The sequence below is a fragment of the Actinomadura opuntiae genome (assembly GCF_030283205.1).
Classification (GTDB): Bacteria; Actinomycetota; Actinomycetes; order Streptosporangiales; family Streptosporangiaceae; genus Spirillospora.
This window is the reverse complement of sequence record NZ_JASNWF010000022.1, coordinates 57,672-171,525: the sequence shown is the minus strand read 5'-3', so window position 1 is coordinate 171,525 and position 113,854 is coordinate 57,672. Positions and strand designations below refer to the sequence as shown.

At 70.7% G+C, this 113,854-nt stretch carries 105 protein-coding genes and 2 pseudogenes (2 of these 107 only partly in view); 44 read left to right on the top strand and 63 right to left on the bottom strand.

Going from position 1 to position 113,854, the window contains the following annotated elements:
• A protein-coding gene (locus QP089_RS38430; protein ID WP_285918779.1) for a 3-hydroxyacyl-CoA dehydrogenase NAD-binding domain-containing protein crosses the window boundary here: on the bottom strand, positions 1-323 show its 5' end (the start). Its footprint begins 1,765 nt before the window's first position; 323 of the gene's 2,088 nt are visible here — the first part of the coding sequence; the start codon lies at positions 321-323; the stop codon falls past the left edge of the window.
• A 50-nt stretch (positions 324-373) separates the two neighbouring features.
• Positions 374-1,576, bottom strand: coding sequence for a thiolase family protein (locus QP089_RS38425; RefSeq protein WP_285918777.1), 1,203 nt, complete (start codon positions 1,574-1,576; stop codon positions 374-376).
• Positions 1,577-1,737: 161 nt separating this feature from the next.
• Between QP089_RS38425 and QP089_RS38420 the strand changes: the two genes are divergently transcribed.
• Entirely contained in the window at positions 1,738-3,561 is a 1,824-nt protein-coding gene (locus tag QP089_RS38420; RefSeq protein WP_285918775.1) for an AMP-binding protein, read from the top strand.
• A gap of 35 nt (positions 3,562-3,596) precedes the next feature.
• On the opposite strand, the gene QP089_RS38415 is transcribed toward QP089_RS38420, so the two are convergent.
• From QP089_RS38415 to QP089_RS38405, 3 genes are all read right to left on the bottom strand, one after another.
• On the bottom strand, positions 3,597-4,796 hold the full coding sequence (locus QP089_RS38415) for a sensor histidine kinase (RefSeq protein WP_285918825.1): 1,200 nt from the start codon (positions 4,794-4,796) through the stop codon (positions 3,597-3,599).
• 2 nt (positions 4,797-4,798) lie between these two features.
• Positions 4,799-5,461 carry a response regulator transcription factor gene (locus tag QP089_RS38410; protein WP_285918773.1) on the bottom strand — a complete coding sequence of 221 codons (663 nt, stop codon included), beginning with the start codon at positions 5,459-5,461 and terminating at the stop codon, positions 4,799-4,801.
• A gap of 114 nt (positions 5,462-5,575) precedes the next feature.
• The gene (locus QP089_RS38405) at positions 5,576-6,250 is read right to left on the bottom strand and encodes a hypothetical protein (protein WP_285918771.1); all 675 of its coding nucleotides are present in this window, start codon (positions 6,248-6,250) and stop codon (positions 5,576-5,578) included.
• A gap of 260 nt (positions 6,251-6,510) precedes the next feature.
• Between QP089_RS38405 and QP089_RS38400 the strand changes: the two genes are divergently transcribed.
• Entirely contained in the window at positions 6,511-8,229 is a 1,719-nt protein-coding gene (locus QP089_RS38400) for an N-acyl-D-amino-acid deacylase family protein (protein ID WP_285918769.1), read from the top strand.
• Complete coding sequence (locus tag QP089_RS38395; RefSeq protein ID WP_285918767.1) at positions 8,226-9,800, top strand: AMP-binding protein; 1,575 nt, start codon at positions 8,226-8,228, stop codon at positions 9,798-9,800. The genes QP089_RS38400 and QP089_RS38395 overlap by 4 nt, the downstream gene beginning before the upstream one ends.
• Here the strand turns inward: QP089_RS38395 and QP089_RS38390 are convergent.
• Both QP089_RS38390 and QP089_RS38385 read right to left on the bottom strand, forming a co-directional pair.
• Positions 9,787-10,401, bottom strand: a complete 615-nt coding sequence (locus QP089_RS38390) for a TMEM175 family protein (protein ID WP_285918765.1) — start codon at positions 10,399-10,401, stop codon at positions 9,787-9,789. The two genes, QP089_RS38395 and QP089_RS38390, sit on opposite strands and share 14 nt — an antisense overlap.
• A 14-nt stretch (positions 10,402-10,415) precedes the next feature.
• Positions 10,416-11,258: an RNA polymerase sigma factor gene (locus QP089_RS38385; protein WP_285918764.1), complete on the bottom strand. Its 843-nt coding sequence runs from the start codon at positions 11,256-11,258 to the stop codon at positions 10,416-10,418.
• 265 nt (positions 11,259-11,523) lie between these two features.
• On the opposite strand from QP089_RS38385, the gene QP089_RS38380 reads away from it, so the two are divergent.
• Positions 11,524-12,024, top strand: a complete 501-nt coding sequence (locus QP089_RS38380; RefSeq protein WP_285918762.1) for a winged helix-turn-helix domain-containing protein — start codon at positions 11,524-11,526, stop codon at positions 12,022-12,024.
• A complete protein-coding gene (locus QP089_RS38375; RefSeq protein WP_285918760.1) occupies positions 11,930-12,589 on the top strand; it encodes an IS630 family transposase in 660 nt (219 codons plus the stop codon). Before QP089_RS38380 ends, QP089_RS38375 begins: the two co-directional genes overlap by 95 nt.
• Before the next feature lie 722 nt (positions 12,590-13,311).
• Here the strand turns inward: QP089_RS38375 and QP089_RS38370 are convergent.
• From QP089_RS38370 to QP089_RS38335, 8 genes are all read right to left on the bottom strand, one after another.
• Positions 13,312-14,091: a class I SAM-dependent methyltransferase gene (locus QP089_RS38370; RefSeq protein ID WP_285918758.1), complete on the bottom strand. Its 780-nt coding sequence runs from the start codon at positions 14,089-14,091 to the stop codon at positions 13,312-13,314.
• A 444-nt stretch (positions 14,092-14,535) separates the two neighbouring features.
• Entirely contained in the window at positions 14,536-15,306 is a 771-nt protein-coding gene (locus QP089_RS38365; RefSeq protein WP_285918756.1) for a hypothetical protein, read from the bottom strand.
• A 1,398-nt stretch (positions 15,307-16,704) separates the two neighbouring features.
• Positions 16,705-17,850, bottom strand: coding sequence for a tyrosine-type recombinase/integrase (locus QP089_RS38360; protein WP_285918754.1), 1,146 nt, complete (start codon positions 17,848-17,850; stop codon positions 16,705-16,707).
• 118 nt (positions 17,851-17,968) lie between these two features.
• Complete coding sequence (locus QP089_RS38355; RefSeq protein ID WP_285918753.1) at positions 17,969-18,148, bottom strand: helix-turn-helix domain-containing protein; 180 nt, start codon at positions 18,146-18,148, stop codon at positions 17,969-17,971.
• A gap of 157 nt (positions 18,149-18,305) precedes the next feature.
• Positions 18,306-20,105 carry an FtsK/SpoIIIE domain-containing protein gene (locus QP089_RS38350; protein WP_285918751.1) on the bottom strand — a complete coding sequence of 600 codons (1,800 nt, stop codon included), beginning with the start codon at positions 20,103-20,105 and terminating at the stop codon, positions 18,306-18,308.
• The gene (locus QP089_RS38345) at positions 20,102-20,446 is read right to left on the bottom strand and encodes a hypothetical protein (protein ID WP_285918749.1); all 345 of its coding nucleotides are present in this window, start codon (positions 20,444-20,446) and stop codon (positions 20,102-20,104) included. Before QP089_RS38345 ends, QP089_RS38350 begins: the two co-directional genes overlap by 4 nt.
• Before the next feature lie 28 nt (positions 20,447-20,474).
• Positions 20,475-20,663, bottom strand: coding sequence for a hypothetical protein (locus QP089_RS38340; RefSeq protein WP_089324693.1), 189 nt, complete (start codon positions 20,661-20,663; stop codon positions 20,475-20,477).
• A 162-nt stretch (positions 20,664-20,825) separates the two neighbouring features.
• Entirely contained in the window at positions 20,826-21,038 is a 213-nt protein-coding gene (locus QP089_RS38335) for a hypothetical protein (RefSeq protein ID WP_285918746.1), read from the bottom strand.
• Between the two features lie 180 nt (positions 21,039-21,218).
• Here QP089_RS38335 and QP089_RS38330 point away from each other — a divergent pair, with 180 nt between their 5' ends.
• Positions 21,219-21,965 carry a helix-turn-helix domain-containing protein gene (locus QP089_RS38330; RefSeq protein WP_285918744.1) on the top strand — a complete coding sequence of 249 codons (747 nt, stop codon included), beginning with the start codon at positions 21,219-21,221 and terminating at the stop codon, positions 21,963-21,965.
• A gap of 1 nt (position 21,966) precedes the next feature.
• Positions 21,967-22,443 (top strand): NUDIX domain-containing protein, encoded by a 477-nt coding sequence (locus tag QP089_RS38325; RefSeq protein ID WP_285918742.1) that lies wholly within the window; start codon positions 21,967-21,969, stop codon positions 22,441-22,443.
• Here QP089_RS38325 and QP089_RS38320 read toward each other — a convergent pair.
• From QP089_RS38320 to QP089_RS38310, 3 genes are all read right to left on the bottom strand, one after another.
• A complete protein-coding gene (locus QP089_RS38320) occupies positions 22,327-23,004 on the bottom strand; it encodes an HD domain-containing protein (RefSeq protein ID WP_353070670.1) in 678 nt (225 codons plus the stop codon). The two genes, QP089_RS38325 and QP089_RS38320, sit on opposite strands and share 117 nt — an antisense overlap.
• Before the next feature lie 53 nt (positions 23,005-23,057).
• Entirely contained in the window at positions 23,058-23,510 is a 453-nt protein-coding gene (locus QP089_RS38315; protein ID WP_285918740.1) for a GntR family transcriptional regulator, read from the bottom strand.
• Between the two features lie 309 nt (positions 23,511-23,819).
• Positions 23,820-24,182: a hypothetical protein gene (locus QP089_RS38310; RefSeq protein WP_285918738.1), complete on the bottom strand. Its 363-nt coding sequence runs from the start codon at positions 24,180-24,182 to the stop codon at positions 23,820-23,822.
• A 174-nt stretch (positions 24,183-24,356) separates the two neighbouring features.
• Between QP089_RS38310 and QP089_RS38305 the strand changes: the two genes are divergently transcribed.
• The gene (locus tag QP089_RS38305; protein WP_285918736.1) at positions 24,357-25,076 is read left to right on the top strand and encodes a helix-turn-helix domain-containing protein; all 720 of its coding nucleotides are present in this window, start codon (positions 24,357-24,359) and stop codon (positions 25,074-25,076) included.
• Positions 25,077-25,269: 193 nt separating this feature from the next.
• Here the strand turns inward: QP089_RS38305 and QP089_RS38300 are convergent, their stop codons facing one another.
• Positions 25,270-26,139, bottom strand: a complete 870-nt coding sequence (locus QP089_RS38300; RefSeq protein ID WP_285918734.1) for a transposase family protein — start codon at positions 26,137-26,139, stop codon at positions 25,270-25,272.
• Between the two features lie 252 nt (positions 26,140-26,391).
• On the opposite strand from QP089_RS38300, the gene QP089_RS38295 reads away from it, so the two are divergent.
• A complete protein-coding gene (locus QP089_RS38295; RefSeq protein ID WP_285918732.1) occupies positions 26,392-29,175 on the top strand; it encodes a restriction endonuclease in 2,784 nt (927 codons plus the stop codon).
• A 234-nt stretch (positions 29,176-29,409) separates the two neighbouring features.
• On the top strand, positions 29,410-31,668 hold the full coding sequence (locus QP089_RS38290; protein WP_285918731.1) for an nSTAND3 domain-containing NTPase: 2,259 nt from the start codon (positions 29,410-29,412) through the stop codon (positions 31,666-31,668).
• Positions 31,669-31,671: 3 nt separating this feature from the next.
• Here QP089_RS38290 and QP089_RS38285 read toward each other — a convergent pair whose 3' ends face one another.
• From QP089_RS38285 to QP089_RS38275, 3 genes are all read right to left on the bottom strand, one after another.
• Positions 31,672-31,983, bottom strand: a complete 312-nt coding sequence (locus tag QP089_RS38285) for a hypothetical protein (RefSeq protein ID WP_285918729.1) — start codon at positions 31,981-31,983, stop codon at positions 31,672-31,674.
• A 759-nt stretch (positions 31,984-32,742) separates the two neighbouring features.
• Positions 32,743-33,348: a DUF2637 domain-containing protein gene (locus QP089_RS38280; RefSeq protein ID WP_285918727.1), complete on the bottom strand. Its 606-nt coding sequence runs from the start codon at positions 33,346-33,348 to the stop codon at positions 32,743-32,745.
• Entirely contained in the window at positions 33,341-33,562 is a 222-nt protein-coding gene (locus QP089_RS38275; protein ID WP_285918725.1) for a hypothetical protein, read from the bottom strand. The genes QP089_RS38280 and QP089_RS38275 overlap by 8 nt, the downstream gene beginning before the upstream one ends.
• 319 nt (positions 33,563-33,881) lie before the next feature.
• Here QP089_RS38275 and QP089_RS38270 point away from each other — a divergent pair, with 319 nt between their 5' ends.
• The 5 genes from QP089_RS38270 (at position 33,882) to QP089_RS38250 (ending at position 37,690) form a co-directional block, all read left to right on the top strand.
• The gene (locus QP089_RS38270; RefSeq protein ID WP_285918724.1) at positions 33,882-34,313 is read left to right on the top strand and encodes a hypothetical protein; all 432 of its coding nucleotides are present in this window, start codon (positions 33,882-33,884) and stop codon (positions 34,311-34,313) included.
• A complete protein-coding gene (locus tag QP089_RS38265) occupies positions 34,310-35,353 on the top strand; it encodes a peptidoglycan-binding protein (protein WP_285918723.1) in 1,044 nt (347 codons plus the stop codon). Before QP089_RS38270 ends, QP089_RS38265 begins: the two co-directional genes overlap by 4 nt.
• Positions 35,350-36,060 (top strand): ABC transporter ATP-binding protein, encoded by a 711-nt coding sequence (locus tag QP089_RS38260; RefSeq protein WP_285918721.1) that lies wholly within the window; start codon positions 35,350-35,352, stop codon positions 36,058-36,060. Before QP089_RS38265 ends, QP089_RS38260 begins: the two co-directional genes overlap by 4 nt.
• Entirely contained in the window at positions 36,057-37,247 is a 1,191-nt protein-coding gene (locus tag QP089_RS38255; RefSeq protein WP_285918720.1) for an ABC transporter permease, read from the top strand. The genes QP089_RS38260 and QP089_RS38255 overlap by 4 nt, the downstream gene beginning before the upstream one ends.
• Before the next feature lie 80 nt (positions 37,248-37,327).
• Positions 37,328-37,690 (top strand): hypothetical protein, encoded by a 363-nt coding sequence (locus tag QP089_RS38250; protein ID WP_285918719.1) that lies wholly within the window; start codon positions 37,328-37,330, stop codon positions 37,688-37,690.
• 3 nt (positions 37,691-37,693) lie between these two features.
• Here QP089_RS38250 and efeU read toward each other — a convergent pair whose 3' ends face one another.
• The 4 genes from efeU to QP089_RS38230 all read right to left on the bottom strand — a co-directional run bounded on the left by efeU (position 37,694) and on the right by QP089_RS38230 (position 41,353).
• A complete protein-coding gene (gene efeU / locus QP089_RS38245; RefSeq protein WP_285918717.1) occupies positions 37,694-38,563 on the bottom strand; it encodes an iron uptake transporter permease EfeU in 870 nt (289 codons plus the stop codon).
• A 153-nt stretch (positions 38,564-38,716) separates the two neighbouring features.
• Positions 38,717-39,967, bottom strand: coding sequence for a ribonuclease D (locus QP089_RS38240; protein ID WP_285918823.1), 1,251 nt, complete (start codon positions 39,965-39,967; stop codon positions 38,717-38,719).
• A 482-nt stretch (positions 39,968-40,449) separates the two neighbouring features.
• Positions 40,450-41,013: a DUF3000 domain-containing protein gene (locus QP089_RS38235; protein ID WP_285918715.1), complete on the bottom strand. Its 564-nt coding sequence runs from the start codon at positions 41,011-41,013 to the stop codon at positions 40,450-40,452.
• A gap of 133 nt (positions 41,014-41,146) precedes the next feature.
• A complete protein-coding gene (locus QP089_RS38230) occupies positions 41,147-41,353 on the bottom strand; it encodes a hypothetical protein (RefSeq protein WP_285918714.1) in 207 nt (68 codons plus the stop codon).
• A 269-nt stretch (positions 41,354-41,622) separates the two neighbouring features.
• On the opposite strand from QP089_RS38230, the gene hemE reads away from it, so the two are divergent.
• Positions 41,623-42,633, top strand: a complete 1,011-nt coding sequence (gene hemE, locus QP089_RS38225) for a uroporphyrinogen decarboxylase (RefSeq protein ID WP_285918821.1) — start codon at positions 41,623-41,625, stop codon at positions 42,631-42,633.
• Between the two features lie 7 nt (positions 42,634-42,640).
• On the opposite strand, the gene QP089_RS38220 is transcribed toward hemE, so the two are convergent.
• On the bottom strand, positions 42,641-43,651 hold the full coding sequence (locus QP089_RS38220; RefSeq protein WP_285918712.1) for a DUF4349 domain-containing protein: 1,011 nt from the start codon (positions 43,649-43,651) through the stop codon (positions 42,641-42,643).
• On the opposite strand from QP089_RS38220, the gene hemG reads away from it, so the two are divergent.
• The 3 genes from hemG (at position 43,650) to QP089_RS38205 (ending at position 46,669) form a co-directional block, all read left to right on the top strand.
• A complete protein-coding gene (hemG, locus tag QP089_RS38215) occupies positions 43,650-45,335 on the top strand; it encodes a protoporphyrinogen oxidase (protein ID WP_353070669.1) in 1,686 nt (561 codons plus the stop codon). The two genes, QP089_RS38220 and hemG, sit on opposite strands and share 2 nt — an antisense overlap.
• The gene (hemQ, locus tag QP089_RS38210) at positions 45,286-45,990 is read left to right on the top strand and encodes a hydrogen peroxide-dependent heme synthase (RefSeq protein WP_285918708.1); all 705 of its coding nucleotides are present in this window, start codon (positions 45,286-45,288) and stop codon (positions 45,988-45,990) included. Before hemG ends, hemQ begins: the two co-directional genes overlap by 50 nt.
• An 88-nt stretch (positions 45,991-46,078) precedes the next feature.
• On the top strand, positions 46,079-46,669 hold the full coding sequence (locus QP089_RS38205) for a hypothetical protein (protein WP_285918707.1): 591 nt from the start codon (positions 46,079-46,081) through the stop codon (positions 46,667-46,669).
• Here the strand turns inward: QP089_RS38205 and QP089_RS38200 are convergent.
• Positions 46,666-47,241 (bottom strand): annotated as a pseudogene (locus QP089_RS38200) (TIGR04222 domain-containing membrane protein); the annotation flags it as partial. The gene QP089_RS38205 and the pseudogene QP089_RS38200 overlap by 4 nt on opposite strands.
• 49 nt (positions 47,242-47,290) lie before the next feature.
• Positions 47,291-47,692 (bottom strand): peptide-methionine (R)-S-oxide reductase MsrB, encoded by a 402-nt coding sequence (msrB, locus tag QP089_RS38195; protein WP_285918705.1) that lies wholly within the window; start codon positions 47,690-47,692, stop codon positions 47,291-47,293.
• A 64-nt stretch (positions 47,693-47,756) separates the two neighbouring features.
• On the opposite strand from msrB, the gene QP089_RS38190 reads away from it, so the two are divergent.
• Together QP089_RS38190 and QP089_RS38185 are read left to right on the top strand one after the other, a co-directional pair.
• Positions 47,757-48,842: a DNA polymerase domain-containing protein gene (locus QP089_RS38190; protein ID WP_285918703.1), complete on the top strand. Its 1,086-nt coding sequence runs from the start codon at positions 47,757-47,759 to the stop codon at positions 48,840-48,842.
• A 70-nt stretch (positions 48,843-48,912) separates the two neighbouring features.
• On the top strand, positions 48,913-49,698 hold the full coding sequence (locus tag QP089_RS38185) for an MBL fold metallo-hydrolase (protein ID WP_285918702.1): 786 nt from the start codon (positions 48,913-48,915) through the stop codon (positions 49,696-49,698).
• Positions 49,699-49,795: 97 nt separating this feature from the next.
• Here QP089_RS38185 and QP089_RS38180 read toward each other — a convergent pair whose 3' ends face one another.
• The gene (locus tag QP089_RS38180; protein WP_285918700.1) at positions 49,796-51,781 is read right to left on the bottom strand and encodes a Xaa-Pro dipeptidyl-peptidase; all 1,986 of its coding nucleotides are present in this window, start codon (positions 51,779-51,781) and stop codon (positions 49,796-49,798) included.
• 171 nt (positions 51,782-51,952) lie between these two features.
• On the bottom strand, positions 51,953-53,638 hold the full coding sequence (gene leuA, locus QP089_RS38175; protein WP_285918819.1) for a 2-isopropylmalate synthase: 1,686 nt from the start codon (positions 53,636-53,638) through the stop codon (positions 51,953-51,955).
• 308 nt (positions 53,639-53,946) lie between these two features.
• Here leuA and QP089_RS38170 point away from each other — a divergent pair, with 308 nt between their 5' ends.
• Entirely contained in the window at positions 53,947-54,642 is a 696-nt protein-coding gene (locus QP089_RS38170) for a FadR/GntR family transcriptional regulator (RefSeq protein ID WP_285918699.1), read from the top strand.
• Here QP089_RS38170 and QP089_RS38165 read toward each other — a convergent pair.
• Complete coding sequence (locus tag QP089_RS38165; protein WP_285918697.1) at positions 54,617-57,010, bottom strand: HelD family protein; 2,394 nt, start codon at positions 57,008-57,010, stop codon at positions 54,617-54,619. The genes QP089_RS38170 and QP089_RS38165 overlap by 26 nt on opposite strands.
• 207 nt (positions 57,011-57,217) lie before the next feature.
• Here QP089_RS38165 and QP089_RS38160 point away from each other — a divergent pair, with 207 nt between their 5' ends.
• A complete protein-coding gene (locus tag QP089_RS38160; protein WP_285918695.1) occupies positions 57,218-58,891 on the top strand; it encodes an alkaline phosphatase D family protein in 1,674 nt (557 codons plus the stop codon).
• A gap of 22 nt (positions 58,892-58,913) precedes the next feature.
• On the opposite strand, the gene QP089_RS38155 is transcribed toward QP089_RS38160, so the two are convergent.
• A complete protein-coding gene (locus QP089_RS38155) occupies positions 58,914-60,005 on the bottom strand; it encodes an ATP-dependent DNA ligase (protein WP_285918694.1) in 1,092 nt (363 codons plus the stop codon).
• A gap of 63 nt (positions 60,006-60,068) precedes the next feature.
• Here QP089_RS38155 and QP089_RS38150 point away from each other — a divergent pair, with 63 nt between their 5' ends.
• A complete protein-coding gene (locus tag QP089_RS38150; protein WP_285918692.1) occupies positions 60,069-60,770 on the top strand; it encodes a dihydrofolate reductase family protein in 702 nt (233 codons plus the stop codon).
• Here the strand turns inward: QP089_RS38150 and QP089_RS38145 are convergent.
• Positions 60,752-61,474 (bottom strand): pyrimidine reductase family protein, encoded by a 723-nt coding sequence (locus QP089_RS38145; protein WP_285918690.1) that lies wholly within the window; start codon positions 61,472-61,474, stop codon positions 60,752-60,754. The two genes, QP089_RS38150 and QP089_RS38145, sit on opposite strands and share 19 nt — an antisense overlap.
• Positions 61,475-61,631: 157 nt before the next feature.
• Between QP089_RS38145 and QP089_RS38140 the strand changes: the two genes are divergently transcribed.
• On the top strand, positions 61,632-62,033 hold the full coding sequence (locus QP089_RS38140) for a hypothetical protein (protein ID WP_285918688.1): 402 nt from the start codon (positions 61,632-61,634) through the stop codon (positions 62,031-62,033).
• 58 nt (positions 62,034-62,091) lie between these two features.
• Here the strand turns inward: QP089_RS38140 and glgX are convergent, their stop codons facing one another.
• The 4 genes from glgX to QP089_RS38120 all read right to left on the bottom strand — a co-directional run bounded on the left by glgX (position 62,092) and on the right by QP089_RS38120 (position 67,317).
• Positions 62,092-64,185 carry a glycogen debranching protein GlgX gene (glgX, locus tag QP089_RS38135; RefSeq protein WP_285918687.1) on the bottom strand — a complete coding sequence of 698 codons (2,094 nt, stop codon included), beginning with the start codon at positions 64,183-64,185 and terminating at the stop codon, positions 62,092-62,094.
• A gap of 107 nt (positions 64,186-64,292) precedes the next feature.
• The gene (locus QP089_RS38130; RefSeq protein ID WP_285918685.1) at positions 64,293-64,823 is read right to left on the bottom strand and encodes a GNAT family N-acetyltransferase; all 531 of its coding nucleotides are present in this window, start codon (positions 64,821-64,823) and stop codon (positions 64,293-64,295) included.
• Positions 64,824-64,930: 107 nt separating this feature from the next.
• Entirely contained in the window at positions 64,931-65,494 is a 564-nt protein-coding gene (locus tag QP089_RS38125; protein WP_285918683.1) for a DUF4262 domain-containing protein, read from the bottom strand.
• A gap of 74 nt (positions 65,495-65,568) precedes the next feature.
• Entirely contained in the window at positions 65,569-67,317 is a 1,749-nt protein-coding gene (locus QP089_RS38120; protein ID WP_285918681.1) for a CocE/NonD family hydrolase, read from the bottom strand.
• A 352-nt stretch (positions 67,318-67,669) separates the two neighbouring features.
• Here QP089_RS38120 and QP089_RS38115 point away from each other — a divergent pair, with 352 nt between their 5' ends.
• Positions 67,670-67,993: a histone-like nucleoid-structuring protein Lsr2 gene (locus tag QP089_RS38115; RefSeq protein ID WP_285918679.1), complete on the top strand. Its 324-nt coding sequence runs from the start codon at positions 67,670-67,672 to the stop codon at positions 67,991-67,993.
• Between the two features lie 343 nt (positions 67,994-68,336).
• On the opposite strand, the gene QP089_RS38110 is transcribed toward QP089_RS38115, so the two are convergent.
• Positions 68,337-68,795, bottom strand: a complete 459-nt coding sequence (locus QP089_RS38110; RefSeq protein ID WP_285918677.1) for a CBS domain-containing protein — start codon at positions 68,793-68,795, stop codon at positions 68,337-68,339.
• Between the two features lie 181 nt (positions 68,796-68,976).
• Between QP089_RS38110 and QP089_RS38105 the strand changes: the two genes are divergently transcribed.
• The 4 genes from QP089_RS38105 to QP089_RS38090 all read left to right on the top strand — a co-directional run bounded on the left by QP089_RS38105 (position 68,977) and on the right by QP089_RS38090 (position 72,956).
• Complete coding sequence (locus QP089_RS38105; RefSeq protein WP_285918676.1) at positions 68,977-70,257, top strand: ArsB/NhaD family transporter; 1,281 nt, start codon at positions 68,977-68,979, stop codon at positions 70,255-70,257.
• Between the two features lie 104 nt (positions 70,258-70,361).
• Positions 70,362-70,994 (top strand): RNA polymerase sigma factor, encoded by a 633-nt coding sequence (locus QP089_RS38100; protein WP_285918674.1) that lies wholly within the window; start codon positions 70,362-70,364, stop codon positions 70,992-70,994.
• Complete coding sequence (locus QP089_RS38095) at positions 70,987-71,925, top strand: CU044_5270 family protein (RefSeq protein WP_285918672.1); 939 nt, start codon at positions 70,987-70,989, stop codon at positions 71,923-71,925. Before QP089_RS38100 ends, QP089_RS38095 begins: the two co-directional genes overlap by 8 nt.
• 143 nt (positions 71,926-72,068) lie before the next feature.
• Entirely contained in the window at positions 72,069-72,956 is an 888-nt protein-coding gene (locus tag QP089_RS38090; RefSeq protein ID WP_285918670.1) for an LURP-one-related/scramblase family protein, read from the top strand.
• On the opposite strand, the gene QP089_RS38085 is transcribed toward QP089_RS38090, so the two are convergent.
• The gene (locus QP089_RS38085) at positions 72,953-74,152 is read right to left on the bottom strand and encodes an MFS transporter (RefSeq protein WP_285918668.1); all 1,200 of its coding nucleotides are present in this window, start codon (positions 74,150-74,152) and stop codon (positions 72,953-72,955) included. The two genes, QP089_RS38090 and QP089_RS38085, sit on opposite strands and share 4 nt — an antisense overlap.
• A 73-nt stretch (positions 74,153-74,225) precedes the next feature.
• On the opposite strand from QP089_RS38085, the gene QP089_RS38080 reads away from it, so the two are divergent.
• Positions 74,226-74,984 (top strand): DeoR/GlpR family DNA-binding transcription regulator, encoded by a 759-nt coding sequence (locus QP089_RS38080; protein ID WP_285918666.1) that lies wholly within the window; start codon positions 74,226-74,228, stop codon positions 74,982-74,984.
• A gap of 42 nt (positions 74,985-75,026) precedes the next feature.
• Here QP089_RS38080 and QP089_RS38075 read toward each other — a convergent pair whose 3' ends face one another.
• The 8 genes from QP089_RS38075 to QP089_RS38040 form a co-directional block, all read right to left on the bottom strand.
• Positions 75,027-76,610, bottom strand: coding sequence for a right-handed parallel beta-helix repeat-containing protein (locus tag QP089_RS38075; RefSeq protein WP_285918665.1), 1,584 nt, complete (start codon positions 76,608-76,610; stop codon positions 75,027-75,029).
• A gap of 220 nt (positions 76,611-76,830) precedes the next feature.
• Positions 76,831-77,886 (bottom strand): dienelactone hydrolase family protein, encoded by a 1,056-nt coding sequence (locus QP089_RS38070; RefSeq protein WP_285918664.1) that lies wholly within the window; start codon positions 77,884-77,886, stop codon positions 76,831-76,833.
• On the bottom strand, positions 77,886-79,193 hold the full coding sequence (locus tag QP089_RS38065; protein ID WP_285918662.1) for a Gfo/Idh/MocA family protein: 1,308 nt from the start codon (positions 79,191-79,193) through the stop codon (positions 77,886-77,888). The genes QP089_RS38070 and QP089_RS38065 overlap by 1 nt, the downstream gene beginning before the upstream one ends.
• A 98-nt stretch (positions 79,194-79,291) precedes the next feature.
• Positions 79,292-80,557, bottom strand: coding sequence for an ABC transporter substrate-binding protein (locus tag QP089_RS38060; protein WP_285918661.1), 1,266 nt, complete (start codon positions 80,555-80,557; stop codon positions 79,292-79,294).
• Between the two features lie 43 nt (positions 80,558-80,600).
• Positions 80,601-81,461, bottom strand: coding sequence for a carbohydrate ABC transporter permease (locus tag QP089_RS38055; RefSeq protein WP_285918659.1), 861 nt, complete (start codon positions 81,459-81,461; stop codon positions 80,601-80,603).
• Positions 81,445-82,437, bottom strand: coding sequence for a carbohydrate ABC transporter permease (locus QP089_RS38050; protein ID WP_285918657.1), 993 nt, complete (start codon positions 82,435-82,437; stop codon positions 81,445-81,447). Before QP089_RS38050 ends, QP089_RS38055 begins: the two co-directional genes overlap by 17 nt.
• A gap of 185 nt (positions 82,438-82,622) precedes the next feature.
• On the bottom strand, positions 82,623-83,603 hold the full coding sequence (locus tag QP089_RS38045) for an aldose epimerase family protein (RefSeq protein WP_285918655.1): 981 nt from the start codon (positions 83,601-83,603) through the stop codon (positions 82,623-82,625).
• A complete protein-coding gene (locus QP089_RS38040) occupies positions 83,600-84,562 on the bottom strand; it encodes a LacI family DNA-binding transcriptional regulator (protein ID WP_285918653.1) in 963 nt (320 codons plus the stop codon). The genes QP089_RS38045 and QP089_RS38040 overlap by 4 nt, the downstream gene beginning before the upstream one ends.
• A gap of 146 nt (positions 84,563-84,708) precedes the next feature.
• Here QP089_RS38040 and QP089_RS38035 point away from each other — a divergent pair, with 146 nt between their 5' ends.
• From QP089_RS38035 to QP089_RS38020, 4 genes are read left to right on the top strand one after another with little or no spacing between them, the layout of a single operon-like run.
• The gene (locus tag QP089_RS38035) at positions 84,709-85,596 is read left to right on the top strand and encodes an NAD-dependent epimerase/dehydratase family protein (protein WP_285918651.1); all 888 of its coding nucleotides are present in this window, start codon (positions 84,709-84,711) and stop codon (positions 85,594-85,596) included.
• Between the two features lie 10 nt (positions 85,597-85,606).
• Entirely contained in the window at positions 85,607-86,686 is a 1,080-nt protein-coding gene (locus QP089_RS38030; RefSeq protein WP_285918650.1) for a mandelate racemase/muconate lactonizing enzyme family protein, read from the top strand.
• On the top strand, positions 86,650-88,587 hold the full coding sequence (locus tag QP089_RS38025) for a DUF6807 family protein (protein ID WP_285918648.1): 1,938 nt from the start codon (positions 86,650-86,652) through the stop codon (positions 88,585-88,587). Before QP089_RS38030 ends, QP089_RS38025 begins: the two co-directional genes overlap by 37 nt.
• Positions 88,584-90,779 carry an aldehyde dehydrogenase family protein gene (locus tag QP089_RS38020; protein ID WP_285918646.1) on the top strand — a complete coding sequence of 732 codons (2,196 nt, stop codon included), beginning with the start codon at positions 88,584-88,586 and terminating at the stop codon, positions 90,777-90,779. The genes QP089_RS38025 and QP089_RS38020 overlap by 4 nt, the downstream gene beginning before the upstream one ends.
• A gap of 9 nt (positions 90,780-90,788) precedes the next feature.
• On the opposite strand, the gene QP089_RS38015 is transcribed toward QP089_RS38020, so the two are convergent.
• Complete coding sequence (locus QP089_RS38015) at positions 90,789-91,688, bottom strand: LysR family transcriptional regulator (protein ID WP_285918644.1); 900 nt, start codon at positions 91,686-91,688, stop codon at positions 90,789-90,791.
• A gap of 104 nt (positions 91,689-91,792) precedes the next feature.
• Here QP089_RS38015 and QP089_RS38010 point away from each other — a divergent pair, with 104 nt between their 5' ends.
• Entirely contained in the window at positions 91,793-92,203 is a 411-nt protein-coding gene (locus tag QP089_RS38010) for a tautomerase family protein (RefSeq protein WP_285918643.1), read from the top strand.
• Positions 92,204-92,270: 67 nt separating this feature from the next.
• Here QP089_RS38010 and QP089_RS38005 read toward each other — a convergent pair whose 3' ends face one another.
• Positions 92,271-93,008 carry a carbon-nitrogen hydrolase family protein gene (locus QP089_RS38005; protein ID WP_285918641.1) on the bottom strand — a complete coding sequence of 246 codons (738 nt, stop codon included), beginning with the start codon at positions 93,006-93,008 and terminating at the stop codon, positions 92,271-92,273.
• A gap of 92 nt (positions 93,009-93,100) precedes the next feature.
• Positions 93,101-95,989 (bottom strand): ATP-binding protein, encoded by a 2,889-nt coding sequence (locus tag QP089_RS38000; protein WP_285918639.1) that lies wholly within the window; start codon positions 95,987-95,989, stop codon positions 93,101-93,103.
• Between the two features lie 109 nt (positions 95,990-96,098).
• Between QP089_RS38000 and QP089_RS37995 the strand changes: the two genes are divergently transcribed.
• Positions 96,099-96,701, top strand: coding sequence for a dihydrofolate reductase family protein (locus QP089_RS37995; RefSeq protein WP_285918637.1), 603 nt, complete (start codon positions 96,099-96,101; stop codon positions 96,699-96,701).
• A 105-nt stretch (positions 96,702-96,806) separates the two neighbouring features.
• Here QP089_RS37995 and QP089_RS37990 read toward each other — a convergent pair whose 3' ends face one another.
• Positions 96,807-97,577, bottom strand: coding sequence for an enoyl-CoA hydratase-related protein (locus QP089_RS37990; protein ID WP_285918635.1), 771 nt, complete (start codon positions 97,575-97,577; stop codon positions 96,807-96,809).
• Complete coding sequence (locus QP089_RS37985; protein WP_285918633.1) at positions 97,574-98,593, bottom strand: phosphotransferase family protein; 1,020 nt, start codon at positions 98,591-98,593, stop codon at positions 97,574-97,576. Before QP089_RS37985 ends, QP089_RS37990 begins: the two co-directional genes overlap by 4 nt.
• Positions 98,594-99,106: 513 nt before the next feature.
• On the opposite strand from QP089_RS37985, the gene QP089_RS37980 reads away from it, so the two are divergent.
• Both QP089_RS37980 and QP089_RS37975 read left to right on the top strand, forming a co-directional pair.
• Positions 99,107-99,466 carry a hypothetical protein gene (locus QP089_RS37980; RefSeq protein WP_285918631.1) on the top strand — a complete coding sequence of 120 codons (360 nt, stop codon included), beginning with the start codon at positions 99,107-99,109 and terminating at the stop codon, positions 99,464-99,466.
• 368 nt (positions 99,467-99,834) lie between these two features.
• A complete protein-coding gene (locus QP089_RS37975) occupies positions 99,835-100,854 on the top strand; it encodes a hypothetical protein (protein WP_285918629.1) in 1,020 nt (339 codons plus the stop codon).
• Between the two features lie 235 nt (positions 100,855-101,089).
• Here QP089_RS37975 and QP089_RS37970 read toward each other — a convergent pair whose 3' ends face one another.
• Positions 101,090-102,253 (bottom strand): epoxide hydrolase family protein, encoded by a 1,164-nt coding sequence (locus QP089_RS37970; protein WP_285918627.1) that lies wholly within the window; start codon positions 102,251-102,253, stop codon positions 101,090-101,092.
• A 124-nt stretch (positions 102,254-102,377) separates the two neighbouring features.
• On the opposite strand from QP089_RS37970, the gene QP089_RS37965 reads away from it, so the two are divergent.
• A complete protein-coding gene (locus QP089_RS37965) occupies positions 102,378-102,977 on the top strand; it encodes a TetR/AcrR family transcriptional regulator (RefSeq protein WP_285918626.1) in 600 nt (199 codons plus the stop codon).
• A gap of 204 nt (positions 102,978-103,181) precedes the next feature.
• On the opposite strand, the gene QP089_RS37960 is transcribed toward QP089_RS37965, so the two are convergent.
• Positions 103,182-103,751 carry a TetR/AcrR family transcriptional regulator gene (locus QP089_RS37960; protein ID WP_285918624.1) on the bottom strand — a complete coding sequence of 190 codons (570 nt, stop codon included), beginning with the start codon at positions 103,749-103,751 and terminating at the stop codon, positions 103,182-103,184.
• Between the two features lie 92 nt (positions 103,752-103,843).
• On the opposite strand from QP089_RS37960, the gene QP089_RS37955 reads away from it, so the two are divergent.
• Both QP089_RS37955 and QP089_RS37950 read left to right on the top strand, forming a co-directional pair.
• On the top strand, positions 103,844-105,100 hold the full coding sequence (locus QP089_RS37955) for an MFS transporter (protein WP_285918622.1): 1,257 nt from the start codon (positions 103,844-103,846) through the stop codon (positions 105,098-105,100).
• Positions 105,101-105,134: 34 nt separating this feature from the next.
• The gene (locus QP089_RS37950) at positions 105,135-105,524 is read left to right on the top strand and encodes a nuclear transport factor 2 family protein (protein ID WP_285918620.1); all 390 of its coding nucleotides are present in this window, start codon (positions 105,135-105,137) and stop codon (positions 105,522-105,524) included.
• Between the two features lie 125 nt (positions 105,525-105,649).
• Here the strand turns inward: QP089_RS37950 and QP089_RS37945 are convergent, their stop codons facing one another.
• From QP089_RS37945 to QP089_RS37925, 5 genes are all read right to left on the bottom strand, one after another.
• Positions 105,650-106,300 carry a response regulator transcription factor gene (locus QP089_RS37945; RefSeq protein ID WP_285918618.1) on the bottom strand — a complete coding sequence of 217 codons (651 nt, stop codon included), beginning with the start codon at positions 106,298-106,300 and terminating at the stop codon, positions 105,650-105,652.
• Positions 106,300-107,592 (bottom strand): sensor histidine kinase, encoded by a 1,293-nt coding sequence (locus QP089_RS37940; protein WP_285918616.1) that lies wholly within the window; start codon positions 107,590-107,592, stop codon positions 106,300-106,302. Before QP089_RS37940 ends, QP089_RS37945 begins: the two co-directional genes overlap by 1 nt.
• Before the next feature lie 110 nt (positions 107,593-107,702).
• A complete protein-coding gene (locus tag QP089_RS37935; protein WP_285918615.1) occupies positions 107,703-108,389 on the bottom strand; it encodes a hypothetical protein in 687 nt (228 codons plus the stop codon).
• A 205-nt stretch (positions 108,390-108,594) separates the two neighbouring features.
• Entirely contained in the window at positions 108,595-109,305 is a 711-nt protein-coding gene (locus QP089_RS37930) for a VC0807 family protein (protein WP_285918613.1), read from the bottom strand.
• Between the two features lie 9 nt (positions 109,306-109,314).
• Entirely contained in the window at positions 109,315-109,800 is a 486-nt protein-coding gene (locus QP089_RS37925; RefSeq protein WP_285918612.1) for a MarR family winged helix-turn-helix transcriptional regulator, read from the bottom strand.
• A gap of 499 nt (positions 109,801-110,299) precedes the next feature.
• Between QP089_RS37925 and QP089_RS37920 the strand changes: the two genes are divergently transcribed.
• Positions 110,300-110,893 carry a helix-turn-helix domain-containing protein gene (locus QP089_RS37920; protein ID WP_285918610.1) on the top strand — a complete coding sequence of 198 codons (594 nt, stop codon included), beginning with the start codon at positions 110,300-110,302 and terminating at the stop codon, positions 110,891-110,893.
• Positions 110,894-111,011: 118 nt separating this feature from the next.
• Positions 111,012-111,947 (top strand): class I SAM-dependent methyltransferase, encoded by a 936-nt coding sequence (locus QP089_RS37915; protein ID WP_285918609.1) that lies wholly within the window; start codon positions 111,012-111,014, stop codon positions 111,945-111,947.
• 166 nt (positions 111,948-112,113) lie between these two features.
• Here QP089_RS37915 and QP089_RS37910 read toward each other — a convergent pair whose 3' ends face one another.
• The 3 genes and pseudogenes from QP089_RS37910 to QP089_RS37905 all read right to left on the bottom strand — a co-directional run.
• On the bottom strand, positions 112,114-113,028 hold the full coding sequence (locus QP089_RS37910) for a hypothetical protein (RefSeq protein ID WP_285918607.1): 915 nt from the start codon (positions 113,026-113,028) through the stop codon (positions 112,114-112,116).
• Between the two features lie 144 nt (positions 113,029-113,172).
• Positions 113,173-113,268: pseudogene (locus QP089_RS49075) on the bottom strand (IS982 family transposase); the annotation flags it as partial.
• 61 nt (positions 113,269-113,329) lie between these two features.
• On the bottom strand, positions 113,330-113,854 hold the final stretch of the coding sequence (locus QP089_RS37905; protein WP_285918606.1) for a PucR family transcriptional regulator. It continues 636 nt past the right edge of the window; the window shows 525 of its 1,161 coding nt (coding positions 637-1,161); its start codon lies beyond the right edge, outside the window — the gene reads right to left on this strand; it ends in the stop codon at positions 113,330-113,332.

Sequence of the window (113,854 nt, the reverse complement as noted above, 5' to 3'; positions counted from 1 at the left end):
ACGTCGTGGCCGAGCTTGCCGATGGCCCGCGCGTCCGCGTGGCTCGTGATCAGCGGGACGCCCTTGAGGTCGGCGCCGACCGCGAAGATGAACGGCTTGCCGGTGACGCCGACGGCGACGATGTCGTCGCGCCCGGCGACCCGGTCGATCGCGGCGTCCAGCTCGGCCAGGCCGTTCGGGCCGAAGGTGTTGGGCTTGGTGTGGTCGTGGCCGTTGTCGAGCGTGATCAGCGCGAGCGTGCCGGCACCGTGGGGGAGCGCGACGTCACGGACGTAGGCGTGCGTGACGACCTCGTCGCCGAATACTTCTCCGAGGTTGCTCACTGTGTTCCCTCCGGGGGCGGTCCCCCGGACCCCCCGAACGACTGCGTCGCTCACTTTGCGCCTTCCCAGTTCACGTTCTCCCAGAGCACGGTTCCGCCCATGCCCATGCCGACGCACATCGTCGTCAGCCCGTAGCGGACGTCGGCGCGCTCCTCGAACAGCCGGGCCAGCTGGTTCATCAGCCGCACGCCGGACGAGGCGAGCGGGTGGCCGAGCGCGATCGCGCCGCCCCACGGGTTCACCCGCGCGTCGTCGTCGGCGATCTTGAAGTGCTCCAGGAACGCCAGCACCTGCACGGCGAACGCCTCGTTGATCTCGATGAGGCCGATGTCGTCCATGGTGAGGGAGTTGCGGGCGAGCAGCTTCTCGGTCGCGGGGACGGGCCCGACGCCCATCACCTCGGGCTCGACGCCGGCGAACGAGAAGTCGACCAGCCGCATCTTCGGCGCGAGGCCCAGCTCGCGGGCGACGTCCTCGGCGGCCAGCAGGCAGGCGGTCGCGCCGTCGTTGAGGCCCGCGGCGTTGCCGGCGGTGACGTTGCCGTGCACGCGGAACGGGGTCTTGAGCTTGGCGAGGTCGTCGAGCGTGGTGCCGGGGCGCGGCGGCTCGTCCTCGGTCGCCAGGCCCCAGCCCTGCTCGGCGCTGCGGATCGCGGTCGGGACCAGGTCCGGCTGGATCTTCCCGGCGGCGTAGGCGGCGGCGACCTTCTGCTGGCTGCGCACCGCGTAGGCGTCCGCGCGCTCCTTGGTGATCTGCGGGAACCGGTCGTGCAGGTTCTCCGCGGTCGAGCCCATGACCAGCGCGGACGGGTCGACGAGCCGGTCGGCGAGGAACCGCGGGTTCGGGTCGACGCCCTCGCCCATCGGGTGCCGGCCCATGTGCTCGACGCCGCCCGCGATCACGACGTCGTAGGAGCCGAACGCGATGCCGGCGCCGGTCGTGGTCACGGCGGTCATCGCGCCCGCGCACATCCGGTCGACGGCGTAGCCGGGCACGCTCTTGGGCAGCCCGGCGAGCACGGCGGCGGACCGCCCGATGGTCAGGCCCTGGTCGCCGGTCTGGGTGGTGGCGGCGACCGCGACCTCGTCCACCCGCTCGGGCGGCAGGGACGGGTTGCGGCGCATCAGCTCGCGGATCGCGCGGACGACCAGGTCGTCGGCGCGGGTCTGCGCGTACAGGCCCTTGGGGCCGGCCTTGCCGAACGGCGTGCGTACGCCGTCGACGAACACGACGTCGCGTGCGGTGCGAGGCACGGGTCGTCCTCCCTGCGGATGGGGCTGTCGGTGGTGGACAGGTTGATGCTACTCACTGGTAACCACAAAGGCTACTCGTCAGTAACCACTGACGCGCCGGTGCCCTTGTTCGGCGCCGGGACTCGTGGGTAACGTGACCCGAAATCACCGGAGGAGGCGCGGTGACCCATGCGAGGCCCGTGTACCGGCCGGGGCTGCGCCGGCGGATCGGGCACGCCCGCGACCTCGCCGCCCTCCTGCTGCGCACCGGCCTCCTGCTGTCCGGCGGCCCCGGCCGCGTGGGCCGCCAGCTCGGCGCGCTGCGCCGCTGGGGCACCAGCCTCGCCGGGGTCCTCGCCGCGGCCGCCGCGCACTCGCCGTCCCGGCCCGCCCTCATCGACGACGAGGGCGTCCTGACCTTCGCCGAGCTCGACGACCGGACCACCCGCCTGGCCATCGGCCTGCCGCTGCACGGCCCCCGCCCGCGCGTCGGCGTGCTGTGCCGCAACCACCGCGGCATGGTCGAGACGCTCGTCGCGTGCAGCCGGCGCGGCGCCGAGGTCGTGCTGCTCAACACCGGCTTCGGAACGGGCCAGATCCGCGCGGTGCTCGGCGAGCTGCGCCCCGCCCTGATCGTCGCCGACGCCGAGTTCGCGCCGCTGCTGGCCAACGTGCCGATCGCGCTGCGCCGCACCGTGCTGTGGGCCGACCGCCGCCCCGGACCGCCCGGCGGGGACATGCCCCTCGCCGCGCCCGTCGCGGCGCCGCCCGCCACCGTGCCGCCCGCCACCGTGCCGCCCCCACCGCGCGCCGACCCCGGCCCCGCCGACACCGGCCCGAGCATCGACGAGGTGATCCGCTCGGTGCCCGCGCCCGACACCGCGCCGGGCCCGCCGCAGATCCAGAGCCGGACGATCATGCTCAGCTCGGGCACCACCGGCCGGCCCAAGGGCGCCCGCCGCCCGCCCCGGCCCGGGCTGTGGCCGCTGGCCTCGATGACCTCGCGGATCCCGCTGCGCACCCGGCAGACCATGATCATCGAGGCGCCGCTGTTCCACACCTGGGGCTACGCGGCGCTGCAGATGGCCTGGGCGCTGCGCGCGCCGATCGTCCTGCACCGCCGCTTCGACCCCGAGCGGACGCTGGGCTCGATCGCCGCCCACCGCGACACCGTCGTGTTCGCCGTCCCCGTCATGCTGCAGCGCATCCTCGAACTGGCCCCGCGGACCCGCGAGCTGTACGACACGTCCTCGCTGCGGATCGTCGCCCTCAGCGGCGCCGCGCTGCCCGGCGACCTCGCCACCCGGTTCATGGACGCGTTCGGCGACAAGCTCTACAACGTCTACGGCTCCACCGAGGCGTCCTGGGTGTCCATCGCCACCCCGCGCGACCTGCGGCTCGACCCGCGCACCGCGGGCCGCCCGCCGCGCAACACCTCGCTGGCCATCGTCGGCGCCGACGGCCGCCGCGTCGGCCGCTCCACCATCGGGGAGATCTTCGCCGCGAACGAGCTGCTGTTCGAGGGGTACACCGGCGGCGAGCCGATGCAAGTCCGCGACGGGCTGCTCGCCACCGGCGACCTCGGCCACATCGACCACCGCGGCCTGCTGTTCGTGGACGGGCGCGCCGACGGCATGGTCGTCTCCGGCGGCGAGAACATCGTCCCTGGAGACGTCGAGGACGCCCTGATGCGCCTGCCCGAGGTCGACGAGGCCGCGGTGATCGGCGTCCCGGACGACGACTGGGGCCAGCGCCTCGCCGCCTACATCGTGCTGCGGCCCGGCGCCCGGCTCAACGCCGAAGCCGTCCGCGCCTACGTGCACGCGCAGGTCGCCCGGTACGCGGTGCCGCGCGACGTGCACTTCATCCCCGAGCTGCCCCGCAACGCCACCGGCAAGGTCGTCCACCGCTGGCTGACCGCCCGCACCGACCGGCCCCGCCCCGAGGGGCGCGTCGACTGGCCGCAGCCGCCGCCCTGGCCGCTGCCCGCCGAGAACGCCGGCTAGCGGTCACGCGGGCCGGCGGCCGCGCCGGCCGGCGGTCACACCGGCACCGGGGCGGCGGCGCGCGACAGGACGGGCAGCCGGACGGTGATCGACAGCCCGCCGCCCGGCCGCGGGACCGTCTCGATCGTCCCGCCGTGCGCGCCCACCACCGCCCGCACGATCGACAGGCCGAGGCCCGCGCCGTCCGCCGACCCGACCCGGTCGGCCCGCAGCCGCCGGAACGGCTCGAAGAGGCCCGCCACCTCGTACAGCGGGACGGGCCGCCCCGTGTTCACCACCTGCAGGAACGCCTGCCCGTCCCGGACGCCGGTGCGCACCCACACCCGCCCGTCCCGCACGTTGTACTTCACCGCGTTCTCCAGCAGGTTCATCGCGCAGCGCTCCAGCAGCACCGGATCACCCGCCACCTCCGCGGGCGCCAGCCGCGCCTCCACGTCCACCTCGCCGGTCCGTCCGTCCAGCTCGCCGAGGGCACCGCGCACCACGTCCGGCAGCGCCGTCGGCGCGGGATCGGCCGGCTCCCGCTCGGACCTGGCGAGCAGCAGCAGCCCGTCGATCAGCCGCTCGTGCCGTTCGGTGTTGCCGAGCAGCACGTCCGCGAGCGCCTTGGTCTCCGGCGGGTTCTTGCGGCTGGCGATGGCCACCTCCAGCACCGTCCGGTTGATGGTCAGCGGCGTGCGCAGCTCGTGCGAGGCGTTCGCGACGAACCGGCGCTGCGCGTCGAACGCCCGGTTCAGCCGGTCCAGCATCCGGTCGAACGTGTCGGCCAGGTCCTTGATCTCGTCCTGCGGCCCGTCCAGCGCGATCCGCTCGTGCAGGGTGCTCTCCGACAGCCGCCGCGCCGTCGCGGTCACCTTGTGCAGCGGGCGCAGCATCCGCCCCGCCACCAGGTAGCCGATCATCACCGCCAGGACGCCGAGCACCAGCATCGTCAGCAGCGAGCTCTGCAGCAGCTGCTCGAGCACGCTGTGCTTCTGCTGCGTCAGCTGCCGGTCCGCCTCGGCCTTCAGCGCCATGACCTGGTTGAGGTCCTGCGTCTTCGCCAGCATCCGCAGCTTCGCCATCGTCTGCGGGTCGACGGTGGTCCGCGCCGGCAGCCGCTGGTCCAGCGTCCGCACCGTCAGCAGGTACGTCACCGCGACCAGCACCGCCGACATCACCAGGAACAGCGACCCGTACACCAGCGTCAGCCGCGTCCGGACGCTCAGCCTCGGCGTCCGCAGCATCCCGCGCATGTTCACCGCGCCTCCAGCCGGTAGCCCGACCCCGTCACCGTCTCGATCACCGAGGGCTCGCCGAGCTTGCGGCGCAGCGTCGCCATCGTCACCCGCACGATGTTGCTGAACGGGTCGATGTTCTCGTCCCAGGCCCGCTCCAGCAGCCGCTCGGCGCTCACCACCCCGCCCTCGGCGCGCAGCAGCTCCTCCAGCACGGCGAACTCCTTGTTCGTCAGCCGCAGCTCCCGGCCGTCGCGCGCGACCCGCCGCCGGTGCGGGTCGAGCCGGATCCCGCGGCTCTCCAGCACCGGCGGCACCGGCGTCCCCGACCGCCGCGCGAGCGCCCGCACCCGCGCCACGAGCTCGCCGAACACGAACGGCTTGGGCAGGTAGTCGTCGGCGCCGAGGGTCAGCCCGTCGACCCGGTCCTCGACGTCCCCGGCCGCCGTCAGCATCAGGATCCGGGCCGGGCCGCGGCGGGCCGCCAGCTCGCGGCACACCTCGTCGCCGTGCACCGTCGGCAGGTCCCGGTCGAGCACGACCACGTCGTACTCGTTGCAGGACGCCCGTTCCAGCGCGTCGTCGCCGTCGTAGACCACGTCCACCGCCATGGCCTCCTCGCGCAGCCCGTCGGCGATCGTGTCCGCGAGCACCCGCTCATCCTCAACGATCAGCACACGCATGCGCCGAGCATGCCTCAGGCGGGGTTAAACCCCGATAAATCCGCAGGTGCGGGCAAGGCGAAGCCCCGGCGGCGCGGGATGCGCCGCCGGGCCTCGCCGTCCTCCCGGGCCGGCCTACCGGCGCGAGGGCGGGGTCACACGCCAGGTTCGGTCGGCGGCCGTGTGCTGGTGCCGGCCGTTCTGGCGCTGCCGTTCCTGGGGCTCCCATTCCGGAGCGGCGGTCGACCCGCCGGCCGTGCGTTCCCGGGCGGCGGCCGCGGTGGCGGCGCGGTCGCGTTCGGCGTGCGCGGCGTCGGCCCGCCGGGCCTCCCGCACGCCGACCACCAGGAACCGGCCGAGGGCCATCGACGCCAGCATGATGGTGAAGGCGCCCAGCCCCTGGAAGAACGAGAGCTGCTCGGCGATCCGGCGGGTCTGCCCGCCGAGGGCCGAGCCCAGGCTCGTGTTCCACAGCGGTGCGATGGTGGTGCCCACCACGAACCACAGGCCGCCCAGGATGGCGAGCCAGGAGCCGAGGAGGGCGATCGGACGGTTGGCGCTGAACAGCAGCATGAGCCCGCCCAGGATCACGGCGATCGCCGGGAGGATGGACAGGACCAGCCGGTCGTTGTTGTAGACCCACGCACCGCCGGACCCGAACCCGAAGTCGAAGTAGGGGCCGACGAACGGGATGAGGCCGCCCCACAGGCCGAGCAGCATCAGCAGGAGTCCGCTGAGCATGCCGCGGCTGCGGGGGGTCTTGAGCATCCCGGCCATCCGGGTGCGCGGGGAATCCGTCATCCCAGTCATGGGGATACCTCCCTGACCAGGTCGAAGTGTCGTATTTCCTTATCGGCGTACCCGCCGCGCGGCGGTGAAACGGACCTTTCGGGCAAAGACCGTGTCATGTCGTCGCCGGGCCGGCGGGCGGCGCCCTTGTCGGCGGTCCGCGGCGCGGTCACCATGGCAGGAAACGGCCAATCGCTTGTTCGGGTTGAGACGCTGGTCTAGACATAAGTCTCAGAGCGATCCGCCGGTTCGGCGCCGCGGCGCCGGGAGGAGTGGCCCCGATGGATGATCTGGTGATCAGGAACGCCCGGGTCGTGGACGGCACCGGCGCGGCCCCCTACCACGCCGACGTCGCCGTCACCGGCGGCCGGATCACCGCGGTCGGCGGCGAGGCCGGCGCCGCCCGCCGCACGGTCGACGCCGACGGCGCCCTGCTCACCCCCGGTTTCGTCGACATCCACACCCACTACGACGGGCAGGCCACCTGGGACCCGATCCTCGCCCCGTCGTCCTGGCACGGCGTCACCACGGTCGTCATGGGCAACTGCGGCGTCGGGTTCGCCCCGGCCCGCCGCGACCGGCACGACTGGCTGATCGGCCTGATGGAGGGCGTCGAGGACATCCCCGGCTCCGCGCTCGCCGAGGGCATCACCTGGGAGTGGGAGAGCTTCCCGGAGTTCCTGGACGCGCTGGACCGGACGTCCCGCACCATGGACATCGGCACGCAGGTCCCGCACGGCGCCGTCCGCGCGTACGTCATGGGGGAGCGCGGCGCCCGCAACGAACCCGCCACCGCGGACGACATCGCCGCGATGAAGGCGATCGTCAAGGAGGGCGTCGCCGCGGGTGCGCTCGGCTTCTCCACCTCCCGCACCCTCGCCCACCGGGCCATCGACGGCGAGCCCGTGCCCGGCACGTTCGCCGCCGAGGACGAGCTGTTCGGCATCGGCGAGGCGCTGCGCGAACTCGGGACCGGCGTCTACGAGATCGCGCCCGTCGGCGCCGCCGGCGAGGACGTCAACTCCCCGCCCGACGAGGTCCGGTGGATGCGGCGGCTGTCGGAGGCGATCGACCGGCCGGTGTCGTTCGCGCTGCTGCAGGTCGACGCCGCGCCCGACCTGTGGCGCGAGCTGATGGAGCTGTCGGCCGGCACCGACGCGCGGCTGCACCCGCAGGTGGCGGGCCGGCCGTTCGGGATGCTGATCGGGCTGGAGACGCTGCACGCGTTCGGCGACCACCCGACGTACGTGTCCGAGCTGTCGCTGCTGCCGCTGCCGGAACGGGTGGCCCGGATGCGCGACCCCGAGGTCCGGGCGAGGATCCTCGCCGAGCGCCCGGCCGAGGAGAACCTGCTGGCGGGCATGGTCCGCGGCTGCCTGGACCGGCTGTTCCCGCTGGACGACGACCGTCCCGACTACGAGCCCGCGCCGCAGGACTCGGTGGCCGCCCGCGCCGCCGCCACCGGGCGCGACCCGCTCGACCTGTTCTACGACCTGCTGCTGGAGGACGACGGCCGCAACCTGATGCTGCTGCCGCTGCTGAACTACTCCGAACGCAGCCTCGACCCCGTCCGCGAGATGCTCACCCATCCGCGGGCCGTGCTCGGCCTCGGCGACGGCGGCGCGCACTGCGGCTTCATCTGCGACGCGTCCCTGCCCACCACCATGCTGAGCCACTGGGCGCGCGACCGGCGGCGCGGCGAGAAGCTGCCGCTGGAGCACGTCGTGCGGCTGATGACCCGCGACACGGCCCGGCTGTACGGGCTGGCCGACCGCGGCGTCATCGCCGAGGGCATGAAGGCCGACCTCAACCTCATCGACTTCGACCGCATCGCCAACCGCCGGCCGGAGATGCTGTACGACCTGCCCGCGGGCGGGCGGCGCCTCGTCCAGCGCGCCGACGGCTACCTCGCCACGTTCGTCTCCGGCACGCAGGTCTTCGCCGACGGCGAGCACACCGGCGAGCTGCCGGGACGGCTGGTGCGGGGAGCGCGCTCGTGACGCGCTCGTTCAACCTCGCGGACCTCTTCGAGGTGGTGGCCGGCGCCTGCCCCGACCGCACGGCGCTGGTCGCGGGACCGGTGCGGCTGACCTACGCGGAGCTGGACGCGCGCGCGAACCGGGTCGCGCACCACCTGGCCGGCGCGGGCGTCGAACCCGGCGACCATGTGGGGATCCTGTCCTACAACCGGGCCGAGTGGGTCGAGGCGATGCTCGGCTGCTTCAAGCTCCGCGCGGCACCCGTCAACGTCAACTACCGGTACGTCGCCGACGAGCTCGCGCACCTGCTCGGCGACTCCGGATGCGTCGCGCTGGTCGCCGAACGGTCCCTGCTGGGCGGCGTCGACCGCGCCCGGCTGCCGCGGCTGCGGCACGTCGTCGCCATCGACGACGGGCCCGGTCCGTCCGCCGACGCCGAGTACGAGAAGGCGCTGGCCGCCGCGTCCCCGGACCCGGGCTTCGGGCCGCGCTCGTCCGACGACCCGTACCTGCTCTACACCGGCGGCACCACCGGCCTTCCCAAGGGCGTCCTGTGGCGATCGGAGGACATCTTCTTCGCGGCCCTCGGCGGCGGCACCTACGGCGGCGGCTCGATCATCGCGTCCCCGGAGGAACTGGCCGGATGCGCCGAGCGCGAGCCGATGCGCGTTCAGGTGCACGCCCCGCTGATGCACGGCGGCGGCCAGTGGATGACGCTGATCGCGCTCACCACGGGCGGCACGGCGATCCTGTGGACCGGCCGGCACTTCGACGCCCGCTCCGCGCTGGAACTCGCCGCCCGCGAACGCAGCCAGGTGTTCATGCTGGTCGGCAACGGGATGGCCGGTCCCGTCGCGGACGAGCTCGCCACCGGCCGGCACCTCGACCTGGAGATCTTCGGGTTTGGATCGGGCGGCGCGCCGCTGTCGTCCGGCGTCAAGGAGCGGTTGGAGGCCGCGCTGCCCGGCGTCTACATCTCCGACAACCTCGGCGGCACCGAGACCGGAGCGATGGGCGTCAGCGAAGGCGACGGCCGCTTCCGGCTCGCCCCCGACTTCGCGGTCCTCGGCGACGACCTGCGTCCGGTCCCGTCCGGCGAGGAGGGACTGGTCGCCCGCACCGGCCATATTCCGGTGGCCTACTGGGGCGACGAGCGGAAGACGGCCGCGACCTTCGTCCACGACCCCGACGGGCGGCGGTGGGCGCTGCAGGGCGACCACGCCCGCGTCGAGGACGACGGCACCGTCACGCTGCTGGGCCGCGGCTCCCTGGTCATCAACACCGGCGGCGAGAAGGTGTTCGCCGAGGAGGTCGAGACGGTTCTGCGCGGCCATCCGTCCGTTGCGGACGCCGTGGTCGTCGGCGCCGCCGACCCGAGGTTCGGCCACCGCGTCGCCGCCGTCCTGACCTGGGCCGATGGAACGCCCGCAGACGAGGAGTCCCTCACCGCGCACTGCCGCGCCCACCTCGCCGGCTACAAGGTGCCCCGCCTCTACCGCTTCGTGGACGCCGTGCGCCGCACCCCCGTCGGCAAACCCGACTACGCCTGGGCCCGCTCCCTCGTCACGGACGGCGCGGTCAGACCCCGATGAGCCGCCAGCCCCTGCTCACCAGCGGCTCCAGGAACAGCAACAGGAGCCCGTAGTAGGAGACGTCGGAGAACAGCGCGGCCAGCACGAGCGCGACGAGCAGCAGCAGCACGGTGGACAGCCCGCCGCGGACCGCGCCGATCGTCGGCGGATCGTCCTCGGACGCGACGTCGGAGTCCCGGTAGGAGATCACCGTGACCACCGTCTGGCACGCGGCGGCGGCGAGGACGTTGCCGATGTAGAGCGCGGTGGTGAAGCGGTCGTGCGCGGAGTAGGAGGCGACCATCTCGGTGGTGAACGGCAGCACGACGATGGCCAGCACCCAGCCCGCGTTCCACAGGATCAGCGGGCGGGTGTAGCCGCGGATGTGCTCGAACGCCCCGTGGTGCACGAGCCACAACCGGGTGATCACCACGAAGCTGAGCAGGAAGCTGTAGATCTGCGCCTTGTGGTCGGTGATCACCTCGCTGGACGCCCCGTGCGCGCGGACCGTCTCCGGGACCACGTCGACCAGCGGCAGCACCAGGAGGGTCACGGCGATCGCCACGACCGCGTCGGTGAACAGGACCAGCCGATCAGGGTCCCGGGAGGTCGCTCGCGACATGGAGCGTGATCCTACTAGCGGCGCCAGCACGTGTAGGAGACGGTCGCGGTTCCGCCCGGCGAGAAGGACACCGACCCGCCGCCACCCCCGCCGACATAGCAGAGCACCGAAGGCCGCACCACCACGTTCACCGTCGTGGACCGGCCGGCGCTGAGCGTCCCTCCACCGGACGCGCTGACCCGCCCGCCCCGCGAGCGGACCGACGTCACCGCCCAGTGCACCGTCCCGCCCACCGCCGTCAGCCGCACCGGACACGACCGCGGCAACCCCGCGACACCGATCCCATGGCACCCGCCGTCGCCCACCACCAGCCGCCCAGGCCCAGCCGGCTCGCGCTTCTTGGGCTTCGCGGCGGCGGGCGCGTCCTGCTTCTTCTTGCCGTCCCGCTTCTTCCGCTCGTCCTTCTGCTGCGCCGGCGAGACCGTCGCCGAAGGAAGGCTCGGCGTCGGCTTGACCACCGCCACCGTCGGCGCCCTCTCGGGCTTCCCGTCGCCACCCGACTCCAACACCACGACGATCCCCGCGACCAACACCGCTGCGGCCGCCGCCCCGACCACCACGACCCGCCGCCGTCCCGCCCGCACCGGCGCCCGGCACTCGTCCCGCACCAGCTCGTACAGCCAGTCCCGGAACGTTCCCGCGTCCGGGACGTCCGCCCCCTTCGCCCGCAACGCGAGCAACGCCGCCCGGACGGTCTCCACCGCCCGCCCACGGTCGCCGAGCAGCCCCTCCGCATACTCGACGAGTTGGGGCCCGTACACGTTGTAGACATGGCCGACCGCCCCGGGCCGCTGCCTCCGGAGCCCCTCGACCAGCCGAAAGTCCTCGTTCAACGGAGGAGCGACATCGCTGACCACGAGCGGATTATCCCCGCCCGACCACCGCCGGCAATGCACCCCAACCCCAAACCCCGCCCCCCACCTTTATCACCAAACCAAAACCCGCCCACCAGAACCGAGACCCCGCCCAGAAGAGCATTCCGGGGGTTCATGAACACCTCGCCGCAGGCAGCCGCCCGAAACCCGCTAACCAGGGTTAATGAGTGATGGCGGCGGGTGAGTGGACGGGCTGGTGGTGTGGGCGTATGCCGGTGGCATGGCCAGATACCCCCAGGGCGGTGGGATGAGCGCCGTCGGCCGCCAACGGCGAGAACAGGTCCGGATGCAGGCGGCGCAGTGGTTCGGTGAGGAGCGGCCCAACGCGTGGATCGCCGCCGAGTTGCGAGTCGGGCTGCGGCAGGTGGAGGAATGGCGGCGGACCTGGCGCGAGGGCGGTGCCGAGGCGTTGCGGTCCAGGGGCCCGCATCGGCGGCCGCGGCTGGACCATGTGGCGTTCGCGCGGCTGGAGGCTGAGTTGAATCGCGGGCCGGCCGCGCACGGCTATGCCGATGACCAGCGATGGACGCTGGGCCGGGTGGCCGCGCTGATCCGTCGGCTGTTCGGGATCGACTACACCCTGCCCGGGGTGTCGCTGCTGCTGCGCCGCAATGGCTGGTCGGTGCGGGTGCCCGGACGCCGCGCCATCGAACGTGACGATCACGCCGTGCAGGTATGGAAAGAGCAGGTGTGGCCGCAGGTGGAACCACCGCGGAGACCTGGGCGCCTGGATCTGTTTCCTCGATGAGACCGGTCAGGGGCTCAGGCCGCCCAAAGGACGCTCCTGGAGCCGCCGGGGACACCGGCCGCAGGTGAGGGTGCGCGGCGGCGAACACGGCGCCCGCATCTCGGTCGCCGGGATGGTCTGCTACCGCCCCGGTAAGCGGTCCCGGCTGATCTACCGGCTGCACCACTACCGCCGCCGCAAAGGCGAACGCGCCGCCTTCACCCTGACCGAGTACAAGAACATGCTGAACGGTGCCCGCCAGCAGCTGCCCGGCGGGAAGATCGTGCTGGTCTGGGACAACCTGAACATCCACCACTCGACGGCGATGCGGGCGTTCATCGACGCCCACACCGACTGGCTCACGGTGTTCCACCTGCCGGCCTACGCTCCCGAACTCAACCCGACCGAGAGTGTGTGGTCCCTGCTGAAACGCTCCATGGCCAACTCCCTGGCCGCCGATCTGAACCACCTGACCCGCATGATCAAGCACCGGCTCAAGGTGATCCAGAACCACCCCGATCCGATCGACGGCTGCCTGACTACCACCGACCTCACCATCACCACCACACCCGCCATCACCAGTTAACCCTGGTTAGAGGAAGACACCAAGGCCCCGGCCAGGTCGACCACCCGGTAACGCCACAGAGAAGCGGGCATGATCCCTGTATGGAGGGCGCACAGCCAGGTCGAAACCGCAGCATCCCGCACGCAGAGTCCTGGAATCTCGGACACCCCGCTGCCCGCCATCAGGGCCACCGCTCCGCGAGGCTTGGTACCCTGTGCCTCCTCGCCAGCCAATACCGTACACACGACCGAGCGAGACGTCGCGGCGCAGATGGGTGTCGATTCCAAGACCGTTTATCGGTGGCACGGCGGCAGCGTCCGTACGCACGGCACTGTAAACGCTTTACCGCATTGGTCTGCAGGAACGAGGCAGCCCTATGGCATCAACTCGCCGCTTGCGACCACCCGGGTATCGTCCGTGCGCGCACTGTCAGGGCAGAGGGCAGTGTTCATGTGCGGGTCCCGCCTGGGAACTCGGAAGGGACGCGTGTTGCGGAGCGGGGGAGTGACGAGGGCGCAGACGAGCCAATGGCGGCGAAGATCCGCGACGCCCTAGTCCACCACCGGCCAACCGGCGACGTGGACGGCGTTGGGATCCGACTCCATGACACCGTGCTTACAACGCGATCTACCGCGCCGATGACAACCTTCTGATCAACGCGCGCCCCTATGCACCGCGGTGTCCATGCGCCCGTATCGCACCTGCGATGCACCGATGCTTATCGAGGATAAGACCTTCCCTTATTATTGTGATCGTTTTCGAAACATTCCTAAGGTGAGTGCGGAAGGGCTGCAAACCGGGCCGGATGGGAATGATTGTTCTAACATTCTGGAAAAATTCTGTAAGCTGTGCTCGTAAGTTGCTCCATCTAGTTGCTGCAAACCGAAAAATGGTTTATCTCGCACTATATCGATCACTTCCTTATAGGAGCTGAACTGTAGCGTGAAATGTTCCTTGCAGTGATCTGTAAAAGTCAGGCCGATGGTTTCGGCAAGTGTCGCGATGTCGGTCATTGATTTATGGCGTGCTGCCTCTAGTGCTGCGAACTCCGGAAAGAATCGGTGAAAAATTTGAGATTGTAGATCTTCCGGCTCGGAAGCTACTATTGCTGCTATGCCCCCCGGTCTGAGTACGCGGTGCATTTCAGTGAGGCTCTGGAAGGAGTCCATAAGGTGGAAAGCGCACACGGTGGTAGTGAGATGGACTGAGTTGTCTCGGAATGGAAGGGACTCCGCCCGCGCCGTTACCCGTGTGCTGCTAGCTGGGTGGGCCTTGAGCATAAAAGTAGACATGTCGGTAGATATGATTTTTATTCGTGCATCCAGGGTGGAAAGTACCCGAGCCGGCTCTCCAGTTCCCGAGCCGATGTCGATGGCGATGATGTCACCGCTGGGCAACATTGAGTTGAGTCTGAGCATTATTGCCTCTAATGCCTTAAAAGAGTAGCGGAGATAGGCTCGATAATCCTTCGATAGGTTCTCTGCGGCGTCTTCTAAGGCGCGGTCGAGTGAATTGTCTCCCATGACTTTCCTAGGTTGGACGGAATTTGACCCGAGTTATACGTGGCCTCCCAAGCGCTCCCACTCTTCCCGATGATATTGACACGACTATCACCCTGTTAGTCCCCAGATCGTTCTTGGAGATCGAGATGACTCCCTCCTCTCCTGGAACTAACATAAAGGGAAACCGTGTTCGACCGTGCACCCGATCTGAAATGTCGATCTCAGAGTCTCTATTGAAGATCGTAACATTCGAAACATGCACCGATCTAAGCTGAATACCGAAGCTGTTATTGTTTTGAACTACCAGTTCAATGCTCTCCTCGCTGGGATCGCTGCGAACATAGATGTTTGGTCGACCACGGTATTTGAATCTGTCTGTCCAAATGGTGTAGGCAAGCGACCCTGCGGCCAGTGCTATCGTGAACAAGTCTTTGACTTCGATGTCGAAAGACGGCAACGGCTACCTCACTGGATTTTTCGGATTCTGTGGTGTAGGCGGCGCAACTGATGACTTACGATTCCGTCGACTAAAAATGTTTCCTCTGCCGCTTTCGCCAGGCTGATCGCACTGTCTGTATCACCGCATTCTAATTCAAAAAGAGCCTGCCCTTGAATGAGCTGGCCTTTTCGCAACAAAGGTGTATCCGACGTGACCAAATCGGCAGCGCGCTCCAATTCAACTTCCGCTGTTCTCCAATCACGCGATGGTCCACACAAGGCTAGGCGGGAGGCAAACGCATGGCGTGCTATTCGGAGGTCGTCGGGCTCTGCATGTCGCGACAGGGGCAGCATTGCTTTCTGTGACAGCTGCCTAGCGGTATCTATCTGCTCGCATTCTTCGAAAAAACGAGCTTTCCAGAACAGGCGTTCCGCTTGGAATGCCGGGGAGTCGATCTCGGATAGGGAAGCGTCGTAAGAGCGCACAATTTGACGAGCTATGGGAAGCCTGTCATTGTTGAGCAGTATCATGAGTTTTCCAATTATGGCTTCCCCGAATAACTCTCTGTGTTTTAGTTGTATCGCGAGCAGTTGTAGTTGATCGTAAGCGCCGATCGCCCCCTCGACAGAATTAGTGTCGCGGTGAACGACTGCAAGGGCGCGTAGGAAGCGGCAAATAAGCTGGGGATCCCTGTCGAAGGTGTCGGTTCTAAGGTGTCGCATCCTATCGAGATAATTCTTGGCGGATGATATTTTAGAGTCGACCAGATCGGACTCCGCTCGTTCGAGTAGTAGCACGAACGAGTCCGTCTGTTCTCTTTGTGGGCCCATGGGAGCTCCAGCGCCTAGTGCTAGCATCATTATTAGACTTCGGGTGTTGAATGTTCTGCGCGAGATAATTATTGTCCCCAGTGGAGCTGCCCTGCGGAGTGCCAAGGTGAATAGTATCCGAAAAGGGAGGTATTGACCAGTGATGCTTTCCTTCTTGAGTTGGGAGTGGCTGTACTGTTGTCCATATATCCAATGATAGCGAAGTTGTGCTAGTTAAACATGTGACGGTTGTAGCGATATTGACATAGATCTACAAAGGAGGCTTGTGGGGGCAAGTAGGAGGTCGTGGTCGCGTTGGGTTCCCGTCCACTGCCTCCTGTTCTGTGAATGCTTTCTCTGTTGTGCGGGCGTATGATCCTCTGGACCTCGCGGCGGTCGACATTATGCTTCTCGACCAGGCAGCGCTGGAGAGGAGCCGATGTGGGCCGTCCAACTGGCGGGGTACTCGGTGAGTGCGGCTTGTTCTGCGGTCTGCTCTACTTCGATGCTTGGTGGTTCGGGGCCCTCCGAGGCAATGCATTGCCCGTCCACCGGTTGTGCAGTGTGGCTCTCTGCGGCGCGGGGAGGAGCAGGAGGATCTCGACGGGGGCAGCTGGGCCCTTAATGCAGGCCGTGCGCTTACGAGGGCGGGACGGCGCTGTGAGTGGCGCCGTGCGCGAGGTTGGCGCCTACTGTCGCCATGAGGCCTACGGCGAGGCTCTTCTCGGCTAGGGCGGGTGCTTGCTTCCTGCAGCTTGCGTCCAGGATCGCCAGGGACGCTGCCTAGATGAGGCGGTTCACTGCGAGGGGACGAGGTGCGCGGTGGTGGCTGCCTCGCCGGTGGCGGACGAGTTCGTAGGCGTGGCGGTACGGATGATCGCGGCCACGCTGGCGAGCGTGATGACGGCGAGGGCTGTTGTGATTCGAGTGAGGGGGCAACCATGGGCCAGCTTCCTTAGCCGCTCTGCCACGCACGGGTCGTCCTCGCCGTGGGTGGTGACGTGTTAGGCGAGTATCAGGGCCGTGGTGGCTGCGTTGCGGTCGAGGGGCGCGGTCGGCCTGTGACGTGGCATCCGCGGTCTGAGCGGGTGGCGGTGGCGATGCTCTTGCCGTTCGGGATGACGGCCATTTTGTTCGATGATCTTGAGTTACATGGGATCGATCGCCTTCTCTCTGTCCGGGAGCCAATGTGGGTTGATGTGCTCTGACTCGCCACAATTCGGTCGGATGTTTTGGCTGGTGAGGGGATTCGCGCAGTGTCTTTCTCGGGCTTGGGGTGGTCTGTGCGCTGGTGGTGTGACTAATGCGGGTGCACCCGATGATCTTGCTGCGTGCCTGCTCAGGGGATCGGATGTCGTCAAGGGGAGTTCGGCCGGGAGCCAATGGCTAGGCTGACCTGGACTTGTCTCCGTTGAAGATGGCGTTCATCTTCTCGGCGCCCGTGGTGATGACGGGCCGGAGTTCATGCCGGTAGACGGTCTGCGTGGTGTGGGTGCCGGAGTGCCCCACAAGGTCGCTGATCTTCTCCAGAGCAACGCCCTGGTCACTCATGATGGACACGAACGTGTGCCGCAACTCGCGCGGCACCCAGTTCGAGCCGAGGCCGGCAGTGCGTGTGAGGCTCTGGAAGCGGCGTAGGACGTCGTCACTCGTGTAGGGCGCCCCGTTCTCTCGGCAGAAGACGAGGTTGTGTCCCTGCCACAGGTCGCCCGCTGCGAGTTTCTCTGCGGCCTGCCGCTTGCGCAGCGCCGTGAGCGCGTCAACGGCCATGTCCGCCACGGCGATGCCCCGGCGGCTCTTCTTGGTCTTGGTGTCACCCCCGTCCCGGTCGGAACGGAGAACGTAGACGACCTTCTCTTTGAGATCCACGTCAGCCCACGTGAGCGCTCGGAGTTCCTCCGTACGGAGACCCGAGACAATCGCGAGGATGACGTACGCGCCGAGTCGGTGCCGTGGATCCTGTGCTACCTGGAGAAGGGTGGTCGCCTGTGCCAGGGAGAGCGAGCGCGACCGCCTTGAAGGCCGCTTGCCTCTGGGGGTGTCCACCAAGAGGGCCACATTGCGCCCGACCTTGTCGCGCCGCTCTGCGAGCCGGATCGACCTCCGTAGAAGACCATGGACGATCTTGAGCGTCTGCGTGGTCATGCTCTCGGCGCAGTCGTCTAGCCACGCCTCAACGTCGTCGGCCGTGAGGTCGGTGAGCTTCACCTTGCCGATTCTGCCGATGATGTGATGATCGGCGAGACCGCGATAGGTCTTCATTGTCGCCTCGCTCTTGTCTTGCTTGGCGAGGTGGGTGAGCAGGGCGTTCACGGCCTTCTCGACTGTGTGGTTCCGCTCCTCCCTGATGCCCTTCTCTAGATCGTCGACGGCCTTGACGAGCTTCTCTTTGACCTGTGCTTTCGTCCGCCCCTTCCTCTTGAGCCGCTTGCGTTTGCCGTCGGGGCCGGTCCCGAGTGCGAGAGCGCCGGTGTACCCGTCGCCCTCCTCGTAGATCGTGCCCTCGTACTTGCCGATGAGGATCTTCGCCACCCGGATCCCTCCTCGTATCGGTCGAGGTCACCACCGACCATAACTCAAGACGTCCCAAGACGTCCCTAGGTTGGGAGGTCCGTTCGCGGTCATGCGCGGACGGACCTCCCGGCGGTTGTCAGCGGTTGGCCTCTTCGAGGGAGGTGACGAAATCGGCGATGTGCCGGTCGGTGATGCGGCGCAGCTTGCCGATCTTGATGCTGTGGAGTTGGCCGGTGCGGATCAGGAAGTAGACCTTGTCTCGGCCGATGTTGAGGATCTCGGCCACTTGCTCGACGGTGTACGCCTGCACGGTCACCACCTCCTCTCGCCCGAGGCGGTGTGCCAGGGGCGTGCGTGATGTGGGTTGGCGATCATCTCCTTGGTTGCGGACGGTGGTCGTCTCCGTCTCGTCTCACGGGTGTCTTTCGGCTCCTTACGTGCAGGCGCGCGCGTGAGACGAGACGTTGAGACGATCACGGAGTGTGGTCGGACGCCTTGTAGCGGCCTCGTCCGACCTGGACGGCGCGGCCGGTCTTCACCAGCTCGTTGAGGCGCCGGTAGAGGGTGGGCCGGCTCATCTCGGTGATCATGAGTAGGTGCGCGATCGGAAGCCCCTCGTCCGGCGCGCCGTCCAGGGCTTCCCGCAGGACGCTCTCGGCGCGGTCTTCCCTGGACGGCCTCAACGGTACGGAGGCGGCTGAGACGGGCCGCAGAAGCGGCGTACTGGCCTCGTCCAGCGCGCGCCGCGAGACCTCGTCCAGGACGGGACGTAGAGCCTCATGCCGCTGTGCCGCCTCGCTCACCGCGTCATCTGTGAGCAGGTAGGCGCGGCCTCGTCGGGGCGTGTCGTGTTCGGGTGCGGACAGCAGGAACTTGCCGGGCGCGTTGAGGGTGTGGGCGTGCCATCCGGCGTTGAGCATCCCTTGCCCAAGGATGAGGTCGACGTCTTTGCGCTCGCGGACGCGGAAACTCACCCGGACGTCCATCTGCGAGCGGACGGCGCCCTTGCCCATGGCCTTCTGCGTGGGGCGCTGCGTGGCCGCGATGAGCGTCACGGCAACCGCACGCCCACGGCGCGCGATCGAGTCCGTGTCGCTCGCCGCGTCCGGTGCGTCATCGGCGAGTTCGGCGTACTCGTCCACGACGATGACGAGCGCGGGCAACTCCGGCGTCGGATCCCAGACGCGCCGCCCGTTCGCCGTGAGCCACTCGGCGCGCGCCTCAAGAATCGTCACGGCATCGCGCAGCATGGCGCGGGCTTGCTCCGGCGTGGTGGCGAGCCGATCGATACAGGACGCCCACGGCTGCAACTCCATGCCGCGCTTGAGGTCGATGGCCCAGATGACCACGTCGCGGCACGCGCTGAGGTTGCCCATCAGGACGTTGATTCCGCCGCTCTTTCCCGAGCCGGCCACGCCTCCAATGAGCCCGTGACGACGCAGCAGCAGAACACGCGCACTCGTCGCGTCCTCGAACGGTCCGAGGTCGATCGGCTCGGTAATGGACGAGACGGACGGCCCGGGCCACGGAATCGCATCGGCGTGCGGGTCGGTGTTGAGCACCCGGAGTTCGAACCGGTTGGCCTTGTCGTCGCGTGTGGGGAAGACGCGCACCGCGCCGCGGAACGTCCCGAGCGCCGATTCGATCGCGGGCACTTTCGCGGTGACGTCCTGGATGGTCTGGCCACGGGCGAGCGCGAACCGCGCACGCCATCCCCACACGTCCACCACGGCGGACTGTGCACGGGAGCCGGCGAGCCCGATCGACTGCGCGATCTCAGGCCATGCGGCGATCTGCCGATCGACCCGCACCTTGGCGCGCCGCCGCCGATGCACCCACCACGGCATGGCAAGCGCGAAGCCACCCACGGCGAGCACCTGGGGCAACGGCGAGAATGCGATACCGAGCGCGGTCACCGCAGCCAGCCACCCACCGGCCCCCATGACCACGGCCGCGCCGTACAGCCGTTCCACGCGCAGGGCGAGCCCGAACCGGTCACTGAACATCGCCAGCACCCACGCGGCCACCGTCGCGAGGACGAGGAGGTACGGCCACCAGTGCGGGCGAGCCGCATGGAGGACGAGGCCCGAGACGGCGAGCGCGGTCACCAGGTACAGGGGAGCGAGTTCGGACCGGTACCGCCACAGCGCCCGAGCCACCAGCACAGCGGCGATATCGGGGAACTGGTCTTCACGGTCGATGATGACCATCGGTTGGAGCCCGTTGCGGCGCATCTTCTGTGCGTGCCGCCGCATCTGCCGCGTCCGGCTCATGAACGCCCCCACGCGTCCGGCGGAAGGTGTCCCTGGGCGCGCAACTCGTCGCGCAGGTAGTACAGCGGGTCAGGTTCGGCGTCACGTTCGGCCTTGAGGGTGGCGCGTCCCGCGGCTGCCAGGTTCGCGCGGTCACGGCGCAGCCTCACCAGCTCGGCTCTCAGGCGCGACACCTCGGAGACGAGGGCGGGGGAATCGGCGAGCGCGGAATTGATGCGCAGCCACAGATCGGCGATGGACGGCATCGCCTCCGACAGGGCAGAGACGATTTCACGGGCGGCGAGGTTGCGGGCACGGACCCCCTGAAGGTCGACCTTGACGTGCTGAGGGATGTCGGGCACTGGGGCATCACTCCCTTCCAGCGGGACGTCAGTTCTGAGAGAGGGACTGGACGAGGACGGTCACCAATCGGCGGATGTCCGGGGCGGCGCTGGTCGCGGCGAGGAAGAACCCGAACAGCAGGCACACCGCGACGTGCCACGCGCGCAGGCCCATGTAGCGCCACGCGAGCCAGACGACCGCGCCGAGGATGGCGACCAAGGGAATCGAGACGTTCACGCGCTCACCCCCTACGGCCACATGTCGGGACGGCCGGGGCCGCGCCCGCGCCGCATCCAGCGGGCGCGGGCACGGCACTTGCGGCACCTGCGGTTGCCGGGGTCGACTCGCGCGCCGCACGGGCAGCGGTGACCGGTGATGAGACGAGGCATCCGCATCGGGTCACCGCCCCGCCGGAACGCGCTCGGGAGCGTCGTCGCACGTCGTGCGCGTGGTGAGGACGCGACGGGACGCGTTGCCGATGCGGGACGGCGAGGAATCGCGCCGCATCGCGCGGCGCTCCTCGGCGTGGATGCCGATGACCAGCATCGCGAAGATTCCGCAGGTGGAGCCGGCGAGGAAGACGGCGACGATGGAGGCCAGAACGAGGATCATTTGCGACCACTCCTCTCGTAAGGCCCGTGTCCGGCGGGGACGGTTCGGGCGGTCGGTGCTGCGGTGTGAGAAGAGAGTGCGCCTGACCCGTGGGACGGGATCACTACATGACTGGACGTGTTCATGACGTCCTCGTAGGGTTGACCGCGTCCCAGGACGTCCCGGATTCGGACAGGTGCCTTGCCCAACGAACGCCTACGCGCCGCGCTGCTTCAACGGGGCATGACCCTCGCCGCGCTCGCCGAGGCGATCGAGGTCGATCCCAAGACCGTCGAACGGTGGATCACGCAGGACCGCACTCCGTACCGGCGACACCGTTACGCAGTGGCTTCTCGTCTCGGCGTGGATGAGACATACCTGTGGCCCGAGGCTCTGACGAAGGAACAGATCACCTCGGCGTCCGACAGCGAGCTTGTCACCCTCTATCCGCATCGCTGGGCCGTCCCAAGGGACGCGTGGGGACGTCTGTTCGCCGAAGCGCAAAACGAGATCGGTATCCTGGTCTACAGCGGCGTCTTCCTCGCCGAGGACACCGGCGCTCAACGCATCCTCGCCGACAAGGCCAAGGCCGGTGTTCGCGTCCGCATCCTCCTCGGAGACCCGGAATCTCCACAGGTCGCCGAACGTGGCGAGGACGAGGGCATCGGCGACACCCTTGCCAGCAAGATCCAATACGTGATCGTGCTGTACAAGAAACTGCGCGTCCTGGAGAACGTCGAGTTCCGGTTGCATGGCACGGTGCTCTACAACTCGATCTACTTCGCCGATGACCAGATGTTCGTCAATACGCACGTCTACGGCATAGGCGCCTCAGATGCCCCGTTCTGGCATCTTCGCCGGCTCCCCGGTGGCGAGGTCGTCACGACCTACATGGAGAGCTTCGAGCGCGTCTGGGAAGCCGCCAAGCCACTACCACCGGGGGACTGACTTGGGCCGCAGGATCGACTACTACGACGACCCCAACGCCCCCGAGGCCAACAGCCTCGTCCCGTCCGTCAACGTCGTCGTTGCCAACGACAACGGTGAGATCCTCATGATTCGCCGCACCGACAACGACAACTGGGCGGTACCGGGAGGCGCGATAGACCTGGGCGAATCCGTCGCACAGGCCGCGATCCGCGAAACCAAAGAAGAGACCGGCGTCGACTGCGAGATCATCGGCCTCGTCGGCATCTACTCAGACCCCAAGCACCTGATCCACTACACGAGCAACGACGAGGTCCGCCAGGAGTTCTCGATCCTGCTCACAGCGCGCCCCATAGGCGGCGAACCCCGCCCAAGCGACGAGTCAAGCGAAGTCCTCTGGATCCCCGCCGACAAGGCCGCAGACAGGCAAATGGACCGATCGATGAAGCTCCGCATCGGCCACTACCTGGAGAATAGGCAACAGCCGGTCATCACCTGACCGGCTCATCGGTGCAGACATCAGCTCGTCCCGAACGCGGTGAACGGCGCCGATGATGTGCGGGGACGACGTGGTGATGGAGCGGGTGACGAGATGGCCGTCACCGTACCGGGACAGGATCTCCGAAAGCCGATCCTCTACCGCCAACTCCTCACCGTCCGGACTCGTGGTCATGTCGCAGTAGATGAGTGAATCCGTCAGTTCCGGAGGCTCGGTCCCGAACTCGCTCGTCAGCTCGTCGACGAGCCCGCGTTCCCGAGCCTCCACAACCGCGCATGAGTGATGAGCCACGAGCCGACACAGATGCTCGTCCGCGTAGTGAGCGTCCCGCAGGAAGCGCGCGCCGTCGAGGGGATGGAACCCAGTCACGACGAGGTCAGGCGCGTACCCGAGGTCGTGCAGCCAAGCGGCGGCCTCAAGCAGGCCAGCACGGTCGCCGAGTAGGGGCGCGAGCGTCCTAGCCTGGCGAGCGACACCTTGCGTGTGCGCCCAGCGGCGCGGCAACGCGCTCTCCAGGTGATGACGTGCGATTTCGCGTGCCCACTCGGCGGTGCTGTCCATGTCCCTGACGCTACGGGCAGGTCACTGGACATCCACGGACGCCGCGGGACCATCTAGGGACGTCTTGGCAGGACGAACCGTCCCCGACCGTGAACGCACTCCACCAGACCAGCGGCCTCCAACCGCTCTAAAGCCCGCCTCGCGGTGAACCGCGCGACGCCGTAGCGCTCGCAGATCCTCGCCTCGCTCGGCAAGCGACTGCCGACCGGCAACGAGCCGCTCTCGATCAGCCCCCTAAGGTCAGCCGCGATGCGCTCGTACGTCGGCCCGACGTTGTCAGCGGGAACGGACGGCACGAACCTGCCCAGGCCCGTCACGACCCTGATCAGCCCCTCGTCCTGGAGCAGCCGCAGCGCACGCCGTACTGTGTCACGGGCCACGGCGAACTCTCTGCTCAGCTCATGCTCTCCAGGCAACCGCCCGCCAGCGGGATAGGACCCGTCCGCGATACGCGCCCGCAATACCTCGGCGATTCTTCGGTACGCGGCACCCGAGGCACGTGTCACCGTGCACCCCACCACACACGTATGAGGCCCAGAGCGGCGACCACTCTGGGCCTCACCTGACCTCGGACTCTCACCCCAGATCCACGAAGGCGCCGAGGATGCGCCGAGCAAGCCCACGCCGATGCTTCCCGCCACCGCCTTCGGTACTCGCCGTAGGCGGGCGGGAGGCAGGGTGGTGCGTGGGCATGCTCGCAGGGGAGACAACAACCCACCGCCCCGCCGCGTCCGCCTGCGGACGAGGGCTGACGGTCCTTCGCGAGGGTTGTGGCGGCGAGCAGGTACGCCGATGCCGTCCAGCAGCCCGCGCCATCAGAGCGTGCCCTCCACCGCGGGAAGGCTGTCCCGGTCGGCGAGCCTGCCCTTGATCCACACGACCGCGTCGACGATGCGCTCGGCTTCGGTGATCGGGTGCCCCGACGAGTCGAAGAACCAGAGGTGACCGCCGTCCCGATCGAAGGGCCGACACGTGATCTTGTCGGACAGGACGGGGTTCTCATCGCAGCAACCGGGCGCGTCCGGATTGCGCACTGCCAGTCCCGCCGAGGTCAACTCGACGACAAGGCGATGCGCACGCAGGTGAGCGCCGAGCGCGGCCAACCGCGCCTCGGCCACGCTCAGACCAGAGAAGGACGTCGGCTCGGCATCGGTCTCACGGGGCCGGTCGAAGGACATGGGGCCTCCTCAACGAGGTTGCTTGGGGACTTGACCGCTGAGAAACCGCAGGTGCGGCACCTCGGGCGTGTCCAGAAGCCTCGTTGGCCGGCCGGGACCTCTCCACCGGCAACTAGGGACGTCTAGGGACGTCTTCTGTTAGCGTCAGTCCTACCTTGCATCTCGGGAGGTCCGGTGAACGACCTGTTGCGGCGAGCCCTCGAAGAGGCCCAGCTCACCAAAGACGACGTGGCCAAGCGTCTCGACGTAGACCCCAAGACCGTCCACCGCTGGCTGTCCGGCCGCATCCCCTACCCCCGCCACCGAGCGACCCTCTGTGCCCTCCTGGACCACACCGCAGACGACCTGTGGCCCCAGCTCTCCGCACCGCGCCCGCTCCCCGAACCACCGGGCGCCCAGATCCTCGCCACCTACCCGCACCGCTGGGCCGTCCCCCGAGCCGTCTGGCAACACCACTTCGCCAGCGCACGCCACGAGATCGGCATCCTCGCCTACGCCGGCCTCTTCCTCGCCGAAGACCAAGGCGTCATACGAACCATCGCCGACAAGGCCCGAGACGGCGTCACCGTCCGCATCCTCCTCGGCAACCCAGACGGCCCCCGCATCTCCGAACGAGGCGCAGACGAAGGCGTAGGCGACTCCCTAGCCGCCAAGATCCGCAACGCCCTAGTCCTCTACGAACCCCTACGCGACCTCGACAATGTAGAGATCCGCCTACACGACACAGTCCTCTACAACTCCATCTACCGATCCGACGACGACCTCCTGATCAACCCCCACGCCTACGGCATCCCCGCATCCCACGCCCCCGTGCTCCACCTCCGCACCACCCAGCCCAACGACATGGCCGCCACCTACCAACACAGCTTCGACCGCGTCTGGCTCGGGACGTGAGTACCAACGCCGTATCAGGAGGACACAGCTCCCGCAAAGGCCGCAGCCTGCGATCTGCCTCTACACCGCTTGTCCATCACGGACTGTGGGTAACCAGTTCCTGACTATCCACGGGAACCTAGGGCCAGATCCACTACTAACGACCTCGTGCATGGTTGTGGTGGCGTGTCGGGTATTCGCCGAGCGACCGAAGTTATGCCTGGAGTTCGGCCGGGTGCGTTGCGGCCTGTTGATGGGACAGCAGTGCTGCAGCGGCTTTGGCTATGTCGGCGAGGTGTTCGCGGCGGCCGTGATGGCGGGCGAGAGAGCGCCAGTTCTTCAGGTGGGCGATGCCGTGTTCGACCCGGATGCGGCGGACGGAATGGGCGTGGCGCTGGGCGGCGTGGAGCTCTTCGTACCAGGCCGGGGCGTTCTTGCGGAATTTGCGGTGCGGCGGTGTCACTACCTGACCGGCGGTCTCGGCACCCAGGCCCTGGTAGCCGGCGTCGGCCAGGATCTGCACTGGCGGACCGGTGGCCAGTAGCTCGACCAGTCCCGACCGGCGGGCCTGGGTGATGTCGGCGCAACTTCCGGGCTCGGCTTGTCCGCAGAAGAGCAGGTGACCGTCTGCGTCGGTGATCACCATGGCTTTGATTGCGTTCTGCTTGTTCTTGCCGGAGACGAACACGTTGCGGTCCGGCCGTTTGGCCGCCGGTCGGCGAACCCTGACCTCGGTGGCATCAATGATCGCGGTTTGCCCGCTGGCGCCCAGGTACTCGATCACCTCGGCCAGCGTGCGCAACCAGATTCCCGGCTCGACCGTGCAGCCACGGTCGGCCAGCAGCGGCCGGACCTCGGCGATGGCTCGGGTGATGGTGGATCGGCTGACGCCGAACCAGCAGCCCAGCACATCGTGGGTCACCCCGTGCCGCAGATGGATCAGCGTGGCCAGCAGCCGGTCCACGAACAGCAGCTTGTACTTCGCGCCAGCACCCACTGCGCGCCTCCGCGGACGAGCGGCCAGCACCGCTTGGTGCCGCTCCTGCCACACGGGCCCGACCTCCGCCACCAACTCGGCGATCACTGTCGGCGACAGACCGGTGATCCGACGATTCCCACAACCACCGCACGAGCCACCGACCGGACCATCCGACCATGATCAACGATCAGGAACCCGGCCACCACCACAACCATGCACGAGGTCGTTAGTGGTTGCAGGAGCGACCAACGGTTTTATACGTGCGGTGACTCGATATACGGTCAGTCCCAAATTCGCAGCCGCAGTGCAATCATCTAAGCAGCGGCCTCTGCTGGCCTGCTGAGGTATCTTTAAGCAATGGAACAGATCGCTGTGGACACCGCTGCTGTCGTTGTACTGGCTGAAGGGCCGTCGGCGGGGGAGATATCCAACAAGCGCGGTCATCTTTTCGAGAAGTTTATTGCACAGTTGCTTGCAACACAGGGCTATGGCGAGCCACGGGCAGAAAACCTCGATGTTACGAGCGAAGGTATAGAACTCGACGTTGAGGCTCGCCACACGGTTACGGGCGAACGGGTTATCTGTGAATGTAAATCCTATAGCTCGAATATACGTGTTCCACTCCTGACGTCATTCCTCGGAAAGTTTGCGCTTGCTCGCGCTGATGATCAGCGTATGCATGGACTTTTTATTGGGATCCCGCGGCTGACCTCGCAGGCTAAGGAGCAGGCAGAGGCGGCGCGAGTTAAACTCCCAGGATTTCAGTATCTAGGCTCGTATGACATCTGTAGACTGCTCGAAGCGGCCAAAATACTGCCCAATTGGAACGACGGTCCGTCCATTAAATCCGATCCAACAGTTGTCATCACAGAGCATGGCATTGTCATGGCTGCATGCGAGTTGGATCCCGAAACCCGCCGTGCATTTAGATGGCTAGTGTGGTCTCGTAACGGAAGCGTTCCATCGCCAATTATCAGCTTGATTGAACGTGAGTTGGCGCAGGGCCTGCCGGTGACGTCTATCGGTGTCCAGAGAGCTGTAGTCCCAATACGGGTGCCGTCGCCCCCGAATATCGTTGAAGTGCAGGGCAGTTCCTCCGACTTCGAATATCAGCTTCCGGCTGCACCGGAATTCTTTGTCGGTCGCAAAGCTCTTTCGCAGTCCCTTATCGGTAGAATCGTGACTCGGGCAAGCGGTGGATCGATCGTTATCAACGCAAAGTCGGGCTGGGGTAAGAGTTCGCTCGCGCTTCAGTTGAAACGAGAAATAGAGAAGGCTGGCGGCGTAGCGCTCGTCGTCGACACTAGGACGGCCGAACGGTCCGATTTTGTCGCGGCCGCAATTGAGCGTGTCGTTCGCAGGGCGGTAGACCGGAAGATTATCGAACTGCCAAGCGATGCCGCTTTCAGTACACTTCAAAGTGTCGTTGAAACACTAAAAGGCGCATCATGGAGCACACCTGCAAAGCCTCTCTTCATTGCTTTTGATCAATTCGAAAATGTCTTCCGCGACCTGGGGCTCACGCGAGAGTTCAGAGACCTGGCCTTCTTGGTACGCGAACTCAATGCTCCGTTGACCGTCAGCTTCTCATGGAAGACAGATTTAGTCGGCTGGACGGAAGGGCATCCATACCGTTTTCGTGATGAAATCAGAGATGTTTCGTCGGTCGCAATTCTTAATCCGTTCGGCCCTCGCGAAGTCGAAACTCTTCTTCGCCGTCTCGAAAGGTCGTTGGGAAAAAAGCTAAACCGGGACCTGCGTCAGCGTCTACGCGAGTATTCCCAAGGGCTGCCATGGCTATTCAAGAAGTTGGCCGGCCATGTACTGACAGAAGTTGGAAGCGGGATTAGCCAGGACGAGCTTGCACGACAAGCCCTCAATGTTCAAGGACTTTTCGAAAGTGACCTTGCACGGCTGAGTCCTGGCGAGGAGTCACTGTTGCGTATGATCGCTCAAAGTGCTCCAGTAGCGATTGCCGAATTGGAGGATTCTGTCGCTTCTAGCGCTCTGCTGGAGAGTCTTCTTCACCAGCGCCTTGTTGTGCAAGTGGGAGATCGGCTCGACACCTATTGGGATACTTTCCGTGATTTTCTCAACACTGGCCGTGTCGCCCTTGAAGACTCATATGTCGTCCGATATGCACCGCTTGGTGCGGGACGCCTTCTTCGGGTAGTGGTTGGTGCTCAAGGGAGCGTGAGCGTTCCTGATGCCGCTCGAGAATTGAACACGACGGCCACCGTGGTGCATAACTATGCCCGTGAACTGCGTCTGTTTGGAGTTCTTAGTTCCGAGCCGAATCAGGTTGTAATAGAGGCGGAGATAATGGCCGCTCCAGACACGGAGAGCGCCATTAGGGCCCGCGTCGGACAGGCGCTTCGCCGCCATAAAATGTACAAGCTCGCCATTGAGTTACTGAACCAAGAAGAAATCGTGCCACTTCAGAGATTCGCCTCTATGCTGCCACCCGAGTTTCCAACCGTGGAGGCGAAGTCCGATAGCTGGTTCACCTACGCACGCTCGTTCTGCCAGTGGATGGAATACGCGGGCCTGGTACGACTTCGCCGAGACGGGATGGTGCGGCTTGTTGATCACGACGACGAACCACCAGTAAGACTTCTAAGTGGGACTGTTCCCGTACGTGTGCGAAGCGCCTTCCCGGGCGCGAATCCAGGCCCTTCATTGCAACTGTTGCTACATCTATCCAATCCTTCCGCTCACGCTCGTCCTTCCAAGAATGGATTCGCGAACGCCGTTCGGGATCTGGCTCTGCTCGGTGTCATCGAAAGAGACGCAGGCGAGCGTATTGTTCTCTCGGAACTGCAGCTCGTGGCAGATGGTGAGATTGATCCGAAGCGCCTACGGCCTATCGTTGAACGACAGCGGGGCATGCGTAAGGCTTTTGAGTGTCTGGAGAGGAACCCGGGTGCTTCGCCGCGCTCACTCGGTGCAGCCCATCGTGATGCCTTGGGTGCTGACTGGGCGGAAAGTACGCTGCTCTCCGTCGGGAAGTTTATACGAAGCTGGGCACGAGCCTGTGGCATCTCCACGGAGCTGCGTGCCGCAGCTATTACGCAGCCTCCCTCTACGGAGGAACTCTTCGGACAACATACAGCAGCAGGAAATAAAAACTGGAGCGTGTAAGCTGGCGAATTTGACGAGAACCACTCGGCCAAACTGTTGGTTCGCATATGACTTGCAGGTGCGTTAGTCGACTCTGCGCCGTAGCTAGGTAACTAAGCCGGCACTGCGCGAAATGTCCACTCGCGCTTCTTTGAAGGACATAATCCATGTATACAGACAGAGAGGCAACAGGTGGCGTCAGCAACTTCAGGTCTAACGACCGCTCCGGGTTCTCCTTACTTTGCCCTGCATACGTTGACCTGGCGTGATTTTCAGGATCTATGTGTAGCAATTCTCCGCCATGTCTGGGGCCAGTCGGTAGCATCGTTTGCCGACTCGAATGACGGTGGCCGTGATGGTGTCTTTTATGGTTCATGGGATAATTCGCGACACGATGAGCCTAATGAAAACATTCCGGCAGCACCATTTGTCATTCAATGCAAACACAGTCAAAGTGAAGGTTCGACGCTATCTTTTTCCGCACTAGAAAATGAATTTGAGAAGATTCGACTGCTGGTGACACAAGAGATGTGCTCAACATATGTCCTTATGACCAACGCTCGCGTGTCCGGGGTATCAGAGGGGCGAATCAGGAAACGAATAAAAGAATGTGGCGTAGAGCACCTGTTTATTTTCGACTCTCAGTGGATCTGTGACACCATTGCCTCACACCGCACGCTTAGGACCTTTGTGCCTCGTGTCTACGGTTTGGGTGATTTGTCTCAGATTCTTGAAGATCGGGCATGTGAGCAGGCCAAGATGCTGATGACCTCAGCTGCAGGCCAGATTTCAACGTTCGTTGTCACCGACGCCTTTCGAAAAGCAAATACGGCTCTCCGGAATCACGGATTCGTACTATTACTGGGTGAGCCTGCCGTTGGCAAGTCTGTAAATGCACTTATGCTTGCGATGGGGGCTATTGACGAATGGGATTGCATCGTTGTTAGGGTGCGAACATCCCGAGACATCGTCAACCATTGGAACCCGCATGAGGGAGGACAACTCTTTCTGGTTGATGACGCGTTTGGTGTTGTTCGCCATGAAGATAACCTGACTCGTGACTGGTCGCGGGATATGCCTGCCATCATGGCAGCGATCGATGCCGGCGCGAGGGTCATTCTGACTTCGCGCGACTATATCTACAGAGAAGCTCGCCCCCAGTTGAAAACCTACGCCTATCCGTTGCTCGAAGAACAACAGATTGTGATTGACGTTGCGAATATTAGTAAATCTGAGCGTCGGCAGATAGTTTACAATCACCTAAAAGCCGGTGATCAACCTCGTGACGTTCGAGCTGCCATGAAGCCCTACCTTGAAGTCGCTGCAGACACCGAGCCATTCCGTCCAGAAGCCGCTCGACGTCTCGGGCTGCAGGCGTTCACTCGTAACCTAGAGGTGAGTCGGCGGGGACTTGAGCTATTCATGGCTCATCCGGGCCAGTTTTTGAGTGAGGTTTATAGTCAACTGAATGCGGATGCTCAGGCAGCTTTGACCCTCATATATGTATCGTCATCTGGGTCTCTTGGCGGTCCAATCGAACTTGATGCCGCTCGCCGTAGCTTGCTTGAGCAGATTGGCTCAACGCTTGCCGGGGTAAATAGAGCCTTGGCGGTCTTGGATGGGCCATTCGTGAAGCAGGCCTGGCAGAGTGACGGTCGACCCCTCTGGTCTTTCAAACATCCAACCTTGAGAGAGGGGTTTGCGGCGTGGCTGGCGCTACAGCACCATCTGCTGATTAATGTTCTCTTCGGAATGGATGATAACGTTCTGCTTGAACGTACAGATTGTCTAACTCCAGGTGAGGAGGAGCGGCCGGGTACGCTACTGCGGATACCTGCTTTTCTTTATGATGAAGTCTCCCAACGTCTGGCTAATATGTTTGAGAAGTGGCCGGGGGGGTCCTGTTGGACGCATGACGCTCTCTTCTATCTTTGGAGGGATTGTAGCGATGAGATGCTGGAGTCTTTCCTGAACGTCCATCCACAGGTACTAGATCGGATAATCGTATTCGAGCCGTACTGTGAATTCGTTCCGGAGCCTAGGGTGTTGGCTCGGTTTCATCGGGCGGGCCTTATCTCTGATGAGGTTCGGGAGGCGGCTATCCGTCGCATGGCCGATCTTGCGGTAAAAGTTATCGATCCTGCCTGGGTGCGGAGCGAATGCTGGGAGTGGGATGTGCTCCTTAAGGACGAGGATCGGTCACGCCTTTTCTGGCTAGTGCGCAATTTGCTCTTGCCTCGTCTGGAAGAAGCGCTCGAGGAGGGTTGGGCGGACGATGTGTTTTGGCGTGGTGAAGAAGGTCTCACTGGTGATTTCGGTGTGGACGATGCACTTCATGCATACTCGTCGGCCTTCAGAAATATTGGTGAGATCGAGATCGCGGATAGATTTGCCAAGGCGGTAGACTTGAATAGGATGAAATCTCACGGTGTACACAAATTTAGGTCTGAGGTGCTTCGCTCTCCGAGCGATGGAACAACGTCAGCAAGTATTTTCGATGACATTGACGGTTGAACATCATGCGTGTGTTTTAAATGACTCAGAAGTTGAGGCGAGAACCCCGGGGGCATCATAGTGCGGCTGTTCCCGGAGCCCCGTTGTTTCATGCCTGTGGGTTTGTGCTGTGTCGGTGATGATCTGTTTGACTCCGCGGCGGTCGATGTCGTGCTTCTCGGCTAGGTAGCGCTGAGAGAGGGGGCGGCCAGGGTCACCGTCCAGGTGGACGGCGTAGAGGTGCGGCTTCATGACACTGTGCTCTACAACTCGATCTACCGTGCTGGTGACGTTCTTCTGATCAACCCGCACGCTTTCGGCATTGTCGCCTTCCACGCACCGGTGTTGCACCTGCCGGGCGCGGAGGAAGGTGATATGGCGAGTACGTATCTAGATAGCTTCAAACGCGTGGGGGACATGGCTCGGGTGTCGTCATGAGGAAAAGCCCACACCCCATCCGGGCGTGGGCTTCTCCTCATGGGTGTCTCAGGGGTTTGGAGGCGGCGCATTGGAGAACGCCCCACAGATCGCCATGAGAGTGAGAATTAGGGCGGTCGTCCCGAGGGCCACGCCTACGCCTGTAGCGATGATCACACCCGCCTTGCCTCCGATCATAAGGAGGATGATGATCACTAGACCAGCAATGACCCCAATTGCGACAGCCAGCCAGATATAGGTGCTTTGTGCACTGTGGTTCACGGCCCGTGTACTCCGTTCCTCCTAGGCCAGCGAACCTGGGGAGTGGTGAGGGCGTACCTCAGCTCCACCAGGCATAGGAAATTCCTGGTAGAACCGGGCCGCCGCCACCTGGAAACGGAGGTCGGATCTGATCTTGCTGATCGCCACGGGCTGTCCCCGCCCGGGCCTTCGGGCCACTCAGATGGGCCCTGGTGCTTTTGGCGCCATCCCACCAGGTGGGGGGTGAGGATTTTCACTCCCCTGGGGCGACGCATCTCCTGTCGCCCGGCTTCGCTCTGCCGGGTGATCACAGGATACGCGACGATCCGGCCGATGGCACCTGCTCGGGCATAAAGTCGCCGACTCGGCGAGTTCCCCTTATCGGCTCAGCGGATACACGTAGGCCCAGGTCTCGACCTAGCCGGGACGGTGCGTTGCGGTGACGATCTTTTTGACCTTGCGGCGGTCGATGTGGTGCTTCTCGGCCAGGTAGCGCTGGGAGAGGGGGCGGCCTGGGCCGTCCAGGCTGGCGAGGTACTCGGCGAGTACCGCTTGTTCCGGGGTTTGCACCGCTTCGGTACATGGTGGAGTCGGGTGTTCCGCGGTGGTGCGTTGCTCGTCCTGGGCTGGTGCGATGCGGGTCGCTGCGGCTCGGGTGAGGGTCATCAGGAGTTCGAAAGAGCCGACTAGGGCGAGTGCCGGCCATGCGCTGACTACTGCGCCTATGGCGCCGTGGGACGTGCCGTGCGCCACGTTGGCGCCTACCGTCGCCACAATGCCCACGGCAAGGCTCCACTTCGCCAACGGTGGTGCGAGTTGCCTCCGGCGGCTTGCGTCCAGGATCACCATGGACGCGGCCCAGATGAGGCCGTCCACGGTGAAGGGGACGAGGCGGGCTGTGGGGCCGGACTCGCCGTGGGAGTGGACGAGTTCGTAAGCGTGCCGGTACGAGATCACGGCTGCCACGGCGGCTACCGCCACCACGGCGAGCGCGGTCGTGATGCGGATGAGGCGGTCAGCCACGGCCAAGCTCCCTCCGCCACTCGATCACGCACGGGTCCTCCTCGCCGTGGGTGATGAGGCGTTCGGCGAGCATCAGGGCCGTGATCGCCGCGTTGCGGTCGAGTGGGCGCGGCCATGTGGTGACGTGCCATCCGCAGTCGGTGCGGGTGCCGGTGGCGATTGCCTCGCCGTCCAGGACGACGGTCATCGTGTCTTCGTTGATCTGTAGGGACATGAGCGCCTCCTCTCAGTCCGGGGGAGCCACGGGAGCCAGAGCGGGGAGCCAATGAGGCTCGACGTGCTCTGACTCACCGCGACTCCGCCGGACGTTTCTGCTGGTGAGAGGCTCGTCCGGCGACGCCCCCAGACTTGGTCCGATCTCCTCAGAGCGAGTGCGGCTAATGCGGGTTTAACCCTCGGGTGGGTTTGGTGGGGGTGTCGGCCGTGGGGTCGGCGGGACTGGGAGGTGTGCGATGCGAGGTCTTGGGGTTGTTGTGGCCGGGGTCGTTGTTCTCGGGGTCGCCGGGTGCGGGGGCGGCGGTGATGGGGACGGGGTGGCCAGTGCCGGGGGGACGGCGGCGAAGGCGAGGACGTCGGCGTCGCCGAGTCGGTCGCTGAGTCCGGAGGACGCGCAGCTGAAGTTCGCGCAGTGCATGCGGCAGAACGGGGTGGACGTGCCGGACCCCGGGAGCGGGCACGCCGAGACGATGCGGATCGGGAAAGGGGGCGGCCAGGAGAAGCTGCAGGCCGCGTTGAAGAAGTGCCAGTCGTGGCTGCAGGCGGGCGGGAAGCTGCCCGATCTGAAGGATCCGAAGGTGCGCGACCAGTACGTGAAGTTCGCGCAGTGCATGCGCGAGAACGGGATCGACATGAAGGACCCGGCCCCCGACGGGACCATCCAGATTCCGACGGGGAAGGTGAGTCAGGAGACCGTGAACAAGGCGCGGGAGGCGTGCAAGAACCTCGCTCCCGGGGCGGGGAAGTGAGGCGCGCCGTGGCGGCGGGCGGGGTCGCGGTCGTCGTGGTGACGGCCGGTGGGGGAGTGCTCGCCTGGACGTCCGGTGGCGGGCGTGCCGCGGAGCCGCGGCAGGTGCCGCTCGGGACGGCGGCCGTGACGCGGGGGGATCTCGTGGACACCGAGAAGGTGGACGGGAGGCTCACCTACGACGACGAGCGCGAGGTGTGGGCCGGGACGTCCGGGGTCGTGACGTGGGCGCCGCAGCAGGGCGCGACGGTCAGGAGGGGCGGGACGCTCCTGACGGTCGCGGGCGATCCGGTCACGCTGATGTACGGGGGCGTGCCGATGTACCGGGTCCTGCGGGACGGTGATTCGGGCAAGGACGTCCGGGAGTTGGAAGAGAACCTGCGGGCCCTCGGGTACGGGGGGATGACCGTGGACGACGAGTTCACCGGTGCGACCGAGGCCGCGGTCGAGGAGTGGCAGGACGACCGGGGCCTCGAGCAGACCGGGACGGTCTCGCCGGGCCAGGTGGTGTTCCTCGACGGTGCCGTGCGGGTGAAGGAGGTGAAGGCGCCGGAGGGGAAGCGGGCCGTGCAGGGGCAGCCGGTGCTGACCGTGGCCGGGACGCGGCGGGTCGTGCACATCGATCTGGATGCCGACAAGCAGGACATGGCGCGAAAAGGGGAGGAGGTGCGGGTCGAGCTGCCCGGTGGGACGACCGTGAAGGGAACGGTCAGCAAGGTCGGCAGCGTCGCCGAGACGACCGGGTCGGGCCAGGACCAGAAGACCACCGTGGACGTCGACGTGTCGCTGAGCGGCAAGGGCACCGGCCGGCTGGACGAGGCGCCGGTCAGCGTGGAGCTGGAGAGCGAGCGGCGCAAGAACGTGCTGTCGGTGCCGGTGGAGGCGCTACTCGCGCTCAAGGAGGGCGGCTTCGGGCTGGAGATCGTGGATGCGGGGCGGCGCCTCGTCCCCGTCAAGACCGGGGCGTTCGGCGGCGGGCGGGTCGAGGTCGAGGGCGACGGGATCCGCGAGGGCGTCAAGGTGGGGGTGCCGGCCGGATGAGGCTCGGAGACGGCGCGGCCGGCGACGCCATCGTCGAGCTGGCCGGGGTGACGAAGGAGTACGCGAGCGTCGCGGCCCTGCGGGGCGTGGACCTGGTGATCGGGGCGGGGGAGCTGGTCGCGATCGTCGGGCCGTCCGGGTCGGGGAAGTCGACGCTGCTGCACATGATCGGGACGCTCGACCGTCCGACGGCCGGCCGGGTGAGGGTGGCGGGACACGACGTGGCCGGACTGAGCGACCGGGAGCTGTCGGCGCTGCGGGCCCGGCACATCGGGTTCGTCTTCCAGCAGTTCCATCTGGCGCCGGGCGTCAGCGCGCTCGACAACGTCGCGGACGGCCTGCTCTACACCGGCAAGGGCCTGAAGGAGCGGAGGAAGCGGGCGGGCGAGGCGCTGGAGCGGGTGGGTCTCGCCGGGCGGGCGACGCATCGCCCCCACCAGCTGTCGGGCGGCGAGCAGCAGCGGGTCGCGGTGGCGCGCGCGGTCGCGGGCGGCCCGGACCTGCTGCTGGCCGACGAGCCGACCGGCAACCTCGACACCGCGGCCGGGGCCGGGGTGCTGGCGCTGCTGGACGAGCTGAACCGGGCCGGCACCACCGTCGCGATCATCACGCACGACCTGGACGTCGCGGCCCGCGCGCCGCGAAGGATCAAGGTCCGGGACGGGCGGGTCGTCGCGGACGAGCGGGCGGGGGTGGCGAGCCGATGAGCGGGCTCGCTCCGGCGCGGCTCGGGCCGCGGGACGTGGTGCGGGTCGGGCTCGGCGGGCTGCGGGCGCGTCCGGCGCGGGTGGTGCTGTCCGCGCTCGGCATCGCGATCGGGATCGCGACGATGGTCGCGGTCATCGGGATCTCCTCCTCCAGCAAGGAGGACCTGCTGCGGCGGCTGGACCGGCTCGGCACGAACCTGCTGACCGCCAAACCCGGCCAGACGCTGTTCGGCGACCAGGCGGAGCTGCCCGAGACGGCGCCGGAGATGGTCCGCCGGATCGGGCCGGTCACCGGCGTCGGCGCGACGGGGGCGGTGGACGCGACGGTGCGCCGCACCGACCGGATCCCGGTGGAGGTCACCCAGGGCATCGCGGTGCAGGCGGCGTCGCCGGACCTGCTCGCGACGCTCGGCACCGGCGTCGCGGACGGCCGGTGGCTGAACGCCGCGACCGAGCGGTATCCGGGCGTGGTGCTCGGCGCGCAGGCGGCGCGGCGGCTCGGTGTGGACCGGACGGGCGGCCGGGTGTTCCTCGGCGGGCGGTGGTTCGTCGTGCTGGGCGTGCTGCGGCCGGCGGAGCTGGCGCCGGAGATCGACCGGTCCGCGCTGGTCGGCTGGGACGCGGCGCGGCGCTACCTCGGCTTCGACGGCCATCCGACGACGATCTACGAGCGGTCCACGGACGCGTCGGTGGACGGCGTCCGCGACGTCCTGGCCCGCACGGTGAACCCGGAGAACCCCGAGGAGGTCGAGGTCAGCCGGCCGTCGGACGCGTTGCGGGCCAAGGCGGAGGCGGCGGGCGCGTTCACCGGGCTGCTGCTCGGGCTGGGCGCGGTGGCGCTGCTGGTCGGCGGGGTCGGGGTGGCGAACACGATGGTGATCTCGGTGCTGGAGCGGCGCCGCGAGATCGGGCTGCGCCGCTCGCTCGGCGCGACCCGCGGCCAGGTCCGCGTCCAGTTCCTCGCCGAGTCGCTGCTGCTGTCGGCGTTCGGCGGGGCGGTGGGCGTGCTGCTCGGCGCGGCGGTGACCGCCGGGTTCGCGGCGGCGAAGGGCTGGCCGCCGGTGGTGCCGGCGTGGGCGCCGGCCGGCGCGCTGGCGGCGACGCTGCTGATCGGGACCGTCGCCGGCCTGTACCCGGCGATGCGGGCGGCGCGGCTGTCGCCGACGGCGGCGCTGGCCACGGTGTGACGCTCCCTGGCCATGATCCGGCGGGCCGGTGCATGATGGGGGCACCGACGACGTCCCTCCCGGGAGGTGCCCGCACAGCCATGCCCGTGCCACGTCCGCTGCGCGAGCGCTGCCGCGAGTTCCTCGGGGCCGACGGAGAGATCCGCTACATCTTCCCCGCGATGGCCTACGGCGGCGGGGCGGGCTACATCTTCGTCGTCACCGACGACCAGGTGGCGGTGATCTCCACCGGCTCGCTGAGCCGCAGCACCCCCAAGAGCATCTGGGGCGCCTATCCGCGCGAGACCCGGATCGGCCCGGTGGAGACCGGCGCCGGCGCGTCGTTCGAGTTCGCCGGCGCCGCGTTCGAGGTGGACGACGAGTACGTCCCGGTCGTCAACGCGGCCGACAGCGAGATCTTCGCCCGCGACAGCCTGCCCCGCGATCCGCTGCCGGACCTGTGACGGTCAGGAGCTCGGCGCCGGCTCGGCGGTCTTCTTCGCGGCCGGGGCCGGGCGGGACGGCCCGGTGCTGCGCAGGAACAGCGCCATCACCGGCACCAGGTACGCCGCCCACATGACCAGCTGCAGCCAGGTGATCTGCGGGGTGACGTTCAGGACGCCCTGCAGGACGGTCTGCAGCCAGTCGCCGGGGGTGCCGAGCTTGTCGAAGAACAGGTGCGGCTCGACCGCGACCGAGTTCAGGCCGGGCAGCACGTCGGCCTCCTGCAGGTCGTGGAAGCCGTAGCCGAACACGCCCGCCGCGACGACGATCAGCGCGCCGCCCGTCCAGGTGAAGAACCGGCCCAGGTTGATCTTGAGGCCGCCGCGGTAGAGCAGGTAGCCGAGCACGATCGCCACGGCCAGGCCGAGGGCCGCGCCGATGATCGGCTGGGTGGAGCCGCCGGACGAGCTCTGGATGTTCGTCCACAGGAACAGCACGGTCTCGATGCCCTCGCGGCCGACCGACAGCAGCGCGACGGCGGCGAGCGCGAGCGGGCCGACGTTCAGCGCGCCCTCGAGCTTGCCCTCCAGCTCCGACTTCATGAACCGGGCGGTCTTGCGCATCCAGAAGACCATCCAGGTGACCAGGCCGACCGCGATGATCGACAGGATGCCGCCGAACAGCTCCTGCGTCTTGAACTGCATCTCCGAGGAGGCGGCGGTGAGCGCGATGCCGAACCCGACGGCGAGCGCGACGGCGATCGCGATGCCCGTCCAGACCGGGACGAGGGCCCGGCGGTTGCCGGTCTTCACCAGATAGGCGATGAGGATGCTGACGACCAGGGCGGCCTCCAGTCCCTCGCGCATTCCGATGAGGAAGTTGCCCAGGAGCATCGCTGCCCTCCTCCAGAAGCTCAGATGGTTTAGGCAAAGCTAACCTAAGCCAGTCTGTGCTTCCGCGGCGGCCCCCGCAAGACCCGATCGCCTTACCCCGCGCGCGCCGGGGCGCGCCTCACCACCCGGATGCCACGGCGCGGGGAAAGACGGTCACGGCGCCGGGAAGTCCAGCCGGAGGAACGCGCGCGCGATCGGCTGCGCCGCCAGCTCGACCTGCCAGCGCCGCGCGCCGAGCTTGCGCAGCGCGTCGCCGATCGCCGACGCGGACGGCTCGTCCGGCGGCGTCCACGCCAGCCGGCGCACGAAGTCGGGCTGGATCAGGTTCTCCGACGGCATCGAGTGCTCGTCGGCGAGCGCGGCGACGACGGCGCGGGCGGCGGTCAGCCGCTTGGCGGCCTCGGGGTCGCGGTCGGCCCAGCGGTGCGCGGGCGGCGGCCCGTCGCCGGGCAGGTTCGCCTCGGGCAGCTGCCGCTCGGGCACCGCGCGGGCCCGCGACACCGCGCGCAGCCACGCCGACTGGTGCCGGCGGGCGCCGCGGCCCCGCATGGTCGGCAGCGCCTGAAGATCGGCCGGGGTCTTCGGGGGGTTCAGCGCCAGCTCGACGATCGCCGCGTCCTGCAGCACCCGGCCGGGGGACAGGTCCCGCTCGCGGGCGATCTTGTCGCGGGCCTCCCACACCTCCCGGACGGTCGCCAGCGCGCGCCGGTTGCGCACCCGGTGGATCCCGGACGTGCGGCGCCACGGGTCGGCGCGCGGCGGCTTCGGCGGCGTGGTCAGGATCGCCTCGAACTCCTCCAGCGCCCACTCCAGCTTCCCGGCCTCGCGCAGCTCGGCCTCCAGCGCGTCGCGCAGCTCCACCAGCAGCTCGACGTCCAGCGCCGCGTAGCGCAGCCAGTCCTCCGGGAGGGGGCGGGTGGACCAGTCGGCGGCCGAGTGCCCCTTCTCCAGCAGGAAGCCCAGCACGTTCTCGACCATCGAGCCGAGGCCGACGCGCGGGTAGCCGAGCAGCCGCCCGGCCAGCTCGGTGTCGAACAGCCGCTTCGGGACGAGGCCGACCTCCGACAGGCAGGGCAGGTCCTGGTTGGCGGCGTGCAGCACCATCTCGGCGTCGGCGAGCGCCGCGTCCAGCGCGGACAGGTCGGGGCAGGCGATCGGGTCGATCAGCGCGGTGCCCGCGCCCGCGCGGCGCAGCTGGATCAGGTAGGCGCGCTGCCCGTACCGGTAGCCGGACGCCCGCTCGGCGTCGACGGCGACCGGGCCGGTGCCGGCGGCGAACGCGGCGATGACGCGTTCCAGCTCGTCCTGGTCGACCACGACCGAGGGGACGCCCTCGCGCGGCTCCAGCAGCGGGACGGCCGGGGGCCGCTCCTCGCCGTCCGCCGCCACGCTGTCCGCTGTCACGGCGTCCGCTATCTCACTGTCGGGCTTCGCGGCGGCCGCCGTCCCGGGGGCGGGACCCGCCGCCGCGGCGCCGTTCCTGCCGGCCGGGCCGGACTCCTCCGCCGCCGGGCCGGTCTCCGCGGGCACCGTCTTGCCCGGGGCGCCCGCCTTCCGCGCGCCCGTTCTCCCTGCGCCCGCCGGTCGTGCGGCGGCCTTCTCGCCACCGGAGTCCCGGTCGGGACCGGTGGCACGCGTTTCGGACACTCCCACTTTTCCCGTGTTCTCCCCCGCCGCCTCGGTTCCGGACGCTGTGCTCACGTCCCCTACCGTACGTCTCTCCCAGCGCCTCCCGGCGGGCGGACGACCCCTACACCCCCGCCCGGTCTCGCCGGGTCAGTGCTTCTCGAGGGGGACGACCCCCCACGCCCTCCGGCCGGCTTCGCCGGGTCAGTGCTTCTCGAGGGGGGACGACCCCCCACGCCCCCCCGGCCGGCTTCGCCGGGTTAGGAGCTGCCGCCGGGCCGGTCCGGCAGTGCGGCGACACCGGCCGGGGGCAGGCCCGCGGTGGTGCACATCACCTCGCACCAGGCCGCCACGTGCCCGGCGAGATCGTCGCCGGTCGGGGACCAGGAGGCGCGCAGCTCCAGCTCGGTGGTGGACGGCTCGCCGCGCTTGTCGCCGAAGCTCTCCGACACCGCCCGGGTGATCGTCCCGGACACGCCCGCGTAGCCGGCCGGTTCGAGCGCCTCCAGCAGCCAGTCCCAGGCGACCGAGCCGATCAGCTCTTCGGCGGCGATGTCGGGTTCGAGGTCGGCGCGGATGTAGGCGACGATGCGGAACCCGTTGGTCCAGCCCTTGGCGCCCTCGGGGTCGTACAGCACGATCAGCCGGCCCATCGCGACCTCGGTGTCGTCGTCGCGGTAGACCGACCCGGACATGGCCGCCGCGTACGGGGCGAGGCTCTGCGGGGCGGGCATGTCCTCCAGATCGAGCTCGGGGCGGACGCCAGGGCCGTCGAGGATCTCGCGCAGCGTGTCGAGGGCCCGCTGGAAGGCGGGAGGGTTCATGGGCGGACCGGCCTCGGTGCGGGGGCGGGACTCGTGTCGGTGGTGCCGGGACGGGGTGCCGCCGCGCGCGACGGGAGGGAACGGGGGGGATGCAGGCACAGCACAGTGGGTTTCGTCTCGGGGGCCGGGGCGCTCAGGCCACGGCCCGCGTGGATGCGGCCGGCGACGAGCCGGCGCGTCTGGGCTCCGTCCCGCCGGCGGACCCGGCGGCGGACCGGCCGGGGGGCGCGCCGGGGGCCGTCAGCGGCGGGTCGACCAGGACGGCCGCGCCGCAGTCGACGCAGACCCGCTCCGGGCACTCCGCGCCGTGCCCGTCCGGACACGGCGGCTGCTCGAACATACGTTCATCACCGCAGGTGGAGCAGTACAAGGGGGAACCTCCCTCGGCTATGACACGCATCACGTTCGCACGCGCCGGTGACAGAATGCGGGACTTCGCTCGGCGTGTCCGGAACTTCGTGCGTCACCACCGTCACTCCGGTGACACCCCGGTGCGCCCGGTACGGGTTTTCGTGGGACCATCACAACGTGACCGCAGACGCCGCCCACCCCAACGACGCCGCCACGAGAACGCATGACAATTCCGGGCCGCTTGCCGAGAGCCCGTTCCTGCTGGCGTGCCGCCGCCGTCCTGTGCCGCGCACGCCGGTGTGGTTCATGCGCCAGGCGGGCCGGTCGCTGCCAGAGTATCTGCGGCTCCGCGAGGGCGTGCCGATGCTGGAGTCGTGCACCCGGCCCGACATGACCGTCGAGATCACGATGCAGCCGGTGCGGCGCTACGGGGTCGACGCGGCGGTCTTCTACAGCGACATCGTGGTGCCGCTCAAGGCCATCGGCGTCGACCTCGACATCAAGCCCGGCGTCGGCCCGGTGATCGCCGACCCGATCCGGGACGCCGCCGGCCTGGACGCGCTGCGCCCCCTGGTGCCCGACGACGTGCCCTACGTCACCGAGGCCGTCCGGGGGCTGGTCGGCGAGCTGGGCGGCACGCCGCTGATCGGCTTCGCCGGCGGCCCGTTCACGCTCGCGTCGTACCTGATCGAGGGCGGGCCGTCCAAGAACCAGGAGCGCACCAAGGCGATGATGTACGGCGAGCCCGAGCTGTGGGACCGGCTCATGGGCCGGCTCGCCGACCTCACGATCGCGTTCCTGAAGGTGCAGATCGAGGCGGGCGCGAGCGCGATCCAGGTGTTCGACTCCTGGGTCGGCTCGGTGGCGCCGGAGGACTACCGCGCCTCGGTGCTGCCGCACACCGGCCGGATCTTCGCCGAGATCGAGCCGCTCGGGGTCCCGCGCATCCACTTCGGCGTCGGCACCGGCGAGCTGCTCGGCCTGATGGGCGAGGCGGGCGCGGACGTGGTCGGCGTCGACTGGCGCGTCCCGCTGGACGAGGCGGTCCGCCGCGTCGAGCCGGGCAAGGCGCTGCAGGGCAACCTCGACCCGGCGGTGCTGTTCGCGCCGTGGGAGACGGTCGAGCGGCGGGCGCTGGACGTGCTGGCCCGGGGCCGGACGGCCGAGGGGCACATCTTCAACCTCGGCCACGGCGTGCTGCCGTCCACGAACCCGGACGTGCTGGCCCGCCTCGTGGACCTGGTCCACGAGACGAGCACCGGGCACTGACCGGCGGCTACCCGGCGGGCGGCGCCTCGTCCGGCGCGCGCTCGCCCTCCGAGCCGCCCGCGCTCACTGCGGCGGGCTCCTTGGCGGGCTCGCCGGTCTCCCGCTCCGACGGCCTGCGGACGCGGCGGCGGTTGCGGTAGGCGAGCACCGGCGCGGCGATGATCGCGGCCGTGACCAGGAACGGCAGCAGCCAGCCGAGCACGACGGCGGCGCCGCCGAGGAAGCCGGTGAAGGCGTGCCATCCGTCGCCGAGCGCGCCGACGAAGCCGCCGCGGTCCTCGTGCCGCCGCGCGGGCTTGGCCGCTGCCTCCAGCGTGACCGTCACCGTGGCGTACTGGGTGCTCTGGGCGAGCGCCTTCTGGCGCGCCTGCAGCGACTCCAGGTCCGCCTCCCGGGAGGCGATCTCCTGCTCGACGTCGATGACCTCGCCGACCGTCGTCGCCTTGTCCAGCAGCTTGCGGAACGAGGCCAGCGCGGCCTTCGCGGACCGGACCCGGCTGTCGACGTCGGCGACCTCGCCGGTCACGTCGTCGGCCTGCTGGCTCAGCGACAGCTTGGTGCCGAGCTGCGTCGACAGCTGGTCCAGCACGCCCGCGTACCGGTCGGAGGGGATCTTCAGCGTGATCGTCGAGCCGGGCGGGTCGCTCGCGCCCGACTCGTGCTCGACGTAACCGCCCGCCGCGCCCACCAGCTGCTTGGCCTTGGCGGCGGACGCGTCCACGTCCTTGGCGCGGATCCGCATCGTCGCGGTGTAGACGACCGCGCGGCCGCCCGGCAGCGGCGGCTGCGTCGACGTGCCCGCGTCCCTGCCGGGGCCGGACGGCTGCTTCTGCCGGGCCTTGAGATCGCCCGGCGTGGCCGCCGGGGCGGCGGCGCCGTGCGCCGTCTCCCGCTCCGCCGAATCGGACGATCCGCCGCCCCCGCCTCCGCACGCGGCCAGCGTCCCGGCCAGCACCCCGATCAGCGCGAGGACGATCAGTGCATACGGGACCTGCCTGACGCTTCTGACGTTCAGCATGACGCTTGGACGGAGTGGTACAGATCACCGTTCCGGCGGGCGCGTCACCATCCGGCCACGGCCCGGGCACGCCCGGGTCACGGCCCGCCCCGGACGGGCCGCGCCGGGGCGTCCGTTGCCCGTCCGGCGAAACGCGCCCGGGCAACGGACGCCCCGGTGCGCGGACACGCGCGACGTCTGGAAGGCTGGACGCATGACCCCGTCTCGACCCGCCGCCCACGCCGCCGTCGTCGGGGGCGGCATCGCGGGCCTCACCGCCGCGCGGGCGCTCGCCCGCGCCGGCGTGCGGGTGACCGTGCTGGAGGGCTCCCCGCGGATCGGCGGCAAGCTCCAGGTCAGCGAGGTCGCCGGCGTCCCGGTGGACGAGGGCGCCGAGTCGATGCTGGCCCGCCGCCCCGAGGGCCTCGGCCTGGTCCGCGACCTCGGCCGCGGCGGCGACCTCGTGCACCCCGGCACGACGTCCTCGGCGATCCTCAGCCGCGGCGCGCTGCGGCCGATCCCGTCCGGCCAGGTGATGGGCGTCCCGTCCGATCTGAAGGCGCTCGCCGCCTCGCAGGTGCTGTCCCCGGCGGGGCTGGCGCGCGTGCCCCTCGACCTGGTGATGCCCGAGACGCCGCGCGGCGACGACGTGTCGGTCGCCGACTACATCGGCGCGCGGATGGGCCGCGAGGTCGTCGACCGGCTCGTCGAGCCGCTGCTCGGCGGCGTCTACGCCGGCCGCGCCGAGCGCCTGTCGTTCGACTCCACGCTGCCCGCCGTCGCCGCCGCCGCGCGCGCCCACCGCTCGCTGATCAACGCCGTCCAGGGCATCCGGGAGGCCGCGCCGGCCGACCCCGGGCCGGTGTTCGCCACGCTGCCCGGCGGGCTCGGCACGCTGCCGCCGCTGGTCGCCGCCGACATCGAGGCCGCCGGCGGAACGGTCCGGGTGAACGCGACCGTCCGCGAGCTGCGGCGCCGCCCGGACGGCTGGCGGCTCACGATCGGATCGGCGCGCGCCCCCGAGCACCTCGACGCCGACGCCGTGGTGATCGCGGTGCCGGCGGCGCCCGCGTCCCGGCTGCTGAGCGACGAGGTGCCCGCCGCCGGACGCGCCCTGGCCGGCATCGAGTACGCGAGCATGGCGATCGTCACCCTCGTCTACCAGGCCTCGGCGTTCCCCAAGCCCCCGGACGGCAGCGGATACCTCGTCCCCGGCGTCGAGAGCGACACCGGGGCGGGCGGCCGGGGCGTCAAGGCCGTCACCTTCAGCTCGGTAAAATGGCCGCACCTGCGCGACCGCGACCCGGGCGTCGTCGCCGTCCGGTGCTCCATCGGACGGTTCGGCGAGGAGCACCTGCTCCAGCGGCCCGACGAGGAGCTGAAGGCCGTCGCGATGGCGGAGCTGGCCGCCACCACCGGCGTCACCGAGCTGCCGGTCGACGGCCGGGTGACCCGCTGGGGCGGGGGCCTGCCGCAGTACAACGTGGGCCACGCCGACCGCGTGGCCGGGGTCCGCGCCGCGGTCGCCCGCGAGCCGGGGCTCGCCGTCGCGGGCGCGGCCTACGACGGCCTCGGGATCCCCGCGTGCATCGCCTCGGCGACCGCGGCGGCCGACCGGGTGCTGGACCATCTGCGCAGTCGAGGAGGAACGAACGATGTCAGGCACGGAGCCGGCGGCCAGGCCGAAGGCACGCGAACTCAATAACGTCATCCGCTACACCATGTGGTCGGTGTTCCGGGTGCGCGACACCGGCGCCCTCGGCGAGCAGCACGCCGCCGAGGTCCAGGACCTGCTCGACCAGATGGCCGAGAAGGACGTCACCACCCGCGGCTCCTACGACGTCGCCGGGCTGCGCGCGGACGCCGACTACATGTTCTGGTGGCACGCGCCCAGCTCCGACGACCTCCAGGAGGTCTACACGCGGTTCCGCCGCACCGCCGTCGGCCGCGCGAGCGAGCCCGTGTGGTCGCAGATGGCGCTGCACCGCCCCGCCGAGTTCAACAAGAGCCACATCCCGGCGTTCCTCGCCGAGGAGGAGCCGCGCGGCTACGTGTGCGTGTACCCGTTCGTCCGGTCGTACGAGTGGTACCTGCTGCCGGATGAGGAGCGCCGCGCCATGCTCGCCGAGCACGGCAAGATGGCGCGCGACTACCCCGACGTCCGCGCGAACACGGTGTCGGCGTTCGCGCTCGGCGACTACGAGTGGATGCTCGCGTTCGAGGCCGACGAGCTGCACCGCATCGTCGACCTGATGCGGCACCTGCGCGGCGCGCGCGCCCGGCTGCACACCCGGGAGGAGATCCCGTTCTACACCGGCCGGCGCAAGCCGCTCACCGAGCTCATCGCCCACCTTCCGTAACGGAGAATCCGGGATCTTGCCCGACGGGAACGCACAGATCCCTCGGATCCGCCCAGAATCCGGACGCAACGGCAGTAAAGTGCCGCCCGTGAACGAGACTCCCGCCGGTGCCTCCCGCGGGCGGCACGCCAAGCCGCCGTCCGAGCTGTCCGCCCGCTGGAACCGGTTGCTCGCGGCGGCCGGCCGGCACGGGCGGCGCCGGCTGGTCGCGGCCGGTGCGGGCACCGCCGGGGCGGCGGTCGCGGCCTCGCTCGCCGCGCTCGCGCTGACCGGCGGCGGTCCGGCGACCGCGCCCCGGGCGGCCGCCGCAGCGCACACCTCCCGCCCGGCGCCCTCGCCCGCCGGCGCGACGCTCGCCGCGGCCGACGACCCCGACGAGCTCTCCGCCGAGGCCCTGCCGTACCTGCGCTCCAAGGACCCCGGCGGCGAGATCGTCAAGCACGTCACCGACGTCCGGCGCAGCGGCTCGTTCGTCCGCGTCTACACCGACCTCGGCGAGGACGACGAGAACTCCAAGCCCGCGATCTCGCTGTGCGAGTGGACGACGAGCTACCTCAAGGACGGCGGCGACGACGAGCCGCGCGTCTTCGTGCACGGCAAGAGCAGCGACAACGGCAGCGTCGTCCTCGCCAACAAGCAGAGCGACGACGATGACTGCGAGGTCCCCGACACCCCCTAGAGGGAGCCCCCGGAGCCTCCGAAGTCGCCGTACTGGGTGTCGCGCAGCTCGCTTCTCTCGGTGTTGCGGTTGACGCCCTTCGTCGCCCAGTCGCGAGGCAGCTTCACCGGCTTCGGGTCGTCGGTCCGCAGGATGTCGCGCATCCGGGCGTCCTCGACGCCGTCCGGGCCCAGCGCGGCGAGCCGCCCGGCACCGCTCGCCGGGGCGTCCCGCACGGCCCGGTCGCGGGCCGCCCTGCCCGCACGGGTGAGGCGGAGGCGTCCGCGGAATCCGGCCCGCACCAGGCCCGCGCTCCCGAGCCCTGCGGCGACGGCGGCCACCTCGTCCGACTCGGCCGCGGACCGCAGCAACACCCCCAGCACGACTCCGGTGCCGGGGATCCGGTCGAGCAGTGCGGCTTGGACGGGGTCGTCCGCGTCCCTCAGCACGGCCTCCACGCGGTGCGTGCCCCGCGATACGCGTACGCGGCCCCGTTCCTGGAGCGCGAGAAGGGCGGTCTGCGCGACCCGGACGGCGCCGCCGGTCAGGAACGCGATCTCGTAGGGGCCGTGCTCGCCCATGTTGGCCTCCCGCGGGCGCGTCGTCGTCCATGGGACGCGCGGCGCATGCCCGCGGTTGCGGTCATTCGGCGGGTTCGAGGGTGAGCGAGACCGAGTTGATGCAGTACCGGTCGTCGGTCGGGGTGGCGTAGCCCTCCCCGTGGAAGACGTGGCCGAGGTGGGAGTCGCAGGTCGCGCACCGCACCTCCGTGCGGACCATCCCCAGCGAGCGGTCCTCGATCAGGGTGACCGCGTCGGATTCGGACGGCGCGTAGAACGACGGCCAGCCGCAGTGGCTCTCGAACTTGGTCTCCGACCGGAACAGCTCCGTCCCGCAGGCGCGGCACCGGTACACCCCGACCGTCTTGGTGTCGGTGTACTCGCCGGTGAAGGGCTTCTCGGTGCCCGCCTCGCGAAGCACGTGGAACTCCTCAGGGCTGAGCTGCGCCCGCCACTCTTCCTCGCTCTTGCGGATCTTCTCCATGCTTCGACCGTACCCGGCCGGGCCGCGTCCGGAGACTGTCGCATCCCTGGGTTAACGTGCAGTCATGGCCTCGCCCTTCATCGAGATCCCGGTAGGGGATCGGCTCGTCAAGGTGACCAATCCCGACAAGGTCTACTTCCCCGAGCACGGCTACACCAAGCGGCAGCTCGTGGAGTACTACATCGCCGTGGGGGAGGGCATCCTGCGGGCCACCCGCGACCGGCCCACCACGCTGGAACGCTGGCCGGCCGGGGTCTTCGAGGGCGCCAGGATGGCCACCCGCGAGGACTACGCGCGCGGCCAGGCCGGCTTCGGCGCCGGCAGGTCCGACGCGTTCTACCAGAAGCGCGTCCCCAAGGGCGCGCCCGACTGGGTGCGGACGTCCCGGATCGCGTTCCCGAGCGGCCGGTTCGCCGACGAGGTCCGGCCCACCGAGGTCGCCGTGATCGCCTGGGCCGCCAACCTCGGCACGCTGACGTTCCACCCGTGGCCGGTCCGCGACGGCGACGTCGACCACCCCGACGAGCTGCGCATCGACCTCGACCCGCAGCCGGGGACCGACTTCTCCGACGCCGTCCGGGTCGCGCTCGGCCCGGCCCGCGAGCTGCTGTCCGAGCTCGGGATGACGGGGTTCGTCAAGACCTCCGGCAAGGGCGGGGTGCACATCTACGTGCGCATCGAGCCGCGCTGGAGCTTCACCGAGGTCCGCCGGGCCGCGCTGGCCTTCGGCCGCGAGGTGGAGCGCCGCGTCCCCGACGAGGTCACGACGCGGTGGTGGAAGGAGGAGCGGGGCGAGCAGATCTTCATCGACTTCAACCAGAACGCGCGCGACCGGACGATCGCGTCGGCCTACAGCGTCCGGCCCGCGCCGCACGCGCCCGTCTCGGCACCGGTGACCTGGGACGAGCTGGCCGACGTCGACCCGCACGACTTCACGATCGCCACCATGCCCGAGCGGTTCGCCAAGGTCGGCGATCTGCACGCCGCGATCGACGACGAGGCGTTCACCCTGGACGCGCTGCTGGAGCTGGCCGACCGCGACGAGCGCGAGCACGGACTCGGTGACATGCCGTACCCGCCCAACTACCCTAAGATGCCGGGCGAGCCCAAGCGGGTGCAGCCCAGCAAGGACACCGGCAAGCCCTCCTGACCCGGGAATTTCCGGCCCCGCCGTGGACTTGCGTGACCGACACGTGCGCGACGACCGGAAGGCGGCCCCCATGCCCGACCAGTCCCCAGCCGATGCCCCGCTGACCGTCCGCTACCTCGGCGGGCCGACGGCGCTCCTGGAGATCGGCGGTGTGCGGCTGCTGGTCGACCCGACGTTCGACGCGCCCGGCGAGCACCCGGTCGGCGACCGGGCGCTGACCAAGACGATGGACGCGGTCGCCGGCCCGGACGAGATCGGCCCGGTCGACGCCGTCCTGCTCTCGCACGACCAGCACCCCGACAACCTCGACGACGGCGGCCGCGCCTACGTGCGCGCGGCGCCGCTGACCCTGTCGACCGGGATCGCCGCCGAGCGGCTCGGCGGGAACGTCCGGGCGCTGCCGGCCTGGGAGCACACCGAGCTGCCCCGCCCCGGCGGCGGCGCCCTGCGGGTCACCGGCGTGCCCGCGCAGCACGGACCGGACGGCACCGAGCACCTGACCGGCCCCGTCACCGGCTTCGTCCTGACCGGCGACGGGCTGCCCACCACCTACGTGAGCGGCGACAACGCGTCCCTGGACGTGGTCCGCGAGATCGCCGGCCGGTTCGCGCCGTTCGACGTCGCGCTGCTGTTCGCCGGCGCCGCCCGGACGCCGCTGCTGGACGCCGACCTGACGCTCGGCAGCGCCGCGGCGGCCGAAGCCGCTGCGATCCTGCGCGCCCGCGAGGTCGTCCCGCTGCACTTCGAGGGCTGGGCGCACTTCTCGCAGGGCCGCGACACCCTGGAGGAGCCGTTCACGTCCTTCTCCGGCGGCTTCCACCTCCTCGACCCCGGCGAGGAGATCACCCTGCGCTGACGGCCTCGCCCGTCGGCACCGTGACGCGGTGAGGCCGCCGCTCCCGGCGCGGGGAGCGGCGGCCTCCGCCGTGCGCGTCAGTGCGCGTCAGTGCTTGTCAGTACAGCCTGCGCTCCTGGCGCGGCAGGGTCACGCCCGACGGGCCGTGCCACGCGGCCTTCGGCTCGGGGACGTTCAGGGCGCTCATCCCGTCCTGCCCGGCGACGACCGGGAAGCGGATCGAGCTCGCCGACAGGTCGACGGTGACCGCGGCGCCGGTCGGCGTCTCGGTGTTGTTGTCGGCGTCGGTTCCGGCCAGGACCAGCGCGAGGCGGTGCCCCTTCTTCAGCAGGTACTCCTGGCTGAGCGTCTGCCAGCGGACGCCGTAGTACCTGCCGGGCTCGGCCGGCTTCGGGTCGCTCAGCGACGCGGCGTTCTGCACGTCCAGCCAGCCGCGCCCGACGACGTTCACGTCCGAGGTGATCGTGGAGACCTGCGTCTGCTTGTAGCAGGCGTCGTCGGCCGGGGTGCTCTCACCGTGGCAGTCCTCGGTGGTCAGCGTCCTGATCCCCGATCCGGCGCCGAGGTAGTCGACGCGGGTGTCGGTGCCGTAGTCGACCAGCAGCGCGGTCAGGTTCGCGGTCGGCCTGTCCAGCTTGACCGACAGCCGCACGTCCGGCGTTCCGGACAGCCGCCCGGTCTGCTGGAGCGGGCCCGACACGTAGGCGAGCCGGAACGGCTTCGCGGTCGTCGGGTCGGACACCATGTCGCCCTCGGTGTAGCCGGCGTTCTGCGGGCCGGCGGCGTCGGTGAACGTGGCCGTCGTGCCCTTCGGCGCGCGCTGGTCGCCGAGCGAGCCGTCCGCGCGGGGACGCAGGATCGTCGTCCGCGCGCCCTTCGCCGGCCAGTCCGGCTGCGTGATCCACTGGTCCGGGCCGACCTCGATGTCGGCGCGCGGCTGCTTCAGCACGTCGTTGGGGACCTTCATCAGCTCGTGGTCGAACCACTTGTGCAGCGTGTTCACCCAGTCGTCGCGGCGGATGTCGAACGGGTCGACGTGGCCGCGCTGGTGCAGCCACACCTTGCGGGTGACGCCGCGCTGCGCGAGCGCCTGCCACCACTGCGCGAACTGGTTGTCCTTGACGTTCAGGTCGTTGACGCCGTGGACGGCGAAGATGCTCGCGTGCACGGCGCCGACGTGCGTGACGGACCCGCGCAGGTAGTTCGTCGTCTTCCAGTAGGCGTTGTAGTTCCCGGTCGCGTCGTCCTCGCCCTTGTCGAGGTCGGCGTTGACGGCGGCGCACTTGGCGGGCGGGTCGGTGTCGACCACGTCGGCCAGGCCCGGCTGCTCGTCCGTCCAGTACTTCACGCCGTTCATCCGGCTGTAGTCGTACCAGCTGCTGATCGCGGAGATCGGGACGATCGTGTCGAGCCCCTGCACGCCGGTCGCGGCGACGCCGTTGGCCAGCGTCCCGTCGTAGGACTTGCCGATCATGCCGGTGCGGCCGGTGGTCCAGGTCGCCTTGACCGGCGTGCCGTCCGGCTTGAACGCCTTGGCGCGGCCGTTGAGCCAGTCGACGACGGCCTTGCCGCCGAGCACGTCGGACGGGCCGCCGCTGACGGGGCAGCCGTCCGAGCGTGTCGTGCCGTCCATGTCCACGGCGAGGAACGCGTAGCCGCGCGGGACGAAGTAGTTGTCGTAGAACAGCGGGAACTTCACCGGGTTCCCGTTGGCGTCGTAGGCCTTCTTCTCGCCCTCGTTGCCGCGCCCGAGGTTGTCGTAGTACGGGCTCTCGTCCATGATGACCGGCACCTTGAGACCCTGCCCGGTCTCCTTGGGCCGGATGATGTCGACATTGACGCGGTCGGGCTTGCCGTCCCGGTCGCTGTCCACGCTCGACTGGACGTACACGTGCTCGCGGATCGCGTCCTTGTAGGAGAAGACCGGCTGCGTGACGCCGTCCTTCACCACGATCTTGGGGACGGTCCGGGCCATGGCCGCCGCGCCGCCGCCCGCGGCGCCGCCGGCAACGGCGACGGCCGTTCCGGTGAGCACGGCGAGCGCCGCCGTCCGCCGGGTCCGTCTCAGGGATCGCCTGGCCAACCCGCACCTCCGGGGAGTGAGCAAATGATCTCTACGGGGGCACAGGTTCCTCGCGGAACGGCGCCGCGTAAAGGGCGGCGCTCCGGCGAACTCCGCCCTCATTTGGTCACAAACTGCCCTTGCGGCGCGGCGGCCGGGGCGTCCGGCGGGTCCGGACGCCCCGGCGCCGCGTCACCCGGCCTTCGCGCGGTTCACCGCCGACAGCACGGCTTGCACGGACGCGGTGAGCACGGACGTGTCGCGGCCCGCGCCCCAGCAGGCGACGCCGTCGACGCGGCACTCCGCGTAGGCGACCGCGGGGGAGTCGTGGCCCGCTTCGGTCGAATGCTCGACGTACTGCAGCACGTCCACCTTCACCCCGGCGGACGCCAGCGCGTCGGCGAGCGCCGCCAGCGGCCCGTTGCCCGAACCGGTGTACTCCCGCTCACGGCCGTCGACCCGCAGGACGCCCGTGAAGTCGTGTCGTGCCGGGCCGGTGTGGGACGTCCGCCACTCGGTGAGCGCGACGGGGCCCGTCCGGTCGACGTACTCGGCGCGGAACAGCTCCCACAGCTCGGCGGCGGTGATCTCCTCGCCGCTGCCGTCCGTCGCCTGCTGGACGACCCGCGAGAACTCGATCTGCAGGCGGCGCGGCAGGTCCAGCCCGTACGCGGTGTGCAGCAGGTAGGCGATGCCGCCCTTGCCGGACTGGCTGTTGACCCGGATGACCGCCTCGTAGCCGCGTCCCACGTCGGCGGGGTCGATCGGCAGGTACGGGACCTCCCACGGCGCCTGCTCCGCCGGGACGCCCAGCTCGGCGGCGCGCGCCGCGTGATGCGCCATGCCCTTGGAGATCGCGTCCTGGTGCGTCCCGGAGAACGCGGTGTACACCAGGTCGCCGCCGTAGGGGTGCCGCTCGTGGACGGGCAGCCGGTTGCAGTGCTCGACCGTGCGCCGGATCTCGTCGATGTCGGCGAAGTCGATCTGCGGGTCGACGCCCTGCGCGTGCAGGTTCAACGCGAGCGTGACCAGGTCGACGTTCCCGGTCCGCTCGCCGTTGCCGAACAGGCAGCCCTCGACCCGCTGCGCGCCGGCCAGCACGGCCAGCTCCGCGCAGGCCACGCCCGTCCCGCGGTCGTTGTGCGGGTGCACCGAGAGGATCACCGCGTCCCGCCGGGCCAGGTTCTGGTGCATGAACTGGATCTGGTCGGCGTACACGTTCGGCGTCGCGATCTCCACCGTCGCCGGCAGGTTCAGGACGACCGGGCGGTCGTGCGAGGCGTCCCACAGCGCGGTGACCGCGTCGCACACCTCCAGCGCGTACTCCGGCTCGGTGAAGTTGAACGTCTCGGGCGAGAACTCGAACCGCACGCCCGGCCGCCCCTCCGCCAGGCGCGCGACGTCGGCCGCCCCGTCCAGGATCAGCGAGCGGACGCCGTCGCGGTCCTGCCTGAGCACGACGTCGCGCCAGGCCGGCCCGGTCGCGGTGTAGAGGTGGACGACCGCGCGCGGCATGCCCTCGATGGACGCGAACGTCCGCTCGATCAGCTCGCGGCGCGCGGGCGTGAACACAACGGGCGTCACGTCGTCGGGCACGGCGCCGGAGGTGGCCAGGTGCCGGACGAAGTCGAAGTCGGTCTGGCTCGCCGACGGGTAGCCGACCTCGATCTCCTTGAACCCCATCGTCACGAAGAGGTCGAACATGCGCCGCTTGCGCGCCGGGTCCATCGGCTCGGCCAGCGCCTGGTTGCCGTCGCGCAGGTCGACCGGCACCCACAGGGGCGCCCGCTCGATGCGCCGCGACGGCCACGTCCGCTCGACGCCGGGCACGGGCGAGGGCACCCGGTCGTGGACGGACCGGTAGCGGTGCGACGGCATGGAACTGCCGCGCTGCGGATTCCAGAAGGGCGCGCCGCCGGCGACGGGGCCGGACGGGGTGCGCAGTGTGGGAAAGGTGGTGGCGGTGGGCTCGTTCATCGCGGTGGTCCTCATCGCTCGCAGGACGACCGGCAGCGCCGGACCCCGCGGCGGGGTGCCGGTCGGATCAGGCCCCGCCGCGGCGACCGAGAAGAAGGGACCGCCGCGCCATGACGGTCACTCAACCACACCTCAGCTCCTCAGACAAGCTGAGTTCTCCGCGCGGACGCGCTAGCGTAGGGGCGCCGACCAGAAGGGACGACCACCGCATGCCGCTCGGCCCGCTCCGCCGCAGCCCGCTCGTCGAGCAGGCCGCCCAGCGGCTCCGCGACCAGATCACCGACGGCTCGTGGCCGGTCGGCACCCGGCTGCCCGGCGAGACGACGCTCGCCGAGCAGCTCGGCGTCGGCCGCTCGACCGTCCGCGAGGCGCTGCGGGCCCTGGCCGGCGCCGGCCTCGTCCAGGCCCGCCAGGGCGCCGGCGTCTTCGTCACCGCCACCGAGCCCGACGAGGACTTCGCCGCCCGGCTCCGCCGCGCCTCGGTCGCCGACGTCTACGAGATCCGGACGATGATCGAGGTCCGGGCGACCGAGCTGGCCGCCGAACGCCGCACCGACGCCGACCTGGCCGCGCTCGACGCCGCGCTCGCCGCCCGCGACGAGGCCTTCGCGGGCCCGTCCCTGGAGGCGTTCCTGGACGCCGACATCGCGCTGCACGCCGCCGTCATCGCCGCCGCGCACAACCCCGTCCTGGTCGACCTGCACGCCGAGTTCGTCCCGGTGCTGCGGGCCGGCCTGCTCGACCTGGTCGCCCTCGTGGACGTCCGCGCGTCCGACGAGTCCCACGGCCGCGCCGCGCACGCCGGGCTCGTGGAGGCGATTCGCGCGCGCGACCCCGAGGCCGCCGGCCGCATCATCGGCGCCGAGCTCGACCAGACCCTCACCCGGCTGCGAGGCTCCCGCTGAGCAGTGGCGGCAGGTCGTCGTCGTGGACGATCGTCAGGCGCCGGGTCGGGCGGGTCAGGGCGACGTACAGGTCCTGGCCGCCCTTCGGGGACTCGGCGAGCATGCCGGCGGGATCGGCGACGATGACCGAGTCGAACTCCAGGCCCTTGGCCTCCTCGGCGGTGAGCACCACGGTGGTGGAGTCGAGGGCCTCCGGGGTGGCGCCGACGGCGGCGTCCGGCAGCACCTCCAGGACGGGCGCGTGCCAGGCACCCGACGTGATCACCGCGAGGCGGCCCTCGTCGCCGTCACCGATCTCGGCCAGCTCGTCGCGGACCAGCGCGGGCAGGGCGTCGACCGGCAGCGCGAGGGCGCGCGGCGGCGGGCCGTCGTCGCGCACCGGCTCGGGCGGCGTCTGGTCCGGGGCGACGGCGGCGAGGACGGCGGAGGCGACCCGCATGATGGCGGCCGGGGTCCGGTAGTTGACCATCAGCCGCTGCTCGCGCCAGCGGCCCGGGACGTAGCGGTCGAGCATCTGCCCCCAGGACGCGGCGCCCGCCGCGCTGCCGGTCTGCGCGATGTCGCCGACGACGGTGAGGGACCGGGTCGGGACGCGGCGCATCACCGTCCGCCAGGCCATCTCCGACAGCTCCTGCGCCTCGTCCACGATGACGTGGCCGTAGGCCCACCGGCGGTCCGCCATGGCGCGCTGCGCGGTGGTGAGCGGCGGGCCCTCGTCGTGGTGCCGCTCGGCGAACACGCCGGCGTCGACCTCGAACATCACCAGGTCGGCGGCCTGCGTCGCGCCGATGACCTCGCGGGCGTAGCGTTCCCGCTCCGCCCGGTCGGCCTCGGCCGCACGGCGCTTGGCGCGCTCGGCGGAGTCGTCCACGCCGAGCAGCTCGGCGGCCTCGTCCAGGAGCGGGACGTCGGAGACCGTCCACGGCGCGCCCGCCGGCCGGCGCAGCAGCGCGCCCTCCGCCGGGGCGAGGCCGGCCGCCGAGGCCGCCCGCGCGAGCGCCTCCCGGTCCGCGAACAGGTCGGCCAGCAGCCGCTGCGGCGTCAGCTCCGGCCACAGCGCGTCGATCGCCCTGCGGACGACCGGGTCGTGCCAGAGCGCCTCCTTGGCCAGCCGCAGGTCCGTCTCGTCCAGCAGCGGCTCGTCGGCGGACTCGTCGATCAGCTCTCGCAGCCAGTCGGGCAGCTGCCCCGACTTCGTCAGCTCCTCCAGCGGCTCGTCCATGATCCGCTCGTACTGCTCGGCGCGGTCGACGGCGAGGGCCTCCAGCAGCTCGTGGACGAACCGGCGCCGCTGCACGTTGTGCGGCAGCCGCAGCCCGCGGGCGAGGTCACGGGCCGCCGTGCATTTCTCCTCGTCCACGTGGAGGGACAGGCCGTCGTACTCGACGCGCAGGCCGCCGGACGGGACGCGCTGCCGGTCGGCGACCGCCGCCTCGACCAGCCGGGCCATCCGCTCCGAGCCCTTCACCACGGCGACGGCGGGCTCGTCGGCCGCGGTCGCCTTCAGCCCGGGATAGAGCTCGCCGACCGTGGCCAGCACGACGTCGGTCTCGCCGAGCCCGGGGAGCACCTGCTCGATGTAGCGCAGGAACGTCGCGTTCGGGCCGACGATGAGCACGCCGCGCCGTTCCAGCACGTCGCGGTGCGTGTAGAGGAGGTAGGCGGCGCGGTGCAGCGCGGCGACGGTCTTGCCGGTGCCCGGCCCGCCCTGCACGACGAGCACGCCTTGCAGGCCCGAGCGGATGACCTGGTCCTGCTCCTCCTGGATGGTCGCGACGACGTCGCTCATCCGGCCCGTCCGGCCGCGGCGCAGCGTGGCGAGCAGCGCGGCCTCGCCGACGATGCCGCGGCGCTCGGCCTCGTCCAGCCCTTCCAGGTCGAAGACCTCGTCATCGAGCCGGACGACCTCCCGGTGGCGCAGGTGCAGGTGGCGGCGGCGGGCGAGCGTGCCGGGCGCGCCCGGCGTGGCGGTGTAGAACGGGCGGGCCGCGGCCGCGCGCCAGTCGATCAGGATCGGCTCGTGGTCGGCGTCGCGCAGCCCGATCCGGCCGATGTAGAAGGTGTCGCCGGGGCCGTCGGCGCCGGCGCGGTGGTCGATGCGGCCGAAGCAGAGCCCTTCCTCGACCCCGCTGAGCCGGGCCAGCCGGCGCGCGGCCTCCTCGGTCGCGACGGTGCTCTCCAGCCGGGCCTGCAGCACGCTGCCGCCGCCCGCGGCCGGGCCCTCGCGCAGCGCCGCCTCGGCCCTGCCGCGCTCCTCGTCGAGCCGCTCGTACAGGCGGGTCGCGTACTCCTGCTCGGTGCGCACGGCGGCCCGGCGTGCGGCCTCCGCGTCGTCGGGCTTGACAGGTGCCGCTTGACGATGTCCCATGCCTCGGCTACACTCCTATTCATAGGGTGCGGTTTGTTGTGCGCAATTCGTAAGTCGCCAGCTTAGCATCGACCCTGCGCGCGCATGCGCGGCGCAAAAGATCATCTCTGTTGCGGCGGACGTCACCCGTGCGGTGCCTCCAGGTCACCGGCCGCGGTGAGGCTTTCGGCGATCACCGCCGGAAACCTCCGAAAGGTCACCGCCCCCATGGCCGAACTCGCACGCCCCCTGAGCAGGAGATCCTTCCTCGTCGCCGGCGGCCTGGCGGCCGGCGCCCTCGCCGTCCCCGGCATCGCCGAGGCCGCGCCCCGGCTGCGCGCCCTCGCGCCCGGCGACCCGTTCACCCTCGGCGTCGCGTCCGGCGACCCGGCGCCCGACGGCTTCGTCCTGTGGACGCGGCTGGCCCTCGACCCGCACGCCGAGGACGGCCTCGGCGGCATGCCGTCCAAGGCCGTCCAGGTGAAGTGGGAGGTCGCCACCGACGAGCGGTTCAAGCGGATCGAGCGGCGCGGCACCGCCACCGCCCGCCCCGAGGCCGCGCACTCCGTGCACGTCGAGCTGAAGGGCCTGCGCCACGGGCGCGACTACTGGTACCGCTTCCGCACCGGCAACCACGTCTCACCGGTCGGCCGCGCGCTCACCGCCCCGCGCGCCGACTCGTTCGGGCCCGCCCTGACGATGGCGTTCGTCTCGTGCGCGCAGTACGAGCACGGCTACTTCACCTCCTACCGGCGGCTCGCCGAGGAGCACCCCGACCTCGTCCTGCACCTCGGCGACTACCAGTACGAGTACAAGAAGGGCGTCTACAACAGCACGGGCGGCAACATCCGCGACCACGACGGCCCCGAGACCGTCACGCTGGCGAACTACCGGCAGCGGCACGCCCAGTACAAGTCCGACACCGACCTGCAGGCCGCGCACGCCGCCGCGCCGTGGCTCGTCGTCTTCGACGACCACGAGGTGGAGAACAACTGGGCCGGCTACATCCCCGAGGAAGGCTCGGACACCCCGACCTACGAGGCGTTCCGCGCCCGCCGCACCGCCGCGTTCCAGGCCTACTACGAGAACATGCCGCTGCGCCGCTCCTCGGTCCCGCACGGCCCCGACATCCAGATCTACCGGCGGGTCCGCTGGGGCAAGCTCGCCAACTTCCACATGCTCGACACCCGCCAGTTCCGCGACGACCAGGGCTGCGGCGACGGCTACAAGGACTGCCCCGAGGCCACCGACCCCAAGCGCAGCATCACCGGCGACCGGCAGGAGAAGTGGCTGCTCGACGGGTTCCGCAAGTCGGACGCCCGCTGGGACGTCCTCGGCCAGCAGGTCTTCTTCGCCCAGCGCGACAACACCGCCGGGCCGGTCAAGAAGACCTCGATGGACGCCTGGGACGGCTACGTCGCCTCCCGCGACCGCATCACTAAAGGCTGGGTGGACGCCGGCGTCCGCAACCCCGTCGTGCTCACCGGCGACGTCCACGCCCACTGGGCGAGCGACCTCAAGGCGAACTACGACGACCCGGACTCGGCGACGGTCGGCTCCGAGCTGGTGTGCTCGTCCATCAGCACCACCGGCGACGGCGCCGACTCCGACCCCGCGAGCCAGCCCTTCATCAAGATCAACCCGCATCTGAAGTTCTACAACAACCAGCGCGGCTACGTCCTGACGAAGATCGGCAAGGAGGAGATGAAGGCCGACTTCAAGACGGTCGCGTCCGTCCGGACGCCGGGCTCACCGGTGTCGACCAAGGCGACGTTCGTCATCGAGGACCGCGTCCCCGGCGTCAGGCAGACCTACCTGCGCCCCTACAGCGCGCCGAAGATGACCGCGAAGTCCGACCAGTCCGTCATCGACCAGACCATCCGCAACGAGACCCAGCCCTGACCCCGGGCGCATGGCCCCCGCGTCACCGATCGGCGCGGGGGCTGGTGGCGGGGCCGTTGAGGATGTCGTCGAGGTCGTAGGCCACGGGCACCTCCAGCTGCTCGTAGGTGCACGAGCGCGGGGTGCGGTCGGGGCGCCAGTTGCGGAACCGGGCGGTGTGCCGGAACCGGTTGCCCTCCATCGCCTCGTACGCCACCTCGACGACCAGGTCGGGACGCAGCGCCACCCAGCTCAGGTCCTTCTTGCCGGTCCAGCGGGAGACGGCGCCGGGCATGCGGTCGGCGGTCGCCTCGTCCTGCCGGGCCCACTCCGCCCACGGATGCCCGGACAGGTCCTCCAGGCGGTAGGGCTGGAGCTCCTCGACCAGTTCGGCGCGGCGCTTCATGCTGAACGACGCCGCCACGCCGACGTGCTGGAGGTTGCCCTCGGCGTTGTAGAGGCCGAGCAGCAGCGACCCGACGATCGGCCCCGACTTGTGCCAGCGGAAGCCCGCCACCACGCAGTCGCAGGTGCGCTCGTGCTTGACCTTGAACAGCACCCGCTTGTCGGGCTGGTACTCGGTGTCGCGCGGCTTGGCGATCACCCCGTCGAGCCCGGCGCCCTCGAACTCCTCGAACCAGCGCAGCGCCAGATCGTAGGAGTCGGACGCGGGCGTCACGTAGATCGGCGCCTTGGCGCCCGCCAGCGTCTCGACCAGCCGCCGGCGGCGCTCGCCGAGCGGCGTCTCCATGAGCGACTCGTCGCCGAGCGCGAGCAGGTCGAAGGCGATGAACGAGGCCGGCGTCTCCTCCGACAGCAGCTTGATCCGGGAGGCGGCCGGGTGGATGCGCTGCTGCAGGGCCTCGAAGTCGAGGCGCGTCCCGCGCGGCAGGACGATCTCGCCGTCCACCACGCAGCGCCGCGGCAGCTCCCGCTTCACCGCCTCGACGACCTCGGGGAAGTACCGGGTCAGCGGCTTCTCGCCCCGGCTGGACAGCTCCACCTCATCACCGTCGCGGAAGACGATGCAGCGGAAACCGTCCCATTTCGGCTCGTAGAGGACGTCGCCCTGGGGCATGGTCTTGACGGCCTTGGCCAGCATCGGCGGCAGCGGCGGGCTGATCGGCAGGTCCATGCCCCCATCTTGCGCCCCGGCACCGACAGAACGGAGCATCGGGGGCTCGATAACCTGCAGGTCATGCGCCGACTCCTGCCCGGACCCGCCGTCGAGGACGTCGACCCGTACGAGGCGTACGGCGACGCGCCCGGCCTGCGGATCGGCATGGTCATGAGCGCCGACGGGTCGGTCACCGACGCCGAGGGCTGGACCGACGGCCTCGGCGGCGCCGCCGACTTCCGGGTGTTCCGGACGCTCCGGGCGCTCGCCGACGCGATCCTCGTCGGCGCAGCGACCGCCCGCACCGGACGGCTCGGCCCCGCCCGCCTGCGGGCGGACCTGCGCGCGCGCCGGGGCGCCCCGCCCGCGCCGATCGTCGTGGTGAGCCGCTCCCTGGACCTCGACTGGACGCTGCCGCTGTTCACCGAGGCCGAGACCCCGACCATCGTGGTGACGTCGCGGCGCGCGCGGGACCGGGTCCCGCCAGGGATCCCGGTGGTGGCGGCGGGCGAGGACGACGTCGACCTTCCCGAGGCGGTCCGCGTCCTGCGCGAGGACCACGGCCACGAGCGCCTGCTGTGCGAGGGCGGGCCTGCTCTGGCGACCGCGCTGATCCGGGCGTCGCTGGTGGACGAGCTGTGCCTCAACATCGCGCCCGCCCTGCTGGGCAGCCCGCGCCACACGCGCATGCTCGGCGCGCTCGACGCCGAGGTGCCCGTCGAGCCCGCCTCCGTCTACCTGGACGAGGGGGTCCTTTTCATCCGCTACCGGCTGCGCACGTAACGCAGGAACAGGAAGTCGTCCTCCTCCAGCGCGTGACCGAGGCGGAACCCCGGCGGCACCGGCAGGGCAGGCCCGTTCAGGATCCGCGCCGGGTGTCCGGCGAGCAGCATCGGGCTCAGCGTCAGGCACAGCTCGTCCAGCAGCCCGGCCGCCGTGATCTGCGCCAGCACCCCGGGGCCGCCCTCGCACAGCAGCCGCCGCAAGCCGCGCGCCTCCAGCTCCCGGACGGCGGCGGCGAAGTCCAGCGAGTCGTCGCCCGCGATGACGACGTCGGCGCGCTCCTTGGCCGCCCGCAACCGCGCCGGATCGGCGGACGCGGTGGCCAGCACGATCGTCGGGACGGCGGCCTCGGTGAACAGCGGCGCGTCGAAGTCCAGGTCGAGGGTGCGGGACACGACCGCCAGCGGCGGCACCGGCGGCCGCCCCTCCCGCACGCCGCCCCAGCTGTCGCGCGGCCTGACCGGCCCGTAGCCCTCGGCCCGCACCGTCTGGGCGCCGACGATCACCACGTCGGCCAGGCCGCGCAGCAGCAGGAACAGCTCCTGGTCGGCCGGGTTGCCGAGCCCGCCGCTGCGCTCGTCGCGCTGCGCCGCCCCGTCCAGGCTGGCGACCATGTTGGCGCGCAGCCACGTCCCGCCGCCCGGCGGATAGGCGTAGTACTCGGCGAGGTCGACCGGGTCCGGGGAAGGCGTCAGAGTCCGCATAGAAGTCACAAGTTACTGCACCGCAGGCAAGGCCGATCTGACCCTTCCGCTCACGCAGCGTACGGCAATATGCACGAATCCGTCATGGCGCGGCGGCCGGCACGGGACACTTGGTCCCGGGGACGGACCGAGAGAACGGCACCGAAAGGAGCGGGGGGTGGAGTTCGCCGCACTTGCCGCGTGGGTCCTCGCCGCCGCGGCCGGCGGCTACCTGCTGATCAAATGGCTGACGAGCGGGGGACGGGGCACGAAGGTGACCCGGTTCCCGGTCCTGGTGGTCATCGGCCATCCGCTGGCCGCCGTGCTGGGGCTCTGCGTCTGGATCGGCTACCTGGTGACCTCCAGCGCCGCCTACGCCTGGGTCGCGTTCGCCGCGCTGCTCGTCGTCATCCTGCAGGGGTTCATGCTGCTGACGCGCTGGCTCGTCGGGGGCGGCGGCCGGCACGCGCGCGGCCGCGACCAGACGTTCCCGGCCACCGCCGTGGCCTTCCACGGCGTGGTCGCGGTCACGACGTTCGTCCTGGTCTTCCTCACCGCCATGGAGGTGAGTCGAACCTGACGGAGCAACCGAGCCTGAGAGAGGGACCGCACCTGGCAGAGCAGCCGGGCGCGGCGGGCTAGCCGCGGCGCAGCACCGTCAGCGAGCGGGCGAGCACGGTGATCTCGTCGCGGGCCTTGACGCGGGCGCGCTCGCCCGCGGCGGCCGGGTCGGCGGTGTCCAGGACGAACTCCCAGCGGTCGCCGTACTCGGCGCCCGGGAGGGTGAACCCGACCGCCTCGGACCCGGCGTTGATCAGCAGCAGGAACGAGTCGTCGCTGACGGTCCGGCCGCGCGGGTCGGGCTCGCTGATCGCGTCGCCGTTGAGGAACACGCCGAGGGACTTGGCGAAGCCGACGTTCCAGTCCTGGTCGGTCATGCTCTCGCCGGCCGGGGTGAGCCAGGCGATGTCGGCGGCGGCGGCGCCGGTGCCGATTCCGGTGAAGAAGCGGCGGCGCCGGAACACCGGGTGGTCGTGCCGCAGCCGCGACAGGATCCGGATGAACTCCATGTCGCCCGGGTCGTCCCAGTTCACCCAGGCGAGCTCGTTGTCCTGGCAGTAGACGTTGTTGTTGCCGCGCTGGGTGCGGCCCAGCTCGTCGCCGTGCAGCAGCATCGGGACGCCCTGCGACAGGAACAGCGTGGCGAGGAAGTTGCGGCGCTGGCGGGCCCGCAGCTCCAGCACGCCGGGGTCGCGGGTGGGGCCCTCCTGGCCGCAGTTCCAGGACCGGTTGTCGTCGGTGCCGTCGCGGCCGTCCTCGCCGTTGGCCTCGTTGTGCTTGTGGTCGTAGGAGACCAGGTCGGTGAGCGTGAACCCGTCGTGGCAGGTCACGAAGTTGATGGACGCGAACGGGCGCCGCGAGCTGTGCTCGTACAGGTCCGACGAGCCGGTCAGCCGGGACGCGAACTCCGGCATCGTCGCGTACGAGCCGCGCCAGAAGTCGCGGACGGTGTCGCGGTACTTGCCGTTCCACTCGGTCCACAGCGGCGGGAAGTTGCCGACCTGGTAGCCGCCCTCGCCGACGTCCCACGGCTCGGCGATCAGCTTGACCTGCGAGACGACCGGGTCCTGCTGGACGAGGTCGAAGAACGCGGCGAGCCGGTCGACGTCGTGCAACTCGCGGGCCAGCGCGGAGGCGAGGTCGAAGCGGAACCCGTCGACGTGCATCTCCAGGATCCAGTAGCGCAGCGAGTCCATGATCAGCTGCAGCGCGTGCGGATTGCGGACGTTCAGGGAGTTGCCGCAGCCGGTGTAGTCGAGGTGGTAGCGCTTGTCGTCGTCGCGGAGCCGGTAGTAGGACGCGTTGTCGATGCCGCGGAACGACAGCGTCGGCCCGAGGTGGTCGCCCTCCGCGGTGTGGTTGTAGACCACGTCCAGGATGACCTCGATGCCCGCCTCGTGCAGGGCGCGGACCATCGCCTTGAACTCCAGCACCTGCTCGCCGGCCTGCCCGGAGGAGCTGTAGGCGTTGTGCGGGGCGAAGAACCCGATCGTGTTGTAGCCCCAGTAGTTGTCGAGGCCGCGCGCCACCAGGGCGTGCTCGGGGATCGACTGGTGCACCGGCATCAGCTCGACGGCGGTCACCCCGAGGTCGACCAGATGGTCGATCATCACCGGGTGGCCGAGGCCCGCGTAGGTGCCGCGCTGCTCCTCCGGGATGCCCGGATGCAGCTTCGTCAGCCCCTTGACGTGCGCCTCGTAGATCACGCTCTCGTGGTACGGGACGCGCGGCGGCCGGTCGTCGCCCCAGTCGAAGAACGGGTTGATGACGACGTTCTTCGGCATGTACGGGGCGCTGTCGTCCTCGTTCGGCGCGTCCGGGTCGGCGAACCGGTAGGAGAACAGCGACTCGTGCCAGCGGACGCCGCCCTCCACCGCCTTGCCGTACGGGTCCAGCAGCAGCTTCGCCGGGTTGCAGCGGTGCCCCTCGCGCGGGTCGAACGGGCCGTGCACCCGGTAGCCGTAGCGCTGCCCGGGCCCGACGCCGGGCAGGTACCCGTGCCAGACGAACCCGTCCACCTCGGGCAGCTCGCGGCGCGTCTCGGTCCCGTCGGCGTCGAACAGGCACAGCTCGACCCGCCGGGCCACCTCCGAGAACAGCGCGAAGTTCGTGCCGGTGCCGTCCCAGGTGGCCCCCAGCGGATACGGATCCCCGGGCCAGACCTCCCGCATGTGCTCCCTCTCGTCGACCGACCGATGCCGCCTGCCCCGCAGCGCGTTCCCCGTCGATTCTGGCTTACTCCCGCTCCTCCCGCCCGGCACGGCCCGATATCCGAGTGTCACGGCGCCGGGTCCGCGCGTGGCGGGCGCCAGATCGTCTCGCCGTCGGCGGCCTCGGCGGTGGGGCGCATCCCGAGGCGGGACGCGACGGCCGCCGACGCCCGGTTGTCCGGATGGATCGCCGCGGTGATCCCCGCGATGCCGTGCCCGGTGAGCCAGCCGACCAGCGCGCGGGCGGCCTCGGTCGCGAAGCCGAACCCCTGGTACGGCATGCCGATCACCCAGGCGACCGACGCCTGCGGGCCGTCCGCCGAGGGGGTGACCGTCGCCTGGACGTAGCCGACGGCCTGCCCGTCGCGGGCGCGGCGGACGATCCAGTTGAGCCAGTACTCCTGGTGGAACGGCGCGGGCCCGGCGACCAGGTGCTCGTAGCGAGCGCGCAGCTCCTCGAGGGTGAGCGGCTCGCCGCCGATGTAGGTGTGCAGGCGCGGGTCGTCCAGGACCGGGGCCATCTCCTCGGCGTGGTGGACCGCCAGCGGCTCCAGGACGAGGCGCTGGGTCCGGATGGTCTCGGCGATCGGCCCGTACACCCGCCGATCGTATGCCCTGCCGGCCGGATCGCGCCCGTTCGGACGTGCTCGCTCGGCCGCGCGGGATCGGTTCGTGCGGGATCGGCCCGTGCTGCGGTCGGGGCGGTTCAGGCGCGGCCGGCCGTGTGGCGCCGCGTCCAGGCGCCGGCGGGATGCTGCGACGGGGCGAGCCACAGCCACGGCTGGGAGTGCCGGAACGGCAGGTCGGTGCCGGGCTGCCAGGGGAACAGGCCGTCGGCGTTGGGCCAGACGACCTGCAGGAACGGCAGCGGCGGGCGGCGGTAGAAGGCGACGGCGCCGCGGAGCAGCCCCTCGTACCAGCGCGGGTCGACGGAGCGGAACGCGGCGGTCTGGCCGCGGACGGCGCCGTCGCGGCGCTCGCCGTCGGAGGGCGGCCGGCCGCCCGCGGCGTCCCGGCCGAGGGCGTTGAGCACCTCCTCGGTCTCGTACACGTCGCCGCCGAACAGCGCCAGCTCGGGCGCGCGGTGGCTGTGCCACAGGCCGATGGTGTACGCCCAGCCGGGGCCGTCGGCGTCGGGCTGGACCAGCACGACGCTCCAGCCGTACTGGGTGATGTGGACGATGGTGCGGAGCTGGAAGTTGTCCAGACGGTCGCGGTCGCCGTAGTCGCGACAGATCACGCACGTGCATGAGGGGCGATCGTCGGACATGCCGCCAGCTTACGATCATTTCGTCCGCCGGTCCGCCCGGTGCGGAGACGAACCGGCGACGGTCCCCGGTACGCCTACCGCAGGGTCGGCAGGGTGAGCGCGCCGGGGTCGGCGGGGCCGGTGCGGACGGTGACCGGCAGCACGGTCCGGTTGCCCAGGTAGGACAGGTCGCTGGAGGCGACGGCGACGCGCAGCCGGTGCCCCTTGGCGAACCGGTGCACGATCGAGGGCAGCTGCACGGCCAGCGGCCGGCGCACGTCGGCGACCCGCACCGGCGAGACGAGCCGGTGGACGAGCGACACCGAGCCGTCCGGCGCGACGTCGTAGAGCTTGGCGAACAGGATGAGGCGGCCGTTGACGCCCGAGCGCTGCGACCGCACGGCGGCGGGGGAGTCCAGCCGGACCTTCAGGGTGGGGGAGCCGACCACGTCGGTGTCGGCGGCGAGCGGGGCGCCCGTCCAGGCGACGTAGGTTCCCGGAGCGTCGGCGGGCGGGACGTCGTCCAGGCCGAGCGCGCCCTGCACGGCGGACACCTCGGAGAACGACGTCGGGATCCACGGCAGGTTGCCGTAGCTCGCGCTGCCCGCGACGACCGACGCGCGGTCGGTGACCAGCTTGTCCTTGCCGGACAGGTAGAGCGTCCGGGGGCTGGCGGCCGCGGTGCCGTAGGCGGGCGCGGCGTTGCCCTGGTACGCCACCCACGGGCGGAAGTAGGCGAACGCCGGGCCGGTGCCGGTGGAGGTGCCCTTGAGGTAGTGGTCGAACCAGGCGGCGACGCGCTGCGCGGTGTAGCCGCCGGAGACGTCGGCGAGGTCGCCGTCGCCGGGGACCTGCCCGCCGCTGTGCCCGGACGACTGCCAGATCATCTTCACCGGGGTGTGCTGCGCGGCGAGCTGCCGGTAGGTGGCGGTGCCCTCCTGCAGGTCGAAGAGGCTGTCGGTCTCGCCCTGCACGATCAGCGTCGGCACCTTGATCTTCGGCATGTAGGACGCGACGGACGCGGCCTTCATGTACGCCATGCTCGCCTGCTGCGGCACGCCGAAGGCCAGGCTCTCGCCGACGGCCTGGCACAGGATCGTCGGGAAGTTCGGGCAGCCGACCAGCCGGCCGGGGTCGACCTGTCCGTTGGTGAGGCCGGCGGAGACGCCCTCGCCGAAGAACCCGAGCGCCCACACCAGCTTGGTGACGCCCGGGTCGGTGCTGAGCCTGCCGTCCACGAGCTGGTTGTTGGGCGCGAGCGAGTACCGCAGGTCGCGCCAGGTGATCATCGGGACGATCGTGTCGATGCGGCGGTCGACGCCGGCGGCGGCGAACTGGATCTGGCCGCCGTAGGAGCCGCCGACCATGCCGACGCGCGGGTCCCCGGTGGCGTCGAGCTTCACGGCGTTCAGCCGCGTCCCGTCCTTGGCGGCTTTCTTCCCGGCCAGGAAATCGACCAGTTGGCTCGCCGCGGCGCCGTCCCAATCGGGATGGTCGAGGGTGATGCGGCAGCCGCTGCCGCCGAATCCGAGGCCGGAATAGGACAGCACGGCGTAGCCGCGCTGCGCGTAGGTCTTGGCGAACCCGGCCTGGTCGTCCTTGGAGCCGCCGAAGCCGTTGGTCGTCAGGACGGCCGGTACCCGGTTCGCGGCGGACGCGGCGGACGGCAGGTACAGGTCGCCGACGACGTCGCAGTGCTGGTCGTGCTTCGGGCCGACCGCGACGTCGAAGTGCAGCGTCTTGACGGTGTAGGCGTCGGCCGCGTGGGCCGGCAGGGCGCTGACGCCGCCGGCCGCCAGCAGCGCGGCGAGCGAGGTGGACAGGACGGCGCGACGGCGCGGCATGGGGCGGCTCCGGGACCGGGGGGAAACAGGGGGCTGATCTTTACTACCGTCTGGTAAGAGGGCTGTCCAGATGCGAACGTGAAGTTTCTTCGGACGCGAGGCCGCGGCGGCCCCCGGCCCGCGCGGCGCCGGGCGCCGGGCGGTCGCCGCCGGTGCCCGGCGCGGCCGCGCGGGTCAGGAGCGCTTGGCGCCGCGCTGACCCCGGCATCGGATTCCCGGCCGCCGCGATGCCCCCGCATGACGAAATCCTCACCTGTTGGGGAAATACATTAATCGGGGTTCCGCCAATACCGCGGCCGCCGAGCATCTACTATTCTTCGAACTGACCAATAAAACGGAACGGAGACGGCTCATGGCACAGAAGGTCCAGGTCTCACTGGTCGATGACCTCGACGGCGGCGCGGCGGTGGAAACGGTGTCGTTCGCGCTCGACGGCAGGGCGTACGAGATCGACCTGAACAAGAAGAACGCGGCCAAGCTCCGCAAGGCCGTCGCGCCCTTCCAGGAGAAGGCGCGCAAGGCGCGCCCGGCCGGCCGCAAGGCCGCGACGCGGACGGCGAGCAACCGCGAGCGCAGCGCGGAGATCCGGGAGTGGGCCAGGTCGGCGGGCATCCCGGTCAACGACCGCGGCCGCATCCCGGCGAACGTCGTCCAGCAGTACGAGGCCGCTCACTGAGCACCGTTCCCGGCCGCCGCGCACGCGGCCGCGGACGAGGCGATCCGCCTTTCCCGAGTGCCGCCGCCGACCCTATTTCCAGGGGCCGGGCACGGCGAAGGAACCGCATGCGAGAGCAGATCTGGAACGCCGCGCCGCCGGGTCCCGCAATGGGCTGACGCCGGGCAGCGGCGCGGTCGCGCGAAAGCGCCGGTGCGCCGGGACCCGCACCGCGGAAGGGGAGGCATTGACCGTGGGGGAGTTCGCACCGCCGCACCGGCTGATCGCCGCCTTCGCGGTGCTGCCGCTCTTCGGTTCCACGAGGCTTCCGGACGCCGCCGGATAGCGCCGCGCGGGCCCGCGGTCAGCCGGGCAGGACGCGGGTGAGCAGGTCGGCGACGGTGACGGCGCCGATCATGGGGGCGTCGGTGCTGCGCGGGTCGCCGGAGACCGCGACGACGGGGCTGCGGGCGCCCGCCATGACGCTGGCGATCTCCATGACGGTCGCCTCGGCGTCCACGACCGGCGGCGGCGTGCGCTTGGCGGGCAGCAGGTCGGCGACGCGCTTGCCGGCGAGCCGCTCGCAGAGCCGGTCGGCGTGCCCCTCGTCGAAGGCGCGGGCGAGCGCGGGGTCGTCGCGCACGTACTGCGGGATGAGCGCGCCGAGCAGCTGGGAGCCGGGCAGCACCGCCGTCGGGCGCCGCCGCTCGTCCACCACGATCAGCCCGAGCAGCCGGTGCTCGGCCAGCAGGCGGGCGGCGTCCAGCGCACTGGTGTCCGCGGTGACGGTGGGGTAGTCGACGGCGAGTTCTCCGGCGCGCACACCACGACCGTAGCAGGCCCCCGGCCAGGGATCCCGTCGCCCGTCACGGCCGGTCAGGCGGGCGGTCACCGCCCTCCTGCGTGGAAAACGCTCCGGAATCCCGTTAGGGTCGGTGAACGGTGAGCCGGGAAGTCTGGTCGGCGTCGTGCCGCCGACCCCGAAAAGACTTCCAGGAGCCGCCTTGGCCACCGCAGCCGCAGTCACGATCTTCGTCGTCGCGTACGTCCTGATCGCGTCGGAGAAGGTCCCGCGGACGGCGGTCGCGCTCGGCGGCGCGGCGCTGATGCTGCTGCTCCACATCACCGACGCCGGCGCGGCGTTCTTCTCCGAGCGGACCGGCGTCGACTGGAACGTCGTCTTCCTGCTGCTCGGCATGATGGTGATCGTCTCGGTGCTGCGGCAGACCGGGGTGTTCGAATACGTGGCGATCTGGGCGGCCAAACGGGCGCGCGGGAAGCCGTACCGGCTGATGGTGATGCTGGTGCTCATCACCGCGGGCGCGTCGGCGCTGCTGGACAACGTCACCACCGTGCTGCTGGTCGCGCCGGTCACCTTCCTGGTGTGCGAGCGGCTCGGCCTGGACGTCGTCCCGTACCTGATCGCCGAGGTGATGGCGTCCAACATCGGCGGCGCCGCGACGCTGGTCGGCGACCCGCCCAACATCATCATCGCCAGCCGCGGCGGGCTGACCTTCAACGAGTTCCTGGTCAGCCTGGCGCCGCTGGTCGTCGTGCTGGTCGGCGTGTTCTGCCTGCTGTGCCGGTGGCTGTTCCGGTCCGCGTTCGTCTACGACCCGGATCGCGCGGCCGAGGTGATGGCGCTGCGGGAGAAGGAGGCCATCACCGATCGGCGGCTGCTGTACCAGGGGCTGGCCGTCCTCGCCGCGGTGATCGCGGCGTTCGTACTGCATCCCGTCCTGGACTACGAGCCGTCGGTCGTCGCGCTGCTGGGCGCGGGGCTGCTGGTCGCCGCGACGAAGGTCACCACCGAGCAGGCGCTGGCCGAGGTGGAGTGGCCGACGCTGGTGTTCTTCGCGGGGCTGTTCGTCATGGTCGGCGGGCTGGTCGAGACCGGCGTCATCGCGGACGTGTCGCGGGCCGCCGCCGACGTCACCGGCGGGGACCTCGGCGCCGCCTCGATGCTGCTGCTGTGGGCGTCGGGCGTGCTGTCGGCGATCGTGGACAACATTCCCTACGTCGCGACGATGAGCCCGATCGTCTCCGACCTCGTCCAGGCGCATCCGGGCACCGAGGGGCACGTGCTGTGGTGGGCGCTGGCCCTCGGCTCCGACCTCGGCGGCAACGCCACCGCGATCGGCGCCAGCGCCAACGTCGTCGTGCTCGGCATCGCCGCGCGCAACGGCACCCCGATCAGCTTCTGGAGGTTCACCCGCTACGGGTTGATCGTCACCGCCGTCACCGTCACCCTGTGCGTGCCCTACCTGTGGCTGCGCTACCTGTGACCGGCCGCGCGGCGGCGTCCGAGCACCGGACCGGCCGGGAGGGACCCGCGGGCGCCCGGCCGGGCAACAACGGGTGATCAGACCTCGACCCGAGAGGCCCGCCCATGCCCCCGACAAGCCGGTCGTCACCGGCCCGGCCCGCGACCGCGCCCGCCGACGAGCCCGCGGCCGAGCCCACCGACGCGGCGCTCATCGCCGCGTCCCGCACCGACCCGGAGCGGTTCGCCGCGCTGTTCCGCCGGCACGCACCGGCGATCATGCGGTACAGCGCGCGGCGCCTCGGCCCGGACCCGGCCGAGGACGTCGTCGCCGAGACCTTCCTGATCGCCTTCCGCCGCCGCGCGTCCTATGACCCGGCGCGCCCGGACGCGCGGCCGTGGCTGTACGGGATCGCCACCAACCTGATCCGCCGGCACCGCCGCGCCGAGGTGCGGGCGCTGCGGGCGCTGGCGCGCGGCGGCCAGGACCCGGTCACCGAGCCGTTCACCGACGCCGTCGAGGACCGGGTGCACGCGGGCGCCCGGTCCCGGGCGCTCGCCGGCGCGATCGCCGCGCTGCCCGCCGCGCAGCGGGAGGTCCTGCTGCTGGTGACGTGGGCCGGGCTGACCTACGACGAGATCGCCGAGGCGCTCGGCGTCCCGTCCGGGACGGTCCGGTCCCGGATGAACCGGATCCGCCGCAAGCTGCGCGGCGCGCTCGGCGACGCCGACCCGTACCGGGAGGACCACGATGGATGAGCTGCGGCTCGTGGAGCGGCTGCGCGCCGAAGTCCCCGAGGACAGCGACGTGACCGGCGCCGAGCGGCGGTGGCGCGACCGGGCGCTCGCCGGCCCGCCGCGGCGCCGCGCCCGGCGGCCGCTGCTGCTCACCGGGGTGGCCGCCGCCGCGTGCGGCGCGGTCGCGGTGACGGCCGTGGCGGTGGCCCGCCGGCCGGCGGAGCCGCCCGCGCCGCCGGCCAACGTGGCCGCCGTGCTCGACCGGGCCGCCGACCGCGCCGCCGCCGAACCCGTCCCGCGCCCCGACCAGTTCGTCTACCAGGACACGGTCGAGCTGCGCCGGGTGATGGACGGCGGGCGCTGGTACCGGGACCGCAACCAGTCCTGGGTCTCGGTGAACGGCGCGAAGCCCGGCCTCATCCGGCTGAAGAACTCGATCCGGCCCCGGCCGGGCGAGCACCTCCCGCCGGACGGCGAGGACGTCGTCGCCCCGTGCGGGCAGGTGCCGCCGATCGACCGGCCCTACCTCGGCGACCTCCCCGCCGACCCCGACGCGCTGCTCCGCCTGCTGGCCCGGGTCGGCGACGGCGGGCGGGCCGAGCGGCAGTGGGAGGCGGCGACCGACCTGATCGACCGGCCCGCGCCCCCGGGCGTGCGCGCGGCGCTGTTCCGCGCCATGGCCCGGATCCCCGGCGTGCGGCTGGCGAGCGACTCCGTGGACGCGGCCGGGCGGCACGGCGTCGCGGTCGCCCGCACCGAGGACGGCGTCCGCGAGGAGATCATCTTCGACACCGCGACCCACCGGTACCTCGGGACCCGGGACGTCGTGACGCGCTCCAGCCGGCAGCTCGGAGAGCGGGGCTCGCTCCTGTTCGCCAGTGCCCTCGTCCGGACGGCGATCGTCGATGAGACTCCCGAGCCCGCGCCGGGGGCCGGGACCTCCAACTGCTGACCGGATGCGGCCCGCGCCCGTCCGCCCCGTCCCAGGGCGGGTGGGCGCGGGCCGGTTCGTCCGGTAAAGGGCGGAACGGCGGGGAACGGCGGCGCTATCGTGTCGCCTGACCCTCGCGCTGACCGCCTCGTACAGGAGCCTCCATGGGCTACCCCCCGCCTCCCGCCCGGCCCGGTCCCGGCGGCCCGTACCACCCCGGCTACGGCCCGGGAGGCTACGGCGCTCCGGCGCCCGCCGGTCCGCCCGCTCCGCCGTACGCGCCGCCGCAGCCGCAGCCCGCCTACCCGCCGAACGGGTACGCGCCCGCCGGATATCCCCAGCAGACCGGATATCCCCAGCAGACCGGATATCCGCAGCAGGCCGGGTACCCCGCGCCGCAGCAGGGCGGATATCCGCAGCAGCAGGCGCCCGCGCAGTACGGCGGGGCGCCCGCGGACCTGTACGGCTCGCCGATCCTCGTCTACGACCAGCCGGCGCAGTTCTTCTCGACCGAGGCCAACTACACCATCTGGAGCCCGCAGGGGCAGCCGGCGGCGCACGTCCGCGAGCAGGGCGTGAGCGGGGCGAGGAAGGCGCTGCGCGTCGTCAACCAATCGAGCCAGAGCAAGGCCGAGCGCAAGCTGACGATCTTCCGCCCGGACGGCATGCCGTACTTCCACTTCTACAAGCCGTACGGCTTCATGGGCACGCCGAGGATGCAGGTGCTGACGGCCCAGGGCGGCCTCATCGGGCATCTGCGCAAGCGGGCGATGCGCGGTTGGGAGATCCTCACCGCGCAGGAGCAGCAGCTCGGCTACTACGAGCTGCTCAGCGGGCGCGTCACCGACTGGCAGCAGCAGGAGGTCGCCCGGATCCAGCGCGGCTTCGAGGGGATGGGCGAGCTGCTGTCGCAGATGTTCACCGGCGCGGACCGGTACGTGCTCCGGATGCACGCGCCGTTGCAGGAGCCGATGCGCACGCTGGTCCTGGCCTGCCCGCTCGCGTTCGACACGGCCGTCTCCCAGAACCGCAGCCTCGGGGGCTGGCTCTAGCAGCCGCTGCCCGCCGCGTCCGCGACGCACTCGGGCGCGGTGGCGGGCGCGCTCGGCGGCGGGCGCAGGACGCCGGCCGCCGCGGCGGCGACCGCGCAGCACGCCACGGGCAGGAAGAACGTGAGGTTGAGCGGCATCAGGCCGGTCAGCGGCCCGATGACGGCCGGACCGGCGAGCATGCCGAGGTAGCCGATGCCCGCGACGCGGGAGACGTTGACGCCTGCGGCGTCCGGGTCGGTGTGCCCGGCGGCGCTGAACAGCTGCGGCACGCACCCCGACAGTCCCGCCCCGAGCACCGCCCATCCGGCCAGCGCCAGGGGGATCCAGGGGGACAGGGCGGCGGCGGTGAGGCCGAGCGCGGCGGCCGACGCCCCGTAGCGCAGGACGGCGACCGGGCCCAGCCGGGCGGCCGCCCGGTCGGCGAGCAGCCGGCCGATCGTCATGGTGGTGGCGAAGGCGCCGTAGGCGAGCGCGGCGGTGGCGGCGGAGGCGTCCAGGACGCGGCGCAGGTGCAGCGCGCTCCAGTCGTTGGCCACGCCTTCGCACAGCATGATCATCAGGGCCAGTGCGGCCAGCGCCCAGATCCGCCAGGGGGCGCGCCGCCGGACGCGCGGGGCGTCCGTCCGCGCGGCGCGCTCGGGCCGCAGGAGCGCGGGCGCCGCCGCGAGGGCGACGGCCAGGCCGAGGACGGCCACGGCGGACAGCGTGACCGCCGGGCGCAGGCCCAGCCCGAGCGTGCAGGCGCCCACCAGCGACGCGAGGACGCCGCCGATGGAGTACGTCGCGTGGAACGCCGACATGACGGGCCGCTCGTATCCGCGTTCGACCTGCACCGCGTGGGCGTTCATGCCGACGTTCAGGCCGCCGCCGTTGCAGGCGCCGAGCACCAGCAGTGCCGCCCCGAGCGTCCAGGCGTCGGAGGCCAGGCCCGGCCCGACGACCGCGACACTGCTGAGCGCCGCGCCGACCGGGACGACCCTGCGCGCGCCGAAGCGGTCGGTGAGCGGCCCGATGAGCTGCATGCCCGCGAACGACCCCGCCCCGAGCAGCAGCAGGAGCCGGCCGAGCACGGCGTGGCCGATGCCCGCCTGGTGCTCGATGACCGGGATGTGGACGACCCACATGCCGAGCACGAACCCGGACAGGCCGAAGTAGACGAAGGTGGCGAGCCGGCCCGCCCGCAGCGTTCGATCCATAACACGAACATAACGAACATCTCGCCAGATCCAAACCTTGCTTTTCGAACATCGATGGTGTTCGATCGCGGGTATGGCGGACGCGGAACGGCTGAGACGGATCACCGAGGCGGTGCGCGACGCCGGCAGCATGGGCGTCGCGGAGCTCGCCGGGCTCACCGGCGCCTCGGAGATGACCATCCGCCGCGACCTCGACCACCTCGCCGCCCAGGGGGTGCTCGAACGCTACCGGGGCGGGGCCAGGAGCCTGCTGCTGCGCGGCGAGGAGCCGCCCTTCGCGGTGCGCGTCCAGGAGGACGTGGAGGCCAAGCGCCGCATCGCGGCCGAGGCCGCCGCGCTCATCGCCGACGGCGAGTCCGTCGTCCTGGACAGCGGCACCACCTGCCTGGCGGTCGCCCGGGAGCTGGAGTCGCGGCGGCTGACCGTCGCGCCGCTGTCCCTGCACGCGATCAACGCGCTGTCCGCCGCCCCGCGGCTGACGCTGCTGGTGCCCGGCGGCCGGCCGCGCCCGGGCGAGCTCGCGCTCACCGGCCCGCTGGCCGAGGCGTCGCTGGCCGCCCTGCGCTTCGACACCGCGATCATCGGCTGCTGCGGGCTGACCGCGGACGACGGGCTGACCGCCCACGACCTGGAGGACGCCGCCGTCAAGCGGGCCGCGATCGCCTCGGCCCGCCGCGTCATCGCCGTCACCGAGGCCGCCAAGCTCTCCCGCACCGCGCTCGCGTTCGTCGGGCCCGTCTCCGATCTGGACGCCGTCGTCACCGACGACGACGCCCCCGCCGAGCAGGTCGCCCGGCTGGAGGCGGCGGGCGTGGCGGTGCGCACGGTCTGACGCCCCCGCCCGCCGGACGGGCGAGGGCGCCGGACGCGAGGGCTACGGCGTCACCACCTTCCCGCCGAAGGTCACGACGAGGCGGCCGTCCGAGGCGAAGGACCAGCCGAGGGCCCCGGTGTAGGAGGAGCAGCGCGACCCGTTGGAGCCGGACCAGAACTGGTTCGAGCCGTCCGCGTCGCCGACCACCTTGTCGTTGGACCCGCCGCCGGCGAACCGGCACGAGGTGTTGTTCCGGAACACCGAGGTGCCGGTGTCGAAGGAGAAGTTGCGCTCGGCGTTGTCGATGCTCGCGTTGTCCGAGATCGTCATCGTGCCCGGGTTGCTGTTGTAGGTGAATCCGTGGTGCCCGTTGCCGTAGGCGATGCTGCGCCGGACGACGTGGTTCACCGCGATCTTGTCGCCGCCGAGCTTGTAGCCGTTGCGGTCGCCGTTGCCGTTCTGCGTCCCGTCGGTGAGGGTGCCGTTCCCGTAGGAAAGGGAATCCTCGATGGTGACCGGCCCGATCGCGCCGGTGTCGGTCTTGGTGTAGAGGTCCCAGCCGTCGTCGATGTTGTTGTGGGAGACGTCGTAGCGGAAGACGTTCCCGGTGCCGACCGTGAGTTTCGCGGCGAAGCCGTCGGCGTCCTCGCCGTCGGAATCGGAATTGTCATGCGATTCCGCGCTGACGACGAGATTGCCGGACGGCCATTGGTCGCGGGGCGTGCTGGAGGACGCCCGGGAGATCTGCAGGCCCGTGTCGCGGTTGAAGCGCGTCACCGTGCGCTCGATCACGTTGTTGCTGCCGCCGACGAAGATGCCGTTGTCGCCGGCGTGTTCCACGACCAGGCCGGAGACCTGCCAGTAGGAGCCGTTCACCTGGAGGCCGCGGTTGGCGGGGTCCTCGCTCTGGGCCGAGAAGTTCAGCACCGGCGTCTCGCCCGGGTAGGCGGACAGCCGCGTCCGGGCGCCGGAGGTGCCGTCCTCGCCCTCCGGAATGGTGATCGTCTGCGAGTAGCGGTACGTCCCGCCGCGCATGTAGATGGTGCCGCCGGGTGCGACGCGGCCGATCGCCGAGGCGAGCGTCGTCGGGTCGGACTGCGTTCCGGCGGCGCCGTCGGAGCCGCCCGGCGCGACGTAGAGCGCGTCGCCGCCGGTCGGCGGCGGGGTGTCGCCGCCCAGCTCGACGTCGACGTAGTCGAGGTTGGCGAGGCCGTCGGCGCCGGTCGGCGTGAAGCGGACGGTGTTGGCGCCCGACTTCACCGGCACGGTGATCGTCTTGGTCGCCCAGGTGTCCCACGAGCCGGTGCTCTCGAACGACACCGCCGGGGCCGCCGAGCCGTTCACCGCGACGTCCGCCGGCCGCGCGGCCGACGTCCCGTTGGCGAAGCGGATGTGCAGGGTCGCCGTGCCCGCGGACGGGGCGTTCACGGTGAACTGGGCGTAGGCGCCGGCCTTGTTCGCGCCGTTGCAGAACCCGCCGCCGGAGTAGCCCGCGTGGTCGGAGTCGATGGTCCCGCTGCACACGGCCGGGGAGCTCTCGGCCTCGTAGCGGGTGGTGGTGGCGGCCTGCGCCGCGTTGGCGGACAGTGCCACCAGCGCGCCGGCGAGCAGGCCGCCGCACGCGATGACGGGGGTGGTTCGCATTGTTCCCTCCAGTTCGCCTGGTCCTTCTCCTGGCTTTTTCCGACCGTGATCAGGGGAGCGGAAACGCGCGATGGCCATCGGCGATGAAAGCGCTTTCTAACACCGTAGGCTCCGGCCGTCGACCCGTCAACGGATTGCAATTGTTTCATGAATTGCCCGAGACGGGGACGAGGACCACGAGGAACGTTCCAATATTGGTCCGGAGGAAAAGCGAAGAGCTTTATCGGCTTTGCCGGTGGATTTCGGAGAGCCAGGCGAACGCCGCCTCCTGCATGGGGCGGTCGAAGAGATGGGGGGCGTCGAAGAAGGCGCCGGCATAGCGGCCGGGCGCGTCCCGGTAGGCCGCGGTCAACAGGCGGTGGGCGCGGCGCATTCCTTCGGCGGGGAAGAGCGGGTCCGCCTCGGCGTACAGGACCATCAGCGGGGCCGGGGCGCGGGCGGCGAGCACGCCGGGCCAGTCGGCCAGCCGGGTCAGGCCCGGCGGGAACAGCATCCAGGAGTGCGCGGCGACGTGCTCCTCACGCAGATCGCGGAACGAGGTGACCGCCGCCGCCGCGACGACGGCGCCGATCGCCGGGTCGAGCGCGCCGAGGAGGGCGGCGCGCACCCCGCCGCCCGACAGACCGATCGCGCCGACCGAGGCGATATCGGGACGGGAGCGCAGATACGCCGCGGCGACGAGGTCCTCGGAGGCGAGCACGCCCGCGAACGAGGTGCCAAGCACCGTGCACGCCTTCGCCAGCACGTGCTCGTGCTCGCGGGCGGCGCGGTCGTAACGGTCGGCCTCGCTCTCGTCCGCGCCGGGCTCCAGCGGCAGCGGGACGCGGCGGCCGCCCCAGGCGAAGACGTCGTGGGCCAGCACGGCGAACCCCCGCCGCGCCAGCTCGTTGGCGTAGGCGCGGCCGCCGTAGATCCGCGCGCGCAGCCGGACGACCTCGGCGGCGGGCGGCTCCGGCCCGTCGGCGATCTTGTCCTTGCCCGCCCACTTCATGCCCGCGTGGCAGTGCATCGCGACGACGCCCGGCAGCGGGCCCGCGGCACCGCGCGGGCGCAGCAGGAAGGCGCGGGTGCGGGGGCCGAAGCCGACCGTCCAGGACAGCTCCTCGCCCTCCAGGCCCGCGCCGGTCCAGCGGCGCTCGACCCGGACGTCGCGGGCGCTCAACTCGAGGACGCCGAGCGCGTCGCGCAGCCGTTCCGGCAGGTCAGGGCCCGGCGGCGGGAACAGGCCGCGGTCGCGCGCGGCGATCTCCGCCAGGCCCGGGAACCCGCCGAGCATCAGCCCGCGTCCCCGTCCACCCACCGGGTGCCGCCGGCGGTGAGGGCGACGGGCGCGCCGGTCGCCGCGGACCGGTCGGCCGACACGCCGATCATCACGCTCGCCACGCCCGCGCGGTATCCCGCCTGGCGCGCCAGCGGGTCGTCCGACGGGCCCCGGAACACGTCGTTGAGCAGCAGCGCGTCGCCGCCGCCGTGCGCGCCCGCGCCCCGCCCGATCTCGATCTCCTCGGGCTCGTGCCAGTGCCGGTGCAGGACGAGCCGCTCGGACGCGCCCGCCGCGTGCTCCTTGCCCGACGCGGTCGGGTCGATCGCGGCGTGCGGCGGCGTCCACGCCCGCTCGACGACGTCCAGCTCCAGCCGTCCGGCGGTGCCGTTGAACACGGCCCGGTACCCCTCGGCGGGCGCGTGGGCGTTGAGCGAGTAGGTGAGCAGCGCGCCGCCCTCGTACCGGACGAGCACGGACATGTTGTCGTCGATGGTGATGCCCTCGCCGAACACGTCCTGGTCGCGGATGTAGCCGTCCTCGTGTTCGGCGTCCAGGTACAGGCGCTTCAGCCGGGGGTCGGCGGACAGGTCCAGCAGGAACGGGTCGGTGCCGAGCCCCGGCGCGTTGCGGGCCCGGGCGGGGCGGCCGGTGAGCCCGCGTGCGCGCGCGTTGCCGGCGCCGTAGAAGCGCAGCGAGGTCTGCGCGTAGACGGACGCGGCGGCGTCGGCGAGCCACCAGTTCACCAGGTCGAAGTGGTGCGTGGCCTTGTGCACCAGCAGGCCGCCCGAGTTCGCCTTGTCGCGGTGCCAGCGGCGGAAGTAGTCGGCGCCGTGGATGGTGTCGAGCGCCCAGTCGAAGTGCACCGAGGTGACCTCGCCGATCGCGCCGCCGGCGAGCAGCCGCCGGACGGCGCTGTTGCGCGGCGAGTAGCGGTAGTTGAACGTGACGACGAGCCGCCCGGTGCTCCGCTCGGCCGCCTCGATGATCGCCGCGCAGTCCGCGGCGGTGGTGCACAGCGGCTTCTCGACGACGACGTCCTTGCCCGCGTCGAGCGCCGCGACGACGTAGCGGGCGTGGGCGGCGTCGACGGTGGCGACGACGACGGCGTCGGCGAGTTCGAGCATCTTGCCGAACTCCTCCGGTGCGAAGCACGGCACCCTGTCCCGGCTCCGGCGTCCGATGCGGTCCAGGTAGTAGGCCAGGCGCGTCCGGTTGGGGTCGCAGAGCGCGGCGATCGCGCCGGTGTCGCTCCAGTCGCCGAGCAGCGCGTCGACGTACATCTGCGCCCGGTGGCCGAGCCCGACGAAGGCGTATCGCATGGTGCGGGAACTCCAGTGCTGGAAGGTGGCGCCGTGCGGCCCGGCCGTCCGCGGGCGCGGGCCGCACGGCTCGTCATCGTGTCACCGGCGACCGGGGGTCACTGGCCGAGGGCGCCGTTGGCCTCCTTGATGAAGGTCTTGGCCGCGTCGTCCGGCTTCGCCTTGCCGAACAGCACCGAGTCGGTGGCGCGCTTGAGGATGTCCTCCATCTCCATCGCGCCCTTCGGCGGGATCACGATCGGGCTCAGCTCGCCCTTGATCGAGTCCATGAACGCCGCCACCTTCTGGTCGGCGGGGGACAGCTTGCCCTTGATCGCCGCGAGGACCTTGGCGTTGGTGGGCAGGCCGCGGTCGCTCAGCAGGATCGCGCCGGCGTCGGGGTCGTTGACCAGGAAGTCGACGAACTTCGCCGCCGCCGCGGAGTGCTTGGTCCGCGACGAGATCGTGTAGTACATGGCCGGCTGCAGGAACATCCCGGACGCGCTCGCGCCCGGCGCCTTCGGCATCCGCAGCATCTCGAGGTCCTGGCCGGAGCCCTTGGACAGCGCGTCGAGCTGGTTGCTCCACCAGCTGCCGTACACGCTCTTGTTGGTGGCGAGCAGCGCCTGGTCGGGCTTGGTGCCGGTCTCCAGCATCTTGGCGGCGCCGGGGCCCGCCTTCGTGGCGATGATCTTCTGTATCAGCGCCCACCAGTCCTTGACGGTCTGCTCGGACAGCCCGAGCTTGCCGTCGGCGTAGAACGGCTCACCGCGCTGCGCCGCGAAGACCTGGAGGAACGCCGGGTTCTCGTTGTACTCGGTGCCCCAGACCTGCCCGCCGCTCTTCTGCGTCATCTTCTGGGACGCCGCGATGTAGTCGTCCCACGTCCACGTCTTGTCGTCGGGCATCTTCTGGCCCTCCTTCTCCAGGAGGTCCTTGTTGACGATCATCGGCCACGTGTTGACGCCGGTGGGGACGGCGTACTGCTTGCCGTCCAGCTGCCCGGCCTTGAGCACGTTCTGGTCGAGGTCGGCGGTGTTGACCTTGCCCTTGACGTCGGAGAGGACGCCGCGTCCCGCGTACTCCGCCAGACCCCGGATCTCGATCGACATCACGTCCGGGGCGTCGCCCGCGGCGGCCTTGGTGGCGAGCTTCTCGTAGTAGCTGTCGAAGTCGGAGAAGTCGCCCTCGACGTCGATCGTGGGGTTCTTCTGCTCGAACTTCGCGATGGCCGACTCGGTCAGCTTCTGCCGCGAGTCGCTGCCCCAGTAGGAGAAGACGAGCTTCGTCTTCCCCCCGGACCCGCCGCCGTCGCCGCCGCCTCCGCAGGCGGTGGCCGACACCGCGACCAGGGCGAGGGCGGTGGCCGCCAGGATGCGTTTCATGGGTGGTACCTCCGGACAGGGGGTGGGGGAGGGGGCGGGGGGACTATTTGAAACCGGTGGTCGCCATGCCGCGGACGAGGTACTTCTGGCCGGCCAGGAAGAAGCCGAAGATCGGCCCCAGCGAGACGATCGACATCGCGAACATCGGCCCCCAGGAGGAGTCGCCGCTGGAGTCCAGGAACTGGCGCAGCGCGACCGGGGCCGTGAGCTTGTCGGAGTTGGTCAGGTAGAGGTTCTGGGTGAAGAAGTCGTTCCACGTCCAGATGAAGGTGAAGATCGCCGTGGTGGCCAGCGCGGGCACGCACAGCGGCAGCACCACCTGCAGGAACGTGCGCAGGTGGCCCGCGCCGTCGATCGCGGCCGCCTCGTCCAGCTCCCGGGGCAGGGTGCGGATGAACTGCACCATCAGGAAGATGAAGAACGCGTCGGTGGCCAGGAACTTCGGCACCACGATCGGCCAGATGGTGTTGATCCAGCCGATCTTGCTGAACATGATGTACTGCGGCACGACGGTCACGTGGTGCGGCAGCATGATCGACAGCAGCATGACCGCGAACCACAGCTTCTTCAGCGGGAACTCCAGCCGGGCGAACGCGTAGGCCGCCAGCGAGCAGGCGACCAGGTTGCCGACCACCGCCAGCACGGTGATGACCGCCGAGTTCCACAGGTAGTAGCCGAAGGAGTGGGTCAGCGCGTCCCAGCCGCCGGTGTAGTTCGCGCCGGTCACGTGCGAGGGGACGAGCCCGGGCTCCCGGAAGATCAGCTCCTCGGGCTTGACCGAGCTGGCGACCATCCACAGCAGCGGGTAGAGCATGAACAGCCCGAACACGATCAGCAGCACGTGCCGGGTCAGTCGCGAGGCGGGCCGGAACAGCACCGGCGCGCGCTTACTTTTCGTCGCCATAGAAGACCCAGAATCGAGACATGAGGAAGTTGACGGCGGTCAGGGCCCCGATGATGAGCAGGAGCACCCACGCCATCGCGGCGGCGTAGCCCATCTCGTAGTTCTTGAAGCCCTTGATGTAGAGGTAGAGCGTGTAGAACAGGGTCGAGTCGACCGGCCCGCCGTTGCCGCCGCTGACGATGAACGACTGCGTGAACGACTGGAACGACTTGATCAGCTCCAGCACCGCGTTGAAGAAGATGATCGGGGTGAGCAGCGGCAGCGTGATCGAGCGGAACTGCCGCCAGCGGCCGGCGCCGTCCACCCGGGCCGCCTCGTACAGCGACCGCGGGATCTGCCGCAGCCCGGCCAGGAAGATGACCATCGGCGCGCCGAACGTCCAGACGTGCAGGATGATCAGCGTCCACAGCGCGGTGTCGGGGCTGGTGACCCAGCCCTCGCCGTGGTAGCCGAACCAGCCGAGGAACGTGTTGACGATCCCGTCGGTCCCGAAGATCTTCTTCCACAGGATCGAGATCGCGACGCTGCCGCCGAGCAGCGAGGGCAGGTAGAAGACCGACCGGTAGACCGGCAGCCCGCGCAGCCCCTTGTCCAGCGCCATCGCCAGCCCGAGGGCGAACGCGAGCTGGAGCGGGACCGACACGACGACGTAGATCGTCGTGACCTTGAGGGAGTGGATGAACCGGTCGTCGGCCGTGAACATCTTGTGGTAGTTGTCCAGGCCGATCCAGTGCGGCGGGGTCAGCATGCTGTAGTCGTTGAACGACAGGTACAGCGTGGCGATCATCGGGCCGAGCGTGATGGCGAACAGCCCGACGAACCAGGGCGCCAGGAACAGGTAGCCGGCCCACGCCTGCGAGCGTGCGCGCGAGCTCTTGCGGCGGCGGGGGCGGCGCGCGCCCGTCCGCGCGGGGGGCGCGGCCGGGGGATCGGCCGTCCCCGCCGCCGTGCCGGCCTCGGCGGGCCTCAGCGTCATCACTGGCCCTTCGTTGAGCGGGTGGGTGAGATAGCGCTTTCTTATAGCCATCTCGGAGATGACGTCAACCCTTTGCAGTGAGCTTCCTCACGATCGACGTCGAACCGCAATCGAATAAGACGAGGTCAGCGGCCTTTTGGGCGCAAAGCATCGGCACCATAACGGTCCGGCCTGCAGGCGCGTTACTACAAACGGTTGCAGTCGCGGGCATGGCTGAAGCGGTAGGTGGTGGCCGAGCGGTGCTCCTCGCCGGGCCGCAGCACCGCGGACGGGAACGCCGGCCGGTTCGGGGCGTCGGGGAAGCGCTGGGTCTCCAGGCACAGGCCCGCGAACGGCCCGAACGGGGTGGCGACGCCGTCCAGCATGTGCCCGGTGTAGAACTGCACGCCCGGCTCGGTGGTGGTGACCTCCATCGACCGCCCGCTCGCCGGATCGGTCACCGTCACCCGGCCCCGGAGCACGAAGCAGTGGTCGTAGCGGCCGTCGCGCCGCGCGTCCACCCGGGTGGGGGCGGTGAAGTCGAACGGCGTCCCGGCCACCGGCGCGAGCTCGCCGGTGGGGATCTTGCCCTCGTCGACCGGCAGGTAGCGGTCGGCCTCCAGCATCACCACGTGGCGGCGCACGTCGCCCGAGCCCGCCAGGTTGAAGTAGGAGTGGTTGGTCAGGTTGAGCACCGTCGGGGCGTCGGCCGCGGCCCGGTACTCCAGCCGCAGCGCGTCGCCGTCCAGGACGTACCGGACGCGGGCCCGCAGCTCGCCCGGGTAGCCCTCCTCGCCGTCCGGGCTCACCAGGCTCAGCTCCACCTCCTCGGGGCCGGCCGACTCGACCCGCCACACCCGCTTGTCGAAGCCGCGGACGCCGCCGTGCAGGCTGTGCTCGCCGTCGTTGCGCGCGAGCCGGTACTCCGTGCCGTCGAGGGTGAACCGGCCGCGGGCGATGCGGTTGCCGTACCGGCCGACGACGGCGCCGAAGTACCGGCTGCGGTGCAGGTAGTCCTGGAGCGTGGGGAGGCCGAGCACCACGTCGGTGCCGTCCGCCACCCGCAGCCGCTGGAGCGTCGCGCCGTAGGTCAGGACGGCGGCGCGCAACCGCCCGTTGTCGAGCACGTGCCGGTGGACCTTCTCGCCCTCGGGCGTGACGCCGAAGGCGACGTCGGGAAGCGTCATGGCAATCCTTTCGGGGGTGCGGTGGACTCGCGGACCACCAGGTGGGTCTCCAGGACGGTGGCGGCGCTCATCGACCTGACGAGCAGGTCGACGGCCATGCGCCCGGCGTCGGCCGTGGGCATGGCGACCGTGGTGAGCTTGGGCCGGTGCAGGCGGCCGGTGATGCTGTCGTCGATGCCGATCACGCTGACGTCGCCGGGCACCCGGACGCCCAGCTCCTCCAGGCCCTCGATCAGCCCGATCGCGACGAGGTCGTTGTAGGCCAGCACGCCGGTCACGCCCGCCGCCGCGACCTGCTCGGCGACGGCGACGCCGCCCTTCTCGGTGGGCGCGTTCGGGCCGATGACGGTCGTCTCCAGGCCGGGCATGCCGGTGACGGCCCGGCGGATCTCCCCGCTGGTCCACGAGCCGGCCGGGCCCGACACCAGGGCGACGCGCCGGTGGCCGAGCCCGGCGAGGTGGTCCATCGCGGTGCGGGCGCCGTGCGCGACGTCCATCACGACGGTCGGCACCCCGCGCAGCCGCCGGTTGACCAGGACGAACGGGATCGTCTCGGCGAGCCCGCCGAGCGCCTTGTTCGACAGCCGGGGGCTGCACAGCACGATGCCGTCGACCTGCTTGGAGAACGCCTGCACGAGGTCCTGCTCCTCGGCGGGGTCCTCGTCGGTGTCGGCGACGAACAGGTGGTAGTCCTGGCCGCGGGCGGCGGCCTGCGCCGCCTTGATCAGCGGCGGGAAGAACGGGTTCGCCAGGTCGGCCACGATGAGCCCGAGGTTGCCGGTGCGGCCCGTCGTGAGCGAGCGGGCGGCCCGGTTCGGCCGGTAGCCGAGCTCCTCGGCCGCCGCGAGCACCCGGGTCCGGGTCTCGGCGTTCACCATCTGCGGCGCGGAGAACGTCCGCGACACCGTCGACACGTGCACGCCGCAGGCATGGGCGACGTCCCGGATAGTCACTGCCATGTCACCCACCTTAACGCAACCGTTTGCACGGTGCAGGTGATCACACAAGCCGTTTTCCCTGGTGGAGCGCCGGTCTCTTGACGGGCGACCGGCGCTGGCGGGATTGTTACTGCAACTGTTTGCAGCACCCTCAGGAGGTTCGCGCGGTGAGCAGAGTGCTCGTCACCGGAAGCGCCGGCCGGATGGGCCGCAGCGTCGTCGGCGCGCTGGCGGCGGCCGGACACGAGGTGATCGGCGTCGACACCGCCCCGGGCACGCCCGGGGACGCCGCCGAAACCCTACCGGCCGACCTCACCGATCTCGGCGAGGCCCACTCGGTGCTCGCCCGGTTCCGGCCGGAGGCGGTCGTCCACCTCGCCGCCATCGCGGTGCCGTTCGGCCGGACCGACGCCACGATCTTCCGCGTCAACACCCGGCTCGCGTTCAACGTCTGCGCGGCCTCGGTGGCGCTGGAGGTGCCGAAGCTCGTCATCGCCAGCAGCCCGACGGTGATGGGCTACGGCGCGCCGGGCGGCTGGACCCCCGCCTACCTGCCGCTGGACGAGGAGCACCCGCCCGCCCCCTGGAACGTCTACAGCCTGTCGAAACTGGTCGCCGAGCAGACCATGCAGGCGTTCGCCCGCGGCGGAGCGGGCACGAGGATGGCCGCGGTCCGCCCCTGCTTCGTCGTCGCGCCCGAGGAGTGGGAGGGCGCCCCCACCCAGTCGGGCCACACCCTCCGCGAGCGGCTGGACCGGCCCGACCTCGGCGGCGTCTCGCTGTTCAACTACCTCGACGCCCGGGACGCCGGCGAGTTCGTCGACGCCCTGCTCGCCCGGCTGCCGGAGCTGGAGCGCAACGGCGAGGTGTTCTTCGCCGGCGCCGGCGACGCGCTGGCCCGCGAACCGCTGGCCGAGCTGCTACCCCGCCTGTACCCGGAGACGGCGGAGCAGGCCCGCGCGCTCACCGGCACGTCCCCGGCGTTCTCCTCCGCCAAGGCCGAGCGGCTGCTCGGCTGGTCCGCCAAGCGCAGCTGGCGCACCGAGCTCGCCTGAGGGAGCCCGCATGATCAAGGACCTGTCGGTCGCGCTCCGGTCGGTGCCCCTGGCCAGACCCTGGGGGCCGGACGTGCCGTCCAACCACGTCCTGCTCGTCACGCTCGCGCTGAACGACGGGCGGTCGGGCACCGGCATCTGCTGGACCCCGCAGATCGGGGCCCACGCGGTCAAGGCGCTGCTGGAGCACGAGGTCCGCGACGCGGTGATCGGCCTACCGGCGCATCCCGGCGTGGTGTGGGACCGGCTGTCGGCCCACCTCGCCGAAGCGGGACGGTCCGGGATCGTCCCGATCGCCATGGCCGGCGTCGACCTCGCCCTGTGGGATCTGGAGTGCGGGGAACGGTCGCTCGCGGACGTCCTCGGGCCGCGCCGCGCGAGCGTCCCCGTCTACGGCAGCGGCGTGAACCTGCACTACCCGCTGGACGAGCTGGCCGCGCAGGCCGCGCGGTGGGCCGCCGCCGGATATCCGGCGGTCAAGATCAAGATCGGCCGGCCCTCGCTCGCCGAGGACGTCGCGCGGGTCGCCGCCGTCCGGGACGCCGTCGGCCCGGACACGGCGCTGATGATCGACGCCAACCAGCGCTGGGACCTGCACCGGGCCCGGACCGCGCTGCGCGCGCTGGAGCGCTTCGACCTGTTCTGGATCGAGGAGCCGCTGCCCGCCGACGACCTCGCCGCCCACGTGGAGCTGCGCCGGAGCATCGGCACGCCGATCGCGGTCGGCGAGAACGTCGCCACCGCGCACGGCTTCCGCGACCTGCTGACCGCCGGCGCCTGCGACGTCGTCCAGCCGAACGTGGTCCGGGTCGGCGGCATCACCCCGTTCCTGCGCATCGCCGATCTCGCCCGCGTCTTCGACGTGCCGGTCTTCCCGCACCTGCTCACCGAGCTGTCGGGCCAGCTGGCGCTCGCGCTGCACCATCCCGCGATGGTCGAGCTGGTGGAGGACGCGTCGCTCACCGACCTCGGGCTGCTCGCCGAGCCGTCCCCGGTCGAGGTCGCCGGCGCGGAACTGCGGGCGACGGGCGCGCCGACACGCTGGTCGGCAGGGTGGTCGGCAGGGCCCTCGGCGGGGTGGTCGCGATGAAGCCGGTGCGGATCGTCGTCGCCGGAGTCAACGGCTACGGACGCAATCACCTGGCGAACGTCGGACGGCTGGCGGCGATGGGCCGGGCCGAGCTGGTGGGGGTCTGCGACGTCCGGCCGCCGTCCGGGCTCGGCGTACCCGTCTCGGCTGACCTGCCGGCGCTGATCCGGGAGACCGGCGCGGAGATCGCGGTCATCGCCACCCCGATCCACACCCATGCCCCGCTGGCCGTGGCCGCGCTCGAGGTCGGCGCGCACGTGCTGCTGGAGAAGCCGCCCGCGCCGTCGGTCGAGGAGTTCGCCGCCATCTCCGCCGCGATGGCCGAGACGGGACGGGCCTGCCAGGTCGGCTTCCAGTCGCTCGGCTCGGAGGCGATCCCGGCCGCCCGCGACGTGCTCGGCGAGCCGATCCGCGGCATCGGCGTCGCCGGGGCGTGGACGCGGCCGTTCGGCTACTACACCCGGTCCGCGTGGGCCGGGCACCGCCGGCTGGACGGCGTCGACGTCATGGACGGCGCGCTGACCAACCCGTTCGCCCACGCGGTGGCGACCGCCCTGGCCGTGGCCGGCGCGGACACCGCCGACTCGATCGCCGGGATCGAGCTGGAGCTGCACCGCGCCAACGCCATCGAGTCCGACGACACCTCCAGCGCCCGGCTCCGGCTCGCCGACGGGACGGTCATCGCGATCACCGTCACGCTGTGCTCCGAACGCCTGCGCACCGAGCCCTACCTGCACCTGCACGGCGAGCGGAACTCGGCCCGGCTCTTCTACACCCTCGACGAGATCGAGACCGGCGGGGCCAGGACCGGTTACGGCCGGGCCGACCTGCTCGGCAACCTCATCGCGCACGTGCGGGACGGCGCGGACCTCCTGGTCCCGCTCGCGCGCACCGGCGGCTTCACCCGGCTACTCGACGCGATCCGGCTCGCCCCCGAACCGCGGCCGATCGACCCCCGGTTCATCCGGACCGACCCGTCCCGCCTGGTGCTGCCCGGCATCGAGGACCTGGCCGTGCGGTCGGCTCGCGACCTGAGGACGCTCTCCGAGCTGGACTTTCCGGAGAGCCTCGGGTCGCGGCCGGAGCCGTGGCCCGAACCGGTGCTGCGGGCGGGCGGCCGGGACGTCGCCGTCTACGCCGAACGCGGCGACCTCCAGGCCACCGACGCGCCGCGCCCCCACCTGCACCCCGTCCGCACGCTCGGCGGGACGGTCGTCACCGAGGTCCAGCCGGACGACCACGTCCACCACTTCGGAGCGGGCGTCGCGATCTCCGACGTGGACGGGGCCAACTTCTGGGGCGGCTCGACCTATGTGCGTGGCGAGGGGCCGAAGATGCTGCCCAACCACGGGCGGCAGCGGCGGCGCACGCTGCGTCCCGTCGACGGCGGCTATGCGGAGAGCCTCGACTGGGTGGGACCGGACGGCACCGTCCTGGCCGGCGAGGAGCGCACGCTGACCGCCCGTCCCGTGGAGGGCGGCTGGGCGCTGGACTTCGCGTTCACGCTGACCGGACGGACGGGGCGCCCGCTCGTCCTGCAGAGTTCGGCATGCAAGGGTCGCACCGGCGCTGGCTACGGCGGCTTCTTCTGGCGCGCGCCGAAGGACGCCACCGGCCTGGACGTCTTCACCGCCGAGGCGTCCGGCGAAGAGGCCGTCCACGGCAGCGTCACCCCCTGGCTGGCGCTGACCTCGGACGCGTGGAGCCTGGTGTTCGTCCAGACCGCCGGGCTCGACCCGTGGTTCGTGCGGGTCGCCGAGTATCCGGGCGTCGGCCCCGCGCTGGCGTGGGACGAGCCGCTGACCGTCCCCGGCCGGCTCGAACGCGCGCTCACCGTGGTGGTCGCCGACGGGCGCCTCACCCCGGGCCGGGCCCGCGACCTCGTCGAAGGGATGGCATGACGATCTTCATCGCGGGCGACTCGACCGCCGCCGACTACCCGTCCGGGCAGGCGCCGCAGGCCGGCTGGGGGCAGGCGCTCGCCGCGTTCCTGGACGTCCCGGTCGTCAACGCGGCCTACCCGGGCGCGAGCGTGCGCAGCTCCATCGAGCGGCTCGGCATGCACGAGCGGATCATGTCCGAGATCGGCGCGGACGACGTGCTGCTCATCTGCTTCGGCCACAACGACCGCCGGCACGGCCAGGGCAGGTTCGGCGCCCCCTACGACGGCTACACCTCCGGCCTGCGCCGTTACGTCGAGGACGCCCGGTCGCGGGGCGCCAGCCCGGTGCTGGTGACGCCGGTCGAGCGCCGCGTCCACGACGGGTCGTCCACGCACGGCGAGTACCCGGCGGCGATGAGGACGCTGGCCGCTGAGGAGCGCGTCCCGCTGATCGACCTTCAGGCCGCCAGCGCGCGGCGCTGGCACGAAGTCGGCGCCGACGCCACGAAGGAGCTGTTCCTTTGGCTCGGCCCGCACCCCAACTATCCGCGCGGCAGCGCCGACGACACCCACTTCACCGCGGCGGGCGCGATCGAGGTCGCCCGGCTGCTGCTGGAAGAGGCAGGGCCGCTGCTGCCGCCCGCCGCCCGCATCCCCGCCGACCTGGAATGGAGGACGCCCATGGCCGTCTGGAGCATCGACGCCCGCTCCGGCGAGCGCCGCAAGGACTACGCCACGGCCACGCCGCAGGAGGTCGGCGCGGTCTGCCGCCGCGCCGCCGACCTGCTGCCCGTCCTCGACGAGGCCGGGCCGCGAGGCCGCGCCGCGCTGCTGGACGCGATGGCCGCCGCCCTCGACGCCCGCGCGGCCGCCCTGGTCGCGGCGGCCGACGCCGAGACCGCCCTCGGCGAGGCCCGGCTGACCGGCGAGGTGACCCGCACCAACGGGCAGCTCCGCCTGTTCGCCGAGGTGCTGCGCGAAGGGTCGTTCCTGGACGTCCGCATCGACACCGCCGACCCCGGCGCCGCCCCGCCCAAGCCGGACCTGCGCCGGATGAACGTCCCGCTCGGCGTCGTCGGCGTGTTCTCCGCGTCGAACTTCCCGTTCGCGTTCAGCGTCGGCGGCGGCGACACCGCCAGCGCACTCGCGGCGGGGTGCGCCGTCGTGGTCAAGGCCCACGAGCTGCATCCGGAGACCTCCGTCCTGACGCTCGGCGCGCTGCGCGAGGGCGCCGCTGCTGCGGGCTTCTCCGAGGACGTCGTGCAGCTGGTGCACGGGCGCGAGGCGGGCACGGCCCTCGTCCAGGACGGCAGGGTGAAGGCGATCGGCTTCACCGGCTCGATACGGGGCGGCCGGTTCCTGCACGACCTGGCCATGGCCCGTCCCGAGCCGATCCCGTTCTACGGCGAGCTGGGCAGCCTCAACCCGCTCGTCGTGACGCCGGGCGCGGCGAAGGCCCGCCTGGCGGAGATCGCGGACGGGCTCGCGGCGTCCGCGACGCTCGGCGCCGGGCAGTTCTGCGTCAAGCCCGGCCTCGTCCTCGCGCCCGCCGGCGCCGGCCTCGCCGAGGCGATGGCCGGGCACTTCACGACCCTCGCTCCGCAGACGCTGCTCGGCGACGCCATCCGTACCGCCTTCACCTCCGGCGCCGCCGACCGCGCGTCCATCCCGGGCCTGCGCACCGTCGCGACCGGACGACCAGGCGCGGACCGCGAGGTCGCCGCCCGTCTCATGGCGGGCCCCGTCTCGCTCCTCGGCTCGTCCGAACTGCTCCTGGAGGAATGCTTCGGGCCGATGACGGTCGTCCTGGAGTACACGGGCGAGGAGGACTTGGCCGAGGCCCTCGCCTCCGCCCCCGGCTCCCTCACGGTCACCCTGCACAGCGAGCCCCACGAGGCCGTCCTCGCCGCGCGCCTGGCCTCCGTGGCCCGCGACCGCGCGGGACGCCTGGTGTTCGACGCCTACCCCACGGGCGTCACGGTCGGCTGGGCGCAGCAGCACGGCGGCCCCTATCCCGCCACCACCGCTCCCGCCACGACCTCGGTCGGCACGGCCGCCATCGACCGTTTCCTCCGCCCCGTCACCTACCAGAACTGCCCGCCGCCGCTCCTCCCACCAGCCCTCCGCGACGACAACCCCTGGTACGTGCCCCGGCGCGTCGACGGCACCCTGGTCCTCCCCGAGGCCCCGCCGCCCGGCGACACCCGCTGAGGGGGACGGTCACCCGGCCGCCTGCCGGCGCAGCGCGTCCACCACCGCCCGCGCCGGAGCCGAGAGGGGCCCCGGCATCCGCACCAGGCTGACCCGCCGCACCTCCTCCGCGACGCCCTCGACGTCCACGAACCGCACGCCGGGCGGGACGGCGGGTAGCAGCGCCGGCGGCGCCGTCGTGACGCCCGCACCCGCCGCGACCAGCTGGAACTTCGTCAGCCAGTCGCGCGCGACGTGGCCGACCCGCGGCCGCCCGGGCAGGCCCGGCCACACGCCGAGCAGCGGCTCGCCCGCCCCGGCCGGCGAGGCGATCCACGGCTCCCCGGCGAGCTCCTCGGCACCGACGCGGTCGCGGCCCGCGAAGCGGCCCGCCGCCGGCACCGCCACGGCCAGGCGCGCCTCCAGCAGCGGCTCGGCGTGCAGCGGCGGATCCTCGGTGTCGGGCGACCGGTGCGGCGGACGCGAGGACAGCAGCGCGAGATCGACGGTGCCGGCCCGCAGGGCGCGCACCAGGGACGGGGTCGACCCCTCGCGGGTCGTCACCTGGAGCCGAGGGTCCTCCCGGCGCAGCGCCGCCACGGTCCGGGCCACGATGACCGCTCCCGCGACGGGGAAGAACCCGAGCCGCACGCGGCCGCCGGCGTCCCGCGTCCCGCGCAGGTCGCGGCCGGCCGCGTCCAGGGCGTCCAGGGCGACGACCGCGTGCCGCAGCAGCGTGCGGCCCGGACCCGTCAGCCGCACGCCCCCGGGATGGCGGTCGAAGAGCCGGGCGCCGGACGCCTGCTCCAAGGCGGCCACCTGCCGCGAGACGGCCGACTGCGTGTACCCGAGCGCCTCCGCCGCGGCCGTGAACGTGCCCTGTTCCGCCACCTCGCGCAGCACCCGCAGCCCCGCCAGCGTGAAGTCCATGAGCAAACAGCATATCCAGCATGCCGAACATTCGTTGGCGGAATGCCCTCGGGCGCTCCTAGCGTGGAGGGGCACGCCCGTAAAGCACACGAGGGGAACGACCCATGCCTTTGATCACCATCTGCCTGCGCCGGGGGACCACCCCCGAGTACCGCCGCAACGTCTCCGAGGCGATCCACGCCGCGATGGTCGACGTCCTGAAGATCCCCGAGGACGACCAGTTCCACGTCTTCCACGAGGTCCCGCCCGAGGACCTCGTCGTCCAGCCGGTCGTGTTCGGCCTGCCGCGCGGCGAGCGCACCATGTTCATCTCGCTGTCGTTCAACCGGCGCCCCGCCGAGCAGAAGGCCGAGCTGTTCCGGACGATCGTCGCCAACCTCCGGCGGACCGCCGGGGTCCCCGAGGAGGACGTCCTGCTCGTGGCCTTCGAGACCGCGAGCGAGAACTGGTGGGCCGCCGGCCGCGTCGTCGACCCCGAGACCGGCTACGACGAACGCATGACCGCAGCCGGCTAGCCCGGCGAAGCAGACCCGCGGCGGCGTGGTGGGATTTCGCCAAGCGGTCGACGACCGGCGTGCTGGGTCAGTGGAGAGTCGCGGTCACCACGGCGTCGGGCTCTGCGCCCGCCTGGACGAGCACGTCCCCATCCGGTGCCCAGATGCCGGAGCCGCCGGATGTCTCGCGGTACTCCCCGCTCGGTCCGGCAGCGGTGGACAGGACGACCCAGACGCCGTGCGCGGCGGCCCGGTCCCGCATGTGGCCGTCCCGGCGGGTCGCCTGTTCCCGCCCCGCCCCGTACAGGGTGCCGGCCACGTAAGCGTCGATGGTCAACGCCGCGGTGTCGGCCGCGTGCTGCGGCACCGCGGCGTCTCGGCAGATGGCCAGTCCCAGCCGCCATCCGTCGAGCTCCAGGACTTCCGGTTTCTCGCCGGGAGTGAAGCGGCGGACTTCCTCACCGTGAAGGTGCATCTTCCGATACGCCACCGTCGTACTCTCGCCCGTGATGGCAAGCGTTGCGATGTATTCGCGCCCATCGTCTTCCCGCACCGGAGCGCCCACCAGCGCGATCGCGTCGGCGGCGGCACACGCGGCCCTGAGTGGATCCAACCGCGGGTCGTCCGCGGCCACAGCGGGAGCCGCAAGGTCGTAACCGGTCAGCGACAGCTCCGGGAAGACCACCAGACGCGCACCCGCACGCTGCACCACCCCGGCCTGGCGTTCGGTGTTGAGGGCGACGTCCAGATCGGCACACGCGGGCTGGGCAACGGCGACCATCAAAGATCCACGCACATGGACATCATCCCTGATCGTCAGCGGCACCGCCCCTCAGGGCCACCGCGGGGTGCGCCCGACAACGCTGGCTGGTCGCCCGCCTCAAGACCGTGCGCCTGGCAGGAGCGTTCGTTAGGGGCTCAGCCTGGGGTCTGGTCGTCCAGGAGGCCGGTTTCGCGTGCCTTGGCGGCCGCCTGCGTGCGGGACGCGGCACCCAGCTTGGTGAGGATTCTGGTCACGTGGGTCGCGACGGTGTTCACGGAAATGAACAGCTCGGTGGCGATGTCCTGGTTCGAGCGCCCGCGTGCCAGGAGGCGCAGCACGTCGAGCTCGCGGCGGGTCAGGCCGAAGTCGTTGCCGGACGCGCCGCCGGCGGTGTCGGTGAGGCGTCCGCGGGCCGCGAGGTCGTCGATGCGTGACCGCAGCGGCGCGGCGCCCAGCTCGTCGGCGATGGCGCGCGCCTCGCGCAGCCGGGACCGGGCGCCGGGGCGATTGTTGGACGCGAGCGCCGCGGCCGCGCCCTCTACCAGCAGCACGGCCGTCTCGTAGCGGTTGCCGAGGTCGCGCCAGGCCGCCGCGGCCCCGTCCCAGGCCGGCAGATCGCCGGGTGCCGTCTCCGCGTGGAAGGTGCGGCGCTGCGCGTCCGCCGCCGGGGTGACGGCCCGCAGCGAGCCGAGCAAGCGGGACAGCTCCGCGAGCCGGTCCGCCGTCTCGCAGGCGACCCGCCGGTTCCGCGGCGCCGCCGCGCGCCGAGCCCGCTGCGTCCGTGCCCCGAGCACCGCGAGCCACGCCCTCTCGTGTTCCGGCCAGGCATCCCGCGCCGCCACCAGGTGCTCGCCCACGATCCGGTCGGCCGTCTCCGGGTCGTCCCGGCCGAGCGCGTGCGCGATGCGCAGGAGGGCGATCCAGGACTTGGCCTCGATCGCACCGCGGGTGTGCCAGGCGAACTCGGTCAGCTGGCGCAGCAGCGTCTCGACCCTGTCGGTCTCCCCTCGCCGTTGCGCTATCTCGGCGGCGGTGAAGCGCAGGTACGCGGCGTAGAGCGGGGGCGGCGCCATGGCGAGGGCGTCGCGGACGATCTCCAGCGCCTCGTCCCAGCGTCCCAGCGAGCACAGCGGGAAGGCGCGGGCCGAGGCGAGCATGCTGCCGCGGGACCGGCCCTGGCCGAGCCGCTCGGCGGCCCGCTGCCCGGTGCGGGCGAGACCCGCCGCCTCTTCGTAGCGGCCCGCGGCCGCGAGGGCGGTCGCCTCCCACTGGTAGGTGGTCAGGAAGGTGTGCCAATCCTCCGCCGCCTCCGCGGTGCGGCGGGCCTCGGCGAAAGCGCGGCCCGCCTCCTCCAGGTCGCCGGACGCGCCGTGCAGTGACGCCAGGACGAGCAGTGCCGGTGCGCGCAGGGCGTCGTCGCCGAGCCGCCCGGCGATGTCCAGGGCCTCCGTCGCGTGCCGCCGGGCGCCGTCCGAACGGTTGGCCATGAACTCGGCGAACGCCAGCGCGGACAGCAGGCGGCTGCGCAGCGGATCCGCCGACCCGGGCGGCACCAGCGCGACCGCGCGCTGGAGATCGTCGAGTCCGCCGCCGTCGAGACGGCTCTGCAACCGGCCGCGCAGGCCGAGCAGGCGTGCCACCCGCTCCGGCCGGGCGGCCGGGCCGAGCTCCTCCAGCGCGGCGGTGCCGTATGCCACGCCCGCCGCGGATTTTCCCGCGGCGAACGCCGCCGTGGCCGCACGCTCCAGCACGGCCGCACGGTCGGCGCCGATGAGCTCGAACGGCGCCGGCACCTTCGCCCATTGCTCCACGACCAGCTCCAGCAGATGGAGCTGCTCGTCGTAGGCGTTCTGCCGCGCGGCGCGGTCGGCCGCGTGCCACGCGGCGGGCAGCGCCCGCTCGAACTCGCCCGCCGCCGTCCAGTGGTCGGCCAGGGCCATGCCGCCCTCGGTGCCGCCGCCGGTGCGTTCGGCCAGCACGGCGGCGTACCGAGCGTGCATGGACCGCCTGCGAGTCGGTGGCAGCGCGTCGTAGACCGTCTCGCGGATGAGGTCGTGCCGGATCGCGTACCCGTTCTCCCACGCCACCGCCAGCTCGCGCCCGGTCAGCTCGTCGAGGGCGGCCTGGAGCCGGCGGCCGGACCCGCCGGCGACCTCGCGGACCAGGTCGTCGGGCAGTTCGGTGCCCGCGACCGCCATCACCTCCAACGCCTCGCGGGCCGGGTCCGGCAGGTCGGTGATCCGGGTCAGCAGCAGGGTCCTCAGGTCGCCGGGCGGCGCCTCGCTCGCGCTGCTCAGCGCCTCGACGAACAGCGGGTTCCCACCGCTGCGCCGGTGGACCCGGACGCTGCGCGCCGGATCGGGCGGCCGCCCGTCCACGGCCGCCAGCAGCGCGGCGACGTGCCGGTGCTTCAGCGGGCCGAGGGCGATGCGCTCCACCGCGCCGCTGCGGCCCAGCTCCGCCAGTACCCGGCGGTTCGGATGCCCGGCGGCCGGCTCGCCGGTGCGGACGGTGCCGACCATCATCACGGCGGCGCGGGCCAGATTGCGGGCCAGGTAGGCGAACAGCTCGCGGCTCGACGCGTCCGCCCAGTGCAGGTCCTCGATCACCACCACCGCGGGCCGGGCCTCCGCCACCCGGCCCAGCAGCGTCAGCATCTCCTCCAGCAGCCTGGTCGGCCCGTACCGCGCCGGCGCGGGGCCCAGATCCGGCAGCCAGTCGCCGAGCGCGGCACCGCCCGGCGGCAGCAGCGCCGCCACCCGTTCGCGCCCGAACCGGCGCACCAGATCGCGCAGGACGGCGACGAACGGCACGTACGGGGCACCCTCCGAGCCGAGCTCCAGGCACCCGCCGGACAGCACCAGCGGATCGCCGGGCAGCTCGCGCAACGCACCGGCGACCAGCCGTGACTTGCCGATGCCCGCCTCACCGGAGACCAGGACGGTCCCCGGGCGGCCCGCCCGGGCCCGCTCGTAGGCCTCCCGCAGCGCGGCGATCTCGTCGTCCCGCCCGACCAGCACCGGGCTGACGACCGAACCCGTCATCGCCGCCCCCTTCAAGGCCGGACCGAATGTCACCAACTCTGACGACGACAGCCTGCCACCGGAGCCGCCACCGTGAACGGGTGATCCGCACGACGAAGGGAACCATCCGATGACCGGACACAACGCCCGCCGCACCGTCACCGCCAACATCACGCTGTCCCTGGACGGCCGCGTCAGCGGCCCGGGCGGCGAGTACGACATGAGCTGGATCGTGCCGCACGCCACCACCTCCAGGTCCCGCGACCACATGGTGGCGGTCACCGGCGCGGCGACCACCGCCCTGCTCGGCCGCAAGACCTACGAGGGCTTCGCCGGATTCTGGCCCGCCGTCGCCGACGACGAGAGCGCCGCCCCCCAGGACCGGGAGTTCTCCCGCTGGCTCAACGCGGTCGAGAAGGTCGTCTTCTCCACCACCCTGGAGACGGCCGCCTGGGACAACGCGCGCATCGCCGGCACCGACCCGGCCACGGCGGTCAAGCAGCTGCGCGAGCAGGAGGGCGGCGACATCATCGTCCTGGCCAGCACCAGCGTGATCCGCAGCCTTCTGGAGGCGGGAGAAGTGGACCGGCTGAGCATCACGCTGTGCCCCGAACTCGTCGGCGGCGGAGCCCGGCTGTTCACCGACGGCCCGTCCGCCTCGTGGACGCTGACCTCCAGCGACGTCACAGAAAGCGGCGCGATCTGCCTCCTCTACGACCGCATCGCGGACTGAACCCGATCCGGAGCTCGCGACGGGCCGAACGGCCGTCTGCTCATGGAGTCCCCTGTTGTCACGAGCAGACGGTCACGCCCCTAACGCCAGGCGGCGCCCGTTCGGTCAGCGCCCTTTCCAGACCGGCTTTCGCTTTTCCATGAAGGCGGTGGCGCCTTCCTTGGCGTCCTCGCTGGAGAACACCGACTTCTGCAGTTCCTTGTTGCGTTCGGCCGCCCGCGCGGAGTCGGTGACGCCGAGCCGCACCAGTTCCTTGACCGCCGCGAGCCCCAGCGGCGCGTTCTCGGCGATTCGTGCGGCGAGGCCGAGGGCGGCGTCCAGGACTTTCTCCGGTGGTGTGACGGCGTTGACCAGGCCGAGCTCATAGGCGCGGGGGGCGTCGACGGGATCGCCGGTCATCGCCATCTCAAGGGCGACCGCCAGGGGGATACGGGTGCCGATGGCGGTGCCGCCACCGGCCGGATACAGGCCCCGCTTCACCTCGGGCAGGCCGAACTTGGCGTTCTCGGAGGCCACGACGACGTCGCAGCCGAGCAGCAGTTCCAGGCCGCCGCCGACCGCGGTCCCGTTGGCGGCCCCGACCATGGGCACGCTGACCTCGCCTTGCAGCAGGCGGTCGAACCCGGCCTTGCCCTCGGCCGAGACGGTACCGGTGCCACCGGCTGCGAACTCGCGCAGATCCATGCCGGAACAGAAAATGTGGTCGCCGGCGGCCGTCAGCACGACGGCCCGGATCCGCGGGTCGTTCTCGGCGTCGGACATCGCATGCCCGATTCCGTCGATCAGTGCCTCGTTGAGGGCGTTGCGCGCCTCGGGACGGTTCAGCCGGAGGATCAGCACCGCGCCGTACTGCTCTTTTATCAGTTCGTCGCTCATGAGGCGTATCTGCTCGATTCCGCGAGTTCGGCGGCGTCTTTCATCAGGTCGAGGACGATGGGGCCGAAGGCCAGCAGTTTCTCATCGTCGCCTGCGCGTTGGTAGCCCTGTTCCAGGACCACGCCCAGTTTCCATTTGGCGAGGACGAGGTAATAGTCGATGTCGTCGACCTGGCGGCCGGATACCTCGGCGTAGTGGGCCAGGAGCCGGTCGCGGGACGGCATCCCGCGCAGGTCGACGTAGCTGGCCTCGGACGCCTCGGGCGCGGCGGTGTCCTGCGGCCAGCTCTGGATCATCCATGCCAGGTCGAGCTTGGGGTCGCCGACGGTGCCCATCTCCCAGTCGACGATGGCGGCCAGCCGGGCCGGCGCGCCGTCCCGGAACATCACGTTGGCGAACTGGTAGTCGCCGTGCATGATGCCGGGCACGTAGTCCAGCGGACGGTGGGCGCGCAGCCACGCCGCGGCGACGTCGAAGCCGGGGAGTTCGCGGCCCTTGATCCGCTCCAGGAAGCGCGTCCAGCGGTCGACCTGGCGCTCGTGGAAGCCCTCGGGACGGCCCAGGTCGTGCAGGCCCTTGGCCTTCCAGCCGACTCTGGACAACAGCGCGATGCCCTCGGCGAGCTGGTAGCCCAGACCGGCGCGGGCCCGCAGGTCGGTGTCGAAGGGGGCGGGCCAGGCCGTCCGGCCCATGGGGGACCAGCCGTCGACGAATCCCATGAGGTAGAAGGGTCGGCCGAGCACCGAGGCGTCCCGGCACACCGCGATCGCCTTGGTGTGCGGTACGTCGGTGCCGTCCAGCGCCTCGACGATGCGCCACTCACGCAAAATGCCCTTGTCGCGGTCCGCGGGCGCCTCCGGTGGCGGGATCCGGATGACGCACCGCTCCTCGCCCCGGACCACCTCGTGGATCTCGTTCTGCGTGCCGCCCGACAGCAGCCGGTGCTCGATCGGAGCGCCCTTGCCGGGCAGTCCGGCCTCGTCCATCCAGACGGCGAGCCGTTGAAAGTCGATCACAGGTTCCCCACCTCGCACTCGATGCGACCGGCAAGCGCAGGCCGCGGATCCCCTCCCATAGCACCCTCCTCTCGCAGACGAGAATAGCATTCTCAAATCACAGAACACAGTTCTGATCTTGGCGGCGGATGCCCGTGCAGCTCGGCGACCAGCTCCCCCTCAGCACCGCCCCCACCGGCCCCGAGACGACACCGGACGCACTGACCTCAGCGCTCGACTCACCGGCGGTCAGGGGCGCAGTCCTGGAGGGAGTCCTTGACCCGCTGACGGCGGCGTCCAGGCGCGGGTCGGCTCCGGCAGCCCGGCCGACCTCGGTGAAGAACGCCTCGACAGTTTGCGGCTCGCGGATCAGATCAGCTACGCACCCGGCTGCTTTGCCTGGCGCCGGTTCCTCATGGCGCCGGACGGCGAGGCCGCGCCTTGTGCTGCGCCCACTAACGCAGCGCCGGTCGCGTGACCGATGCCGGGGACCGCGTACATCACCGAGCGCGCCGCTGCATGCGCGCGACACCGGTGTCCAGACGCACCTCGCGCCGGAAAGCGGAGTTCCGAGCCGCCGACATCGTCATCGGCGCCCTGCTGGAGGCCGGGCTGCAGGGCCGCCAAGCGGCATCCTGCTACCGATCGCTGGTGGAGGTCGCCCTGTCCTACTCGGCCCTGGAAGCCAGCGTCCTCGCCCTCGACCCCCACGCCTTCGAAGTCGAGCATCAGGCACGGTCGCGGGAATACCGTGCGCTGCCGGCAGACCGCTACCCGAACGTCGCCGCCGTCGCCGACCACCTGGCCGACGTCAACGCCGGGGACCAGTTCGAGGGCACCTGGTGTCGACGGCTGCCTCGTCGTACTTGGCGGCCAACTCGCACAGAGTGGTGACATCGCTGATGGCCGCGCTGTCGTGGGCTTGAACGCCGATCGCCGGCCCCTCCAGGGGTGTTGGCCGTGTGCGACGTAGCGCTGTATCTGCTGGGCGTACCGGCACGCGTCCACGGTCGCTCTATCGAAGGTGGAGGGCGCTGTGGCCGCGAGCCCCCACGGCGTCGAGGTGGACGCCCAGGCCGGCATGGCCGCAGTCTGGCGGGACGCGGGCGCCGGTGTCCTGCCATGGCCGGTGACGGCCGTACGGAGAGACGCGTAGGTCTGACGGGGTCTCGGTCCGCCTGTCGCTGACGGCGGCCGGCTCGGCGAGTGGCGCCGTGATGGTCCCAGTAGACACTGGCGTCTTTTTGGCGAATAGTGCTCGTATGAAACGCGTCATTGCGGTCGTCGTCACCATCGCAGCACTGGTGGCTCTTCCCGCGCCCGCCCTCGAGGCCGCTCCCGAGCTGCGCACGGTCTCCCTGCCCTTCCTGTGGCCGTCGGCCCGGCTCTACGACGTCACCGCAGACGGAGCGGGCGGCGTCTGGGTCAGCGGTGTGCAGGGCAAGTACTGCCTCCGCTGGGGCGACCTGTGCCCCGTGTACCGCGACGGGAACCCGGTCGTACGGCGCCGGGTTGGCTCGTCGTGGAAGGAGTACCCGATCAACGGCTGGACGGGCCAGGGCGAGATCACGCGCATCGTCTCGGGCGCGGGGGAGACCTGGATCGCCGGCACGAATTCGTACATGGCGCGCTTCGACGGCTCGGCGTTCCAGAAGGTCGCGGGTCCGACCGCCTCGGCCTCGGTGCTCGCCACCGGTCCGGCCGGCACCTTCGCCAACGCCTGGGACTCGAATTTCGTGGAGCATCTTTTCAAGCGCACCGGCGACACTTGGTCCGTCGTCAAGGTGCCCGGGGTGGACGACGTCTTGGACCTCCAAGCGCTCACCGCGACCGATGCATGGGCGGTCGGCTACCGGGACGGCTTGCAGCAGGTGCCCGCCGTCGCGCACTTCGACGGCGCCGCCTGGAAGAGCGTCCCGCTGCCCGCAATCACCGACGGCGACAACGACTGGTTCCGCAAGGTCGTCCCGGTCGCCGCGGACAACGTCTGGGGCATCACGGCCAAGCGTCTGGCGCACTGGAACGGCTCCGCCTGGACCTGGATCGCGGCCCCGGCCGGATTCCCCTATCTCGCTGATCTGACCGTGGACGCGTCCGGGTCCCCCTGGGTCGCGCCGGAGGCCTCCGCGCCACCTGAGAAGCCCCCGTACCGCTACAGCGGCGGCAAGTGGGAGGCGGTGACGATCCCCGCAGGAACCGCGGTGTACAACCTTGCCGCCGTACCCGGTGGCGTTTGGGGAGTCGGAAGACAAGGGGAGGACCCGGCGGCCTTCAACGGATAAGCCACAGTCGCTGACGGCGGCGTCCACTCGCGGGTCGGCGCCGGCGGCCCAGCCGACCTTGGTGAAGAATGCCTCGACGGTCTGCGGCTCCTTGGCCATTGCGCGCAGCACGTCCAGCGATGCCACGCTGCCGGAACTCTCCTAGAGTCTGCGGAGGCGTCGATCGGGACATATCACTCCGTGATCACCTTCGCTCGGAGTGATATGCATGCGGTCCTGAGTTGGCGCGTTGGCGTCAGGGACGAAGGGTGCGCAGGCCGGTGCGGATTTCGCTGACCAGGATCTCGGGCTGTTCCAAGGCCGCGAAGTGCCCGCCCTTGTCGGCCTCGCCGTAGTGGATCAGATTGCTGTAGGTGTCTTCGATCCAGCTTCGTGGCAGGCGTGGGATGTCCCTCGGGAAGACGGTCACCGCGACCGGAAGCGTCAGTTTCGGGCCGGCGAGGGTGGCCGATTTGTTCTCCCAGTAGATGCGGCCGGACGACGCTGCGCTGTTGGTGAACCAGTACAGGGATATCGCATCGAGCATGTCGTCGATGCTGAGGGCGTCCTCGGCGAGCCCGTGGTTGTCGGTCTTGGACTGGAACTTCTCGTAGATCCAGGCTGCCTGACCGGCGGGAGAGTCCGCCAGGGCGAATCCGACGGTCTCCGGCTTCGTGCCCTGAAGGTGGTTCGACCCACCGAGATCGCCGGTGTAGAGGGCGAGGGTCTCCACGGCGTAGCGCTGTTCGGGCGACAAGGTGTCGGGTAGCTGTGCGGGAAAGGCGTACTGGGTGTTCAGATGAATTCCGAGAAGCCCCTCAGGTTGCATGGCCCCGAGGGCGGTGGTGACGACGGCACCCCAATCGCCGCCTTGGGCGGCCCATCTGGTGTAGCCGAGACGTTTCATCAGCTCCACCCACGCGCTTGCGATGCGCGATACGGTCCATCCGGTCTCCGTGGGCTTCTGGGAGAACCCGAACCCGGGGAGTGACGGGACGACGACGTCGAATGAATCGGCGGCGTCCCCTCCGAACGAGACCGGATCGGTCAGCGGGCCGATCAGCTTCAGGAACTCGACGATCGAGCCCGGCCATCCGTGCGTGAGTATCAGCGGCATCGCGTTGGGGTTCTTGGACCTGACGTGGATGAAGTGGATGTCCAGCCCATCGATCTCGGTCAGGAATTGGGGGAAGCGGTTGAGGCCGGACTCGAAGCGCCGCCAGTCGTAGCCGCGCTCCCAGTAGTCGACCAGAGATCTGGCGTTCTCTACGCGAACCCCTTGCGACCAGTCGCCCACCGTTTCCGGATCCGGCCATCGAGTTCTGGCCAGTCGCTGCTTCACGTCGTCGATCTCCGAATCCGAGATCGAGACGGTGAACGGGCGGACGTGGGTCGAGGTCGGCGGCGTCGGTGCGGTCATCGCCTTGTTCTCCTGAGCTTCGAAGCACAGCGCAACTCTCCGTTGCACACTGGTGTGCAGTCTAGTTCGTTGCACACGAGTGTGCAGTGTGATTCATTGCACACTGGTGTGCAACAATGATGTCGTGCCCGCCGAGTCCTCCCGCGCGCGCTCGATGAACGAGACACGCGATCGCATCCTCGACGTCGCCCTCGACGTGCTGGGACAGAACCCCGACGCCGGAATGGGCGACATCGCCTCCGCTGCCGGCGTCGTCCGCCGCACCGTCTACGGCCATTTCCCCTCGCGCCTCGACCTGGTCCGGACACTCACCGAACGGGCCGTCACCGAGATGACAGCCGTGCTCACCGAAGTCAACGCCTCCAACGCTGAAGCGGACGCGACGTGGGCCGAATTCATCGCCCGCCTCTGGCCGGTGGCGCACCGGTACCGAGTGCTGTTGGCGCTGCGCCGCGGCGAGTACGGCGAGGCGATCCACGGCCTGCTCGGACCAGTCGATGAACTCCTCGCCGACCTCGTCAAACGAGGCCAGGACAGCGACGTGTTCGCACAGCACCTGCCGGCGGGCATTCTGAGCCAGGTCGCCTACGGCGCCGTGTTCGCCATCGCGGACAGCGACCTGTCGAACGGAACCCTCGGCGCCCGAGCAGCGACGATCACGAGCCTGCTGATGCTCGGAGTTCCCGAGACGCGCGCAATCGCTCTTGCGGACGACCAGCCCTGACCCAAAGCACTCGAGCCGAGCCGCGGATCGTCCCGCTCCGGACACGACATCGTCACCGCAACCCGCCAAGAAGCCGGTGAGAACAACAATGCCGCGCCGCTCGGCATAGCCGCCCAGCATCGACCAGCCAAATCACGGCAAGATCAACGCGGTTTGGGGCTCACGACACGCTTCTTACCGGCACGCTGCCTTGCGCGTTCAGCATCAGGTGGGCGGAGAGGGGTTCTGGGTCAGTGCTTCGACGGCGTGGGCTACGGCGGAGCGGAGTTGGGCGGGGGTGTGGTCGGGGCCCAGGATCATGCGGCGCACCTGCGGCATGGCCAGCGTCCAGCCCACCAGGCCCAGGGTGAAGAACAGGCGGGTGCGGGCGTCGCCGGGGGCGCCGAGGACCTGAGTGGCGTGCAGCTTGTCCTGGTAGTGCCGGGTGCGGGCCTCCTCGCCGGGGACGGGTTGGTCGCCCAGTTCCAGGGCCTCCCACAGCAGCAGGCGCAGCGCTTCGGGGTGCGCCTGGTGGTAGTCGAACAGCCGTTCGGCGTAGGCGGGCAGGTCCTCCTCGCCGGGCGGGACGGCCTGGGCGAGCTCGGCCATCAGGCGTTCCAGTACGGCGGCGAACAGCTGCTTCTTGTCGCCGAAGTAGTCATAGATGGCGCGCTTGTTGGCCTGGGCGGCGGCGGCGATGCGGTCCACGCGGGCCCCGGCGACGCCATGCTCGGCGAACTCCGCGGCCGCCGCGGCCAGGATGCGCGCCTTGGTCGCGCTGGAGTCGTAGGCCATCCCCGCATGGTAACGAACTGGATCGTTTGACCCGCTCGCACCACCTCGTCTACGGTTCGAACCATCCAGTTCGTTCGATTGGAAGGAGTGCCGTGTCCCCAACGGACGCTCTTCATCCCGCCCCGCCCGCCGCACGCCGCGAGCGGCCGTGGAAGGGGGCGGTGCGGCCGGTGTTGTTCACGGCGATGGCGGTGTGCAGCGGCGCCACCGTCGCCAACGTCTACCTGGCCCAGCCGCTGCTGTCCCTGTTCACCCGGAGCCTGGGGGTGTCGGCCTCGGCGGCCGGGACCGTGGTGACCTGCGCCCAGTTCGGTTACGCGGCCGGGATCCTGTTCCTGGTGCCGCTGGGGGACGTGCGGCGACGCCGTCCACTGCTGACCGTGCTGCTGGGGGCGACGGTGGCGGCGCTGCTGCTGGCCGCCGCCGCGCCGGGCCTGGCGGTGCTGGCCGCGGCCACCGCGTTGGTCGGCGGCGTCACCGTGGTCCCCCAGATCCTGGTCCCCCTGGCCGCGGAGCTGGCCCCGCCGGAGCGGCGGGCCTCGGTCGTGGCGGGCGTCCAGATCGGCCTGATGACCGGCATCATCGGCTCCCGCGTGGTGGGCGGCGCGGTAGGCGAGGTGCTGGGCTGGCGCGCGGTGTACCTGGTGGCCGCCGCGCTCACCGCCGTCACCGGACTGGTGACGGTGCTGCTGCTACCCCGCGAACCCGCCCGCAAGCCGCCTCCCACGGACGGGGCCGGGTACGGCCGGCTGCTCGCGTCGCTGCCGCGGCTGCTGCGGACCGAACCGGCGCTACGGCAGGCGTGCCTGCTGCACGCCAGCCTGTTCGGGGCCTACAGCGCCACTTGGACGACACTGGTGCTGGTGCTGACCCAGCACTACCGCTTCAGCAGCGCCACCGCCGGGCTGTTCGGCCTGCTGGGGTTGGCCGGTGCGCTGGCCGCGCCCTGGTCGGGCCGCTTCATCGACCGTCGCGGCGCCCTGCCGATCATCACCGCCGCCCTGGCGATGATGCTGGTCGCGGCCGGGTGCTATGCGCTGGGAGGGACCATGACGGCCTTCATGGTCGCCGCGATCGTGCTGGCCAACGTCGCCGTGCAGTGGAGCCAGATCGCCAACCAGGCCCGCATCTTCGCCTTCCTCCCGCAGGCCCGCAGCCGCGCCAACACCGTCTACATGGTCGCGGTCTTCCTCGGCGGAGCGCTGTGCGCGGCCGCGGCGAGCGCCTCCTATGGCGCCTGCGGCTGGATCGGCGCCTGCGCCCTGCAAGCCCTGCTGGCGCTGGCCGGGCTCGCGGTCCTGCCCGCCGCCCGCCGCCATGACCGCCGCCACCGCGCGACGACGTCCTGACCCTGTTGGCCCCGTCCTCATCACAAGGAGAATCATGACCTTCCCGGCCATGCCCGCCAGTGTCCTGCAGTTCTTCGCCGCCTCCCAGAACCGGGACGCCGACGCCTGGGCGGCGGCGTTCGCCGAGGACGGCGTCTTCCACGACCCGGTCGGTCGGCCGCCCATCACCGGCCGCGCCGCCATCCACCGGTTCATCGCCTCGGTGCTGCCCAACTTCCAGCCCTTCCTTGGCCTGACCCCGCTGGAGGCCCACACCGTCGGCAACCAGGTCGCGGTGTTCTGGCGCGGAGCCGCCGTCGCCCTGGACGGCAAGCCGGTCAACTGGTCGGGCATCAACGTCTACGAGCTCGACGACACCGGCCTGATCAAGGAAGCCAGGGCCTACTTCAACAGCGCCGTCTTCCAGGCCCAACTCGCCAACTGACCCTTCGCACCCGGCGTCCGGTGTGGTCCAAGGCCTTCAAGGCCCAGACCGCACCGGACGCCGTTGCATCGGCGCACCCGGCCCGCGCCCCTCCGCCTCGGGCGGTCCCTTCGATACCCGCCGGGCTATGCCGGGCCGTCGCGGAGCCAGGCGAGAACCGCCATGACCCTGCGGTGGTCGTCGGCCGAGGGCGGGAGGCCGAGCTTGTCGAAGATCGCCGAGATGTGCTTCTCCACGGTCCCGGCGCTCAGGTCGAGGGTGCGTCCGATGGCGCTGTTGCGGCGGCCCTCGGCCATCAGGGCCAGCACCTGGCGTTCGCGCGCGGTGATCCCGGCCAGGGGGTCGCGGCGGCGCCGGTGGGCGAACAGGGCCGCGACCACTTCGGAGTCGAGGACCGTCTCACCGGCGACGACGCGGGCGAGGGCGTCCGACAGCTCGGTCAGCTTGGCGACCCGGTCCTTGAGCAGGTAGCCGACCCCGCCGCCGTCGGCGAGCAGGTCTTCGGCGTAGCTCTCCTCGACGTACTGCGACAGCACCAGGATCGCGGTGCCGGGCAGGTCCCGGCGGATCCGCAGGGCCGCCCGCAGTCCCTCGTCGGTGAAGGTGGGCGGCATCCGCACGTCGACCACCGCGACGTCGGGCCGGTGCGCGGCCGCGGCCTCGACCAGCGCGGACCCGTCGCCGACCGCGGCCACCACCTCGGCGCCCGCCTCCTGCAGGAGGCGGACCAGGCCCTCGCGCAGCAGCAGCGAGTCCTCCGCCAGGACGACGCGCATCAGTGGCCCGCGAGCGGGACGACCGCCGTCAGCACGGTCGGCCCTCCGGACGGACTGGTGATGTCGAGCGTCCCTTCGACGGCGGCCAGCCGGTCGGCGAGGCCGACCAGGCCGTGGCCCTTGCCCGGATGGGCGCCGCCACGGCCGTCGTCGTCGACCCGGACGTGCAGTGCCGCCTGGTCGGAGGTGACGACGACGGCGCACCGCGTCGCCCGGGCGTGCTTGGCGATGTTGGCCAGGGCTTCGGTCACGACGTAGTAGACGGTGTTCTCGACGATGGCCGCGTAGCGCCGGCCTGGCAGGTCGACCTCCAGCGACACCGGGACCGGGCAGCGGCCCGCCGCCGCGGACAGCGCCGCCGCGAGGCCGCGGTCGGCGAGGATCGGCGGGGCGATGCCGCGCGACAGGGCGCGCACCTCCGACAGCGCTTCCCGGCTCTGCTCGATCATGTCCTCGACCAGCGGCCTGGCGCGCTCGGGGTCGTCGTCCAGGCGCCGCGCGACGGTCTCCAGGTCCATGTTGAGCCGGACGAGCCGCTGCTGCGGACCGTCGTGCAGGTCGCGCTCCAGCCGGCGCAGGGTGTGGGCCTCGGCGGCGACCGCGCTGCGACGGCCGGCCGCGAGCTGCGCGGTCCGGGCCTGCAGCGCGGCGGTCTGGTTGGTCAGCAGCGCCCGCGCCAGCGAGGTCTGGAGGGCGGCGAGCCCGCGGACGACCGGGACGGCGGTGGCGAGCAGCACGACGCCGACCCCCATGTTGAACGCGATGTCCGCACCGCGCGAGGAGATGCCGAACGCCAGGTCGAGCACACCGGTCTTGCCGGGGTCGCGCGGGATCGGCCACGACCACAGCGCGTACGACAACTCCGCGACGCCGCCCAGCGTCCAGGCGATCGCGACGCAGAAGGTCGTCACCCGGACCGGGAACGCCACGACCATGTGGACCAGGTCGCGCCACGACTGGGGTTCGCGCACCGCGCGCAGCAGCCCGGCGAGCCCGGTCTCCTCGGTGTGCCGGTAGTGGTGCGGAGGCAGGGCCCGTCCGGTCGCCCGCTCCACCTGGCTTCGCTCCAGCCGCGCGAACGCCCGCGCCGCGGCCAGCGTCCCGACGAGCAGGGGCACCCCCAGGACGATGACGAGCGTCGAGGCGCCCGCGGCGAGCCCGGCGATCGCGACCGCGAAGGCGGCGGCTCCGACGGGCGCTCCGGACAGCAGGTACACCAGTTCGCGGCCGAACCGACCGAAAGTCTGCGAGGGGCGGGTGGTGGGCGGTGAGGCCACAGATGCTTCGCTCATGTCTCCAACTTCCCGCCCCCGGCCTCCGCTGCCCACGGTGCCCGCCCGGTGATCATGGTAGGGCAAACCCCCAGAAGCTCGACGAACCAGAACAGTCGCGATGGTCTTCTCTACGGCTGCGACGCGGCGCCGGCGGGCGCGGGCGCGGGGCTGAAGCGTGGGAACCGGCGCGCGAGAGGCACGACCGCGGCTCCGAGGGCGAAACCGTACACGGCCACCAGTCCGTGGCCGTTGCTCTGGGCGATCCACAGGGCCAGGCCGAGGACCGGCACGCTGAGTGCAAGGAGGCGGTCGGCGCGGCTGGAGGCGAACCACAGGAGGCCGGCCGCCAGAGTGGAGCCCAGGAAATACGTCGCTCCCGAGCTTCCGGCGAAGTTGCGGGGATCAGTGCTGCGGTCCGCCTGCCCGAAGAGCGCGTCGATGTGCTGCGGGAGGAGAATGCCCGCCAGGAACAGGGCCAGCATCACCGGGCTCCGCCAGAACCACTGGGCCAGGGCCGCGATGACGGCGAGGGTGGCGATGTTCCAGGCGACGCCCATGATTCCTCCGTTCTGCATGAAGACGGAGGTCAGCACACGCCACCAGCCGGACTTGCTCGGATCGTCGTCAAGGGCTCCCATCGCACCGGACCAGAGGTGCTGGAGGACGACGGCGGCGATCGCGAGCACGGTCAGGGCGACCGCCGCCCAGGGGATCGGACGCCGGCGCAGCGGGTCCTGACCCACCAGGGCCGTGCCGGCCTTGAACATCAGCACCATCAGCGCCGCGGTGGTCAGATTGAAGATCAGTGCGTCCATGAGCGGTATCCCCCGTCGAAAACCCTTTGTCCAGGTCGGCGCTCACCCTAGTGCTCCGCGGCCTTCCTCGACGGAGCGGGCCGGACGCTCGACCGCTCCGGGGCGTTCGAAACCGCTGGGGGACTGGGACGCGATCCGCGCCGCCGTCTCTGCCGCCGAAGGGGTGCCGCGGCGGCGGCCGAGCTGCTGATGATCCACGGACCGCCTATCTGCTGTCCCCATTGCCGGCGGCGAGACGCGCCTGGCCTTCGGTGTCGGCCGCGTGGGGGTCCTGGTCGCCGGAGGTGAGGGCGGCTTGTTGGGCGTCGACGATGCGCCTCAGCTTGGGCACGTGGAGGCGGATCAGGAGCAGCGCTCCGGCGAGCAGGATGATCCCGGGCACCTCCTGGGCCCAGACCGCGTCGGCGACGGAAGAGGCGGTGAAGATGATGACCAGCCGCAGCGCCGCGTAGGCCAGCATTCCGATCCCCACGAAGGAGCTGAGGCGGGTGTGGATGCGCCGGAACTCGGCGGAGCGGTCCCAGGTCGCCGCGTAGGCGCGGGCGCGGACGGGGTCGCCCTTGGTGGCCATCGGCTCGGCCGCGGGGTAGGTGATCGGACGGCCGGCCGCGCTGGAGGCCAGCAGCGCCGCTCCGCCGATGGCGAGGTAGAACGCGGCACGGGCCAGGACGAGCCGCGGGTTGTCGGTGACCAGGGCGAGCACGACCGACAGGGCCAGTTCCGCGCAGACCAGGGCGCCCAGCAGGTCGACACGGCGCTTGCGGATGCTGTTGAAGATCGTGGTGACGCCGGCGGCCGACCCGGCGACGGTGAGTGCCCAGACGTCGTCCATGCCCAGGGCGTGGAGCAGGAAGTAGCCGGCGGTCGGGACCACCAGGTCCAGCAGGAGGGGGAGGAGGGTGGCGAGACGCTTCAACGGTGTTCCTTAACGGCTTTTCCAGCCAGGTGCGCTGGGTGGGGGTTCTTTCTCGTTGACGGCCTGCGCGGAGGCGCGGAACTTCTCCAGCAGGCGGGCCAGTTCGGTGACCTCGTCGTCGGTCCAGTCCGCGACGAAGGAGGCGAAGCGGGCCCTGCCCTGCCGGGTGAGCCGGTCGACCGTCTCGCGGCCGGCGTCGGTGAGGGTCAGGATCGACGCGCGCCGGTCGGCGGGATCGGGGGCCGCGGTGATGTACCCGGCCTCGGTGAGCGCCTTCAGCTGGTGGGTGACGGCTGAGCGGTGCACTTCGAGGTGGTCGGCGATCTGCGAGGGCCGGACGCCTTCGTGGGGGTCGTCCCGCTGGGCCGCGCCGATGACCTGCAGGACGGCGAGCGCTGCGGCATCGGGGATCGCCTTGCGCGCGCGCTGCATGTTGCCCAGCACCGCGAACAGAGCGTCGATCAGACGCGTGACTCCGGCTTCGCGTGGTGGCATGGCCGCATCCTACATATAGTTGATTTAGTAAATCAACTATATGTCGCGAGATCGCCGAAACCGAAGACGACGTCGAGCCGCTCACCCAGAACAGCCGTGGACTGTCCTGCGACTGACCAAGGACAGCGCCGGGACCGCTGCCGGCCGTGTGCGCGGCCCTTGTGCGGTCAGCGTGCAGCGCCGGCCTCAGCGGGTTCTGCCTCGTCCGCGACCTCGGGGGGTGGTTTCTCGGGACCGCGGAGGACGATGGAGACGAAATCATCATGACGGCCATCGGCATCATCGCGACCGTGGACAGCAGGCCCGACCAGCCGAGCACGGCCTGGAAGAACGGGAAGAGGACCACGCCGATGCCCGCCTGGACACCGAAGACCACCAGCAGCGAGCCGTCGCGGCGGTGCAGCTCCCCGGCCACGAAACCGATGGCGGCGATGAGGCCGACGGCGAGGCTGATCAGCGTCGCGGGCCGGCCTTGCATTCGAGGCATATGATGTTGCCTATGACGCAAGAAGATGGAGATCTCGACAGCCTCGTACGCAAACGCATCCGCGCCCTGCGAGTGGCGCAGGGCTGGTCCCTAGAGGAGTTGGCCACCCGCGCCCACCTCAGCCAGTCCTCACTGAGCCGCATCGAGAACGGCCGGCGCCGCCTCGCACTGGACCAGCTGGTCACCCTCGCCCGCGCCCTGGACACCACGCTGGATCAGCTGGTGGAGACCGCTACTAACGACGTGGTCACCAGTCCGACGATCGACAGCACCCGCGGCCAGATGCGCTGGACCGTCAAGGCCGACCCCGGGATGAGCGTGGTGCGGCAGCGCGTGACCGAACCACCTCCCGAGAACCCGGCGCACATGCGCGCGCACCCGGGGCACGAATGGCTCGTCGTCCTGTCCGGCACGGCGATCCTCATGCTCGGTCACGACCGCATCCGCCTCGAGACCAACCAGGCGGCCGAGTTCCCCACGATGATGCCGCACGCCATCGGAGCGGACTCGGGCCCGTGCGAGGTCCTGGGCATCTTCGATCGCGACGCCCGCCGCAGCCACCAGCGTGACGGCGACGGCGGCAACACTCAGGGCACCCCCGAATGAGGGCACGGGGTCGTGCAAGCGGCGACTTCTTGCGCCTCGGGCAGCACCCTCGACCACCCTCTTGCGAAAACTGGAAGGACTTATGCCATTAGCGCATAGTCGTCCTAGTGTGAAGAGCATGAACCAACCGCACACGCACACCACCCACCACGACGCTTCGCACGGTCACCACCACGACAACGGATCCGATAGCCAGGCGGAGATCCTCGACCTGGACGCCGAGATCCTCGCCGAACACACCGCCTCCATCACCGCATGGCTGCCACTGCATACCGCCCCACACCACATCGTGGACCTGGGGTGTGGCACCGGCGCGGGCACCTTCGCCCTCCTCGACCGCTTCCCCGATGCGCACGTCACCGCCGTCGACGCGTCCGCCGAACACCTTCAGCGCCTGCGCACCAAGGCATGCGCCCGCGGCGTCCAGCATCGCGTGCGCACAGTGCAGGCCGACCTCGATGAAGACGCCTGGCCCGACCTCGGCTCACCGGACCTGGTATGGGCGTCGGCCTCGATGCACCACATGGCCCACCCCGACCACGCACTGCGCACCGTCCACGACGCGCTCGCCCCCGGAGGCCTGTTCGCCGTCGTCGAACTGGCCGGCCACCCCCGCTTCCTGCCCGAAAACGCTCCCAAGGACCGTCCCGGCCTGGAAGAACGCGTCCACGCCGCCGCCGACCGCCTCCAGGCCGAACACATGCCCCACCGCGGCGCCGACTGGGGCCCGATGCTGACCGCCGCCGGCTTCACGATCGAGGGCGAACGCACCATCGCCGTGAACATCGAGGGCTCGCGTACCGAGGCGATCGGCCTCTACGCCCTCCGCATCCTGCAGCGCATCCGCAGCGTCATCGCCGACAGGCTCTCCGCCGAGGACCTCACCGCGCTCGACCGGCTCCTCGACCCCGGCAGCCCGCACAGCATCCTGCGCCGCGACGACCTGACGGTACGCACCGAGCGCACCGTCTGGGCAGCCCTGCGCCCGTCGAAAACCACGTCCATGCAGGTGAGAAGCGCAGGGGTGGCGGGCTCCGACACAAGGCTCAACTAGCCTCAGGGCAAGAGCCGCCGCACGGGACCAGATCATCGGCGGCAAGGCCGGAGTCTGCCTCCCGGGGCCTGCACTCCTTGATGGTTCTGGCTTACCTGCCCAAAGCGAGACCTGCGCCGATCTGGGCAGGGATTCCCAGTGTCAGCCCACACCGCTCGGCACTGCGTCAATCGATGGTGTCGCGTTCCAGCAGGGTGATGCCGACGGCGACGCCACGGAACGGGTCGCCGGGGGTGGGCGCGCGGGCGGCCTCCGCTTCGCGGGCCAGGCACAGGGCCAACAGCCGGATGGCGGTGGCCTTGCGGGGCGTGAGCGGCTCCTGCTGGGTGAAAACCGGGGTCGCGATCGCTTCGAGGCGGCTCACCGCCTGCTGCGCCCATGCGCTCGGTGCCGTGCCGTCGAGCGCGCGGCGTCCGTCGCGGAGGTTGACGGCCAGGTCGCCGATGGCGGCCTGGTTGCCGCGGTCCAGCTTGGCGCAGGCCGCGGCGTGCAGGACGTCGGCGACGCGGCGGCGCCATTGGCGTTCGGGCTCCCGGCTGAACAGGTAGTGGCGGGCCTGGTAGAACATGCCCCGTTCGAAGACGCGGTCGAGGGCGCGGTCCAGCAGCACCGAGCCGGTCTTGCCGCTGCCCAGGCCCGCGGGCATTGCATGGCGGGCCTCGCGCAGATGCCCCCTCTGCTCGTCCCACTCGCTGCCCAGCCGACCGGCCCGCTTGTTGTCGATGGAGATGTCGGGGTCGGTGGCCATCGAGTACCTCGCGTATGCGGCGTCCTCGCTGCTGATGGTGTGGCTCAATCGCCGGGTCGCGGCGATCGCGGGGGTGAGGTCGCGGTCGGCGTCGTGGCCGGGGACCAGAGCGCGGGCCAGTTCCCGTGTGGTCCCCCCGGCCGCCTGGAGTTCCGTGCCGCAGTCGGCGGCGATGTCCTTCGCCACCCAGAGGGCATGGCCGCCGCGGTGGTGGCGGATGTTGGAGACCGCGCGGACGAGCAGTATTCGCGCGAGCAGCGGCGCCGCCCGGTCGACGTCGGCGGCGATGTGGCGGGCGAGCGTCCTGCGGTCGATTCCACTCGGCACGTCCATGAAGGCTCCCGTCCGCTGCCGAAACCTCGCCTTGCCGGAAGCCTAATAGCCGATCGAACCGGCGGCCCTACGTCGCCGACAGCGCACGCCTGCCCCACCGGCCCCATCGTCTCCAGCAGCTGTTCGGGAGCAGAGCACCTGGTCGGGACAGCGTCTGCGCGGCCGGACGGCCGAGCGCAGGACATGGTCGTCCGCATGGACATAAAGAGCGGCCAGAAGGGCGTCCAGGTCCGTCTTCAGGCAGTGATCTCGGGCGCCCTTCGCCACGCCGGCGGCTGGTTCGGCAAACCCCCATCACGATCTAGGCGGTGAGGGCGGCCAGGGCCAAGGCGTAACCGTAGGGGCTGGTGAGGTCGGTGCCGAGGTGCTGGCCGATGCGGCGGATGCGGTTGTCGACGGTGTTGGGGTGGAGGCCGAGAATCCTGGCGACGGCGCGACGGTCTTGCTGGTGGGAGATGTAGAGGCGGAGCGTCTCGGCGAGGGCGGGGTCGGCGGTGACGGGGGTGAGGAGCGACCGCAGGAGCGGGCCGGTGTCGTCCGGGTGGTTCAGGTGGTATTCGAGCAGGACGTCGTCGAGTCGGTAGAGACCGGGTGCGCGGTCCAGGAGGGTGACAAGACGTAGGACCTCTCGGGCGGTCGTCGCGGCGCGGTGGATGTCCATCACCCCTGGCGCGGTCGCCCGTGCCGCGCGCGATGGGGCCCCGTGTTCTTCGGTGAGGACGCGGTGCACGGTCGAGGCGGGATCGCCGGGCGGCTTGCCGGGCAAGGCGAGCAGCAGGTGAGTGGCATGGTGATCGGTATGGACGATGGCGCGGTGGCCGGTGGC

Excerpts from the sequence above, each read along its gene's own strand:
- QP089_RS38415 (WP_285918825.1), bottom strand. The coding sequence starts at position 4,796 with ATGCGCGGGATGCTGCGGACGCCGAGGCTGAGCGTCCGGACGCGGCTG.
- QP089_RS38410 (WP_285918773.1), bottom strand. The coding sequence starts at position 5,461 with ATGCGTGTGCTGATCGTTGAGGATGAGCGGGTGCTCGCGGACACGATC.
- QP089_RS38405 (WP_285918771.1), bottom strand. The coding sequence starts at position 6,250 with ATGACTGGGATGACGGATTCCCCGCGCACCCGGATGGCCGGGATGCTC.
- QP089_RS38400 (WP_285918769.1), top strand. The coding sequence starts at position 6,511 with ATGGATGATCTGGTGATCAGGAACGCCCGGGTCGTGGACGGCACCGGC.
- QP089_RS38390 (WP_285918765.1), bottom strand. The coding sequence starts at position 10,401 with ATGTCGCGAGCGACCTCCCGGGACCCTGATCGGCTGGTCCTGTTCACC.
- QP089_RS38380 (WP_285918762.1), top strand. The coding sequence starts at position 11,524 with ATGAGCGCCGTCGGCCGCCAACGGCGAGAACAGGTCCGGATGCAGGCG.
- QP089_RS38370 (WP_285918758.1), bottom strand. The coding sequence starts at position 14,091 with ATGGGAGACAATTCACTCGACCGCGCCTTAGAAGACGCCGCAGAGAAC.
- QP089_RS38350 (WP_285918751.1), bottom strand. The coding sequence starts at position 20,105 with ATGAGCCGGACGCGGCAGATGCGGCGGCACGCACAGAAGATGCGCCGC.
- QP089_RS38335 (WP_285918746.1), bottom strand. The coding sequence starts at position 21,038 with ATGATCCTCGTTCTGGCCTCCATCGTCGCCGTCTTCCTCGCCGGCTCC.
- QP089_RS38320 (WP_353070670.1), bottom strand. The coding sequence starts at position 23,004 with ATGGACAGCACCGCCGAGTGGGCACGCGAAATCGCACGTCATCACCTG.
- QP089_RS38310 (WP_285918738.1), bottom strand. The coding sequence starts at position 24,182 with ATGTCCTTCGACCGGCCCCGTGAGACCGATGCCGAGCCGACGTCCTTC.
- QP089_RS38295 (WP_285918732.1), top strand. The coding sequence starts at position 26,392 with ATGGAACAGATCGCTGTGGACACCGCTGCTGTCGTTGTACTGGCTGAA.
- QP089_RS38275 (WP_285918725.1), bottom strand. The coding sequence starts at position 33,562 with ATGTCCCTACAGATCAACGAAGACACGATGACCGTCGTCCTGGACGGC.
- QP089_RS38260 (WP_285918721.1), top strand. The coding sequence starts at position 35,350 with ATGAGGCTCGGAGACGGCGCGGCCGGCGACGCCATCGTCGAGCTGGCC.
- QP089_RS38255 (WP_285918720.1), top strand. The coding sequence starts at position 36,057 with ATGAGCGGGCTCGCTCCGGCGCGGCTCGGGCCGCGGGACGTGGTGCGG.
- QP089_RS38250 (WP_285918719.1), top strand. The coding sequence starts at position 37,328 with ATGCCCGTGCCACGTCCGCTGCGCGAGCGCTGCCGCGAGTTCCTCGGG.
- efeU (WP_285918717.1), bottom strand. The coding sequence starts at position 38,563 with ATGCTCCTGGGCAACTTCCTCATCGGAATGCGCGAGGGACTGGAGGCC.
- QP089_RS38235 (WP_285918715.1), bottom strand. The coding sequence starts at position 41,013 with ATGAACCCTCCCGCCTTCCAGCGGGCCCTCGACACGCTGCGCGAGATC.
- QP089_RS38230 (WP_285918714.1), bottom strand. The coding sequence starts at position 41,353 with ATGTTCGAGCAGCCGCCGTGTCCGGACGGGCACGGCGCGGAGTGCCCG.
- hemG (WP_353070669.1), top strand. The coding sequence starts at position 43,650 with ATGACGCTTGGACGGAGTGGTACAGATCACCGTTCCGGCGGGCGCGTC.
- QP089_RS38220 (WP_285918712.1), bottom strand. The coding sequence starts at position 43,651 with ATGCTGAACGTCAGAAGCGTCAGGCAGGTCCCGTATGCACTGATCGTC.
- hemQ (WP_285918708.1), top strand. The coding sequence starts at position 45,286 with ATGTCAGGCACGGAGCCGGCGGCCAGGCCGAAGGCACGCGAACTCAAT.
- msrB (WP_285918705.1), bottom strand. The coding sequence starts at position 47,692 with ATGGAGAAGATCCGCAAGAGCGAGGAAGAGTGGCGGGCGCAGCTCAGC.
- QP089_RS38190 (WP_285918703.1), top strand. The coding sequence starts at position 47,757 with ATGGCCTCGCCCTTCATCGAGATCCCGGTAGGGGATCGGCTCGTCAAG.
- QP089_RS38185 (WP_285918702.1), top strand. The coding sequence starts at position 48,913 with ATGCCCGACCAGTCCCCAGCCGATGCCCCGCTGACCGTCCGCTACCTC.
- leuA (WP_285918819.1), bottom strand. The coding sequence starts at position 53,638 with ATGCCGTCGCACCGCTACCGGTCCGTCCACGACCGGGTGCCCTCGCCC.
- QP089_RS38170 (WP_285918699.1), top strand. The coding sequence starts at position 53,947 with ATGCCGCTCGGCCCGCTCCGCCGCAGCCCGCTCGTCGAGCAGGCCGCC.
- QP089_RS38165 (WP_285918697.1), bottom strand. The coding sequence starts at position 57,010 with ATGGGACATCGTCAAGCGGCACCTGTCAAGCCCGACGACGCGGAGGCC.
- QP089_RS38160 (WP_285918695.1), top strand. The coding sequence starts at position 57,218 with ATGGCCGAACTCGCACGCCCCCTGAGCAGGAGATCCTTCCTCGTCGCC.
- QP089_RS38155 (WP_285918694.1), bottom strand. The coding sequence starts at position 60,005 with ATGGACCTGCCGATCAGCCCGCCGCTGCCGCCGATGCTGGCCAAGGCC.
- QP089_RS38150 (WP_285918692.1), top strand. The coding sequence starts at position 60,069 with ATGCGCCGACTCCTGCCCGGACCCGCCGTCGAGGACGTCGACCCGTAC.
- QP089_RS38145 (WP_285918690.1), bottom strand. The coding sequence starts at position 61,474 with ATGCGGACTCTGACGCCTTCCCCGGACCCGGTCGACCTCGCCGAGTAC.
- glgX (WP_285918687.1), bottom strand. The coding sequence starts at position 64,185 with ATGCGGGAGGTCTGGCCCGGGGATCCGTATCCGCTGGGGGCCACCTGG.
- QP089_RS38125 (WP_285918683.1), bottom strand. The coding sequence starts at position 65,494 with ATGTCCGACGATCGCCCCTCATGCACGTGCGTGATCTGTCGCGACTAC.
- QP089_RS38120 (WP_285918681.1), bottom strand. The coding sequence starts at position 67,317 with ATGCCGCGCCGTCGCGCCGTCCTGTCCACCTCGCTCGCCGCGCTGCTG.
- QP089_RS38115 (WP_285918679.1), top strand. The coding sequence starts at position 67,670 with ATGGCACAGAAGGTCCAGGTCTCACTGGTCGATGACCTCGACGGCGGC.
- QP089_RS38100 (WP_285918674.1), top strand. The coding sequence starts at position 70,362 with ATGCCCCCGACAAGCCGGTCGTCACCGGCCCGGCCCGCGACCGCGCCC.
- QP089_RS38095 (WP_285918672.1), top strand. The coding sequence starts at position 70,987 with ATGGATGAGCTGCGGCTCGTGGAGCGGCTGCGCGCCGAAGTCCCCGAG.
- QP089_RS38090 (WP_285918670.1), top strand. The coding sequence starts at position 72,069 with ATGGGCTACCCCCCGCCTCCCGCCCGGCCCGGTCCCGGCGGCCCGTAC.
- QP089_RS38085 (WP_285918668.1), bottom strand. The coding sequence starts at position 74,152 with ATGGATCGAACGCTGCGGGCGGGCCGGCTCGCCACCTTCGTCTACTTC.
- QP089_RS38080 (WP_285918666.1), top strand. The coding sequence starts at position 74,226 with ATGGCGGACGCGGAACGGCTGAGACGGATCACCGAGGCGGTGCGCGAC.
- QP089_RS38075 (WP_285918665.1), bottom strand. The coding sequence starts at position 76,610 with ATGCGAACCACCCCCGTCATCGCGTGCGGCGGCCTGCTCGCCGGCGCG.
- QP089_RS38070 (WP_285918664.1), bottom strand. The coding sequence starts at position 77,886 with ATGCTCGGCGGGTTCCCGGGCCTGGCGGAGATCGCCGCGCGCGACCGC.
- QP089_RS38065 (WP_285918662.1), bottom strand. The coding sequence starts at position 79,193 with ATGCGATACGCCTTCGTCGGGCTCGGCCACCGGGCGCAGATGTACGTC.
- QP089_RS38060 (WP_285918661.1), bottom strand. The coding sequence starts at position 80,557 with ATGAAACGCATCCTGGCGGCCACCGCCCTCGCCCTGGTCGCGGTGTCG.
- QP089_RS38055 (WP_285918659.1), bottom strand. The coding sequence starts at position 81,461 with ATGGCGACGAAAAGTAAGCGCGCGCCGGTGCTGTTCCGGCCCGCCTCG.
- QP089_RS38050 (WP_285918657.1), bottom strand. The coding sequence starts at position 82,437 with ATGACGCTGAGGCCCGCCGAGGCCGGCACGGCGGCGGGGACGGCCGAT.
- QP089_RS38045 (WP_285918655.1), bottom strand. The coding sequence starts at position 83,603 with ATGACGCTTCCCGACGTCGCCTTCGGCGTCACGCCCGAGGGCGAGAAG.
- QP089_RS38040 (WP_285918653.1), bottom strand. The coding sequence starts at position 84,562 with ATGGCAGTGACTATCCGGGACGTCGCCCATGCCTGCGGCGTGCACGTG.
- QP089_RS38030 (WP_285918650.1), top strand. The coding sequence starts at position 85,607 with ATGATCAAGGACCTGTCGGTCGCGCTCCGGTCGGTGCCCCTGGCCAGA.
- QP089_RS38020 (WP_285918646.1), top strand. The coding sequence starts at position 88,584 with ATGACGATCTTCATCGCGGGCGACTCGACCGCCGCCGACTACCCGTCC.
- QP089_RS38015 (WP_285918644.1), bottom strand. The coding sequence starts at position 91,688 with ATGGACTTCACGCTGGCGGGGCTGCGGGTGCTGCGCGAGGTGGCGGAA.
- QP089_RS38010 (WP_285918643.1), top strand. The coding sequence starts at position 91,793 with ATGCCTTTGATCACCATCTGCCTGCGCCGGGGGACCACCCCCGAGTAC.
- QP089_RS38000 (WP_285918639.1), bottom strand. The coding sequence starts at position 95,989 with ATGACGGGTTCGGTCGTCAGCCCGGTGCTGGTCGGGCGGGACGACGAG.
- QP089_RS37995 (WP_285918637.1), top strand. The coding sequence starts at position 96,099 with ATGACCGGACACAACGCCCGCCGCACCGTCACCGCCAACATCACGCTG.
- QP089_RS37990 (WP_285918635.1), bottom strand. The coding sequence starts at position 97,577 with ATGAGCGACGAACTGATAAAAGAGCAGTACGGCGCGGTGCTGATCCTC.
- QP089_RS37975 (WP_285918629.1), top strand. The coding sequence starts at position 99,835 with ATGAAACGCGTCATTGCGGTCGTCGTCACCATCGCAGCACTGGTGGCT.
- QP089_RS37970 (WP_285918627.1), bottom strand. The coding sequence starts at position 102,253 with ATGACCGCACCGACGCCGCCGACCTCGACCCACGTCCGCCCGTTCACC.
- QP089_RS37960 (WP_285918624.1), bottom strand. The coding sequence starts at position 103,751 with ATGGCCTACGACTCCAGCGCGACCAAGGCGCGCATCCTGGCCGCGGCG.
- QP089_RS37950 (WP_285918620.1), top strand. The coding sequence starts at position 105,135 with ATGACCTTCCCGGCCATGCCCGCCAGTGTCCTGCAGTTCTTCGCCGCC.
- QP089_RS37945 (WP_285918618.1), bottom strand. The coding sequence starts at position 106,300 with ATGCGCGTCGTCCTGGCGGAGGACTCGCTGCTGCTGCGCGAGGGCCTG.
- QP089_RS37940 (WP_285918616.1), bottom strand. The coding sequence starts at position 107,592 with ATGAGCGAAGCATCTGTGGCCTCACCGCCCACCACCCGCCCCTCGCAG.
- QP089_RS37935 (WP_285918615.1), bottom strand. The coding sequence starts at position 108,389 with ATGGACGCACTGATCTTCAATCTGACCACCGCGGCGCTGATGGTGCTG.
- QP089_RS37925 (WP_285918612.1), bottom strand. The coding sequence starts at position 109,800 with ATGCCACCACGCGAAGCCGGAGTCACGCGTCTGATCGACGCTCTGTTC.
- QP089_RS37920 (WP_285918610.1), top strand. The coding sequence starts at position 110,300 with ATGACGCAAGAAGATGGAGATCTCGACAGCCTCGTACGCAAACGCATC.
- QP089_RS37915 (WP_285918609.1), top strand. The coding sequence starts at position 111,012 with ATGAACCAACCGCACACGCACACCACCCACCACGACGCTTCGCACGGT.
- QP089_RS37910 (WP_285918607.1), bottom strand. The coding sequence starts at position 113,028 with ATGGACGTGCCGAGTGGAATCGACCGCAGGACGCTCGCCCGCCACATC.